The sequence below is a fragment of the Microbispora sp. ZYX-F-249 genome (genome assembly GCF_039649665.1).
GTDB lineage: Bacteria > Actinomycetota > Actinomycetes > Streptosporangiales > Streptosporangiaceae > Microbispora > Microbispora maris.
Window position 1 is genome coordinate 1 of record NZ_JBDJAW010000023.1, and the last position, 112,704, is coordinate 112,704.

Consider the following 112,704-nt stretch of genomic DNA (forward strand, 5'->3'; position numbering starts at 1 on the left):
CGGTTTGGCGTAGGCGTCCAGCAACGCCTGCAACCGGGCGGCGTGCTCACGCGGGAGATAGAACTCCCCTTCCAGCCCGCCGCCCTTGCCCGGGCGGACCCGGAGGAACCGCCGCGCGTAGTCGGCCCGCTCATCGCGGTCCTCACCATCGGGGTCCAGCACCGCCCGCAGATAACGACCCGCCTTGGCCACCTCCGCCGCGCCCGCCCTGGCCGCCAGCTCCACCAGGATCGGCTCGGCCAGCGCGGCCTGCTCATCCGGCAACCCGGAGATCGCCGCGCAGATGGCTTCGGCCACTCCGGCCGCCAGCTCGCCGGCGGCGAACTTCTCCCGCACCCGAGGCAGGCGGGCCAGCTCCACCGCCAACGTCAGCAGCCGGCCCGCACCGACGACGGTCATCCCGCCCGAGGTGCGCAGCCAACTGCGGGTGGAGGCATGACCGTGCCGCCTGGCCTGCCCCACCCGATGCACCCGCGCCACCCGATCCGCAAGAGCAGACGTGATCCGATCCCGGGCGAACAACAGGTCCTCGGCCTCGGCCAGGCAGATGTCCGCATCGTCGGGAACCGGCGCCGACGCCAACGCCTGCGCCGACTCCCGCACCGAGGCCACCAGCACCCACGACGACCGGCCCCGCCGATCACCCGCGCCAGCGGTGTCCGCACCGGCGGTATCCGCCCCGGCAGAGTCCGCCCCAACAGAACCCGCCCCGGCGGAGCTCCCGGCCTCCTCACCGTGGTCGGCGGGGCGGCTGTCGTTATGGCCGGAGGCTCCTCCGGTCGCGGCTCCACAGCCGCAGGTGCACGAATTTCTGGAGGCCCACAACGGTGACTCGGCAGTCAGCCGCTCCCACCAGCCGCCGTCGGGGCTGTTCGAAGGATGAGGGAAATCAGGATCGACAGCTAGCGGATCCATCGCGCCTCCCCACCAAAATCGAACTCTTGTATGAATTCTTTCACGCCGTCGCATCGCGAACACCTGTGAGCGGCGATTTGTTGGAGCGACAGGTTGGGCGGGGAGTGCCCGTCAGATCCGGCCGATGTCGGCGGGGAGATCGAGGGCGAGCACGTGGTCGAAGTGGAGGAAGGTCTCGAACTTGGAACCCGGCGCGACCGACTCGTCGGCCTCCAGGTCGCGCAACAGGCGCAGCGCCTCCGGCGTGTCGAGGTCGTCGTCCAAGGCCTGCTGGACGCGCTGGGCGTGGGCATCGTCGATCGGTCGGCTCGGCGATTCGGCCCATTCGGCGACCCGGCGCCGGAGCCGCCGCAGTTCTTCATCGGCGGTGCGGAGGGCGTCCCAGGTGAGGTCGACCGGTCGCCGGTAGTGGTGCTCGAGCAGGGCCAGCCGTACGGCGAGGGGGTCGAGGCCGGCGGCGGCGACGCCGGACAGCGAGACCACGTCGCCGGTGCCGGCGGGGCGGCCGTCGAACAGCAGGCGCCCGGAGTGCGCCCAGTGGGCGGCGGCCTCCTGACCCGTCGCGGCGTTCGACTGGGCCCGCGCCCGCTCGTGGTGGGGGAAGCACAGGTCGGCCCCGCCCACGTACAGGTCGAAGCGCGCGCCGAGGAAGCGCAGCGGCGTGGCCGAACATTCGATGTCGCGGCCGGGGAGACCGCGTCCCCAGGGGGCGTTCCAGGCCGACCCGGCGCCGCCGTCCGTCGAATCCCCCAGGGGCTCCCACAGGGGCCAGTCGGAGACCGCGTCGGGCTTGCCGGAGATGTCGCCGTACGTGGGGAAGGATGCCGCGTCGAAGAACACCGCCCCCTCGGGGGTCACGTAGGCGTGGCCGCGCTCGATGAGCCGTCCGATGAGCTCGATCACCACGCCCATGGTCTCGCTGGTCCGGGGGGAGTGCTCGGGGGCGCGCATGTTGAGCGCGAGCGTGTCGGCGTCCAGTGAGGCGCCGTCTCCGCCACCGAGGTCGGAGACGTTGCGGCAGGCGAGCACCCGCAGTCCGGCGCGCTCGGCGAGGCGGCGGACCAGGTCGGCGAGCAGGGCGGGGCGTAGGTCGGCGAGACCGGCGGTCTCATGCGCGGTACAGGTGTACACCCGCAGGATTCGCGAGCCGGCCGGGGCGGCAGGCACGACCTGCCGGGTCAGGGTGTCGTGGAGCCGCAACATGGTCCGAGCCTACGTGCTGCCCCCGACATCACTCCGCCCGGAGTCAGGCGAGGAAGGTCAGGATGTCGCGGTCGCCGCGCTCGCGCAGGCGATCGAGGACCTCCTCGCGGGCGATCCCCTCGGGCAGGCCGATGCGCGCGCCGATGAGCCGCAGGCCCTCGGCCTCCGACGCCACCGGAGCGGTGTACCCGATCAGGTGCAGCGCCTGGTTGATCGCGGGCAGCCCGGCCGCCGCGGCGGGCAGGAAACGGGTCAGCAGCTCGCCGCCGTCGGAGACCGTGAGGAAGACGTGGTCGCCCTCGGACGCGTTGTACTCGGCCAGCACGTTCCTGATCGAGCCGATCGTCGGCTGGTTGTGCCAGCTGATCACCACCTCACCCGACGCGGTGGAGGCGGTGAGCTGGCCGCCGGGCGCCATGCCGAGGTGCGCGGCGAAACCGGTCGGCAGCGGGGAGCCCGAGCCCCGCAGGTGCTCGGCGTTCACGTCCACCCGGTGCCACCAGCGGCCGTCCCTGCTGCGGAAGCAGCGGCGGGTCATCGACACGTCGCGGCGCGGCTGGTACGGCTCGGCCTGGTCCTGCCCGGCCACCCTGATGTAGCCGCGCTGGGTCCGCTCGAACCCCGGCCCTCCGGCGTACGCCCTGATGGAGCTCTCGCTCACGTCGTAGCGGGAGGTCAGGTTGTCCACCACCGTGCTCACGGACGCCTCGCCGCCCGCGCGCTCGATCTCCCGAATGATCATCTCCCGGATGCCGAGGTACTCGTCGCCGCCCCAGCGGCGCAGGCCGTACTTGCTGCGGTCGAGCCGGATGAACCGCTCGTCGGAGGCGAGCTGGTTGCGGATGCCGACGAGGCTGTAGTCCTCGCCGATGCGCGTCTGGATCTCCTCGGGGGTGAGCGGCGCGTGGGTCACCGCCAGCACGGCCTCCGCCTTGTCGCCCATGCTGCGCGGCCAGGGGACGACGTGGCCGTCCAGCACGCGTAGGTGCGGCACCGACGCGAGCCAGCGCTCGGCGATGTCCTCCCGGATGCCGAGCTGGGAGACGAGGGAGACCGCCTCGTCGAGTGGCCGGGGGCCGTCGGCGAACAGCTGCCGCGTCTTCTCCCTGAGCTCGTCCGCGCCGCCCGCGACCAGCCAGCCGTCCACCTGCTCGTACCCCGTGAGCAGCGTGCGGACGAACCGCCAGGCGGGGATCGCGAGCGTGATCAGCTCGGTACGGTGCCACGGCACGGCCGCCGCGAGGTCGTCGGCGGGCACGGCCGAGCCCAGCCGGGTGCGCAGCCAGGACAGGTGGGCGTTCAGCGGCGCGGCGGCCGGTCCGTTCAGCCAGTCCATCACGTGGTCGCGCAGGTCGCGCTCGATCTGCCGTATGCGCTCGCGGGTGACCGAGAAACGCTGGGCCAGCTCGTCCAGTGTGGCCCGCTGGGCCTGGCCCGGCTGCTGGGAGGCGTCGAAGTAGAGCCGGTCCCGCGCGATGGCCCGCTGACGGTCGTCCAGCCGCGCGAAGATCTCGTCGATGATCTCGGGCATCGGCCGCTCGGGGAGAGCGGGCGGGACCGCGGCTCCGGCCGGCTCCCGCGCCGGCTCGGTGGCCAGCAGCTTGTCGATCACGTCGACGTACAGCTCGTGGACGCTCTCCCGGGGGCCGGGCGTCTGCAGGCTCTCCTCGGGGTGGGTGAACCTCAGCAGCGGCAGGATGTCGCCGAGGACCAGGTGCGCCCAGCAGGCGATCGTGAGATCGGCGAGCCGGGAGGCGACCTGGCCGGTCCCCACCGCCGCACAGGCCCGGTCGAGGGGGAGCGCCTGCCACCACGCGTCGGGAAGACCGGGGTCGCTCGCGATCGGCTCTACCTGGCTGGGCGCGGTCCAGCGCAGCGGAGGCACGATGTCGCTAAGGCTGAGGTTCATGCAGGTCCAACCGGCAAGGGGAATATATCCGCAGTTCAGACTAGGGGATCCGACGTCAGGCCGGGATGAAGGGACTGGCTCGGCCGGAATAGGACACGTAGAGCAACTCCCCTGCCCGCGTACATGCCACGTAGAGCAGCCCCCGTTCGCGTTGCAGATCGTGCGCCCGGGCCGTCGGGTCCTCGTCGGCCGGGGTCAGCGCGTCCGGCGCCGGCACGATTCCGTCAGCCACGCCTATCACGGCCACCCGACGGAATTCCAGCCCTTTCATGCCATGAAGGGACGTGACTTTGACCGTGATGCCCGCTTCGCGTAGTGCGGTGCGTGCGTTGCGCACGAGGTCGGGGGTGCGGGCGGCGACCGCGATCTGCGCGGTCGGCACGCCCTCCTCCAGCCACTCGGCCACGGTGGAGACGAGCCCGGTGATCTCCGCCTCCGCGCTCACGTACTCACGCACCACGGGACGCCGGCCGTGGTCCAGCGCGCGGTAGCCGTACATCGCGGCGTTGCCCGCGACCAGACCGTCCGCGGGGCCGCCGCCCCGCAGTCGCACCCCCCACGAGAGGATCTCGGCGGGCAGCCGGTGGGAGATCCTCAGGCGGAACCCGCGGGCGGGGATGCCGACGTCCGCGAGCGCCACCCGCGTGTCGAACATCCGCTGGTGCGGGTCCCCCAGGATGAACAGGTCGTTCGGGGCGGCGGGGACCGCCGCGCGCAGCAGCCGCCACTGCGCCGGGTGCAGGTCCTGCGCCTCGTCCACGACGATGTGCCGGTACGGCTCCCGCCCCGGCGCCTCGTCGCCCAGCAGATCGCCGACGGCCCGTCCGAGCAGGCCCGCCGCCTCGGAGGCGAGCTGGAGCAGGGTGCGCCGGCCGGACTCGCGCAGCCGTCGTACGACGTGCTGGACGGCCTCCCACACCATCGTCCTCGCCTCGGCGTCCAGGCGGACGCCGCGGCCGGGCCGGGCCGCGGCCTGGTACTCCTCCAGCGTGCGAAGGTCCTGCGCGAGGATCACCTGCTCCCATTCGCGCAGCAGGAAGGCGCTGCCGAAGCGCCCGACGGCCGCCTCCTGCCACAGGTCGGCCAGGTCGTCGGAGGAGACGAGCGCCGGGGCGCGGCCCTCCGCCGCGGCGACGATGCGGTGGGCGATCCGGTCCACGTTGCCCACCTCGACGCGCTTGCGGACCAGCTCGTCATCGATGATCATGTCGAGCCGCGCGGACAGCTCGGTCGCGAGGCCCTGTGAGAACGTGACGAGCAGCACCGGGCCGGTGGCCGCGCGGGCCAGCAGGGCGGCCCGGTGCAGCGCGATCACCGTCTTGCCGGTGCCCGCGCCCCCGGTGATCAGCACCGGCTGCTCGTACGCCGGCCAGTTGGCGTACGTGTGCTGCGGCGGGTACAGGAACGTGCACCAGGCGGGCAGCGTGAGGATGCGCTCGAGCTCGGCGGCGTCGGCGGCGAACGCGGCCCGGTCGGGGCTGCGCCGCAGCGCCGCGAGCAGGTCCTCGGGGTCGACGTCGTCGGCGACGCGCGAGCGGCAGGCGTCCAGCTCGCGCCAGGCCGCGGCGAGCGAGCCGCCGCGGGCGAGCGCCGCGAGCGGCGCGTACTGGCTCTGCGGGAGCATGGGCTCCACGGCCGTGAGATGCGACTCCGACGTCATCAGCCGCAGCAGCGGCAGCAGGCGGGCGTCGACGCCGATGTTCAGCAGGTCGGTGTCGCACCAGTTCTCGAAGATCGGCCGCCCGCCGGACTCCGCCGCGCGGCGCAGGGCGGGCTCGATCCGTTCGAGGGCCTCGGCGTCCCAGGTCTCGACGATCCCGATCGCCGTGTTGACGCCGACCCTGTGCCGCTGGGCGTACGACCACGCCTCGGCGTCCGGGAGCACGGTGAGCAGCCAGTAGACGTCCTCCTGCCGCACCACCACCCCCCGGTGACGGTCGGCCAGCCGGAGCGTGGCGACGCGGGGATCGCGGCTGTTGCGCACCCTCTCGGGGTGCGGCGCGGCGGACGCGTTCAGCAGGAACCGGCGTACCGCGACGGCGACGTCCCGGCGGACGGGCCGGGTGAGCGCGCCGAGCCCGCGCAGGAACTCCGGGGAGATCGCGAGCCGGGGCATGGGCTATCCCAGCAGGGTCAGAAGGTCGCGGTCCCCGCGTTCACGCAGCCGCGCGAGGAGTTCCGGCCGCTCGACGTCTCCGGCGAGGCCGACGCGCGTCGCGATCACCTGCTCCGCCTGCTCGGGCGTGCCGCTCGGCGTGGTGTAGCCCACCAGGCGCAGGGCCCGGCTCGTCTGGTCGCCGCCGTCGGCGGCGGGCAGGTGCCGTACGCGCAGCATGCCCTCCTCGGACAGGGTCAGGAAGATGTGGCTGCCCTCCTCCGCGGAGATCTCGCTGAGAATCCCCCGGAGGGAGTCCAGGGCCGGCCGCGCGCGCCAGGAGAGCGCGACCTCGCCGGCCGCGCTGTGCACCGTGCGGTCCTCGCCCGGCACGAGGCCGATGTAGGCGGCGAACCCGCTCGGCAGCGGCACCTCGACACCGTCGAGGTGTTCGCCGGACACGTCCACCCTGAGCCACCACCTGCCGTCCGGCTGCCGGAAACACCGCCGGGTCAGCGCCACGTCCTTGAGCCCGCTCTGCCGGCGGTCCGCCTTCTGGGCGCGCAGTTGCGGCACGCTCTCCAGCCACTGCCGCGCCACGTCGGGACGTATGCCGAGAGAGGAGATCATCTCCAGCGCCTGGGAGACGGTCGGCGGGCGCTCGGCCGAGGCGATCAGGTTCCGCGTCTTCTCCCGCAGTTCCTCGATGTCGCCGGCCACGAGCCAGTCGCCGGACAGGCGGTGGCCGGGGAGCGTGGCGAGCACGAACCGCCAGGCGGGCACCTCCAGCGAGCGCAGTTCGCGCTCGTGCCACTCGGCGGCCGCGACGAACCGCGACTTCGGGACCGCGGCTCCGAGCTCGTCGGTGAGACGGGCCAGGTGCTGGTTGTACGGCGCCGCCACGGGCAGCGCGAGCCAGCGCGACAGCCGGTCGCGCAGGGCCGCTTCCGACTCGTGGATGACGGCGGGAGGGACGGCCAGCAGTTTGGCCAGTTGCTCGGGCGCGGACGGCTCGCCGGTGAAGACCCGGTTCTGCGCCACCATCCAGGTCTGGTCGTCCAGGTCGCCGAACGCCGCGTCGATCAGCGCGGGCAGGTCCTGGTCCAGAACCGGCTCCTCCGCCGGCTCGGCGTGCTCCGGCTCCTCCGCCGGCGCTGCGTGCTCCGGCTCGGCCTGCTCCGGCTCGGCAGCCTCCTCCCGAGGGGGGATCTCCTCCGGAGGCACCTCTTCGGGGGCCATCTGCGAGAACACGGCGGTGAAGAGGGCCGTCAGCACGGGCCGGGCCTTGACGAACGGCTGGTCGGCCAGTTCCCGGCCGGACAGCGCGAGAAGGCCGTGCCACGACCCCGCCCGGTCGAGCGCGATCGCGACCTGGGGGTCGTCGGCCTCGTCGGGATCCATCACGTACAACGCGGGCAGCACGTCGCCGACGGCCGCCGCCGGCCAGTGGTCGAGCGCGAGCCCGGTGAGCAGGTCGCCGAGCGCCTCGGCGTCCAGGACGGCGAGCACGCGGTGCAGGGGCAGCGTCCGCCACCAGGCGTCCGGCAGGCCGGGCCGGTCGGTCAGCGCGGTGATACGGGCAGCGTCACTCCAGCGCAGTGGTGGCACGAGGTCACTCAGGCAGAAGTTCATGCTTTCCCCATCACTCACAGAGACCAGTCCATAGTCTGGCAAATCGCCCCCGCTGTGGTGGAGGTTCGGGGTTCACGCGACTCGCGGCTCAGCGGCGTTCGGCTGCGAAGCGGAGGCGGACGTAGTCGGCCATCCAGCCGGTCTCCCGGCGCAGGGCGGGGGCGGCCAGTTCGTTGACCCGGCGCAGCAGCGGCTCCACGGCCGCCGGGGGGACCCGGTCGAGCAGTGAGCCGGCGAACATCCGGACCCAGTCGGCCGCGCCGTTCGGGCACTCGTCGAGGGGGGTGGGACGGTCGAAATACTCCAGCAGCCGGACCGTGAAGCCGCCCTTCTCCAGGCGGAGGGCGTACTCGGCCGGGCTGGGGAAGTACCACGGCAGCTCGGGCTCGCGCAGGCCGTACTCGCGCCAGGCGGTGAACACGGCGGCGGTCAGGGCCGCGCAGTTGCCCGCGCCGCCCATCTCGGCGACGAACCGGCCGCCCGGCCGCAGCGCCTCCCGCACGCAGCCGATCACCGCGTCGGGGTCGCGGCTCATCCAGTGCAGCGCCGCGTTCGAGAAGACCGCGTCGTACGGCTGGGCGACGGTGAAGTCGTAACCGTCGCCCACGGTGAAGTCGAGTCCGGGATGGTGCGCGATGGCCTGCTCGATCATGGAGTGGGAGCCGTCGATGCCCAGCACGTGAGCGCCGCGCCTGGCGATGTCGGCGGTCAGCACGCCGGTGCCGCACCCGAGGTCGAGCACGCGCTCACCGGGACGAGGGTCGAGCAGTTCCACCAGCGGAGCACCGTGGGCGGAGACGTAGCCGAAGGAGCTGTCGTAGGCGCGAGCGTTCCATCGGGTGAGACTGGGAGTTTCGTACCTCAAGATCGGCTCGCATTCTGACACGTGGTGCCCTGTGTCGGGATTGCCGCAGTCTCATGCCGACTTGTGAGACTGCTGGGCTGACGACACACTTTACGGCTTCCGCCGCCCCCGCGAGATCAGGTGGCTCAGCCGACCATCCGGGCCCAGTTCGCGGCCACGTACGCCTTGGCCCGATCCTGCTCGGGGACGCTCAGGATGACCGGGTCGCCCGACACCCCGGGCAGCCTGGCGGCGGCGTCCCCGTCGAGCGCGTCGCGCATCTCCATCGCCTCGATGCGGGCGGGGCGGGCGAAGGCCTTGAGAAAGAGGTTCTGGCCCTCGTCGGACAGCAGGAACTCCTCCCAGAGCCGGGCGGCGGCGGGGTGCGGCGCGTCGGCGCTGACCGCCTGCATGTAGTAGGAGGCGAGCACCTCGTTCTTGGGGATCGTCACCCGCCAGGCCGCCGCGCCGCGCCCGGAGGCGGCACGCGCCGCGTTCATGAAGTCCCAGTCCACCACGGCGGTCGCCTGGTCGGGCCGGCCGAGCATGCCGCCCTTCTTCAGCCGCGCGAACAGGTTCACGCCCCGCGCGGCGTCCGGCAGACCCTTGCCCAGCGAGGCGGCCATCACGGCGTCGAACGCCGACGCCACCCGGCGCGGGTCGCCCGGCAGCGCCACCACGGTCCCGGGCCTGACCAGCGCGCCGTACGACGCGGGAGCGGGCACCTTCCGGGGGTCGTAGCCGATCGACATGTAGCCGCCGTAGGCGGCGAACCAGCGTCCCCTCTGCTCCTTGACGTCGTCGGGGATGTCCGCCCAGCCGGTCACCCGGTAGGGCGCGAAGAGCTTGGCGTTGGCGACCGCGACCTCCAGGGTGAGGTCGAAGACGTCCGGCGCCTGCTTGGTCCCCTTCAGCCGGGCCGCGGTGTCGATCTCCTGCTTGCTGCTCGCCTCCGGCGCGATCGAGGTCACCTTGATGCCGTACTTGTCGGAGAACCTCGCGATGATCTCCTTGTAACCCACCCAGCCGCCCGGCAGGCCCACGACGGTGAGCGCACCCTCCTTCTTGGCCGCCTCGACGAGCCTGTCCATGGTCCCGAACCCGGACTCCAGGCTGTCGGCGCGGGGGTTCAGGGGAGGCAGCGGCTTGTCCGACGAGGACGGCGACGACGGCTTCGAGCAGGCGGAGGCCGCGGACAGGAGGATCGCCGCCGAGGAGATCGTCACGACGCAGGCACGTATGGTCACGCCGCGTATGCTCCCCGCGTCGCGGCGGCCGTTCGCGTCGGCGCGCTGGGGGATTACCGAGTCGGCGTCCGCTGCAGGCGCGGGGATTACCGGGCGGGCGGCGCCGGCGGCACGACCTTGGCGGCGGCCAGGGTGTCCTCGGCGATCTCGACGAGGCTTCCGTCCCGTTTCCGCACGATGAGCACGCCGTCGTGCCAGGACTCCAACACGCCGACCGCGTCCCGGTACCCACCGGGCACCGTGCGTCGCGTCGTCACCCGTTTGCCCACGTCGGCGGGGGTGACGGCGATCACGAAACGGGCTCCGAGCCGAGGGGCCACCACGATTGCCCCCCTCCTGTTCCGGCTAGTCGGCAGGCACCGCAATACTAGGGCTAGCAACCCGCGGTCGAGCCGTGCAACCCAGAAGGAGCCCGAGGTGACGTACGTCATCGCGCAGCCTTGCGTGGACGTCCTGGACAAGGCGTGCATCGAGGAATGCCCCGTCGATTGCATCTACGAGGGCGAACGCATGCTCTACATCCACCCCGACGAGTGCGTGGACTGCGGTGCGTGCGAGCCGGTGTGCCCCGTAGAGGCGATTTTCTACGAAGACGACCTTCCCGAGCAGTGGAAGGACTTCTACAAGGCCAACGTCGACTTCTTCGAGGAGCTGGGCTCGCCCGGCGGCGCCTCGAAGGTCGGCAAGATCAACAAGGATCACCCGGTGGTCGCGGCGCTCCCGCCGCAGGGTGAGGACCACTGACCTACGCCTGACCGGCGTGGTCCGTGACGACTGGGGGATTTTCTTTGCTTGCGTTGCCGGACTTCCCATGGGATCGGCTCGTGCCCTATCAGGACCTGGCACGGGCGCATCCCGGCGGGATCGTCGACCTGTCGGTCGGCACACCGGTAGACCCGGTGCCCCCGGTCGCCCGCGAGGCGCTCGCCGCCGCCGCCGACAGCCCCGGCTATCCCCTGACGTACGGCACGCCGCGGCTGCGTGAGGCGGCCGCGGGCTGGCTGCGGCGGCGGCACGGCGTCACGGTCGACCCCGCCGACGTGTTGCCGACCATCGGCTCCAAGGAACTGGTGGCCTGGCTGCCGACGCTGCTCGGCGTGCGGCCCGGCGATCGCGTGGTCTTCCCCGAACTCGCCTATCCCACCTACGACGTGGGCGCGAGGCTGGCCGGGGCCGAGCCCTACGCGTCCGACGGGCTCCTCGCGCTGGGCCCGGAGCGGGTCCCGCTCGTCTGGGTGAACTCGCCGTCCAACCCCACCGGGCGCGTCCTGCCCGCCGAGCACCTGCGCAAGGTCGTCGCGTGGGCGCGCGAGCGCGGCGCGGTCGTCGCGTCCGACGAGTGCTACATCGAGCTGGGCTGGGAGGAGCACCCGGTCTCCGTCCTCCATCCGGACGTGTGCGAGGGCTCCCACGAGAACCTGCTCGCGGTCCACTCGCTGTCGAAACGGTCGAACTTCGCCGGATACCGCGCGGGCTTCGTCACCGGCGACCCCCGGCTCGTACGGCGGCTGCTGGAGGTGCGCAAGCACGCCGGCATGATGATGCCCGCCCCGGTCCAGGCCGCGACGGCGGCCGTGCTGGACGACGACGCGCACGCCGACGAGCAGCGCGAGCGGTACGCCCGGCGACGGGCGGCGCTGCGGCCCGCGCTGGAGCGGGCCGGCTGGCGGGTCGAGCACTCGGCCGCCGGGCTCTACCTGTGGGCCACGAACGGCTCCGGCTGCTGGGACCAGGTGCGCGCCCTGGCCGAGCGGGGCATCCTCGTCGCGCCGGGCGAGTTCTACGGTGACGCCGGGCGTGCCCACGTCCGCATCGCCGTCACCGCCACGGACGAGCGCGTCGATGCGGCGGTCAGCCGCCTCCAGTAGGATCGCGCGCCATGACGACAGCGATCGTGATCGTGCTGAGCCTCGCCACGGTCGTCGTGCTGGGCGTCTTCGCCGCGGCCCGGCGCACCCGGGCGCGGCGGCCGGTCCGCACCCCGCCCGCCCCCGCGGGAGGGTCCTCGCCGTCCGACCCCTCGGCGGACCCGGACTTCTTCGACCCCCGCACGATCCGGGTGGGGGACACCGTCTACGTGGAGGCCGCACGTTACCGGGCCGCCGGCGCCCTGCACTGCACCATGCAGGGCGAGAAGTGGACGGAGTACCTCCTGGACGAGGGCGCCCGGCGGTACAACTGGCTGTCGGTCGAGGAGCGGCCGGGCCGGGAGGGCGAGCCCCTCCACCTGGAGGTCCTGCTGTGGACCGACGTGCCGACCCAGGGCATGGTGCCGGCCAAGCACATGCTGATCGTGGACGGCGTCGAGTTCTCCCCGATCGAGCGCGGCACGGCCGCCTTCCGCTCCGAGGGGACGACCGGGCTGCCCGAGCGCGGCCTGCTCGACTTCGCCGACTACCGGGCGGCCGACGGCCGCCTGCTGTCGTTCCAGCGTGTCCAGGGTGGTCAGTGGGAGGCGTCCTACGCCCGCCCGCTCACCCCCGGTTCGGTCCGGGTGGATCGGCTGCCCTGATCACCGGGGTAGGTTCTGCTTCGTGGAACGGCGCCTTACCAAACCTGTCGTGACCGTCATGGTCATCGTCGCCCTGCTGGCCGCGGCCATCTTCTACGGCGCCTACCACTTGCTGAAGCGGACCGAGCCGTTCGCTCTGGGCGAACACTGCATCGTCAAGACCACCGACGGCACGCTCGACATCGACATCGAGCAGGCCCAGGTCGCCGCCACCATCGCGGCCGTCGCCGTGCGGCGCAAGCTGCCCGAGCGCGCCCTCCAGATCGCCTACGTCACCGCGATCCAGGAGTCCAAGCTGGCCAACCTGCCGTACGGCGACCGCGACTCGGTGGGCGTCTTCCAGCAGCGGCCCTCGCAGGGCTGGGGGACGGCCGAGCAGTTGCAGGACCCCGTCTACGCGACGCGGAAGTTCTTCGCCGCCCTGGAGAAGGTGAAGAACTACCGGACCCTGCCGCTGCACGAGGCGGCCCAGGCCGTGCAGCGCTCCGCCGACGGCTCGGCCTACGCCGAGCACGAGTACGACGCCAAGATCCTCTCGGCGGCGTTCATCGGGCGCGTCCCCCAGGCGGTGCACTGCTGGTATCCGCCCTCGGACAAGCCGGCCTCGGCGCAGCCGGAGGCCGCGCGCAAGCAGCTCGTCCGCGCGCTCGGGACGGACTCCGCGCCCAAGCGCGGCTGGCTGGTGGCCGCCTGGTACGTCGCCCACGCACAGAGGTACCACCTGCGCCAGGTGCGTTTCGAGGGCGTCACCTGGACGGCCGCCAGCGGGCACGACGGCTGGCGCAAGGACGCCAAGCCCGTCGCCACCGTGCAGATCGCGTGACCCGGTCGATTAAGGTCGGGTGACATGCGGCTTGACCTTGCCCAGGACGTGGGCGCGCTGACGGCGCGACTGGTGGACATCGAATCGGTGAGCGGCGCGGAGAAGGCGCTGGCCGACGCCATCGAGGAGGCACTCGTTCCGCTCCCGCACCTGACGGTGCTGCGGGACGGAGACGCCGTGGTGGCGCGCACCGATCTCGGCCGGGCCGAGCGCGTGGTGATCGCCGGGCACATCGACACGGTCCCGGTGGCGGGCAACCTGCCCAGCAGGGTCGAGGACGGCGTGCTGCACGGGTGCGGCACCTCCGACATGAAGAGCGGCGTTGCCGTCCAGCTCAAGCTCTGCCTGCTGGCCGAGCCGAACCGCGACCTCACCTTCGTCTTCTACGACTGCGAGGAGGTCGAGGCCGAGCGGAGCGGCCTGCTGCGGCTCACCCGCACCCATCCCGAGTGGATCACGGGTGATTTCGCGGTCGTGATGGAGCCGACCGACGGGCTCATCGAGGGCGGCTGCCAGGGCACGCTGCGGGCCGACATCACGGTCAAGGGCGTGCGGGCGCACAGCGCCAGGTCGTGGGAGGGCGTCAACGCCATCCACGGCATCGCGCCGGTCCTGGAGATCCTTTCCGGTTACGAGGCGCGGCGCCCGGTGGTGGACGGCCTCCAGTTCCGCGAGGGGCTCAACGCGGTGGGCGTACGCGGCGGGGTGGCCGGGAACGTGATCCCGGACGAGTGCGCGGTGACCGTGAACTACCGCTTCGCCCCCGACCGCACGCTGGAGGAGGCGTTCGCCCACGTCCAGGAGGTCTTCGACGGCTTCGACGTGCGCCTCACCGACGGCGCGCCGGGCGCGCGTCCCGGGCTGACCCACCCGGTCGCCGCGGCGTTCGCGGACGCGATCGGCGGCACGCCCCGGGCCAAGCTCGGCTGGACCGACGTCGCGCGGTTCTCGGCCCTCGGCATGCCCGCCGTCAACTGCGGCCCGGGCAACCCCGACATCGCGCACACGGCCGGGGAGAACGTGAGCCTGGCGAAGATCGCCGAGAGCGAGCGCCGCATGACCGCCTGGCTGACCGCATAGCCCGTAGATAGAAGAAAGTGGCTCTCCTCGCCGGCCATTTGGCGGGGAAAGCCACTTTCGTCCCGAGCAGCACCCTCATTCCTTAGACGGAGCCTCGGCGAAGACCGGTTCCACGCTCCCGGGAATGTTTTCAAAATTCTTCAGGGTGTTGAAGGTGCCCTCCCGCCGCACGGTGTGCCACCGCAAGCGCACCCCGAGAACGGCCGTGGCGACGGACTGGATGACCACCAGATACATCAGCTGCCGGTAGACGAACTGCTGCAGCGGGAGCACCCACAGCGCCGACGCCCGTTCGCCGTCCAAGCGCAGCGCGTACCACCCGCTGAGTGCCTGGGCGGTGACGAATCCGGCCCAGACCGCGACGACGGGCAGCGGATCGGCCACCGCCACGCTGTAGACCGCCATGATGTCGACCACCGGGGCCAGCAACGGCAGGACCACCTGGAAGAGCGTGAGATACCCGAGGCACCGGCGGCCGAAGGGTCCTCGCTCCAGCACCGCCCCGCGGTGCTTCCACATCGCCTGCAGAGTGCCGTAGCACCAGCGGTAGCGCTGGCGCCACAGCTGCCGCAGCGAGGTGGGCGCCTCGGTCCAGGCCCGGGCCCGTTCCTCGTAGACGACCCGCCAGCCCGCCCGGCAGATCGCCATCGTGAGGTCGGTGTCCTCGGCGAGGGTGTCGAGGCTGACGCCGCCGACCGACAGCAGCGCCTGCCGGCGGAAGGCGCCGATCGCGCCGGGCACCGTCGCCATGCAGCCGAGCAGGTCGAAGGCGCGCCGGTCGAGGTTGAACCCGATGACGTACTCGATGTGCTGCCATCGGCCGATCATGCCGCGGCGGTTGCCGACCTTCGTGTTGCCGCTGACCGCGCCCACCGAAGGGTCGGCGAGCGGCTGGACGAGGTTGCCGATGGTCGACGGCTCGAAGACGGTGTCGCCGTCCACCATGATCAGGATGTCGTGTGAGGCGTGGGCGATGCCGGTGTTGAGCGCGGCGGGCTTGCCGCCGTTGGGCTGACGTATGACGCGTACGCCGGGCAGATTCAGCGAGGCGGCGATCTCCGCCGTGCGATCGCTGGAACCGTCGTCCACGACCAGCACCTCGACCCGTCCCGAGTAGTCCGTCGTCACCAGCGAGCGGACCGTCGCCTCGATCCCCGCCTCCTCGTTGTACGCGGGGACGATCACCGACACGGCCGGAGGGGCCGGCCACACGGGCACGCGGTCACGCCTGCGTCTGGGGGCGTTCTCCGGGCGCCTGCGGCGGGTCCTGCGGGCATGGACCCAGGCCAGCGAGACGAAGAAGGCCAGGCGGGCGAGGGTGAGCATCCCGGCGACGGCGAGGACCCAGCCCAGTGAACCGGTGAAGGCGGCCGAGACCCGCTGAGCGACGGCGAGAACGCTCCCGAGGAAGCGCTCGACGGTCCCGGTGGGCGTGTGGGCCGAGGGCAGCCCGGCGGCCTTCGTGAGCGTGGTGGCCGAGTAGCCCTTCTTCGTCAGTGCGTTCAGCAAGGCGTCGACGGCGGCCACAGTCCCGCTCCGGTCGCCTCCGGCGTCGTGGAACATGACCACCGCGCCCCGGCCCCGGCGCGGGAGCGTGTCCCTCACCATCCGGTCGACCGCGGGACGGCTCCAGTCCCGCGAGTCGAGGTCGGTGAGGGCCACCAGGTATCCCTCGTCCCCGAGTACGTGCATGGCCGCGAGCTGGGCGCCGCCGACCGCCGACGGCGAGGAGGAGTACGGCAGGCGCGCCAGGCGCGTGTGCACCCCCGTCGTGCCCGCGAGGACCTTCTGCGTGAGGGACATCTCCAGCCGGGTGCGCCAGAGCGGGGTGGTCGTCAGGTCGGCGTGGGTGTAGGTGTGGTTGCCGAGCTCGTGCCCCTCCGCGAGGATCCTGCGGACCAGCTCGGGGTGCTCGGCCACGTGGGCGCCCACCACGAAGAAGGTCGCCTTGGCGCCGTGCCTGCGCAGCACGTCGAGGATCCGGGGGGTCCACTTCGGGTCGGGGCCGTCGTCGAAGGTCAGCGCGACCGTCCGGGCGGCCGTACGCACGGTGCGAGGGCGCGGGCCCGAGGCGTTCACGACCGGCCCGCCCGAGCGGACCCGGTCGAGCTCGGGGGAGTGCTCCTCGCCCGCGGCAGGGGGCGCGTGGGTCTCGCCGACGACGTTGTGCGCGAAGCCGTCGAGCAGCAGCGCGCCGGCCGTCAGCAGGGCCGCGATCGCCACGAGGAACCAGTGGCCGCGGGGGTCGGTCCGCTTGCCGCGCCGTCCTGCCGTCATCGCGTGCTCACCCTCTTCACTTGGGTCCGCGCGTCCGGCCGACCTGACCCGGCGGTGTGCCGCCGTGGCCGGGGTTCGCCGTCGGCGCCTCCGTGACCTCGGGCGACGGTTCCGCAGGTGGTCCCGCCGTCTCGGACGGCGAGGGCCGCCGGGCCGGCGCCGAGGAGGGGACGCGGGACGGGACGGAGGACGGGACGGAGGACGGGGAGGCGGACGGCCGGGGTGGCCGGGAGGCGGACGGCCGAGCGGCGGGCGAGGTGGTCGTCCGCGTGGGACGGGCGGCGGGCGTCGGCGCCGGAGGCCGGGCGGAGGTGCTCGTCCTTTGCGAGGGGGAGGGGCTGGGCGAGCGTGACTGCGGATGCGCCGCGTCCGTCCGGCCACTCTGCCCCGGCCAGTTCAGCGCGGGGAGACCGGAGCCGCCGACCATGCCGCCGAGCACGCCGACCAGCAGAGTCACCGTGAGAGCCGTGACCAGCACTCCGGTGACGATCGCGGTGACGGTCAGCACCTTGCTTCTGCGACCGGTGTGGTCGACGAAGACGGCTGTGCTCGTGGGGTGTGGCTCTCTCACGGGTTTTGATGCTATTGAGGCTGGGCTGATGTTTGGGACCCCGTATGACGTTTGGGGCATAACTAATCGGGTACTTCGCGCGTCTTGCACCGTTACCGATTCCGACCGTTAGCGTGACCGTCATGAACCACACCCGACCCGAACGCCGGCAGGGTCCGTCCCTGGTCCGCGGCGGCCTCGTCCCCGAATCCACCCACGACCAGCGCCTGCTCGACCGCCGTGGTCCCACCGGCTGGCTGCACGAGGATCCCTGGCGGGTCCTGCGCATCCAGTCCGAGTTCGTCGAGGGTTTCGGCGCCCTCGCGGACCTTCCCCCCGCCGTGACCGTCTTCGGCTCGGCCCGCACCGGTCCCGACAGCCCGGAGTACGAACTCGGGGTGAAGGTCGGCTCGGCGCTCGCCAAGGCGGGCTACGCGGTGATCACCGGCGGCGGCCCCGGCGTGATGGAGGCGGCCAACAAGGGCGCGCTCGAAGCCGGCGGCGTCTCGGTCGGCCTCGGCATCGAGCTGCCGCACGAGCAGCGCCTCAACGACTACGTGGACCTCGGCATCGAGTTCCGCTACTTCTTCGTGCGCAAGACGATGTTCGTCAAGTACGCCAGCGGGTTCGTGGCCCTGCCCGGCGGTTTCGGGACGCTCGACGAGCTGTTCGAGGCGCTGACCCTGGTCCAGACCCGGAAGGTCACCTCGTTCCCGGTGATCATGATGGGCGCCGCGTTCTGGGCGCCGCTCGTCGACTGGGTCCGCGACACGCTGCTGACCACCGGCAAGATCTCGAAGCAGGACGTCGACCTGATCTCGGTCACCGACGACCCCGACGAGGCCGTGCGGATCATCGTGGAGGCCGACCGGCGCGCCGCCACTCAGTAGGGTTGCCCTGTGTTCGTCTGCGTGTACTGCTCGTCCAGCCAGAAGATCGACCGCAAGTACCTCGACCTCGCCCGTGAGGTGGGGACGGAACTGGCCCACCGCGGCCACGGCCTCGTCAGCGGAGGCGCGATCGTCTCCTGCATGGGCGAGGTCGCCCGGGCGGTCCGGGCCGGCGGCGGCCACACCATCGGGGTGATCCCCCAGGCCCTGGTCGACGTCGAGATCGCCGACACCGACTCCGACGAGCTGATCGTCACGGCCGGCATGCGCGAGCGCAAGGGGATCATGGACGCCAGGTCCGACGCGTTCCTCGTGCTCCCGGGCGGCATCGGCACCCTGGAGGAGCTGTTCGAGATCTGGACCTCCCGGGTGCTCGGCCTGCACGAGCGGCCGCTGGTCGTCCTCGACCCCTGGGGCCTGTACGCGCCGCTGCGCGATCTGGTCGACGGCATGTACGAGCAGGGCTTCACCCGGCCGAACGTGTTCGACGCGATCTCGTGGGCGACCACGGTGGAGGAGGCGCTCGACATGCTCGAGCTGTCCACCGTCCGCCTCAGCCCCACGGGCGAGGAGCTCGGCGAGAGCTAAGCCAGGCCGCGGCGGGTCAGGGCGGGGGGCCTGCGGCCCAGCAGGGCCTCGGTCATGTCGAGGGCCTGCCGTACGTCGTGGGACGTGCGGAAGACGCTCGCGCCCGCCCAGGCGAACGCGGCGGCGGCCGCGAGGGCCTCGGTCTCGTCGCCGGGGAGCGTCACGACGACGGTGTGTCCCGCCCGGGCCAGCGCGGACACCTCCGGCAGCGAGGCGGCCTCGACCCAGCCGGGCTCGGTCTCGTCGTCGGGCCCGATCACGCGCGTCATGCTTCCATGCTCGCACGCCGGTGAGTTGTGGCACGATTCGTATGTGCTGGTCGTACTCGTCATCGCCGGGCTCGCCGTGATCGTCTGCGTGGTCATGGTCTCGTTGGGACGCGGCGGGGAGATGGCGGAGTTCCCTCCTGACGCGCCGCCGCTCGATCTGCCCGCGGCCGGCCAGGTGACCCCCGCCGACCTGATCGCGCTTCAGCTCCCCATCGGCCTCGTGGGCTACAGCACCCAGGCGGTCGACGAGACCCTGCACCGCGTCTCGGTCGCGCTGGGGGAGCGCGACACCCGCATCGCCGTGCTGGAGCAGCGCGTGGCCGAGTTATCGTACGCCCGGCCGCAGGTGCGTCAGGAGACGCCGCAGGCCGAGGCGGAGCGGACCGACGCCGCCGACGAGAGCCTGGCCGAGCGTGATCGCGCCGAGGCGGAGGAGGCGTGGTGACGGCGCACGACGGGCTCGTCCGCTGCGGGTGGGCGGGCACGACGCCCGACTACGTCGCCTACCACGACGAGGAGTGGGGCCGTCCGGTCCGCGGGGACGACCTCGTCTTCGAACGGATCACCCTTGAGGCGTTCCAGTCCGGCCTGTCGTGGCTGACGATCCTGCGCAAGCGGGACAACTTCCGCAAGGCGTTCGCCGGGTTCTCCATCCCGGCGGTGGCGGCCTTCGGCGAGAGCGACGTGGAGCGCCTCCTCGCCGACACGGGCATCGTGCGCAACCGCGCCAAGATCGAGGCGGCCGTCGCCAACGCCCGCGCCGCCGCGGAGCTGCCGGGCGGGCTGTCGGCGCTGGTGTGGCGGTACGCCGAGGAGCCCGGGCGGGTGCCCGCCACCCTCGCCGACGTCCCGGCCAGCACCGCCGGCTCCACGGCGCTGGCCAAGGAGCTCAAGAAGAACGGCTTCCGCTTCGTCGGGCCCACCACGGCCTACGCCCTGATGCAGGCCATCGGGCTGGTGAACGACCACGTGGCCGACTGCCACGTCCGAGAGGCCGTCAGCGCCCTCCGCCGTGTCTGATTGCTTCTAAGCGCCTATCGGCCTTCGCTGTGTTGTCTGCTTCGAAGCGCCTACCGGCCTTCGCTGTGTTGTCTGCTTGAAAGCGCCTACCGGCCTTCGCTGTGTTGTCTGCTTGAAAGCGCCTATCGGCCTTCGCTGTGTTGTCTGCTTCGAAGCGCCTATCGGCCTTCGAAGGTCGGCCTCTCCTTGTTGAGGAACGCCTTGGTCGCCGCCGCGTGGTCGGCGGTGGCCGCACACTCGTCCTGAAGCTCCGCCTCCCGCTCCAGCGCGTCGGCGAGGGAGCAGGACGCCGCGTGGTCCAGCGCCGCCTTCGTGGCGGCGTACGCCCGGGTGGGCCCCTGCGCGAGCCGTACGGCGAGGCCGCGGGCGGCGGACGCCAGCCGGTCGGCCGGGACCACCTCGGCGACCAGGCCGAGCTCCAGGGCCCTGGCGGCGTCCACGACCTCGCCGAGCAGCAGCATCTGGCGGGCGCGCGCGGGACCGACGAGCCGCTGCAGGGTCCACGACGCGCCGGAGTCGGGCGCGAGCCCGATCCCGGTGAACGCCATCGAGAATCTGGCGCCCTCCGCCACCACCCGGAAGTCGCACGCGAACGCCAGCGAGGCGCCCGCCCCCGCGGCGACCCCGTTGACGGCGGCCACGACGGGCTTGCCCATCGTGGCGACGGCCAGCACGATCGGGTTGTAGTGCTCGCGCACGGTGTTGGCCAGCCCGAGACCCCGGTCGAGGTTGCCGGCGTGCTCGCGCAGGTCCTGCCCCGCGCAGAAGGCCCGGCCCGCGCCGGTGAGGAGCACGGCCCGCACCGACGCGTCGTCCGCGGCGCGCCGCACGGCCGCGAGCAGTTCGGTATTCATCGCGACGGTCAGCGAGTTCATCGCGTCGGGGCGGTTCAGTGTGATCGTGGCGACGGCTTCGTCGACGTCGTAGGTCACGGTCATCTCAGGCGGCTCCATTCAGTGTGCGGTCCACGAACGCGGCGGCGGCGGGCAACAGCCGCGCGGCCTCCTGGTCGAAGAAGGCGCGGGCCTTCTCGCCCGGCCAGCCCGGCGGCAGCAGATCGGCGGGGAGCCCGGGGTCGCGGAACAGGAAGTTGCGCCAGCCGTGCACCAGCCTGCTGCGGACGGCGAAGACCCGGTCGTCCGGCGCGTCGTCGGGCAGCGAGCCGACCAGGTCCGCGGCGCTGGCCAGCCAATCCTCGTACGCGTCGCCGATGGCGTCCAGGTCCCACGCGCGGGCGAGCAGGTCACGCGGGTCGCCCTCGTACGCGGCGTCGAACCGATGGCCGGGCACCCGCAGCGCGTCGAGCTCCGGCGACGGCCGGGGGCCGATCCAGGTCGTCTCCGACAGCGGGGCGTATCCGAGGAAGGCGAGGTCGGCACGGAGCCGCTCGCGCCGGGCCCGGTCCCTGACCGGTTCGAGCACCAGGACGTGCCAGCGCCCGGCCCACGGCGCGTCGCCCCCGCGGTAGACGCGGGCCGCCGTCTCGTCGAGCCTGCGTTCGCACTTCGGGGTGACCGCGTACCCCGGTCCCTGCGGCAGCCGTACGGGGTCGAGCCAGCCCTGCCTGACCATGCGGGATATGGCGGTCCTCACGGCGGGCGCCGCGATGTCGAGCGGCGCGAGCAGCCTCACGAGCGCGGCCACTGAGGCACGGCCACCACGGGTGCGAAGGTGGTCCCCATAAAGATCGAAAAGCGCGGCTCGGGCGTTCACCCCACCCAGTGTGGGGTCACGTCCGGTCCGTCCACAACGCGTGCCGCGCCGCATTGATCCACTGACCGGAGCCGGGCCGTTACCTTTTTGAGCTCGGAGGCGGGATAATAGAACATCACAGAAACGTGAATACGCCGGTTACCCTCCGGGGCGGCCGACAACGCGGGAAGGGATACACGCATGGCGGCGATGAAGCCGCGGACCGGTGACGGTCCGCTGGAGGTCACCAAGGAAGGACGGGGCATCGTCATGCGGGTCCCTCTCGAAGGTGGCGGCCGACTCGTCGTGGAGCTGTCCGCGGACGAGGCCAGTGCCCTCGGCGACGCGCTGAAGAAGGTGGTCGGCTGATCTGATCAGCCGACCTGTTCGATTCACGGCCCTGGCGGCGGGTGATCCCGCCCCGGGGCCGCCCTGTTGGAGGTGGACGTGCCCATCGAGACCACGCCGGTCTTCGCCGGTCCTCACGGTGACGACAGTCGCGGCGCCGGGGTCGCGCCGGACGCCGACCTGGTGGCCGTGCCCTTCGGCCCGGATCTGACCCCCGCCGCGGCGTCCTGGCTCGAGTCGCCCGTGCCGGTGGACGCGCTGCTCGCGCATTACGAGGCCAAGGGGGAGCCCGGCGAGGTCGTGGAGGTGCCGGTGGCGCGGGACGGCGGCGTCCGCCGCGTCCTGCTGTACGGCACCGGCGACGGCTCGGCCGCCGCGCTGCGCAAGGCCGGGGCGGCCGTCGCGAGGCGGGCGAAGGGCCGCGCCTCGCTGTCGGTCGTCGTCCCGTCCGAGGGGGAGTCCGCCGCCCTGGTCGAGGGGGCGCTGCTCGCGGCGTACACGTTCACCATCGGCAACGGCCGCACCAAGCCGGTAGGGGAGATCGTCTTCGTCGGCGGGGACGAGCGGGAGCTGAAGCGCGGCGAGGCCGTCGCGCGGGCCACCGCCCTCGCCCGCGACCTCGTCAACACCCCGTCCTCGGTGAAGACGCCCGCGTGGCTCGCCGACCAGGCGAAGGCGGTCGCGGCCGAGTCCGGGCTCGACGTGCGGGTGTGGGAGGAGCCCGAGCTCGGTGAGTTCGGCGGCATCAGGGCGGTCGGGCAGGGGTCGGTCAGCCCGCCGCGCCTGGTCCAGCTCTCCTACACCCCGGAGAACCCGCGCGCCCACGTGGTGCTCGCCGGCAAGGGCATCACGTTCGACACCGGCGGCCTGTCCCTGAAGCCCACCGAGGGCATGAAGGCGATGAAGACGGACATGGCGGGCGGCGCCGCCGTCATCGCCGCGATGAGCGCGCTGGCGGCCTTCGAGGCGCCGGTGCGGGTCACCGGCCTCGTGGCGTGCGCGGAGAACTCCATCTCGGGATCGGCGCAGCGGCCCGGGGACGTCATCACCCAGTACGGCGGGCGCACGGTCGAGGTGCTGAACACCGACGCCGAGGGCCGTCTGGTGCTGGCCGACGCGCTGGCGTACGCGCACGCCGAGCTGGACCCCGACGTCGTCGTCGACATCGCGACGCTGACCGGGGCGGCCAAGGTCGCGCTCGGCCAGTCGCTCGCGGCCGTCTACTCGACCGACGACTCGCTGGCCGCCGCGCTGGTAGACGCCGGCGAGGCCAGCGGGGAGCGGCTGTGGCGGATGCCGCTCGTCGAGGACTACCGCGCGATGCTCGATTCTGACGTGGCCGACCTGGCCAACATCGACACGATGAAGTCGGGCGCGGCGGGGTCGATCACCGCGGCGCTGTTCCTGCGCGAGTTCACCGGCGGCCGGCCCTGGGCGCACCTGGACATCGCGGGGCCCGCGCGGGCCGGCTCGGACGAGGGGGAGATCACCAAGGGCGGCACCGGCTTCGGCGTCCGCCTGCTCCTGCGTTACCTGACCGCCTGACGCCCCTCAGGTCAGCTTCACGGCGGCCAGGAGGCCGGAACCGAGCGGCAGCATCAGCGGACGCAGCCGCTCGTCGTTCCTGACGAGCTTGCCCAGCTCCCGGATCGCGACGGTGTCCGGGTCGCGCTGGGTCGGGTCGGCCACCTGGTCGCCGCAGAAGGCGTCGCAGAAGACCACGACCCCGCCCCGGCGCAGGAGCCGTACCGACTCGGTGAGGTAGTCGATGTACTCCTGCTTGGCCGCGTCGCAGAAGACCATGTCGTAGCCGCCGTCGGCGAGGCGGGGGAGCACGTCGAGCGCGCGGCCGCCGATCAGGCGGATGCGGCTGCCGGAGAACCCGGCCTCCGCGAACGTCTGGCGCGCCATGCGCTGGTGCTCCGGCTCCACGTCGACGCTGGTGAGCGTGCCGTCCGGGCGCATGCCGCGCAGCAGCCACAGGCCGGAGACCCCGCACCCGGTGCCGACCTCCACCACCGAGCGCGCGTTGGCCACGGTGGCGAGGAAGCAGAGCGCCGCTCCGCACCCGGGCAGGATCGGGTGCGCCCCGACCTCGATGCCCCGCCGGCGCGCGGTCCGCAGGATGTCGTCCTCCGGGACGAACTCCTCCGCGTACTCCAGGCTGGCCGGTGTCGCCATCGGCCTCTCCCTCCCCTGCTTCATGTTGGTCGCAGCCTAGGGGAGTCGGACCGGAACGGGAACTCACGCCACAACGGGGACGTTGCACGCTTTGAACGGTCTTTGTTCGAGACCGCTCGGCCCGCGGTGCGCAGGAAGGGGCGAAACCAGGCACTATGGCTGTAGCGACGATCCTGCAGAGAGGAATGCCGGTGGACGAGCACGACCACCAGGCGGAGACTTCGGTGTCCGACTGGACGCCTCCCACATGGGAGGAGGTCGTCCGCACTCATTCCGCCCGGGTCTACCGGCTGGCCTATCGGCTGACGGGCAACGTCCACGACGCCGAGGACCTCACTCAGGAGGTCTTCGTCCGGGTATTCCGGTCCCTGTCGAGCTACACCCCGGGCACGTTCGAGGGGTGGCTGCACCGGATCACGACGAACCTCTTCCTCGACATGGCGCGGCGCAAGCAGCGCATCCGCTTCGAGGGGCTGGCGGACGACGCGGCCGAACGGCTGCACGGACGTGAACCGTCCCCGGCGCAGGCGTACGACGACGCGCACCTGGAGCCCGACATCCAGGCCGCGCTCGACGCCCTGGCGCCGGAGTTCCGGGCCGCCGTGGTGCTGTGCGACATCGAGGGACTGTCCTACGAGGAGATCGCCGCGACGCTCGGCGTGAAACTCGGCACGGTGCGCAGCCGCATCCATCGCGGCCGCGCCCAACTGCGGGAGGCGCTCGACCACCGGGCGCCCTCGGCGAACCGGAACGGCGACCAAACCCCCCCTTCATTCAGCAGGGAGGGACTGTGAGTCATCTTGGCGAGCGCGTCTCCGCGCTCATCGACGGCGAACTCAGTCACAACGAGCGAGAACGCGCGCTGGCGCACCTGACGTTCTGCGCGGACTGCCGCGCGGAGGTCGAGGCGATGCGGGCGCTGAAGACCCGTCTGCGGTCCATGGACCCGCCCGCGATGCCGGCGGACCTCACCATGTCGCTGCTGCGGATGGCGGAGCCGGGAGGGCCGTTGCCGCCGCGGATGCGGCCCTTTCCCGACCACCCGGCCTTCGGCGCCGGGCGGCTTCCCGGCATGCACGCCGCCGGGCCGATGGACAACCGGCCCCGGGGCAGGGACGGCGGACGATCGGGTCCGGGGCGGCCCGGCAGGATCAGACGCGCCGGATACGTCGCCGTGGGAATGGCCGGCGCCGCCGTCGCCCTCGGCACCATGCTCATGGCCGGCGGATCCACCGCCACCCCGAACCCGACGCCCGGGCAGATGTTCGTACAGCATCCCGCCCAGAACAGGGCGCCCGTGGTGAGCACGTCGCCCAGCCCGTCACCGAGCGTCACCAGGGGGCTTTCGCGCTGAGCCGAGGAGACGGCATACGATCGGACACCGCAGCCGTCGTGTGCCGCTGTCCTCAGGGTTTCCGGCATGGTGCCGGTACCGCGTGGCTGCCAGCGGATGACCCCGTGCGCGAGGAGTGAGTGCCGCGATGACCGACAACACGCGTTCCTTCGGCGCGTCGGACCGGCCCGAGTTCCTTCCCGCGGGCGAGGAGCCCCCTCAGGAGCCCTCCCAGGAGCCGTCTGCGGGGTCGTGGGGCACCTCCGGGCAGGAGACCTCTCCGGGCGGCCCTCCGCCGCCCACCGGCGCGTACGGCATGGGTCCCGGCTGGGCGCCGCCGCCGCTGTATCCCGCCGCCCCGCAGCGGGAGCCGCGGGGCCCCAACATCGCGTTGTACGCCGCCCTGGCCGTGGTCGTGGCGCTCGTCGCGGGCGGGGTGGCGAGCTGGGGGACGTTCCTGCTGACGCGCCCGTCCTCCGGCATCGACCCCGGATACTCGCTCAGCGCGCCGTCGAAGCAGCCCACGGCACGGCCGCCGGGGTCGGTGGCGGGGGTGGCCGCCAAGGTCCTGCCCAGCGTGGTCTCGCTGGAGGTCAAGGGCAACAGCGAGGCCGGCACCGGCTCGGGCTTCGTCATCAAGGGCGGCTACATCGTCACCAACAACCATGTCGTGGCCGTCGCGGGACAGGTGGGCGAGATCCGCGTCCGCTACAACGACCGCACCTCCTCGGGCGCGCGCGTGGTCGGCCGCGACCCGAACTCCGACATCGCGGTGGTGAAGCCCGACGCGCCGGTCAAGGCGCCGGAGCTCCCTCTCGGCAACTCCGACGGCGCGGTCGTCGGGGATCCGGTCATCGCGGTCGGCTCGCCCCTGGGCCTGACCGGCACGGTCACCACCGGCATCATCAGCTCGCTCAACCGCCCCGTCGAGGCGGGCGGCAGCACCGGGTCGGACTACGCGCTCATCAACGCGATCCAGACGGACGCCGCCATCAACCCCGGCAACTCGGGCGGCCCCCTGGTCAACGCCTCGGGCGAGGTGATCGGGGTGAACTCGGCGATCGCCACGGTCGGCGGCTCCCTGCTCGGCCAGCAGTCCGGCAGCATCGGCCTCGGCTTCGCGATCCCCGTGAACCAGGTGCGCCGCATCGCCCAGGAGCTCATCACCACGGGGGCGGCCCGCACCTCCAGGATCGGCATCACGATCGACCAGAGCTACCAGGGCCAGGGGGTGCGGATCGCCACCCAGACGGCCGGGGGCGCGCTGCCGGTCACCCCCGGCGGACCGGCCGCGAAGGCGGGGCTGCGCCCGGGGGACGTCATCCTCGAGGTCGACGGCCAGCCGGTGGGCGACAGCCGGGAGCTGATCGTGACCATCCGCAGCAAGGCCCCCGGCGACCAGGTGCGGATCAAGTTCCGGCACGACGGGGAGGTCCGTACGGCGACGGTCACGGTCGGCGCGGCACCGGTCCCCAGCGCGCGTCCTTCGTGAACCGGCCATCACCTGTCCACAGCTCAGGGCGCGGGCATTAGTCTGATTTCAGTCGTACGCGCAGGAGGAGATCACCATGTTCGGACTCGGCTGGGCAGAGGCCCTGGCATTGGTGGTGATCGCCCTGCTCGTGTTCGGGCCGGAGAAGCTGCCCCAGGCCGCCTCGCAGGCGGGCCGTACGCTCCGGCAGCTCCGGCAGATGGCCAACAGCGCGAAAGAGGACCTGCAGGCCAACATGGGGCCGGAGTTCGCCAACTTCGACCCGGCCGACCTGAACCCCAAGAACTTCGTGCGCAAGCACCTTCTCGACGACATCGAGAAGGACTGGAACGCCACCCCGGGAGTGGAGCCGGAGCCGGCGACCTCCCCCACGCAGGAGCTGGGCGTGGGAGAGATCCCGCCGTACGACAACGAGGCGACCTGACGCGGTCAGTGCTTGACCGGTGAGATGTCGAGCTTCAGGCCCTTGAGGCTGGTCGGCTTCTTACCGAGACCGGACGCGATCCGGCGCAGTTCCGCCGCCGCGGGGGCGTCGGGGTCGGTCAGCACGAGCGGCTTGCCCTCGTCGCCGCCCTCACGCAGCCGCATGTCGATCGGCACCTGACCGAGCAGCGGCACCCGCGCGCCCAGCGTGCGGGTCAGCGCGTCGGCCACACTCTGGCCGCCGCCCTCGCCGAACACCGAGATGCGCTCGTCGCAGTGCGGGCAGGGCAGCCACGCCATGTTCTCGATGACGCCGGCGATCTGCTGGTGGGTCTGGGCGGCGATGGACCCGGCACGCTCGGCCACCTCGGCGGCGGCCTGCTGCGGGGTCGTCACGACCAGGATCTCGGCCGTGGGCAGGCGCTGGGCGACCGAGATGGCGATGTCGCCGGTGCCCGGGGGCAGGTCCATCAGCAGGACGTCGAGGTCGCCCCAGTAGACGTCGGTGAGGAACTGGTACAGCGCGCGGTCCAGCATCGGGCCGCGCCACACCACCGGCGTGTTGCCCTCGGGCTTGAACATGCCGACGGAGATGACCTTGATGTCATGCGCCACCGGCGGCATGATCATGTCCTCGACCTTGGTGGGACGCTCGCTCACGCCGAGCATGCGCGGCACCGAGTGGCCGTAGATGTCGGCGTCCACGACGCCGACCTTCAGGCCCTGGGCGGCCATCGCGGCGGCGAGGTTCACGGTGACCGACGACTTGCCGACGCCGCCCTTGCCGCTCGCGACCGCGAACACGCGGGTCAGCGAGCCGGGCTTGGCGAAGGGGATCTCCTTCTCCGGCCCGCGGTCGCCGCGCAGTTTCGTCTGCAGCCCCTTGCGCTGCTCCTCGCTCATGACGTCCAGGTCCACCCGAACGCCGGTGACACCGTCGACCTTGGAGACCGCCTCGGTGACGTCGCGGGTGATCCTGTCCTTGAGCGGACAGCCGGCGACGGTCAGCAGCACGCGGACGCGCACCACCCCGTCGGCGGAGACGTCCACGTTGTCGACCATGCCGAGGTCGGTGATCGGCCGGCGAATCTCGGGGTCGTTGACCGTCGCCAGCGCGGCCATGACCAGTTCAGGGGATGGTGCCATGAATCCATGCTATGGACTCAGCGGGTGTCCTCCGAACCCGCCCCGGACGATCTCACCCCGGCGGCGCTCAGCTCCTCCTGCAGACGCTGGAGCTCCGAGCGGATGTAGTCGCGCGTGGCCACCTCGCCGAGCGCCATCCGCAGGCCGGCGATCTCCCGGGTGAGGTACTCGATTTCGGCCTGGTTGCGCTCGGCCGTCATCCTGTCCTGCTCGTACTGGACGCGGTCGCGGTCGGCCTGGCGGTTCTGCGCGAGCAGGATCAGCGGCGCGGCGTAGGACGCCTGGAGCGAGAGCATCAGGGTCAGGAAGATGAAGGGGTACGGATCGAACTTGAACGGCGCGAACACGTTCCACAGCAGCCAGAACCCGACGAACACCGTCATGTAGACGATGAACCGCGCGGTCCCGAGGAACCGCGCGATCCGTTCGGAGAGCTGGCCGAACGCCTCGGGGTCGTAGTAGAGCCGCAGGCGCGGGGTCAGCTCACGCGGCTGGTCGAGGCGTTCAGTCATGTCGTTCTCGCCAGTCCTCCGGCAGCATGTGGTCCAGCACGTCGTCGACGGTCACCGCGCCCAGCAGACGGCACAGCTCGTCCACGACGGGGATCGCGACCAGGTTGTACGTCGCGAGGTACGACGCCACCTCGTGCACCGTGAGCTCGGGCCTGATCGGATCCACGGTGTTGTCTATCACGCTGCCGAGCAGTGTCGACGGCGGCTCCCTGAGCAGCCGCTGGAAGTGCGCCACCCCCAGGAAGCGCCCGGTCGGGGTCTCGGTCGGCGGGCGGGTGACGTACACCTGGGCGGCGATGGCGGGGGTCTGCTCCTGCTGGCGGATGTGCGCGAGGGCCTCGGCCACGGTCGAGGTCGGCGGGAGGATGACCGGCTCGGTCGTCATCATGCCGCCGGCGGTGTACTCCCCGTAGGTCAGCAGTCGCCGGACCGGCGCGGCCTCCTCCGGCACCATGAGCCGCAGCAGTCCCTCGGCCTGCTCCACGGGCAGTTCCTGCAGCAGGTCGGCGGCGTCGTCCGGGCTCATCTCCTCCAGCACGTCGGCGGCGCGCTCCCGGTGCAGCCGGCTCAGCACGAGCACCTGGTCGCGCTCGGGAAGTTCCTCCAGGACGTCGGCGAGCCGGTCGTCGTCCAGTGCCGCGGCGACCTCGGCCATCCGCTTGGTGGGCAGCTCGTGCAGCATGTTCGCCAGGTCCGCCGGGCGCAGCGCCTCGAAGACGGCGAGCAGATTGGCCGCGCCCTGGTCCTTCTGGATCCCCGCGAAGCCGCTGACCTCGTCCCAGTCCACGATCAGGGTCTCGCCCCTGCGCCGCTTCCCGCGGCGTACCGCGACCTTGGTGATGAGCCAGTCGGACGGCCGCGGCTGCTCCATGGCCAGGTCCTGGACGGTCACCCGCTCGCCCTTGTAGTCGACCGTGCGGTCGAGCATCTCCCCGATGGCGAGCGTCTCGGCGTCCCGGCACTCGAACCTGCGCATGTTGAGCTTGCCGGTGAAGATGAGGGCGCGGGCCTCGATGCTGGTGATCCTGGTGATCGGCAGGAAGACCCGGCGCCGTGGCTGGACCTCGACGACGAAGCCGTGGACCCGGGGGAGCAGCGGCCCCCGCAGCGAGACGACGACGTCCCGGATGCGGCCGATCTGGTCGCCGGCCGGGTCGAAGACCGCCAGCCCCGCCAGGCGGGCCACGAAGATCCGATCCACTCTGTCAGGTTACGCAAGGATGCGCACCGCTCGGCGTTATGACAGGATCCAAGCCGTTTATTGGTCATTACATGGGCAGGTGACGATGAGGGCTGTCAGCCTGGCGATCGCGGGCGTCTCGGCCTTCTGTTTCGGGTTCTCGGGACCGATGGCGAAGATCCTCGGCATGGCGGGACTCACACCGCTGGAGGCCGTGTGGATCCGCATGGCGGGGGCCGGCGTGCTCCTGCTGGCGGTCCTGGCCGTCTTCAGGCCGCGCGCGCTGCGCATCCCCCGCGACCGCCTGCTGTTCTTCGCCGCGTACGCCGTGATCGCGGTGGCGGCCGTGCAGGCCCTGTTCTTCGTGGCCATCACCAGGCTGCCGGTCGGTGTGGCGCTGCTGATCGAGTACACCTCTCCGGTGATGGTGGTCCTGTGGGTGCGGTTCGTCCGGCGGCTGCGGCTGCCGCGCTCGGCCTATCTGGGGGCGCTGATCGCGGTCGTCGGGCTGGCGATCGTCGTGCAGGTCTGGGAGGGACTGCGCCTGGACGCGCTCGGGCTGCTCCTCGCCCTGGTGGCCGCCGCCTGCTGCGCCGGATATTTCCTGATGAGCGACTCGTTCGGCGACGACGTGGACACGCTCGGCCTGATCGGCTGGGGCATGCTCGGCTCGGCGGTGGTCCTGCTGCCCGTCTCCCGGCCCTGGAACATCGAGTGGGCGGCGCTCACCGGCGCCGTCGAGGTCGCCGGGCGCACGGTCCCGGTCGCCGCGGCCGCGGTGGTGCTGGTCGTGGTCGCCACGGTCGTCGCGTACGCGACGGGGGTCACCGCCGTGCGGCGGCTGTCGGCCGCGGTCGGCGCGACGGTCGCGTCGGTGGAGGTCATCGCGGGGGCGGTGATCGCCTGGGTGCTGCTCGGCGAGCGCTTGGAGACCGCCCAGATCACCGGAGGCCTGATCGTGCTCGCCGGGGCCCTGCTGGCCCAGACGGCGACCGAGCGGATCGGGCCGGACCGCCACGCCGCCGAGGTGACGGAGACCGTGCGCGTCTGACGCTGTCACGTCCGGGGCGCGAGCCGTACGACCGTGGACCGCTCGGCCCAGCGGGCGGTCAGGCCGGCGGCGTCGCGGGCGTTGAGACGCTCCTTGGCCAGCGCGGCCACGGCCTCGGGCGCGGCCGCCTGGTCCACCACCTCGGCGACGGCCGGGAAGCGGACGAGCTCGGCGCCGTTGTCCTTGCTGCGCAGCACGACCTCGACCTCGCCGCGCTCCGCCGCGATCTCGGTCAGGCCGGGCAGGGCACGCTCCTCGCCGCCGGTCACCACGTAGAGCGCCCCGTCGTGCCACACGTGCCAGGCCAGCCGCGGTCCGGACGGCAGGCCGAGCCACAGCACACCGGACTTCTTCGCGCCCTCTTCGATCACCGACAGGGTCATGGGGCACAGCCTATTCACCGCGCTACCGTTGGCCCATGCGCGCTCGACGTTCGTGCCTGGCGGTGCCCGGCAGCAACCCGCGATTCCTGGAGAAGGCCCAGGGCCTCGCCGCGGACGAGATCTTCCTCGATCTGGAGGACTCCGTCGCGCCCGGCGCCAAGGACGAGGCCCGCCGCAACGTCGTCGCCGCGCTCAGGGAGGGCGACTGGACCGGGAAGACGGTCGTCGTCCGGGTCAACGACCTCACCACGCGCTGGACCTACCGGGACGTCATCGAGGTCGTCGAAGGCGCCGGCGACCGGCTCGACTGCCTCATGCTGCCGAAGGTCTCCGACGCCTCCCACGTGGTCTGGCTCGACACCCTCCTCGGCCAGATCGAGCGGGCCACCGGCCTGCCCGAGGGCGGCATCGGGGTCGAGGCGCAGATCGAGGACGCCCGCGGGCTCGTCAACGCCGACGACATCGCCGCGTCCTCGCCCCGGCTGGAGACGCTGGTCTTCGGCCCGGCCGACTTCATGGCCTCGATCGGCATGCGCACGCTGGTCGTGGGCGAGCAGCCACCCGGGTACGGCGAGGGGGACGCCTACCACTACATCCTCATGCGCATCCTGATGGCCGCACGCGCGCACGGCCTCCAGGCGATCGACGGGCCGTACCTGCAGATTCGCGACCTGGACGGCTTCCGCCGGGTGGCCATGCGGTCGGCCGCCCTGGGGTTCGACGGCAAGTGGGTGCTCCATCCGTCGCAGGTGGAGGCGGCCAACGAGGTGTTCTCGCCGTCCCAGGAGGACTACGACCACGCCGAACTCATCCTCGACGCGTACGAGTACTACACGACGGTCGAGAAGCGGGGCGCCGTCATGCTGGGGGACGAGATGATCGACGAGGCCTCGCGGAAGATGGCCCTGGTGGCGGCGGCAAAGGGCCGCGCCGCCGGACTCACCCGCTCCAGCTCCTTCACCCCGCCCGGGTGATCGGCCGCCGTACGCGAAGAATGGACATATGAACGAACCACAGCCGGGCCCGGATCCGGCCGCCGGGCCGCCCCAGCTGCCCGGTCCCTATCTGGCGCCGGGACCGTACGCCGGCGGGACGGCCTGGCCGGCCGGTCCGCCGCAGCCGCTGCCGAACCCACCGCCGAACCCGCCGCAGTGGGCCCATCCGGCGCCGTATTCGGGGCCGTATCCCGGCCCTTATCCCGGTCCCCATCCGTGGGGGCCACCGCCGCCGCGTGCCCGCTGGGACGTCCCGCCCCCGCCCGGCACCCGGTACGACCGCCTGGCGCGTACGGCGTCGCACCGCTGGTGGCGGCCGATCGCCGGCACGCTCGCGATCATCGTGGCCTTCCTGGCGCTCTCGATCGCCCTCGGCCTGGTGGCCTTCATCGTGTCGCTGGTCACCGGGGTGCCCATGGTGCGCTCGGGAACCCGGCTGTTCGCCGATCCCGTCGTCGACCTCGGGTTCCAGCTGGGGGTCATCGCGCTGCTGCTGCCGCTGGTGCTCGGCGCGGCGTGGCTGTTCCAGCGCCGACCGCCGGGGTCGCTGTCGTCGGTGGCCCTGCGGCTGCGGTGGCGGTGGCTGGGGGTGTGCCTGCTGGTCGCGCTGGTGGCGGTCGTGCTCGGGCAGGCCGTCGAGGCCGTGACGCTGATGTCCGCGGGGGTGGATCCCGGATTCCGCTGGGCGGGCTGGGAGGAGTTCCTCCCGGCCATCGTCGTGATCCTGCTGCTGGTGCCGTTCCAGTCGGCGGCCGAGGAGTACGCCTACCGCGGCTGGATCATCCAGGGGTTCGGGGCGTACCTGCGCACTCCGTGGCCGGCGATCCTGGTGGGCGCGGCGGCCTTCGCCGCCTCACACGGTTACACGGGCTGGGGGATCGTCTACGTCTTCGCGTTCGGCATGCTCATGGGCTGGCTGGCGGTCCGCACGGGCGGGCTGGAGGCGCCGATCGCCCTGCACGCGACCAACAACGTCGTGGCGTTCGGAGTCGTCGCGGCCTCCGGGGACATGGGCAGCGCGATGGAACAGGGCGAGGTGCCCTGGGAGGCGCTGATCGGATCGGCCGTGCAGTTCGCGGTTTTCGGCATTGGCGTGCTGATAATCGCCCGAAAGTGGGCAATCCAGACCCTCTCCCGATAAATCTCACTAGAGAGGTATGGCCCCGGGGCTCTTCCCGTGTTGCTCTGGATCCGTGATGGGGTATCACTGTGATCGCTTTGCCGTACCACAGGTGGAACGGTCCGGATCGACCTCTCCGGGGAGGAGGTACTGAGCGTGGCCTCGGGCCCCCACGAGCGCGACCGCCGGCACGCCGCAGACGAGCAGGCGACCCCTCCCACGCCCCCGCCGGAGTTACACCACCGGCCGCCCGGTCCGTCCCCCTGGGCGCTGCCTCCGTTCGCCGCCCCCGTGCCGGAGGACGCGTCCGATGAGGCGGGCGATCCGGAGCCGGGCGACCCGGACTTACGCGGCGGCGGTCCGGACCCGGCGCCGCAGACCTGGGCGCCGCGCCCCGATCAGGACGCGCCGCGCGACCGCGGTCCCCGGACCGGCCGCAGGCCGTACGCCGCGCCGTACGGGGGCGGGGAACCGCGCCACAGCCGCTCCGAGGACCGCGGCGAGCACGGCGACGCGGGCGCGACCGGTCCGCCCGGTCCCGCGGGTTCCCCCGCGCCCCGGCACGGCGAGGGTGCCGGGTCGGCGGGGGAGGCGGCGTCCTCCGGGCAGGAGGCCCGGGGACGCCGCATCGTGAACCGGCCGGACAAGCTGGTCGCCTCGGGGCCGCCACGGCGGCGGCGTGCCCAGATCCCGCGCGAGAACCCCGACGGGCCGGACGCCCCCGAGATCGACACCCCGCCGTCGGGGCCGCTGCGCGAAGAGGACCCCACTGGTCAGGGGGAGCACGGTGGTCAGGGGGACCACGGTGGTCAGGGGGAGCACGGTGGTCAGGGGGAGCACGGTGGTCCGGGGGAGCACGTGTGGACGCACACGCCGCCCGAGCCGGTCGAGCGCATCGGGCGTCCGCCGGGGGGCCGTCCGGCGCGTCCCGACACGCTCGTGGCCGTCGGCCCGCCCCGGGCGGGCGGCGGACGCCGTCACAGACGGGTGCTGCCGGTCCGGCGGTTCCCGCCGCGCCTGCCCCGGCTGGTCGCTCCCGCGGTGATCGCCGTGGTCCTCGTCGCCGCCGCCGTGCTGGGCGTGGCGGTCGTCAGGTGGGCCGGCGGCCCGTCCACGACGGGACTGCGCCTCGCTGCGGGCGACGGCCAGTCGGGCGACGCGGCGTTCTCGGCGCCCGGTCTGCCGGGCAACGGCTCCAGCCAGGTGCTCAACGCGTTCGCCGCGGCGGGCGCGACGGTGGTGGCGGCGGGCAGCGACACGACGAGCCCGCTCACCCGGCCGCTGTTCCTCGTGTCCCCCGACGGCGGCGCGCACTGGCAGACGGGCCGGGTCGCCGACGCCCCGGGGTACGAGTCCGCGCCGGGGGCGGTCGGCAGGGTCGCGGGCGGCGACGGCCGCTGGCTCGCGGTCGGAACCGACGCGCCCGGCTCGGCCGGCCCGGCCGCGCGCGGCATGTGGGTCTCCTCCGACGGCAGGTCGTGGACGGCGGTGGACCCCGCGCGGCTGACCGCGTTCTGGAGCCAGGACAGGATCACCGACGTGGCGCGGACCGCGGCCGGCTTCCTGGCCGTGGGCGCCACGACCCTGCGGGACGGCACGGCGGGCCCGGTCGCCTGGGTGTCGCCCGACGGCGTCGGCTGGACGAGGGTGGACACCGACCAGATCGGCACCCCCGACAAGGTCCGCGCGATGCGGGCGGTGGCCGCGCGGGGCGACCGGGTGGTGGCCCTCGCCGATCCCAGCTCCGGCAATCAGGGGTCGGGCGACACGGTCTCGGTCGTCCTGCGCTCCGACGACGGCGGGCGCACCTGGCTGCGTACGGCCGCGGCGCTGGCGGACGTACGGCCCGAGCCCGGCGCGCTTGCCGTCACCGCGAAGGGCTTCGTGCTCGTGCCCACCCGGCAGAAGTCCGACGGCGGCGAGGTGCGGGTCTACTGCTCGCCCGAGGGCGCCGACTGGACCCAGTGCGGCACGATAGGGCCGCTCGGCGCGGAGGGGACCGGCGTGCGGGGCCTGGCCGCGTCGGCGGCGGGGATCGCGGCGGTCGCCGAGTCGGCCTGGGAACGCTACGCCGTCTACACCAGCCGCGACGGCCGCGAGTGGACCAGGAGCGCCGACCTCGGCGCCATCCCGGGCACCCTGCGCGGGCTGGCCGTCACCGACGCGGGGGTGCTCGTGGCGGGCGGCGACAAGCGCGGGCCCGGCGACGTGGAGAACCTTCCCGTGCTGATCACCGCGGGGAAGGGCGAGGCGGCGCGTGGCGTGCCGCTCAAGGAGATCGCCGGGCTCAACCGGCTCGCCAGGAACACCGCGGACCTCGCCGCCGCCGGCGGCACGTTCGTCGCCGTGGGCTCGGCCAACGGCGACGCCGCGATCTGGACGAGCGGCAACAACGGCGCCAACTGGAAGGACGAGGCGTTCCCCGACCTGCTGGGCGGACCGGGCCGCCAGACCCTCAGCGGCGTCGCGCACGGCCCCAGGGGATGGCTCGCCGTCGGCAGCACGACGACCGACCCGGCGGTGACCCGCCCGCTGGTCGTCACCTCGGCGGACGGGAAGAGCTGGCGGCCCGGTCCGGCGATCCAGGTGCCCGCGGGCCACTTCCTGCTCGCGCCGAGTGTGGCGGCCGCCGGGCCGAAGGGCTACGTCCTCGCGGGGGAGGACCGCTCCGCCACGGGAACGCTGCCCGCCCTGTGGTTCAGCCCCGACCTCAAGCGCTTCACCCGTTCCGCGCCGGGCAGCATGCCGGCCGGCGGGGCGGGCGTGCGCCTGTACGACGTCACGGCGACCCCCCACGGATTCATGGCCGTCGGCGGGTCGGGCACCGCCGACCGGGAGACGGGAGTGGTCTGGGTCTCCTCCGACGGCCTCAACTGGAACGCCCGGGGCCGGGTGCTGCCGCCGGACGCCACCTCGGCCGGGCTGCGCCACGTGGTGGCGACCGGGGCGGGCGTGGTGGTCGTGGGCACCGCGATGACCGAGGACGGCCCCCGCCCGTTCTCCGCGCTGTCCACGGACGACGGCGCCGAATGGGAGTACGGCACGCTGCCCGCCGACGCCGCCGCCTCGGTCCTCGATGTGACCGCGACCGGGCGGGGACTCGTCGCCGTCGGGTCGCACCGGTCGTCCGCGGAGGGCGGCGAGGGCGACAGCGCGGCGTGGGTCTCCGCGGACGGGGTGGACTGGTCGCGCCAGGCGCTCACCCAGGACGGCCTCGGCGGCCAGGGGTCGCAGTGGCTCGGGGCGGTGGCGGTCTCCGGCAACCGGGTGGTGGCCGTCGGAAGGTCGGCCGGCCACGCCGACGACCATCTGACGATCTGGCGCAGCACGGTCACGGAGCGCTGATCCCGGAGACGACCCCCCATTCCGCGAGGGCGTCGGCGAGGCCGTCGGTCAGCGGGAGCCGTGCCAGGTCGGACGGCGCGCACCAGCGGGCGTCGGCGGCGTCGTCCCCGGCCACCGGCACGCCCGAGGCCGTCGCCACGTAGTCGTGGATCTCGTAGGTCGCGCCGCCGGGGGCGGGCCGCAGCACGGTGCCGGCGAGCCGTACCACGGTGACGTCGAGGCCGGTCTCCTCGCGCAGCTCACGGCGCAGAGCCTGCTCGTCGGTCTCGCCGGGCTCGACCCTGCCGCCGGGCAGGGACCACAGACCCTCGCCGGGAGGTCGGCCCCGCCGCACGAGCAGGAGACGTCCCTCGGCGTCGGCGACGATCGCGCCCACACATCTGATACACCGCACATCACCAAGATTACGACTAGATAACGGGCAGACTCTTGACGTACGGACATCACGGACGCACCGTGAATATTTGTGAGAACCGCGCCAACTTGTCCGCGGTGCTTCGGGCCGCTGCACGAACCGAATGTCTGGTCGAGTTCCTGGCGTTGCGACGCCCATGGGGACGTCCTGCCCTTCCAGCCGCCCCGGCGGCCGTCACAGGCCGCGCTGGAGGCCCTCTGCGAGACGGCCAGGGTGCCCGTCTGGCTCCCGTGGCCGCTCCCGTCCGGATGGCTGGTGACGGGCTTCGCCGAGGTGGGTGACGAGCGCACCGGTGTCAGGGCCAGCGTCGTCGCCCTCGCCGGCCCGTCGCTCACGCACGGCCCCGCCGACATGCTGCTCATCGCCGAGGAGCCGGGCATCGGTCTCGGCGCCGCGTACGCCGGGCTGCCCGGCCCGGACCCGGGAGCGGGGTTCGACGCCGGGCCGCCGCACGCCAAGATCGACGCGCGTGGGCACCCCACGGCGCTGTGGTGCGCGGGACGGGCGGTGCCGGGGGACCGGGCCGTCTACGTGGGCGAAGCCCTCGGCAACTGGCTGTGGACGGTCGCCTGGCCCGTCGAGGCGGGGTGCTTCATCGCGCTGGCCAACCTGTCGCTGCGCGATCTGCGGGACCAGGACCAGGCCCTCGACCTGCCCTTCGGCGCCTTCTCGCCGCGTCTGGACGGAGAGGGATAGTAAGGTTCTGAGCCGTGACAGCGCGCATCGAACGAGTGGTGACCTCGGGCCTGGTGGACTACGAGGGCGACGAGCACAAGGTCGAGAACAACACCTGGATCGTGGGTGACGACGACGAGGTGATCGTGATCGACCCGGCGCGGGACGCCGACAAGATCCTGGGGCAGGTCGGCGAGCGCGAGGTCCTCGCCGTCATCTGCACGCACGGACTGCCCGACCACGTGGGCGCCGCGATCGAGGTCGCGGCCAGGGACGAGGCCGTGATCGCCGTGCACCCCAAGGACAAGCGCCTGTGGCGGCAGACCTGGGAGGAGACCTGGCCCGACATCGACATGGAGGACGAGGGGCTGTTCTCCGTGGCCGACGTCGAGCTGGAAGTGCTCTCCACGCCGGGGGTCACGCCGGGCGGCGTCTCGCTCTACTGCGAGGGCCTGGGCGTGGTCTTCAGCGGCAAGACCCTGCTCATGGACGGTCCCGGCAAGCTCGGCGGGGAGTACCCCGCGCTCGCCGACCAGCTCACCTCGATCGGCGAGCGGCTGTTCACGCTGCCGCACGAGACGAGGGTGCTGCCCGCGCACGGCGAGGAGGGCAGGATCGGCGACCTGGAGCCCGAGTTCGACCGCTGGCTGTCGGGGTCGCTGACCGGCGCCCAGGAGGCCGAGCCGGAGCCGCCGCTCGTGGACGGCACCCGCGCGTCCGGCATCACGCTGAACCTCGACGAGTAGGGCCGTGGAGCAGCTCGGCCTCGACGGCATGCCGAGGCGGCTCTACACCTGCACCCCGTCGCGCCTGAACACCTGGCTCGACTGCCGGCGGCGCTACCGCTTCACCTATCTCGACCGGCCCGCTCCGCAGAAGGGGCCCCCATGGGCGCACAACAGCGTGGGGGCCTCCGTCCACAACGCGCTGGCCGCGTGGTGGCGGGAGCCGTACGACCGGCGTACGCCGGTCATGGCGGCCGTGCTGCTCACCAACGGCTGGATCCGCGAGGGGTTCAGAGACGAGGAGCAGTCGGCCACGTGGCGTGACCGCGCCCGCGCGATGGTCTCCTCCTACACGGCCACGCTCGACCCCGGCGACGAGCCGGTGGGCGTCGAGCGCACCGTCGCCACGCGCACGTCGGTCATCGCCGTCTCGGGCCGGGTGGACCGGCTCGACCGGCGCGGGGACGAACTGGTCGTGGTCGACTACAAGACCGGCCGCCGCCCGCCGACCTCCGACGACGCCCGTTCCTCGATCGCGCTGGCCGTCTACGCGATCGCCTCGTCCCGTATGATGCGCCGGGCCTGCCGCCGGGTGGAGTTACACCACCTGCCGACCGGGACGGTCGCGGAGTGGGAGCACACCGAGGAGTCGCTCGCCCGCCACCTGCGCAGGGCCGAGGACATCGCGACGGAGGCGGCCGACGCCGACGACGCCTACCGCGCGGCGGTCCCGAGGCGGGAGGACCGATCCGGGGCGGTCGAGGTGCCGCCCGAGATCGACCGGCTGTTCCCGCCCGAGCCGGGCCCCATCTGCTCCTGGTGCGACTTCCGCCGCCACTGCCCCGAGGGGCGGGCCGCGTCCCCCGACAAGCTTCCCTGGGACGGCCTGCCCGAGACCTCTTCCGGCCTCAGCCCGTCGTACGGCGGGGACGGCGGCGAGGGTCGACCAGCGCTCTGAGGCCCTTGCCGACGTCGTATCCGGCGGCGCCCAGGCGCTCGCGCGAGGCCCGCAGCATGGCCCTGGTGCGCTCGTCCAGCACCTGCTGGTGGACGAAGTCGGGGATCGTGTTCATGGTCAGCCGGAAGGCCCGCAGCGCCGCCGTGACCGTGATCTGCGGCACCTCGGGCAGCACGCCGTACATCCTGCGGGCCCAGTCGGGCAGCGTGTAGTAGCACAGCGCCCCGAACGGGAAGTAGACCGGCTTGGCCGGGGACAGGAAGCGCATGTCGTCCGGCAGCCGCGGCCAGAGCAGGAACCGCACGGCGGCGGCCGACTCGGGGATGACCCGCAGGACCGGCCGCATCCGCGCGAAATACTCGTCCATCTCACTGACCGAGCCGGGCACGTCGTCGGCGTGGAGTCCGACGTAGGTGGCGCTGTTGCGCTGCTCGGCCAGGTACTGGTCGGCCTGCCGGTCGGTGATCCGGGCGCCCGCGCGGCGGACGACCTCCAGGTAGGACATGACCTCGGCGCAGTGGACCCACAGCAGCAGCTCGGGATCGTCCACGCGGTGGGTCCGGCCGGTGTCGGGATCGCGGATGCGCAACGCCCGGTGGATCGCGCGCACCCGCCTGCCGATCTCCTCGGCCTCCTCGGGGCTGCCGTACGTCACCCGGCCCACGAAGTCCGCCGTACGGCGCAGCCGGCCGAAGGGGTCCTCCCGGAAGTTGGAGTTCTGCCACACGCCCCGCATCGCCAGCGGATGCAGGGCCTGCAGCATCAGGCCGCGCACGCCGCCCACCCACATGCTCCGGTCGACGTGGACCAGCCACGTCGCGGACTCCGGAGGCTGGGCGGTCAGGCCGCTGGCGCCGGGCATGACGACCGGCTCATCCGTGCTGGTGCTGGAGCAAGCGGCTCTCCGCGGCGTTCCAGAAGCGGGTCAGGGCCGCCGCGGTGGTCTCGGGGGCCTCGACGGCCGGCGAGTGGAGCGCACCCGGCACCACGACGCACTCCGCGTCGAGCCTGCGGGCCATCTCGGCCTGCAGCAGCGGCGGCCAGCCGTCGTCGTGCTCGCCGTACAGGACCAGGAGGTCGAGCCCGCACCCGGCGAGCTCCTCGCAGCGGTCCGGGGCGCCCAGGACCTCCTTCGCCATCGCCACGAGGCCGGTGGGGTGGTTGCTGAGCAGTCGCTTGCGCAGGAACGCGACGATGTCGTCGGGGACGCCTGCCGCCAGCGCCTCGGGCTCCAGCCTGTTCGACCACATGTAGTCCAGGCCGTACTCCGGGAGCTCGGCCAGCAGGACCCGGCCCATCCGCTCCCGGGGCCCGACGATGCCTCCCGGCCCCGAGCTCATGAGCGTGAGCGAGGCGAGCCTGGCGCCGCCGTTGAGCGCCGCCTCGCGGGCGACGAGCCCGCCGAAGGAGTGTCCCAGCAGGTGGACGGGCTCACCCTGGCCGACGGCCGCGGCGATCGCGTCGATGTCGGCGCCGAGAGCCGCGCACGTGTAGGCCGCGGGGTCGTCCGGGCCCGGCGTCTCGTACTGCCCGCGCATGTCGACCGCGATCACCCGGCGGCCGGCCTGCGCGAGCGTCTGCAGGACGGCGATGAAGTCCTCCTTCGACCCCGTGAAACCGGGGACGAGAAGGGCGGGCCAGCGCTCGGGGACACCGCTGGACGGAAGCGCTTCGAGGGCCGCGAACGAGCCCAGCGGCGTCTCGATCTGCTCACTGCTGACACCCGGCGGAAGGGTCAGGAACCGTGGCGTGCTCACGAGGCCTCCTCCACCTCACCCCGGATCCCGGGAACCGATGGGCCGGACCGGCCCCACGTCCTGGACCGTCTGCTGAAGGCTCGCTCACTCACGTGGCATCACGATACCCAGGAAAGATCCTGACGACACTGCCGAAGCGACTACGCGGGTTTCGGATGGTCATTGCGCATGCCTCCTGTCCAGGTCATACCCACTGCGGGCGAACCGGCCCCCGACGCGACGAGGGCAGGGCGAGCGCCGGCCGTCCGGCGCCCTCCCTGCCCCTGCTGTCGTGCTCATGGACGAGCGGGCCTGTGCCGGCCCCTCACCCCGTACGGCGGGGCCGCGGCCGGGGCGGGCGACGCCGCTGCTGGGCGCGCTCGCTCGCGGCGGACGGCGCGATGTCGTCGTCGTCGGTCGCCAGGTCGGGGGACTTGAACACGATCGCGAACGGGCTGGCCGGGATGATCCGGTCAGGCTCCGGCCGCTGCTCCGGCCGCTCGGCGGGCTCCCCGTCGGCGATCCCGCGCACGGGCGCCTCCCCGGCCGGCTCCTCGACCGGGAGTGCCTGCTGGGCGGCGTCGGCGGCGCGGGTCCTGCGGCGGCGCGCCGGGCGCTCCTCCACCGGCTCCTCGGCCACGGGCACCCGGTCGCCGGCGTCGGCGGCGATGTCGGTGCCGGTGGTGGTGCCGGTGGTGGTGCCGGTGGTGGTGCCGGTGTCGGCGCCGGTGGTGGTCTCGGCGGCGCGGGTCCTGCGGCGGGTGGTCCTGCGCGTGGCCGCCGCCTTCGGCTCGTGCCCGTCGCCGGCGGGCGCGGCCTCCCCGTTCGCCGGGGCCTCGGCCTGCTCCTCGGGGCCGTCCTCGCGGAACCCCACGGCCGTGACGTCGGCCAGCGCGCCGGTCAGGGCCGCGGCGTTCGCGCCCCTTCGCCCGCGGCGCCCCGGCGCGGCCTCCGAGATGGTCTCCAGAGGCTCCACGGGAGCCTCCACCGGAGCCGGAGCCTCGGTCTCCGCCGAGAAGGACGGGTCGGCGTCCTGGGCGCGGCCACCGCGGGTGCGCCGCCGCTCGCGGGTGCGGGCGGGGCGCTCACGACGCTCTTCCCTGTCACCACGACCGGAGTCACCACGACCGGAGTCACCACGACCGGACTTGCCCCGGGACCGGGTGCGGCCCGTCTCGCCGAGGTCCTCGATCTCCTCGGCCTCCAGGCCCGCCCGGGACCGCTGGGCGCGCGGCAGCACGCCCTTGGTCCCCTCGGGGATGTCGAGGTCGGTGTACAGGTGCGGGGAGCTCGAATAGGTCTCGACGGGCTCGGCGAAGTCCAGCGAGAGGGCGTTGTTGATGACCTTCCAGCGGGTCAGCTCGGTCCACTCGACGAAGGTCACCGCGACGCCGGTGCGGCCCGCCCGGCCCGTACGGCCGATCCGGTGGACGTAGGTCTTCTCGTCCTGCGGGCAGTCGTAGTTGACGACGTGGGTGACGTCGTCGATGTCGATGCCGCGCGCCGCGACGTCGGTCGCCACCAGCACGTTGATCTTGCCGTTGCGGAAGGCCCGCAGCGCCTGCTCGCGCTGGCCCTGACCGAGGTCGCCGTGGACGGCCGCCACCGCGAACCCCTTGTCCTTGAGCTGCTCGGCGACCATGTCGCAGGCCCGCTTGGTCTCGCAGAACACCATCGTGAGCCCGGCGCCCCTGCTCTGCAGCAGGCGGGCCACAATCTCGATCTTGTCCATGCGGTGCGTGCGGTACACGTGCTGCGTGGTCAGCGTGGTCGTCTCGGCCTCGGCCGTGCCGCTCTCCGCCCGGACCCGGGTCGGCCGGGTGAGGTAGCGGCGGGAGAGGTTGACGATCTCGCCGGGCATGGTCGCGGAGAACAGCATGGTCTGCCGCTGCTCCGGCACCAGCTTGATGATCCGCTCGATGTCCGGCAGGAAGCCGAGGTCGAGCATGCGGTCGGCCTCGTCCAGCACCAGCATGGTGATCTGGCCGAGGTCGAGGTGCTTCTGCTTGACCAGGTCGAGCAGCCGTCCCGGCGTGCCGACGATCACGTCGACGCCGTTCTTGAGCGCCTCGATCTGCGGCTCGTACGCGCGCCCGCCGTACACGGTGAGGATGCGCGACCCCAGCTTGCCGGCGGCGAGGACCAGGTCCTCGGTCACCTGGAGGGCCAGCTCGCGGGTCGGGACGAGGACCAGACCGCGTGGCTTCTTGCGGTTCTTCCTCGGCTTGCCGACGAGCTGCAGCATGGCGACGCCGAAGGCATAGGTCTTGCCCGTGCCGGTGCGCGCCTGTCCGATGACGTCCTGGCCGGCCAGCGCCAGCGGGAGCGCCATCTCCTGAATCGGGAATGGTGAAGTGATGCCCTCGGTCTCGAGCGCATCAGCGATCTCCGGGATGACTCCCAGGTCTCGGAACGTCGTTGTCAGCGTGGCCTGCCTCAATCAGTGCGAAGGGCGGCCTTCCGGGACAGCCGGCCGGCAGATCTTCCCCGGTCCGGGTCCTCGCGGACAGTCGCGCCCTCGTCGTGATCAGCGACCGCGGCATCCAGTGGTTCCTGGGGGTCCGGGGGATGGCCCCGGATCGACACAGTGAGCGGCACAGTGCGGTCGCACTTCCACGAAGCAGTCTACTCGATACCACAACACGGAACCGATTTCTGCGTCTTCTCGCTAAAAGCTCTTGCTGTGTGGCGGGTGCCGAAGGCCCGGGCGCCGCTCGGATCGAGGGGGCCGGGAGCCGTACGCTGCACCCATGAGTGATTCCTCTCCCGGGACCGTGGACCTGCTCGGTGTCCTCGCGTACGCCGAGCTCACCGCCTTCCTCCGGCTGGCCGAGGACGCCGCGCTGCTGGCTCCGACGCTGAACGACAGGGCCGCCCTCGGGGACGTGGCCGCCACCGAATACGGGCACTTCCGGGTGCTGCGTGACCGGCTGGCCTCGCTCGGCGTCGATCCGGAGGAGGCGATGGCCCCCTTCGTGGAGGCCATCGACGCCTGGCACGCCCAGACCAGGCCCAAGGACTGGCACGAGGCGCTGATCAAGGCGTACGTCGGTGTGGGGATCGCGGGGGACTTCTACCGTGAGGCGGCGCGCCACACCGCACCCTCCATCAGCGCCCTGGTGGACGAGGTGCTGACCGACGAGAGCCGTGGGGAGTTCGCGGTGGAGCGGGTGCGCGCCGCGCTGGACGCCGACCCGCGGCTGTGCGGCCGCCTGGCGCTGTGGGCGCGCCGCATGGTCGGCGAGGCGCTGAGCCAGGGGCAGCGGCTCGCCGCGGCCCGGCCGCAGCTCGCCGCCCTGCTGGTGGGCGAGAACGGTGAGGACCTGGCGGAGGTCGGACGGATGTTCGCCCGGCTGACCGAGGAGCACGGCAAGCGGATGGCGGCCCTCGGCCTCACACCGGGCCCGTAGTCTTCACGGGTTCCGCGGTTGTCGTGGGCGGCCACGCCGGGGTTGTCCAGTGCGCTGACCTGGTGAGACTCCTGGGGCGGCGAGGGCCGGGAGGTGCGGCGGGCGGTCCCGCGCGGCGGCCGGTCCGGCGTTCATGGGTCGCGCACGTGCCAAACGGATGTACGGTGCGAGCATGAGGGCCTCGCGCCGCTACGGCAGTTCCTTGACGAGATGTGGGCCGAACACCTGGACTCCGCGTGCGGTGTTGCGGAGAGGAAGCGCGGGCTGTCCGACGATCAGCGGGAGGCGGGATCCCCATCAGGCGGATCTGACCCGCCGTCCCCGCGGATGCGGTTACGGACGCACCTGAGCCCGCGGCGATCCCCGGGCGGCCGATCGACGGAGCTCGCATCGGACCTCACGGTCAGCCGCCGGGACGGCGCGCGTGGTGGGCGCGCGCCGCCGGCGGCCGGTGAGGCTCGGTGGGCTGTCCCGGTGGGGGGTTACAGAGTTCCGCCGAAGCCGACGGGGCGCGTCTCGTCCTCGCCGATCTCGACGAACCCGAGCGAGGCCACGGGGACGACCACTCGGCGGCCCTTGGTGTCGGTGAGCGTGAAGACGCCCTTCTCCGAGGCGAGCGCCTTGCGGAGCTCCTCCTCGATCTCCTCGGCCGACAGGTCGGTCTCCACGACGAGCTCACGGTGCACCGACTGCACACCGATCTTGATTTCCATCGGGCTCCCCTTTCGCGAGGGCTGGTCCCTACCCATCGTCGCCCCCTCGGGGAGCGGTGAGCCCTGTGATCGCGTGAAGCGAACAGGATTCCGGTCAGCCGGTGCGCGGGAAACCGCTGATGCCCCGCCAGGCCAGGCGCGCCATCAGCTGGGTCGCCGCCTCCTTGGGGATCGAGCCGTGGCTGCTCAGCCAGTAGCGCGCGCTCACCTCGGCCATGCCCACCAGGCCGACGCCGAGCAGGTGCGCCTCGTCGCTGGAGCAGCCGGTGTCCTCCTGGATGACCTGGCTGATCGCCTCGGCGCTCTCGTGCAGCGAACGCTCCATCCGCTGCCGTACGGGCGCGACGTTGCGCAGGTCGGATTCGAAGACGAGCCGGAACGCCTCGCCCTGGCTGGAGACGAAGTCGAAGAAGGCGCCGATCGCGGCCTGCACCCGCTGTTTGTTGTCACTGGTGGACTCGAGTGCCTGCCGGATCCGGGTCACCATGTCGTCGACATGCAGGTCCAGCAGCGCCAGATACAGCTCCAGCTTGCCCGGGAAGTGCTGGTAGAGCACCGGCTTGCTCACACCGGCCCGCTCGGCGATCTCGTCCATCGCCGCCGCGTGGTAGCCGTTCTCCACGAACACTTCCTGTGCCGCGCTCAGCAACTGGCGGCGGCGGGCCATCCGGGGTAGCCGGGTGCCCCGGGGCTTGGCGTCCGGGGTAGCGGTCACGGCAGTCTCCTTGGAAGATGCGCATCGGGGGCTCCCGCCCCGGGGCCTCATCCTACGCGTGGGTAACTCGGGTCAACGATAGTCGTCGTCGTCGAGGTCGACCGTGCGCTCCTGCTCGGCCACGTCGGCCGGGTCGGCGTCGAACGGAACGCGCTCGGGCCAGCGCCGGTCGTCGGGGACCTTGACGAGCTGGTGCTGCTCGACCGCGTCGGCCTCCGGCGCCTCGATCGAGATCTCCTCGACCGTCTCGTCGAGGGGGTCCATCTCGGGCATCTGCGTGTCCTTCCGTTCGAAGGTCGGCTGCGACAGGTCCAACACTACGGCCAGGGCGGCGGCGGAACTAAGCGGCGGGGCTAAGCGGTGAGGGGTACGAACAGGTCACCGTGTTCCGCCACCCGCTCCAGCACGTCGGCAGCGGTGAACACCAGCTGGTCCGGGCTGTCGCACGACTCGACCTCCTCCCACAGCAGGGGAGTGGACGCGGTCGGCCGCCGGGCGGCGCGCAGCGAATAGGGCGCGACGGTCGTCTTGGCCGGGTTGTTCTGGCTCCAGTCGATGAAGACCTTGCCCGGCCGCTCCTTCTTCGCCATCACGCTGGTCACGAACGGATGCTCCGCCTGCATCCGCCGGGCGAGCGTCTTGGCGTACTCGGACGTGCCCGGTCCCCGGTCCCAGGGGACGTAGAGCTGCATGCCCTTCTGCCCGCTGGTCTTGGGAAAGCCGTGCAGGCCGTCGTCCGCCAGGGCCTGCCGCAGCAGGACGGCGACGCGGCAGCAGTCGACGATCGTGGCCGGGGCGCCCGGGTCCAGGTCGAAGACGAGGGTGTCGGGCGGCTGCGGCTCGCCGTCCTTGGCCACCCGCCACATCGGCACGTGGATCTCCAGGGCTGCCAGGTTGGCGTAGTAGACCAGGGTCGGCAGGTCGTCCACGACCGCGAAGTCGATCTCTTCGCGGTTCTTGGTGCTGCCCGGCGCGGGCAGGGTCACCGTACGGACCCAGTCGGGCGTGTGCTCCGGGGTGTTCTTCTCGAAGAAGAACTGGCCTTCGACGCCGTTCGGGTAACGCTTGACCGTGAGCGGGCGCCCCTTCAGGTGCGGCAGCAGGACCGGTGCGATCCGGGTGTAGTAGTCGATCACCTCGGCCTTGGTGAACGCGGTGTCGGGATAGAGGACCTTGTCCAGATTGGTCAGGGCCAGCAGGCGGCCCTCGACCTTCACCCGCACCTTCTCGCTCATTCCTGCTCCTCCCGCCGCACGTCCGCGGGGACCTTGTCGGCACGCACGCCCCGCCACACGGGGTTGCGCAGCCGCCCGTCGCGCGTCCACATCGTGAACGCCACCTCGCCGACCACTTCGGGCCGGACCCATCGGGCGTTCCTGGAGATCTCCCTCGGCAGCCCGTCCGAGAAGGGGCTCTGCCCGATCTCGAGCGGCTCAATCAACCGGAGCAGGTCGCCGAGCGTGGCGTCGGTGAACCCGGTGCCCACGTGGCCGGCGAAGCGGAACTCGGCCGGGGAGGTCCCGGCGTACACGCCGAGCAGGAGCGAACCGACGCCGCCCGCGCGGCGGCCCTTGCCGGGCCGCCAGCCGCCGACGACCACCTCGGCGGTGCGCAGGTTCTTGATTTTGATCCACCAGTCCGCCCTGCGCCCCGGCCGGTACGGCGAGTCGAGGCGCTTGGCGACCACGCCCTCCAGTCCCTGCCGCCTGGTGGCCTCCAGCACGGCCGGTTCACAGGGGAAGCACGGCGGCGCGTCCAGGCCGAGCGAGTCGAGCAGCGCCCGGCGGTCCCGGTACGGCAGGTCGAGCAGCGTGTGCCCGTCGAGATGGAGCAGGTCGAAGGGCAGGTAGGAGACCGGCAGCCGGCCGAGCAGGTGGGCCCCGGCGGGATCGGTGATGTGCATGCGCCTCTGCAGCCGGGCGAAGCTGGGCCGGCCCTCGGGGTCGAAGGCCACCACCTCGCCGTCGACGACCGCCCTGCGGCCGGCGAGCGGCGCCATGGCGGCCGGGATCTCGGGATACCGCGAGGTGAAGTCGGCGCCGTGCCGCCCGGTCACCCGCACGCCGCCGTCGACGTACGCGAGCGCGCGGATGCCGTCCCACTTCACCTCCAGCGCGTACGCCTCGGGGTCGAGGGGGATTTCTCCTGGGATGGCAAGCATCGGCTCGATCGGATACGGCACCGCCATAGTGGGTACCTGCCCATCAGGTAACTCCCTTGAATCCCACCATGGCGTTGTTCGAACACAGAGACGAGAATGTGGCTATGCGCAGCATCTGGAAAGGCGCGATCTCGTTCGGTCTGGTCACCATCCCGGTGAAGCTGTACTCGGCCACCGAACAGAAGGACGTGGCGTTCCACCAGGTGCACCGGGAGGACGGCGGGCGGATCAAGTACAAGCGGGTCTGCTCGGTCGACGGGGAAGAGGTGCCGTACTCCGACATCGCCAAGGGATACGAGCTGGCGACCGGCGAGATGGTCGTGCTGACCGACGAGGACTTCGCCGACCTGCCGCTGACCACCTCCCGCAGGATCGACGTGCTGCAGTTCACCCCCGCGGAGCAGATCGACCCCATCTACTTCGCGAAGTCCTATTACCTGGAGCCGGACGGGCAGGGCGCCAAGCCGTACGTGCTGCTGCGGGACGCGCTGGAGCGGTCCGGACAGGTGGCGGTCGTCAAGGTCGCCCTGCGGCAGCGGGAGTCGCTGGCCGCCCTCCGCGTGCGTGACGGCGTCTTCGTGCTGGAGACCATGCTCTGGCCCGACGAGATCCGCGAGGCCGACTTCGGGTTCCTGGAGGAGGACGTCGACGTACGTCCCCAGGAGCTGAAGATGGCCGAGTCCCTGATCGAGACCATGGTCGCGGACTTCGACCCCACCGAGTACAAGGACGCCTACCGGGAGGCGCTGCAGGAGGTCATCGAGGCCAAGGTGGCCGGCAAGGAGCTCGTCGCCCCCGAGGCCCCCGCGGAGGCCGGCCCCGCCGTCGACCTCATGGCCGCGCTGCGGGCCAGTGTCGAGGCGGCGAAACGGGAGCGTCAGGGCGTCACGGAGACCAAGGCGCCAGGCAGGGCCGCCAAGGCCAAGGCCGCGGCCTCCTCCGGGACCGCCGCCAGGAAGGCCGCGTCGGACGGCGCGGACGAGGAGGAGAAGGCGCCCAAGAAGCGGAAGACCCGCCGGTCCGCGTGAGCCCGCACCTGCTCACAGCTGTTCTGAGGAGCCCCGGCGGATCGATCCGCCGGGGCTTTCTTCACGGTACGGAAGTGGGCGATCCGTACAGGGCCGCGAGCTCTCGGCCGCCCGTTCACCGCCGCCCGATCGCCACGGAGGTGGCGGAGGCGTGATCAGGGCGGGCCCGGACACCGCGGCTTCGCGCTGACGGCCCTGTACGCGTGGGTGTCACCCGTCAGTGTCAGTCGTCGTCGTCGCCGTCGATCTCGATGACGGCGTCACCGGATGCGAAGGCCACGTTCTTCCGGTTGACCTTCTTCTCCTTCTCGTACTTGAGCTTGAAGACGCGGAAGTCGTTGCGGTTGACGGCCGCGTTGCGGCAGCCGCGACCGCGACGTCCGTAGTGGTCACCGTGGCCCCAGTTGCTGGTCATGGTCGGGGTGCCAGGGGCGGCTGCCTGAGCGGCGGTGGCGCTCAGGGCGAGCGCGCCGCCGGCCATTACCGTACTGACCGCCAGACCGGTGATGACGTTCCGGAATTTGGGCATTGAGGTCCTCCTCGAAGGATGGAGTGCCCGAGTACGACATTTCCAGGGTCTGTCGGAAATGTCCGAGCGATGTCCTGTATGTCCGACTATCGCCCGTGGCGTCTTAATTGCCGATGTGGCCTGCCGGCAAACTCGGCCGGAGGGGATTTGGGGCGGGGTTGTGCTGCGATGTGTGGCGTTGAGTGATCGCTGACCTGATCGACGTTCATGTCTGACGTGTCCCGGCGGGACGCGGGGTAGGGGGGCTTCCCGGTCGGCGGCGCGGTGTTCTCAATCCCCGGTTCTCGTGTGCTTCGTCCCTGTCGCGCCGCTGTCCGGGGAGGGCGGCGGCGGGTGTGGGGCGGGCCGGTTCACCCGATGGGAGAGGGGGTGGCGGGGTGGGGACCGGGCGCGCAAAGGTCAGGGCTCCGGCGAGGATCTCGCCGGAGCCCTTATCTCATGCCATCCCGTGGAGGGCGTTTTCAGGCTTCCGCTCGCTCGGCGCGCGGGTGCGCTGAGAACGCCTGGCTGCACTCACCGGCGCCGTCGTTCCCGGCTGGTGGCGGGGAGGGACGCGCGGGCGGCTTGCCCGCTCCTCCCGTCACCCGGCCGGACGGCGCGGTGTCGCGCGAGGTGTCAGTCCTCGCGGATCAGACGTCGTGGTTGGCGTTCTTGTTGTTGTTGTTGAAGCGCTCGCGGTCGTTGCGGTTCCACCAGTCGTTGTTGTTGTGGTCCCACCAGTTCTGGTCGGCCCACCAGTTGTTGTTGAGCCAGTTGAAGTCCTTGTCGTCCTTCTCCTGGAAACCGAAGGCGACATCCTTGGCGACGAGGCCGAAGGCGTCGTGCTGAGACTTGCCGTCCTTGTACAGGTTCTGGCCCCACCAGTTGTTGGTGTCCCACCAGTTGTTCTGGTTGCGGTCGTTGAGGTTGTGGTTCTGGTCGTTGCGCTGCGGGTTGTTGTTGTTGTTCGGGAAGAATGCGTTCGGGAAGTCGTTCCCCTTCTTGTTGTCCTGGGCGATGCCGCCCGTGCTGTCGTCGACGCCGTTGGCCGCGCCGTCCTTGACGATGGGGCTGTCGTTCTTCTTGAAGAAGAAGGGGTTGTCGTCGGCGCTGGCGGCCGTGGCACCCATGGCGACGGCCCCGCCGACGACGGCGGTGCTGAGCGCGAGCCCTGCGAAAATCTTCTTGAGGTTGGGCATTATGGTTCCTCCCTGACAGGATTCGATTTCGAATTGCCCTGCGTCTGTCGGCATTTCCCGTCCGTCTACTGTGGACAGGAATTCCTTCGTGGCTCTTATTGAGCCCTGCTTCCGACGCTAGTGGTGATTTCCTGCCGGACGGCCCGACAAACTGATGCCTGCTGCTTTTAGTTAATGATTAGCTGCGTATAGGCTTGATTCGATGGATAATGCGCCTTATGTAGGGATAGGTACGATTTGCCCCTCTGCTCTGGCCGGGTTCTGACGGTGCGGTGAGCGGAGGCGCCGGCTCACCCGCGCGACGGAGGGACCAGTCCGAGGGAGCGCCGGCCGCCCGTAGGCACTCCCGGGGCGCGCCGGAGAAGGAATGGGCGCGACTGCGGGGCGGAAGTGGGCGGGCGGCGAAGGCCCGGAGGCACGTGGGCGGCCGTGACGACCGTGTGACGGCCGTGACGGCCGTGTGACGGCCGTGGCCGGGAAAAGAGCAGGGCTCCGGCGGAACCTTCCCGCCGGAGCCCTTGGTTGTCACTGTAGGAGGATTGACGGCCGTTCCCGTTCAGGCCGCCGTCGCTCGATGAGCGAGCGGCGGGCCGGTCGAGGAACGTGTCTCCGCATTCAACGGCGCCAGTCCGTGTGCCGGGGTCGGAGACCTCGTGGGAGGTTCTCCGGATCCGTCACCTTCCCGGAGCGGCGCGATCGTCTCGCAGGAGCCGCTGGACCTGCCTTCTCAGTTCACGTGCTCGTTGTTGTTGTTGTTCCACCAGTTGTTGTCGTTGTTGTTCCACCAGTTGTTGTTCTGCCACCAGCCGTTGTTGAACCAGGTGTTGTCCTTGTTCGTCTTGTCCTGGAAGCCGATCGCGACGTCCTTGGCGACGAGCCCGAAGCCGGAGAAGTCGTCGCGCCGGTCGGCGAAGGCGCCCTGGTTCCAGAAGCTCTGGTTGTTCCACCAGTTGTTGTTGTTGTTCTGGTTGAAGTCCTGGTTCTGGTTGTTGCGGTTGAAGTTGTTGTCGTTGTTCGGGCTGAAGAAGACAGGGAAGACGTTCTCCCGATCACCGCGGTCGCCGAAACCCCGGTTGCCCTGAGCGATGCCGCCAGTGCTGTCGTCGACACCGTTGGCCAGGCCGTCCCGGACGATCGGACGGTCGACGTCGCCGGTCCCGGTCGCGGCGCCGGCGGCACCGGCGCCCAGGGCGAGCACGCCGCCGACGGCGGCGGTGCTCAGCGCGAGACCGGCGATGATCTTGTGGAGCTTGGACATGCGTGTCCCCCTTGACAGGATTCAGTATCCCTGAATTTGTTTAGGGCATTTCTTCGAAATGTCCTTCGGGCTCTTGATTGAGCCCTAACTTCCTGTGCTGTCATGATTTCCAGCGAGCTGGCCCGACAAACGGCACTCTAAGCCTTTTGATCACTAGTTAGACTCTTATGAGCTGACTTAGAGGAATTAGAAGAGAAATGTCTCAATTGACCGATTTACGGCGTTGCGTCTCGCGGCTCTGGACGGACACGAAGGCGGCGCCCTGATAGGTGGGGTGTCGTCGGCAGGCACCGTTGCCGTCCGACTCCGGCCGATCCGGAGTCCGGGAGGGGCGGTCCGGCGGGGCCTGTGGTGCCGGCACCCGCGCTCGAGGCCGTCGCCTCGGGCTCCGTGCCGGACGGCGGAACCCGAAGGGTCTTGGGGAGAGGCTCGCGTCCGTATGCGTGGGGTCCGCCGTACCGGGGGAAAAGTCAGGGCTCCGGCGAGAGTCTCGCCGGAGCCCTTGTCTGCTGGATAGAACGGCCGTTCCCGGAGCGTGGAGTGCTCACGGAGCTTGCGACGCCGCGGGAACGTGACTGCGCCTCAGGGCGCCGTTCTCCTGTCGAGGCGGTGGAGTACGGTGTGGCCGGCCGTTTCCGTCATCCTTCACCTCCCAGGATTCCGAGCGGCGCGGTCGTCTTGTGGACCGTTGCCGGCCCCGCCTTTCTCAGTTGCAGAAGTTGTTGTTGCCGTTGTTCCAGTTGTTGCAGTTGTTGTTGTTCCACCAGTTGTTGTTCTGGAACCAGCCGTTGTTGAACCAGTTGCTCTCGCGGTTGGTCTTGTCGCTGAACGCGATCGTGGCGCAGGGGCCGACGATGGCGAAGTTGGAGTCGCTGTCGAGGTTGTCGCAGAACGCGCTCTGGTTCCAGAAGCTCTGGTTGTTCCAGAAGTTGTTGTTCTGGTTGTTGTTGCACCAGTTGTTGTTGTCGCAGTTGTTGTTGAAGCCGTTGCCACAGTTGTTGTTGTTGTTGCCCAGTCCGATGGGAACGAAGTTGTTCTGGGGCGGCATGCCGCCGAGACCGAAGAAGCCGTCTCCGCAGCCGGCGCTCGCGGCCGTGGCGCTCATGGCGATCGCGCCCCCCGCGATCGCGGTGCCGAGTGCGAGGCCGGCGAGAACGTTCTTGAACTTAGGCATTGCTGTCCCCCTTGAAAAGGATTGGAATTCCCCGCATCCTCCGATATTTCTCACTGGAGATTCGAGAGAAATATCTCTATGGCCCCCGTGGGCCGGGTTCCTGCGATACGTTGATGTCCGACGTGCGAGCCCGACAAACGCGCCTCTGTAGCCTTTGATCTGCTATTAGAGCTTTATGGCGGGACTTAGAGTAATAAAGGGCGACTTGTCCAGGAATGTCCGATTTGTTGAGTCGGACGTCCGGCGGTCACGTGGAATGGCCAGGGGCGTCCGGGCGGACATGCCCGGCAGGCGTCACGGGCGGGGCGCCGGGAGGATGGGGAGCCGGCCTGGTGTGCCTCGTGAGGAGTGCCGTCGCGCGAGCTTCTGCGAAGCCCTGTCGAGGGCACGTGGAGGGCCGCGGAGGGCCGTGCAGGGCACGAGAAGGCCTGACGGCACGGCCGACGCGTGCCGACCGCGTCGTCCGGCGGGAGCGGGCCGCTTGAGGCGGCCGTACGCGATTCGGAGGGAGTCGCGACATGGCCGTGCGGGGCCGGCGGAAGCGTGCCGCACGTCCGCGTGCGGCGTCACACGGACGCCGGGGCGGCGGAGGCGGCGAATCTCTGCGCAACGAGAAGCGCCCGTGCTCGCGGGAGCCGCGGAGACGGTCCACGGTCGGCGAGCACGGGCGCCCTTCAGTCGACCCCCGGGCCTGTCACCGGGTGTCAGCGCAGCCGGTCACCCGGCAACGTTCACGGGATGCCCGCGATCAGGGCACGTAGAAGCCGGAGGCGTCGGAGCCGGAACCGTAGCCGTCCCGGTCGTACATCCCGTGGTGCTTCTTCTTGTCCTTGTCCTTGATGTCGGCGTCGACGTCGATGTCGACATCCTTGGTCTTGGCCTGCGGGTTGATCTCGGTGGCCGTGTTCGTGCGCGGGTCGGCCTGCGAGGCCTGGTCCTGCCAGGGCCGGTTGTGCAGCTGGTTGTAGTCGCTGGTGTTGGTGTACGGAATCGTGGAGTTCTGCGACCACTGGGAGTTCCACGGAACCGCGGCGGAGCCGTTCGACGACTTCTGGAACGGCGTGAGCACGAGCGTGAAGTCACGCAGCAGGAACTGGCTCTGGTTCTCCGACTGACGAGCGTGCTGCCACTCGTGGTTCTTGTTCTTGTTCTTGTTCTTGTTCTTGTTACGGCCCTTCTGCCCCTGGGCCTGCCGGTTGGTGTTGTAGTTGCGGTTGTAGGTCGGCCGGACGTAGCGGACGCCGCCGGACGGAGCGGGAACGTACCCGCCCATGACGGTCGCTGCGCTGGCCGTGCCGGCGGTGGCGCCGCCGAGCGCGATGGCCGCGCCGCTCAGCGCGGTGCCGAGGGCGAGAAGCCCGGCGATGTTCTTCAACGCGGACATTTGGGTGTTTCTCCTCTGAATATCGCGACCCCGGCCCGGTCCCGTTGGGGGACCGGAGCGGGTGGTAGTGGTTCGGCGCCGTCGTGTGTGACGCGGCGCGATGCGTTCGCTCGCACCGGCGGTCCTCTCCTCGAACACGCCACCGGTGCTCTGCTTCCTCAACTGCTCGTTCGACCGCGGGACGGAGCGGCGGAAGGGTGGCGCCGGCGCCGTGTCTCACGGTCGTCCGGTCGCCGCCCGTCCCGCAGGGCGGTGTCCGCCGCTCCGGTCTCGCGTGTTTCTTCCGTCGCTCGCGCACTCCGGCTCAGGCGAGGCCGCCGGTCACGAGTACGGGTGGCCGCGGGTTGCCGCGTCACCCGCCGTGGCCGGGACGTTCATGAGGCCGTTTGTGCGGATCCGATCACTCCGCGATAACCTGCGGGCGGTCGTAGCCGCGGTCGTAGCCGCCGTCGTAGCCCTTCTTCTTCTCCTTCTCCACGTCGACGTCGATGTCCGCGTCGATGTCCTTCTTCTTGATGCGCGGGTTGACCTCGGTGGCCGTGTTCGTCTTCGGCTGGGCCAGGGACTCCTGGTCCTGACGCGGGTTGTTGAACTGGTCGCTGTAGCTGTTCGTACGCGTGTACGGGTACGACTGCGTGTTGCCGTACTGCCAGTTGTACGGAAGCGCCCGCGCGTCGGTGTCCGTCTTCTGGAACGGCGTGAGGACGAGCGTGAAGTCACGCAGCAGGAACTGGTTCTGGGCCTGGTTCTGCCGCTCGTGCTGCCACTGCTTGGTCTTGTTCTTGTTCTTGTTCTTGTTGCCGTTCAGGGCCTTGTTCTTCTGCCGCTGCCCATTCCGGTTGCGGTTGTAGTTCACGTAGGGGTAGTAGCCACCGCCGCCGCCCACGTAGCCACCCATCACGGTGGCCGCGTTCGCGCTGCCGGCGGCGACAGCGGTGCCCACGGTGACGGCACCGCCGGTGAGCGCGGCGCTGATCGCGAGGATCCCGACCAGGTTGTTGAACTTGGGCATTTCATGTCCTCCTTGAAGGATTGTTGCCCCGACACTCCGGCGTTTTCCAAGTCGTTCGGAAAATGCCCTTACTGATGACCCTTGGTGGATCATCCCTGCATTGTCTTGTTTTCCTCACCGTCCGAGTGACAAACGGCGATCAGCGGCTTTTGCCATTCACTTATCGCTTTATTGGCATCGTTGACACCGGTAGCATCGCATTGGTCCGAATTGTGATTCCTATCCGCATTTCGAAATGTCCGAATAGGGGTGATATTGGCCCTATGTCGCTCTCGCCGATCGGGGCGAACCCGGATGATCGATCTCGTGCCCCCGGGGTAGCGGGAGTGCCCGCCGAGGTGACGTACGGGCGGGGTTATGGTCGAGAAACGCGAGGCGAACAGGGGAGGACGCGTGGGTGTCGAGCCGATTCCACCGTGGCCCGGCAGGCTCATCGAGCTGGGGGACGCGCGCATCCATGTGCGGACGACCCCGGAGGGGCCGCCGGAGACCGCCGTATACGTGCACGGACTGGCGGGCTCGGCGACCAACTGGACCGACCTCATGGGCGCGCTCGCCGACGATGTGCGGGGCGTCGCCGTCGACCTGCCCGGGGCGGGGCACTCCCCGGAGCCGGCGGACGGCGACTATTCGGTCCCCGCCCATGCCGGAGCGGTGGTCCGTCTGGTGGAGGCCCTGGGGGAGGGGCCCGTCCACCTTCTCGGCAATTCCATGGGCGGCGCGGTCTCGGTCAGGGTCGCGGCCACACGGCCCGACCTCGTCAGGTCGCTGACGCTGGTCTCGCCGGCGCTGCCCGACCTGCTGCCGAGATACGGCCCGGCCAGGATCGCGATGTCGGCCGCCCCGCGGCTGGGCGAGCTGGCCGCCCGCTGGCTCAGCGCGCTGCCGCCGGAGCGGCGCATCCAGGCGACGCTCAGCATGTGCTACGCCGACGTCGGGCGGGTCCACCCGGAGCGGCTGCGCGAGGCGGTCGAGGAACTGCGCCGCCGCGACAGGCTGCCGCACGCGGGGGCGGCCATGGTGGGCTGTGCCCGCGCGATCGTGCGGGAGTACTTCCGCCTGGGCCCGGACAACCTCTGGCGGCAGGCCGAGCGGGTCTCCGCGCCCACCCTCGTCGTGTACGGCCTGCGCGACCGGCTGGTCCACGCCCGCATGGCGCACCGGGCCGGACGGGTCTTCCGTGACGTGCGCCTGGTCACACTTCCGCACGCCGGTCACGTGGCGCAGATGGAGTATCCCGAGCTCGTGGCCCGGGAGGCGCGACGCCTGCTGGCCTACACCAGGGAATCTCTGCGCCGAACAGCCTGATTGGGGAATGCGGGGCCACCCCGGTTAAGTTGTGAGAAGAGCTTGTGATGGGCCCATGGAGCCGAGCGCGACATTGGCACGAAAACGGGAGTGGAACTGTGTCGTTGCCACCGCTGGTAGAGCCGGCAGCAGAGCTGACGGTTGACGAGGTGCGCCGCTACTCGCGCCACCTGATCATCCCCGACGTCGGCATGGCGGGTCAGAAGCGCCTGAAGAACGCCAAGGTGCTGTGTGTGGGCGCGGGCGGCCTGGGCTCTCCCGCGCTGCTGTACCTGGCCGCGGCCGGGGTCGGGACGCTCGGCATCGTCGACTTCGACGTCGTGGACGAGTCGAACCTGCAGCGCCAGGTGATCCACGGACAGTCGGACGTGGGCCGCCTGAAGGCCGAGTCCGCCGCCGCGAGCGTGCGCGAGATCAACCCGCTGGTCAACGTCATCATTCACAACGTCGCTCTCACGACCGACAACGTGATGGACATCTTCTCCGGCTACGACCTCATCGTGGACGGCACGGACAACTTCGCCACCCGCTACATGGTCAACGACGCGGCGGTGCTGCTGGGCAAGCCGTACGTGTGGGGGTCCATCTACCGGTTCGACGGGCAGGCCAGCGTCTTCTGGGCCGAGCACGGTCCCTGCTACCGCTGCCTCTACCCCGAGCCCCCGCCGCCCGGCATGGTCCCGAGCTGCGCCGAGGGCGGCGTCCTCGGCGTGCTGTGCGCGTCGATCGGCTCCATCCAGGTGAACGAGGCCATCAAGGTCATCACCGGCGTCGGCGAGCCGCTCGTCGGCCGCCTGATGATCTACGACGCCCTCGAGATGAAGTACCGGGACGTCAAGGTCCGCAAGGACCCCGAGTGCCCGCTGTGCGGCAAGAACCCGTCGATCACCGAGCTGATCGACTACGAGGCGTTCTGCGGCACGCTCTCGGACGAGGCGCAGCAGGCCGCCGCGGGCAGCACGATCACCGCGGGCGAGCTCGAGGCGATGCGCGAGCGGGGTGAGGAGATCATGCTCATCGACGTCCGCGAGCCGAACGAGTACAAGATCGTCAACATCCCCGGCGCCGTGCTGATCCCCAAGGGCGAGTTCCTCAACGGCTCGGCCCTGGAGCGGCTGCCGCAGGACAAGAAGATCGTGCTGCACTGCAAGTCGGGCGCCCGCTCGGCCGAGGTCCTCGCGGTCCTCAAGAACGCCTGCTTCTCCGACGCCGTCCACGTGGGCGGCGGCGTGCTGAGCTGGATCAAGACGGTCGACCCCAGCCTGCCGACCTACTGACGCGGAACCGACGACGGCCGCCGCCTCCTGCCGGGGCGGCGGCCGTCGTCGTGGCGCCCTATCCGTGTCCGCCCTACTCGTGTCCGCCCTACTCGTGTCCGCCCGGCACGACCGTGAGGCCGCTGGGCGCGACGATGCGCTGCAGGTTCTCGACGTACGCGGTGAACGCCGCTCGCCCCTCGTCCGTGAGCTTGAACCACGTCTTGGGCCGCTTGCCCACGTAGCCCTTGCGTACGGTGACGTACCCGGCGGCCTCGAGCGCGCTGCCGTGCTTGGACAGGACGGAGTCGCTGACGCCGACGGTGTCGCGGACGAACGCGAACTCCGCCTCCTCGGCCGCCGCGAGCAGCGAGACGATCTGCAGCCGGGTCGGCGCGTGGATGACCGGATCGAGATCCATCAGCGGTTCTCGATCCCGCGGGCGAGCAGCGCGGAGACCCAGCGCCCGACGAAGGGCCCGGTGACGAGCTGGAACGCCGTCATGGCGAGGCCGCCATAGGTGCGGGCGTAGGCCACCTCGGCCGCGCCCAGGCCGAAGGCGACGGCCAGGCAGATCCCGATGCTCAGGAGAAGCCAGACGGCGAAGACCCCGAGGGCGTCCGCGCGCATCAGGCTGCGGTGGGCCGTCATCGTGCGAGTCCGGATGAAGACGGCGATCAGCGCCCCCATGCCGGCGCACAGCAGGACACTCGTGATCACCGTCACCGGAACGGGCGTGCCCGGCTCGGTGACGAACTGCACACCGGTCACGAACAGCCCGACCCCGACGCCGTACCAGGCCGGGAACCAGGGCTGGGACCTGACGGCCTTCGCCTGGGTCTGCCGGATCGTCGCCAGGCTACGCGCCGCTTCCTCGGGGTTCATGGGGGCTCCTCTCGCCGCTCTTTCCATTATGGAAAGTACTTTCCTCTTTCCGTAGCGTCAAGTACTTTCCGTGCGATTTGGGGGGATGCCGGTCGGTAGGTCGCGTTAAGGTCACTGAAGGAGGGAGGCCACGACGGGAACGGAGGCGAAGTGGGCGAGACGCGGACCTGGCCTGCCGTGGCCGTGGCCTCCGCGATCACCCTCGTCCTGGCGATCGTCGGCGGGATCGCGGCCAGCGCCGCCGTCGCCGAGCTGACCAGAGGCCCGAGCGCCGCCGAGCTGCGCGAGGCACAGGCGGCCGAGACGGCGTTGCGGTGGGAGCGCTGGCCGGCCGGCCGGATCTTCCCCGCCACGCTGGTCTACACGAGCGAGCAGGGCGGGCGTGAGCTGGCGCGGCGGGTGGGCATCTCCTCGCGCACCGACTGCCGCGGCGCCGTCGACAGGGCCATCGCCGACCAGATGAAAGCGGCCGGCTGCCGGGCGATCCTGCGGGCCACCTACCTCGACGCCCTGCAGGGCATCGTGGTGACGATCGGCGTGGCGGCCTTCCCCGACGCGCTCGGGGCGCGCTCGGCCATCCCCGTCTTCCCGAGCGACGGGTCGGCCGCCCCCGGGCTGCGCGCCCTCGCGTTCCCCGGCACGGTGACCGACCGCTTCACGGCGAGCGGACGCCAGGCGCTGACCCTGCGGACGGCCGGGCCGTACCTCGTGATGGCGACGGCGGGGCAGGTCGACGGGCGTCCGGCCCGTGCGCTCGGAGAGCAACGGGACACGATGTTCTCGTTCACCGAGGACCTGGCCGAGGAGGTCGGCGACATCCTCACCGCCCCCGCCTCCCCGGACTGCACCGCCAAGGAGTGGCGGTGCTGACCGCGCTGCGGCGGAAGGTCCTCGCCGCGTCGGCCGCGGCGCTGCTCGCCGGCGCGTTCCTGCCCACCGGCCCGGCCGAGGCCGACGACGTACGGCTCAGTCAGCAGGACGTGCTGCGCACCCTGGACGTCGACGACGCCTGGCGGCTGACCAAGGGCAGGGGCGTCACCGTCGCGGTCCTGGACTCCGGCGTCGATCCCGATCACCGCGACCTCGCCGGGTCGGTCGTCACCGGGAGGGACTTCACCGTCGGGGCGAACCCGCGCGGGGTGCAGCCGGTGCGCCTGCACGGCACGTACATGGCCTCGCTCATCGCCGGGCACGGGCACGGCCCGGGCGGCGCCGACGGCATCATCGGCATCGCGCCGGAGGCCAAGGTGCTGTCCGTGCGGGTGATCCTGGAGGACGAGGAGCCCGGGTTCCGCACGTTCAACTCGGACACGCGGTACGAGGCCGTGGTCGCCAAGGGCATCCGGTACGCCGTGGACCACGGCGCGAAGGTCATCAACCTGTCGCTGTCGAAGGACATGCCGACGAAGGACGAGCGCACGGCGATCCGCTACGCGATCTCCAAGGGCGTCGTCCTCGTCGCGGCGGCGGGCAACGACGGGGCGGGCAAGCGGACCGCGCCGTACTCCTACCCCGCCTCGATCCCCGGCGTGATCTCGGTGGCCGCCGTGACGTCCACGCTGCGGCGCGCCTCGTTCTCCAACCGCAACTCCTCGGTCATGGTGGCCGCCCCGGGCGTCGACGTCCTCGGGGCCGGGCCGGGCGACGAGTACTGGGTCGGCCGGGGGACCTCCCAGGCGACCGCGCTCGTCTCCGGCGTCGCCGCGCTGATCAAGTCGCGCTACCCCCGCATGTCGCCCGCCCTCGTCGCGCAGGCGCTCACGTCGTCGCCGGCCCGCCGGGGTCCCTACAACACCGGCACCGGTTTCGGAGTGGTCAACGCGCACCGGGCGCTGAGCGTCGCGGCCACCCTCGCCCGCCACAGCGCGACGGCGTCGGGGGCCGGCGTGCAGAGCCCCTCGCGTCCCGTCCGCTCGGCCGCCGACGGCCACGACCCGATCATGGTCGTCCAGCGCGACACCGGGACGATCCTCCTCTACGGCGGCATCGCGCTCGGCGCCTTCGCCGGCTCCGGCGCGGGTCTGGCCGTCCTGCTCGTGCTCACGCGGCGGGCGCGCAGACGGCAGCGGGAGGAGGACGACGCGCTGCCGCCGGCTCCTTGGCCGACGGGCCTGCCGACGTAGCATCGAGGTATGCCGCCCGAGCAGTCCCGCACCCCGAAGACGGCACGGACGCCGTCCGGCCTCCGGCGGGCGGGCCCGCGGGCACTGCCGCTCGGCGCGTCCGCCCGGCGCCCGCGCGCGCGGCCCTGGAGGGCGTCCAGAGGGCGCGCCGCCGCCGCGCAGGCGGCCAGGGAGCGGGCCGAACTCGAGCGGGGCGTCCGGTTCCGCTCGCTCTACCTCACGATCATGGGTGTCGTCCTCGCCGTCGCGGCGGTGAACGTGCTGCTGGGATCGGTCGGGCTGATCCAGGAGAACAGGTCCCGGCCGCTCACCGACGCCGAGCGCGCCCGCTACGTGGCCGAGGACGTGGCCAGGCGATGGCGCGCGTGGCCGGCCGGGATGGTCTTCCCCGAGGAGTTGCCCTACACGGCGCTCGGCCGTGCGCAGCAGTACGCGCATCGGGTCGGCATCGCCCCCGAGGCGGACTGCGCGGCCGCGGCCGACTCGCCGGTGGCGTCGGTGCTGCGCAAGTACGGCTGCCAGGCCATGCTGCGCGCCACCTACGTCGACCAGACCTCGACGTTCGCCGTCACCGTGGGCGTCGCCGTGCTGCCGAGCGAGCAGGCCCGCACCGACGCGGCCGGCGAACTGCCCGTGGACGACCGGGTGGGCGTACGGCCGGTGGCCTTCTCCGGCACGGTCACCGACACCTTCGGCGCGGCCCAGCGCCAGCGCACCGGATGGGTGGGCGCGGGGCCGTACATCGTCTTCTCCACAGCGGGGTACACCGACGGCAGGACTCGTGCCTCCGTCCCCTTGGAGGAACAGGTGAACAGCGAGATGTGGCCCGTGGCCGAGACCGTGGCCGGGCGCATCGCGCGCGCCCTCGGAGAGCCCCCGGACGTCCCCCGTTGCACGCAGGGGAACGTGTGCTGAGGCCGGCCTCCGTCTGCGCGGCGCTGACCGCCGTCCTGCTGGGGGCCGGGCCGGCGGCCTGGGCGGCGCCGGGCGGCGAGGACGCGACGTGGGCGCTCGACGCCGTCGGCGCCGCCGCCGCGTGGAAGGTCAGCAAGGGCGCGGGCGTGACCGTCGCCCTGCTCGGCGCCGGGCAGCCGGACACCGGCCTGCCCGAGCTCGGCGACCGGGTCGAGCGCGGGCCGGACATGACGGGCACGGCGTTCGGCGACGAGACGGCGAAGTCGGGCGACGACGCGACCGCGATGGCCTCCGTGATCGCCGGGAGCGGGCGCGGCGGTGGAATCTCCGGGGTCGCGCCGGAGGCGCGCGTGCTGTCCCTGCCCGTGGTGGCCCCGCGGCCGCAGGGCGGCTCCGTCGATCCCGAAGGCGCGGCGGGGGAGTCGCAGGACAGCCCGATCGCGCGCGGCATCCGCTACGCGATCGGCCGGGGAGCCAAGGTCATCTGCCTGCCCGTCCCCGTGTACGCCGTGGACCGCGCGGAGCGGGACGCCGTCTCCTTCGCGCTGGCCAGGGGCGTCGTTCTCGTGGCGGCCGCGGGGGACGCGGGCCGGTCGCCCTACGCCCGGCAGAACGGCACCTCCTACTGGGCCTTTCCCGCGGGCTACCCCGGGGTGGTCGGCGTCGCCGCCGCCGACCGCCGGGGCGCCAAGACCGCGGGCAGCAGCGACAACCTCTCCGTCCTGGTCGCCGCGCCGGGGGACCGGGTGCCCGCCGCTCTCGCCGGCGGCCGCCACGGGACCGTGTCGGGGACCGGAGTGGCCAGCGCGATCGTCGCGGGGACTATTGCACTGATAAAGGCCAAATATCCGGATTTGTCGCCGGAATTGGTGTCGCGCGCGCTGACCTCGACCTCGCGGCCCCACCCCGCCGCGGGTTATGACGACAAAGTCGGATTCGGAGTAGTGGACGCGGCGGCGGCCCTGCGGAAGGCCGGGGAACTCACCGGGTATGGCCGCGCCTCGGCGGTTCAGGACGACGCGCACTTCGGCAAGGGCCCGGTCTCGCGGGGACCCGCGCGCCCGGGGCCGGATCCGGTTAGGCTCTGGATCTACGGCATCGCCGTTCTGCTGGGAATAGGCGGTTTCTGCGTCGGTGCCGTCGCGCTGCTCCGCCGATAACCGATGCCGGTGATCACATGTTGGCAGCCGTTTCGCAGCATTTCGGACGCGGTACTCCCGATGTTCGTGTTTCCGGTGACACGGCCGGGTCAAGTTTCGCTAAGGTCGCGGCTCATGGGGTACGAGCTGCGCGTAGAGCGTGATGCACCGCTCGCCTACGCCGAACTCGCGAGCGTCTCGGCGCAGGCCGGATTCGAGCTGCGCGGGTCGCACGAGGCGGGCGAGGTCGTCGCGCGCCACGGCGACTCCGTGCACCCGGTCGCGACCTGGTCGGGCCGGCTCTTCGGCCAGCCGGGATCGGACTGGCAGGTCGCCCAGCTGGCCCGTCTCACCGACCTCATGGGCGCCCGGCTCCTGGGCGAGGACGGCGAGGCGTACGGCATCAGGAACGGCGTCGTCGAGCAGATCAACGGATCGTCGACGTACGAGTTCGGCAAGCTCGAAGAGATCATCGCGGCCGGGCCCACCGAGTGGAGCGCTTGACAGACGGCCGCGGCCAGCCGCCGCCGTACGCGGAGCGGGTGCTCGACCTGGTCGAGCGGATCCCGCGCGGCAAGGTGATGTCGTACGGGGACGTCGCCGAGTATCTCGGTGAGGGCGGCCCCCGGCAGGTCGGCCGTGTCATGTCACTGTGGGGCGGAGCCGTGCCGTGGTGGCGGGTGATCCACGCCGACGGCACCCCCGCCTCCGGTCTGGAGGCCGAGTGCCTGGCCCGCTGGCGTGACGAGGGCACCCCGGTCCGCGGTGCCAGGGCCGACATGCGCGCGGCGCGCTGGGACGGCCGCGACCGACCGTCGTGGTCATCACCGTAGCCGTCTCCGGGGCCTGACCGGAGAGCTGACAAGCCGCACCGTGATCGGTCGGACGAGCATCTCCGTCCCCGCGTAGTGCCGCTCGTCACCCCGTGCCACAGGGGTGTCACCCGGTGATTCACAGGAAATCCACAGGCTTGCGCGAGTCAGGTCCGGCAGTGTTCCGAGGGCATTACCATTTTCTGAACACAGGTCTGGCGAAGGGCGGTGCCTCCCGTATGACACCCGCACCCACGAGCGATGCCGTCGCCGAGCGACTGCGGGCTGTCCAGGAGCTTTACGACCGGGGCGAGCCGATAGACGCGCTGGTCGCGCTCGTACGCGCGGAGGGGCTCAGCCCCGCGCAGCGACGGGAGGTCGACCGTGAGGCGATCGCCGGTCCCCTCGGTCTGCGCCTCGACGCCGCAGCCAAGCGCGGGCCCGCCCGCCGCCGCCAGGCCATCGACGTGCTCCGGCCGTATCTCGCGGAGGTCGACCCGAAGGTCAAGCGGGAGCTTCCGGTCGGGCGCCGGGTGGCCTGCCACCTGATCGAGACCCAGGACCCGGGCGAGCTCGCAGAGAGCGACGCGCTGAGCAAGCTCGCCGCCGCGGCGGCCGAGCCCTCCCGCCGGGTCCGGCGGGGCCTGCGGTGGTACGCCGACCTGCCGGTCGAGGTCGCCGACCCCTCGCTGCTGCGCCTGCGGGCCGCCGACCTCGTGCCGGTCACGCAGATCGACGACATCACCTGGGTGGGCAACCGCCTGCGGGTGACCGGACATGCCTACATCGCGGGCCTGTCGGTCCGCAGCGGCCGCTTCAACCGCGCCACGGTCGTGCTGCACGGCCCCCGGTGGCTGCCCCGGGTCAGGATGAGGACCCGCAGGACCTACCGCCCGGAGGCCACTCACGCGGCCCGTGAGCCCGGATGCAACTACGACTGGGCGGGCTTCACGGCCGAAGTGCACCCCTTCGCCCTGCGCTGGCGTGCCGGCGTGCGGGCCCTGGTGCGCGGCACGAAGCGGGTGCTGCGCCGCCGTCACATCGTCCAGGACACCACCACCTGGCGGGCCGAGATCGTGATCTGGAGCCGCGCCGCCCGGGCCAAGGGCGTGCTGCGCGGTCCCGTGATCGGCCGCACCGAGCGCCCCGCCGGGCTGCAGGTGCGCCCGCGCTGGTGGGTGCGGCCCGTGTGGACCTCCGACAAGGCGCTGCAGGTGGTCTACCAGCCGACCCGCGCCCAGCTGACCGGCGTGCGGCTCGACGGCGACAGCGTCGAGCTCACCGGCTTCCTGCCGGGCCGGCCCATCACCAAGGGCAAGGCCCGCGTCGGCGGGCACCGCATGTCGGCCGACTTCACCCCGGTCGAGGGCGGCAGCCGCTTCTCGCTGTCGCTCGCGGTCGGCACCCTGCTCAACGCGGAGTCCCGGCGGCTGTGGGTCGAACCCAAGGGCGACCCGGCCGCGGCCGTGATGCTGGAGGGCGCGGAGGAGACCCGTCTCCTCGTCGGCGAGCGCGAGGTCACGGTGCAGGGCGACCGGCGCGACCGGGTCGTCATCTCCGGCCACAAGATCCTGCCCGTCGTCACCTCGGCCGAGTGGCACGACGAGTCGATCGCGCTCACCGGCCGCTACCCCGACCCCGACCAGGGCCCGCGCGAGCTCGTGCTGCGGCACCGGGGCGGGCTCACGATCCGCGTGCCGGTAGAGCGCGACGGCGAGCGGTTCACCGTGCGGCTGTCGCCCGGCGCGATGCCCCGCTTCGGGTCGGCCGTGCCGCTGGCCGAGGGCAGCTGGAACATCTCCCTGGCCCCGCCCGGCAGGTACGGCCCCGCCATGGTGCCCGCCCGGTTCGACCACGCCGGCCTCGACGCCCTGGACGAGAGCCCGCGGACCATCGGCGGCCGGGTCTACCGGTTCGTCGCCACCCGTTACGACGTGCCGGTGCTGCTGGCGGCCGAGGACCGGCCGGGTGACGAGCGGAGCGCGGCGGGGGTGTGGGCGCTCAGCCGCACCTTCTACCCCGCCGAGCGGGCCCGGCCCCTGCGGGAGGCCACCGTCTACGTCTCCTTCGACGGCCGCGCGTACTCGGACAACCCGCGCGCCATCTACGAGGAGCGGCTGCGGCGCGGCGACGAGAGCGAGCACATCTGGGTCGTCAGGGACGGCGCGTTCGTGCCGCCGGGCTCGCGCGAGCTCGGCCTCGGCGACGGCGTGACGCCCACGGTCGTCCGCGAGGGCAGCCGGGAGCACTACGAGGCGCTGGCCCGCGCCCGCTACGTCGTCTCCAACGGCTTCCTGCCGCAGTGGTTCCGCACCCGCGAGGACCAGGTGTGCCTGCAGACCTGGCACGGCACGCCGGTCAAGCACATCGGCCGCGACCAGGCCCACATGAAGCGTGAGCCCCGGCCCCCGGTGTGGCACCGCCAGGCCGTGGAGGTGCGCGGCTGGGACGTGCTGCTGTCGCAGAGCCCGTGGGCGTCGGGTGTGCTGCGCAAGGCCTTCGGCTACGAGGGCGAGATCCTGGAGTCGGGCTACCCGCGTAACGACCTGCTCGTCTGCGGTGACCGTGACGCGCTGGCCGCGGAGATCAGGCGCCGGATCGGCATCCCCGAGGGCAAGCGGGTCGTCCTGTACGCGCCGACCTACCGCGACTACGACCGCAGGAACGCCGTGGTCAAGCTCGACCTGACCGACGCGAAGCGGGCGCTCGGCGCCGACCACGTCGTGCTGGTGCGCGGCCACATGATGCAGGCCTTCCCGCACGTGAACGCGCACGACGGGTTCGCGATCGACGTGACGACCTACCCCGACACCGCCGACCTGCTGCTGATCGCCGACGTGCTCGTCACCGACTACTCGTCGGTGATGTTCGACTTCGTGGCGACCGGGCGGCCGGTCGTGCTGTTCACGCCGGACCTGGGCAAGTACCGCTCGTCCCGCGGGCTGTACCTCGACCTGGAGTCCCAGCGCCCGGGGCCGCGCCTGGAGACCTCGCCCGAGGTCGTCGAGGTCCTGCGGAACATCGACGCCGTGACCGCCAAGCTGGCCGATCGCTACTCGGCCTTCGTACGGACCTACGCGCCGCACGACAACGGCAAGGCCACCGCCCGCGTCATCGACCACGTCTTCACGTCTTGAGCGAGGCCGAGAACGTCGCGGATTGCGAGGCAGGGGTGCCGGACGGACGAGGTCCGCGGGAGATGAGGCCGGGCATGCGACCGTATGGGCGGATGCTCGTGCTGGCCGCGGTGGTTCTTCTCGTGGACCAGGTCTCCAAGTTCTGGGCGATCTCCGCGCTCTCGGGCGGTGAGAGCATCACGGTGATCCCGCGGCTGATCCGGTTGCGGTTGTTGCTGAACCCCGGCGCCGCCTTCTCGATCGGCGAGGGTGCGACGTGGGTGTTCACCCTGACGGCGGCCGTCGCGGTCGCCGGCATCCTCCACGTCGGGCGGCGGCTGCGGTCGCCGGCCTGGACCCTGGTGCTGGGTGCGTTGCTCGGGGGCGCCACATCCCATCTGCTCGACCGCCTCTTCCGCCCGCCCGCCTTCGCCCGGGGCCATGTCGTGGACTTCATCGACTACGGCGGCCTGTTCGTCGGCAACGTCGCCGACATCGCGCTCGTGGGCGGCTGCGCCTTCCTCCTGGTGCTGAGCCTGCGCGACGTCCCCCTCGGAGGCGTACCCGACAAGGCGCGCCCCTCCGCATAGGCGGACCGCTCCGGCGGCGCCCCGCGCCTGGCGATATCCCGTCGGCATCTGTCGCCAATCCCTCTGGGAAGACGTGCCGGGTGACTGGTTGGCTTCCTGACGCGGGTTCGCCGGCACCGTCCCGGTGCCGGCCGTCCGCCCGCGCCGGACAGCCAGCCATCCGAAAGAGCCCCACGATCATGAGTGTCGTCACGCCGATCCTGATCGGCCTCGCCTACGCCGTGCTGATGTCGTTGATCCCCGAACCGCACCGCCGTCGCTTCAACGCCATCATGGTGGCCGGAGCGGGGGCCGCCTACCTCAGCGGCGGGGGCCTCGGCGGCTGGGAGTTCCCCTTCACCGCCCTCGTCGCGTACTGCGCCTACCGCGGTCTGGAGTCGTGGACGTTCATCGGGATCGCCTGGCTGCTGCACACCGGATGGGACATCCTGCACCACCTCAAGGGCAGCCCGATCATCCCCTTCGCCCATGACTCGTCCTTCGGCTGCGCCATCTGCGATCCCGTCATCGCCCTGTGGTGCTTGCGGGGCGGCCCCTCGCTCATCGGCCTCGTCCGGACCCGAGTCACCCGGCCGCGCACACCGTGACCGGCCGGCGTCGTCAGGCCTGGTTCGTCGGCAGCACGACGACCTGACGGAGGTTGACGTGCCTGGCCCGGCTGACCGCGTACCCGATGAGGTCGGCGATCTCCTCGGCGGTCAGGGGCGTGATGACCTGGAACATCCCGGCCAGTTGCGCCCCGAGCTCCGCACTGTCGACGTGGTCGCCCAGTTCCGTCGCCGTCAGGCCCGGCTCGATGTTGGTCACCCGTACACCCCTCGGGCCGAACTCCGCGCGCAGGTTCGCGGACAGGTGGCTGAGGGCGGCCTTGGTCGCCCCGTAGACGGCGTAGCCGGGGAAGACGAGGTGGGCGCCGATCGACGAAATGGTGACGAGGTCGGCCGTCCGGCCGTCGGCCGCCGCCGTGAGCAGGTCGGCGGTGAAGGCCCTGATGATCCGCAGGGCCCCGGCGAGATTCGTGTCGAGCATCCGCGTCCACTCGTCGGCGCGGCCGTCGTCGATCGAGTTGGGCAGCATCACGCCCGCGGCGTTGACCACCAGGTCCACGGGCCCGAACTCGGCGTGGATCCGGTCCACGGCGGCGGACACGCTGTCGTCCCGGGTGACGTCCGCGGTCACGGCCAGCGCGGTGCCGCCGTCCGCGGCGATCTTGCGGGCCAGGTCCTCCAGCCGGTCGGCGCGGCGGGCGAGCAGCGCGACCTTCGCGCCGGAGGCGGCCAGCAGCCGGGCCGTCGCCTCTCCCATGCCGCTGGCGGCCCCGGTGACCACGGCGACGCGTCCGGCCAGGTTCTCGTAGCTCATCGTGACTCCTTCGAGTTCGCGGTTCGACGAGAGCCACTCTGCCGGGGCGGGCCGGGCCCACCCAGCGCACGCCTTTTACTGGTAACGGCGGTACTAGGCTTGTGTGTCATGCATGGTGAGCTGGGACGGTTTCTGCGCTCCCGCCGGGCCCGGATCCGGCCCGAGGACGCCGGCCTCCCGGCACACGGGCGCCGGCGTGTCAGCGGGCTGCGGCGCGAGGAGGTCGCACTGCTCGCGGGCATGAGCGTGGAGTACTACATCCGCCTGGAGCAGGAGCGCGTCCGCAACGTCTCCGACGAGGTGCTCGACGCGGTCGCCCGGGTGCTGCGCCTGGACGGCACCGAGCGGGCGCACCTGCGCCGCCTCCTCCGGCCGCCGGACGACCGGCGGGCTCCCCTCGCCCATGTCCGGCCCGGGGTGCGGATGCTCCTGGACGCGGCCGACTCCGTGCCGGCGTTCGTCCTCGGGCCCCGGATGGACGTGCTCGCCTGGAACGCCCTCGCCGACGCGGTCACCGGTTTTTCGGACATGCCCGCAGGCGAGCGCAACATGGCCCGCCAGACGTTCCTTACGCCGCGGGCGCGCTCGCTCTACCGCGACTGGGCGGCCGTGGCCGCCGAGATCATCTCCTATCTGCGCCTGTACGCCGGGAGGCACCCGGACGACCCGTTGCTGGGCCCGCTCGTCGCCGACCTGTCCGCCGATCCCGATTTCGCCCGGCTGTGGGAGGAGCACCCGGTGGCCGAGAAGACCTTCGGCGTCAAGCTGCTGCGCCACCCGGAGCTCGGTGATCTGGACTTCGCGTACGAGACGCTGGCCCTGCCCGGGGACCCCGACCTGCTGGTCGTCATGTACACCGCCGATCCGGTCTCCCCGACCGGCCGTGTTCTGAACCGGCTCCGCGAGGCCCGCGAACCGGGCGTACGGGAGGCGGCGGCCGCGGGCTGATCCGCCCGAGCAGGACGCGGAGTGGGCATTCGGGCACGATCTGCCCCAGTGATCTGGTGGAATGCTGTGTTGTGAGTGGTCAGAACTACCGTCTGGTACGGCGTGGCGGGGTGGGGCGGCGTTCGGCTCCCGTGCTGGACGAACATCAGCGGGCCGTCGTCGGGCACGAGAGCGGGCCCCTGCTCGTGCTCGCCGGGCCGGGAACCGGCAAGACCACCACGATCGTGGAGACCGTCGTCGACCGGGTCGAGCGCCGGGGCGTGGACCCCGAGCGCGTGCTCGTCCTCACGTTCAGCCGCAAGGCGGCCGGCGAGCTGCGGGAGCGGATCACCGCCCGGATGCGCAGGACCACCAGGACCCCGCTGGCCCTCACGTTCCACAGCTACGCGTACGCGCTGCTGCGCCGGGAGGCGGTGCTGGCCAATGAGCCGCCGCCGCGCCTGCTCACCGGTCCCGAGCAGCTGCTGGAGATCCGGCGGCTGCTGCACGGCGAGCTGGAGGACGGCGCACGGCACTGGCCGCCGGACATGCGGGAGCTGCTCAAGACCCGCGGGTTCGCCGAGGAGCTGCGCGACTTCCTGTCGCGGGCGGCCGAGCGCGGTCTGTACGGCGACGCGCTGGTGCGGCTGGGCCGCGAGCACGGCAGGCCCGACTGGGAGGCCGCGGGGCTGTTCTCCTTCCGCTACCAGGACCGGTTCGACCTCGATCCGGTGCCCGCTCTGGACTACTCGGAGCTGATCCGCGAAGCGGCCGGCCTGCTGACCGACGGCGAGGTGCGGCGGCGCGAGCGGGACGCCTACGACCTGGTGCTGGTCGACGAATACCAGGACACCGACCCGGCGCAGGAGTTCCTGCTCGGGCAGCTCGCGGGGGACGGCCGCGACCTGATCGCCGTGGGCGACCCCGACCAGTCCATCTACGGATTCCGCGGCGCCGACGTGCAGGGCATCCTGCGGTTCCCCGACCGGTTCAGGACGCCGCACGGCGATCCGGCCCCGGTGGTCGCGCTGCGCGTGTGCCGCCGCAGCGGCCCGGCCCTGCTGGAGGCCTCCCGCCGCGTCGCCCAGCGCCTCCCGGCCGTACCGGGCCACGAGAACAGGGCCGGCGGCCACCGCGACCTGATTCCGGTCGAGGACGCGGATCCGGGCGAGGTGAAGGTCCTGCTGGCCGACAGCGCCACCCAGGAGGCCGCGGTGGTGGCCGACACGCTGCGCCGGGCGCACCTGCTCGACGGGGTGCCGTGGTCGCGGATGGCGGTGCTGGTGCGCAGCGCGGTCCGGCAGGTGCCACTGCTGCGGCGGGCGCTGGTCTCCGCCGGGGTGCCCGTGGTGGTCGCGGGCGACGAGCTCCCGCTGGTGCAGGAGCCCGGCGTCCGTCCACTGATCACGCTGCTGCGGGTGGCCGCGTCGCTCGAGGCCCGCGACACCACGCCCGCCGCGCCCGCCGCGCCGGCCGCGCTCGACGTCGCGACCGCCGAGGAACTGCTGACCGGCCCTCTCGGCGGGACCGACATGATCGGCGTACGCCGGCTGCGCCGCGCCCTGCGGATCGCCGAGCACGAGGCGGTCGCCGCGGAGGCCGCGAGTCAGGAGGAGGGCCGGCCGGCGCTGCCGTTCACCCCGCGCTCGTCGGACGAGCTGCTGGTCGCGGCGCTGTGCGACGCCCGGGAGCTGAACGGCGTCGAGCCGCACGTGGCGGCGCCGGCCGAACGCCTCGCGCGGCTCGTCGCCACCGCCCGCGGAGCCGTACGGCACGGCCGGGGCGCCGAGGAGACGCTGTGGGAGATCTGGCAGGCCAGCGGGCTCGCGGAGCGCTGGACGGAGGCCAGCCTCGCGGGCGGGGCGCGAGGAGCGCAGGCCGACCGCGACCTCGACGCCGTCGTCGCGCTGTTCGACCACGTGGCCCGCTTCGCCGACCGGCTGCCCAAGGCCGGGGTCGAGGTGTTCCTCGACGACCTGACCTCCCAGGAGATCGCCGGTGACACGCTGGCCGAGTCGGCCCCCGAGGGCGACGCCGTACGGATCCTGACCGCGCACCGGTCCAAGGGCCTGGAGTGGGACGTGGTGGTGGTCGCGGGCGTGCAGGAGGGCCTGTGGCCCGACCTGCGCCTGCGCGGCTCGCTCCTCGGCACCGAGGCGCTGGTGGAGTTCGCGGGCGGCTCGGCGCTGGACACCACCCAGGCCGCGACGGCCGCGCTCGCGTCGAAGCTGCTCGCCGAGGAGCGGCGGCTGTTCTACGTCGCGGCCACCCGCGCCCGCAGCAGGCTCGTCGTCACCGCCGTCGGCGGTGAGGACACCGACGAACGGCCCTCCCGGTTCCTCACCGAGCTGCTGCCCGGCGGCGTGGAGGCGGCGACCGTGGACGACCGGGCCCGGTGGCTCAGCATGTCCGCGCTGGTCGCGGACCTGCGCGCGGCCGTGTGCGACACGAGCAGGCCCGAGGCGCTGCGCCGCGAGGCCGCCGCGCACCTCGCCAGGCTCGCCCGGGCCGGGGTGCCGGGCGCCAACCCCGGCGAGTGGTACGCGCTGACCCCGATCTCCGACGACCGGCCGCTCGGCTGGCCCGACGACGTCGTCCAGATCTCGCCGTCGTCGGTGGAGAGCTTCACCAAGTGCGGGCTGCGCTGGATGCTGGAGACAGCGGTCGGGGCCGGGTCCTCGAACGTCACCCAGAGCCTCGGCACGGTCGTCCACGCGATCGCCGCGATGGCCACCGAGGACGGCACCGACTACGTCAAGCGGCTCGACGACATCTGGGACCAGTTCGACTTCGGCGGGCTGTGGTTCAACCGCAAGCAGCGCCGCGTGGCCGAGCAGATGGTCGACAGGTTCGTCCGCTGGCAGAAGGACAAACCCCGCGACCTGGTCGCCGTGGAGGAGGCGTTCACCGTACGGGTGCCGGGCCACGACATCCAGATCACCGGCCGGGTGGACCGGGTCGAACGGGACGAGGCCGGCCGGGCCGTGATCATCGACATCAAGACCGGCAGCGGCAGGCCCAAGGACACCGAGATCGACCGGCATCCGCAGCTCGGGGTCTACCAGCTCGCGACGACGCTCGGCGCGTTCGAGCGGCACGGCCTCGTCCAGCCGGGCGGGGCGTCCCTGCTGCACCTGGGCAAGGCCGCGGGCCAGGGGGCCGACGCCAGGGAACAGGCGCAGCGGGCGCTCGCCGACGACCCCGAGCCCGACTGGGCGGAGGACCTGGTCAAGACGGTGGCGACCGGCATGTCCGCCAACGTTTTCGTCGCCACGGTCAACGACGGCTGCCGCACCTGTGCCGCTAAAATCGCCTGCCCTGTGAACGACAACGGAGGACAGGTGTGCTGACGCCGGGTGAGCTGGCCGGCCGGCTCGGGATCCTCCCGCCGACCCCCGAGCAGGCGGCCGTCATCGAGGCGCCGCTGGAGCCGATGGTGGTCGTGGCGGGGGCGGGGTCCGGCAAGAGCGAGACCATGGCCGGGCGGGTGGTCTGGCTGGTCGCCAACGGCCTGGCCAGGCCCGAGCAGATCCTGGGCCTCACCTTCACCCGCAAGGCCGCCGCCGAGCTGGCCGAGCGGGTGCGCAAGCGGCTGGACGGGCTCGCGGCGGCCGGCTTGGTCGAGCCCGAGCTGCTCGACTCCGAGCCGACGGTCTCCACCTACCACGCGTACGCCGCCCGGCTGGTGACCGACCACGCGCTGCGGGAGGGGCTCGAGCCCACGATGCGGCTGGTCAGCCCCGCCGTCGCCTGGCAGATGGCGGCCCGGGTGGTCGGCCAGTACGACGGGCCGATGGACCGCGTGGACCTGTCCCCGCCCAGCGTCACCGCCGCCGTGCTGGACCTGGCCGGGGAGCTGGCCGAGCACCTGCGCGACCCGGCGGACGTACGCGAGATCGGCGACTGGCTGCGTGAGCGCCTGGCCTCCCTCACCGGACGGATCGTGAAGGACCAGCGCAAGCCGGTGGAGACCCAGGCCATTCGCGAGCAGCTGCTGCCGATGGTCGAGGCGTACGAACGGCTCAAGCGCGGCCGGGAGGTCATCGACTACGGCGACCAGATGGCGCTGGCCGCGCGGATCGCCTCCCGGCATCCGGAGGTCGGCGCGTCCGAGCGGTCCCGGTTCTCGGTCGTGCTGCTGGACGAGTATCAGGACACCAGCCACGCCCAGCTCGTGCTGCTGCGTTCGCTGTACGGCGGCGGCCACCCGGTCACGGCGGTCGGCGACCCCTGCCAGTCGATCTACGGCTGGCGCGGCGCGAGTGCGGGCAACCTGTCCCGGTTCCCCGGGGACTTCCCGGCGGCGTCCGGAGACCCGGCGCAGGTGCGGCGGCTGTCGGTCAGCTTCCGCAACGGCGAGCACGTGCTCGGCGTCGCCGCCCGCATCCAGGCGCCCCTGTGGCATGAGGCCCGCGAGGTGCCGGTGCTGGTGCCGGGGGGCAACCGGGTGGGCCGGGGGCGGGTGCTGTGCGCCTTCCACGAGACGGCCGAGGACGAGGCCGAGTGGATCGCCGAGGGGCTGGCGGGCATGCTCCACGGCGAGGGCGCCCCGGACGGCCTGCCCTGGGGTGAGGGCGAGCGCACCAAGCGCGGCCCCGCCCTGCAGCCGCAGGACGTCGCGATCCTCGCCCGCAAGCGGTCGCAGTTCCCGGCGCTGCGGCGTGCGCTGGAGGCCCGGGGTGTCCCGGTGGAGGTCGTGGGGCTCGGCGGGCTGCTCACCGTGCCCGAGGTGGCCGACATCGTGGCGACTCTGCGCGCGTTGTACGACCCGACCGCCGGGGACGCGCTGGTCCGGCTGCTCGCCGGGCCACGCTGGCGGATCGGCCCGGCCGACCTCAAGGTGCTCGGCGACCTGGCCCGTGAGCTCAACAAGGAGATCAGGGCGGCCAGGGGCGGGCCGCGCCCGGAGGACCCGCTCGACCAGGTGGTCACCGACCTCGCAGAGGAGCGCGGCAGCCTGATCGACGCGCTCGACGAGCTGCCCGACCGTCCCGACTGGCTGGAGCGGTTCTCTCCGCTCGCGCGGATGCGGCTGCCCGCCGTCGCCCGGGAGCTGCGCCAGATGCGCGCGCACGCGGGGCAGCCGCTGCCGGATCTGATCAGCGAGATCGAACGCCGGCTCGGCCTCGACGTGGAGGTCGCCGCCAGGGGAGGCAGCCCGCTGGCCGCCCGGGCCGACCTCGACGCCTTCCTCGACGCCGCATCCCGGTTCGCCGGCGACTCGGAGGATCCGACGCTCGGCGCGTTCCTGGCGTACCTCAAGGCGGCCGAGAGCGAGGAGTTCGGGCTGGAGGCCGGGCGGGTCGGCGACAGCAACACCGTGAAGCTGATGACCGTGCATGCCTCCAAGGGGCTGGAGTGGCCGGTCGTGGTGGTCCCGGGCCTGTCGCAGCTCACCTCGCAGAAGGGCGGGCTGATCAAGGGCAGCATGTTCCCCGCGACCCCCGTCACCAACTCCCGGTGGACGGAGAACCCGCGCAAGCTCCCGTACCCGCTGCGGGGGGACAGCGCGGACCTGCCCGAGCTGGCCGGGCTGGACCGGGAGGCGCTGGGCGCGTTCGAGGAGCGCTGCCGCGACCGCGACCTGATGGAGGAGCGGCGGCTGGCGTACGTCGCGGTCACGCGGGCGCACTACCTGCTGATCGCCTCCGGATACCGCTGGGGCACCTCGTCCCGCCCGCTGGAGCCGTCGGACTTCCTCCGGGAGATCCGCGAGGCGGGCGCCCGTGTCGTCCGCTGGGCCGAGGACGCGGAGAGCCCGGACAACCCGCTGCTCGCCGAGCCGCCCGTGGCCGAGTGGCCGTCGGTCACCGTACGCGACGCGATCCTGGACGGCGCCCGCCTCGTGGAGGAGGCGATGATGAGCGACGCCCCGCCCCCTGCGGCCGACGACCACGCGCTTGTCCGGGACTGGGAGCGGGAGCGGATGCGGGCCTGGGCGCGCGACACCGACCTGCTGCTGCGCGAGCGGGAGACGAACCGCCGGCGGGCCGGGGCGGTCGTGGAGCTGCCGTCCCGGCTGTCGGTGTCGTCGCTGGTCACGCTGGCGCAGGACCCGGCGGCGTTCGCGCGGCAGGTGCGGCGGCCGGTGCCGCGCAAGCCCGCGCCGCTGGCCCGCAGGGGCACCACCTTCCACCGCTGGCTGGAGTCGCGCTGGGGCCAGCAGCGCCTGATCGACGACCTGGAGCTGCCCGGCGCCGCCGACGAACTGTCGGAGACCGAGGTCCAGCTCGCCGAGCTGCAGGAGCGGTTCGAGGGGAGCGAGTGGGCCGCGCGTGAGCCGGTCGACCTGGAGATCCCGTTCGAGACCATGATCGGTGACCGCCTGGTGCGCGGCCGGATGGACGCGGTCTTCCGCGAGGGCGACGGCTACGTGGTGATCGACTGGAAGACCGGGGAACGGCCGCAGGGCAGGGCCGCCGAGACCGCGTCGGTGCAGCTCGCGGCCTACCGGGTGGCCTGGGCCTCACTGGCCGGGGTGCCGCTGGAGAAGGTCGGGGCGGCCTTCCACTACGTCCGCTCGAACGAGACCGTCCGCCCCGTGGACCTCCTCGACGCGGACGGCCTCACCACGCTCATCCAGCGGGTTCCCGAGGATTGACGTGCTCCTCGGCATGAAGCAGGCTTCCCTCGTCCCGTGTGACAATCGAGGTTCTGTTCCTGTCGGTCGCGGCTGGCAGCATGACGACATGATCATGCAGATGGACCGGCATGCCGGCGGGCAGGCCGTCGGCGGTGGAGGCGGGACGCTGAAGGAGCCGGAAAGCGAGGAGCCGGAGCGTGCTCCGGCCCATCGCCTCTTTCACCCACAAGACCACTGAGCGCTTGAGGACATCACGCTCGTATTCCGGCTCGGGGCGGTCCTTCTCCCACGCGGCCTTTGGCGTCTCATGAGTCGTGAAAAGTGCCGGTGTGTGTCACGCCGTGCGTCCCGTCGCCGGCGATGGAGTAATCGGTGGACCCTGGCCGTTGGGCCACGTGACGCGGCTTGTTCGTTGCGTCCGCCGTCGGCCGTTTGCATTTGTTCGTCAGCCGCCTGAGGGGCGCGAATCCCGCTCTGTCAGTTCGACCTGATCTTGGTGCTGAACCAACCCGATTCACGGATCCCGCCGCGCCATGTTGAGGCGTTCGTAACCGTGTTGCGCGTGATCGCCAGTTCACTGTGAGTTAACTGCGCCGAGCCGCGCGTGAAACATCATCACGCTCGTATTCCGGCTCGGGGCGGTCCTTCTCCCACGCGGCCTTCGGCGTCTCATGAGTCGTGAAGGGTGCCGGTGTGTGTCACGCCGTGCGTCCCGTCGCCGGCGATGGAGTAATCGGTGGACCCTGGCCGTTGGGCCACGTGACGCGGCTTGTCTCGGGGTCGTTTCGTCCGCCGTCGGCCGTTTGTATTTGTCCATCAGCCGCCTGAGGGGCGCAAATCCCGCTCTGTCAGTTCGATTTGATTTCGCTACTGAACCAACCCGATTCACGGATCCCGCCGCGCCACGTTGAGGCGTTCGTAACCGTGTTGCGCGTGAGCGCCGGTTCACTGCGAGTTAACTGCGCCTAGCCGCGCGTGAAACATCCGGCTGGCGTCATCGATCTCACCCCACCTCAGGAGGAGTGCATGCATTCTCCCCCACGCGGCATTCTCGCCGCCCGACGCCGGGCCAGTCGACGACGACTGGCTTGGCTGCTGACCCCCATCCTGGTATTGGTAACAATTGGGGTCAGTCCTTCCGCATCCCAGGCGCTTCCGATCGGTGTAGGAACGCCGGTGCAATTCACGCTCACCGACAACCAGGGTGCGTGGTTCGACACCGGTGCGACGCTGTTCGGCACGCGGTCGCTCGGCGTCGCCGTGACGCCGCGGACCAAGCTCGCGTCGCTGCCGTTGAACACCGACACGCTGCTCAACGGCGATCTCGGCGGCGGCCTGCTCAACCTGCCGCTGCTCGACGGCAACGCGCCGCTGATCGGCAGCCTCGGTGTGAACGTCAACAGCCTGCTCAACCTCGACCAGCTCAACTCGGCGGTCGACGCGGCGGGCGGCTTGCTCGGATTCCTGAACCCAACGATCCAGCGTGCCAAGACGCAGATCAACCAGCTCAGCCAGCAGTTGTCGACGGTGCCGGACAGCAGCGCCGTCCCGCTCGGCAACCTGCCCGTGGGGCTCGACCTGATGCGCACGCTCAACGAGGTCGCCGCGCTGGCGCCCGCGGACCTGAGCCTCGCGCCGAAGGCGAAGTTCACGGTGGCGGCGCCGGCGGCCGCCTCGGCCCACTCGGTGACCAGCCTGATCTGGCCGGTCGGCGCGCAGCCGCTCGACCAGAACAGTGCGTTCATCGGCAACGCCGAGGCCAACCTGACCGAACCGGGCCTGTACGCGTGGGTCTGCAAGATCCACCCGTACATGCTCGGCGCTGTGGTCGTGGACGACCCGCTCACGCCCGGCCTGGACTTCGGCAAGAAGCTCAACGTCAACGTCAAGGGCGGAATCGTCGTGCCCAGCTCGGCCGACGTGGTGCAGGAGCTCGTGCAGAAGTTCTTCCGGATCACCACGCCCGACAACTGGCAGGTCTTCAGCAACACGCAGACCAAGAACTGGAACCCCTACTACCCGCCCGCGCCGATCCTGCAGTATGACGCGAACGAGCAGCCGGTGATCATCCCGAGCCTCGACGCGTACTACAACAGCAAGTTCAACGAGGGCGTCACGCTGCCCGCGCTGACCCAGCGGCCGAGCGTGCCCGGCGTCGGTGAGCTCTGGGTCGACACCCAGATGGAGCAGTACGCCGGCAAGGTCAAGTCCGGCGCGGCGACCAAGGTCGACGTGCAGAACTGGACCGTAGCCCGGAAGGTGGCGCTACCACAGATCAACCTCAACAATCCGCACAATATGTGGTCGGACCGCGATGGAAAGTACATCTATCAGACGGAATGGTTCTCCGACCGCCTGACCGTGTTCGACCGGACCACGGGTAAGCTCGTGCGAACTATCCAGGTCGGCCCGGACCCATCCCATGTGATGACCCGGACCGACACCGACCAGATCCACGTCGCCATCAACGCCGGCAACGCGGTGGTCGAACTGAGTCCGGGTGCCACGCAGATCGACAGACGCATCCTGGTGCAGGGTCCCGGCAAGACACCGGCCCACCCGCACGCGCACTGGATGAGCGCCGACGGGCACACCATGGTCACGCCGAACGTCAACCACAACGACTCGACGATCGTCGACGTGCCGTCGGGCTCGATCCAGGAGGTGCAGACCGAGCAGCTGCCCATCGCGACCGGCATGATGCCGGACTCCTCGAAGTACTACGTGGCCAACTTCCTCGGCCAGAGCGTCTCCTGCATCTCGCTGGACGGGCCGGCGTGCCGCAGCGACAGCGGCACGAACGTCGGCTACAAGGCCATCAACCTGTGGGCGAACTACGACATGGTGACCGGGGCGACCACCGGGAGCTTCGGCGGCCTGCCGATCCAGATCCCGGTCAGCCCTGACGGCAACGTGGCGTTCGTGGCGAACACGCTCACGAGCAACATCGCCGTCATCGACACCAAGACCGACAAGGTCATCAAGTACCTGCCGTGCGACTCCGGCTGTCACGGCATCAACTTCGGTGCCAAGCGCGGCGGCGGCTACTACGCCTACGTGTCGAGCAAGTTCGCCAACACCCTCGCCGTTATCGACCCCGACCCCAACGGCGACGGCAGCCCCGCCGACTCCACGATCGTCGGCAAGATGGTTCTCGACTCGGCCGCGGGCACCGCCGTGGATGACGTCGTGACCGGCTACAACGGCATGGGCGGGCAGGGCGTCTTGCCCTACCCGATCGTCTACAACGGCTGGGTGCAGAACGCCACGCCGGAGATGGCGAACCAGCTCACGTGTGCCCAGCTCAACCCCATCAACCCGGGGGTCTGCGAGTAACTGCGGGCCCGCACTGCGGGGGAGGGACCGTAAAGCGGACGGTCCCTCCCCCTGACCAGGGCCCCCGATCGCGCACCACCCACGCCGGTCCATTCGGCCGCCGACACGTGGGCGCGTGCATTCCACAGTAGACGAGGAAGTACACCCATGTCTGATACGACCGCGCCGGAGCCCTTCGCGGCCCTCCGGCGTGCCCTCTCCAACGCCTCGCCACCGGTACGGCGGCTGATGCTGATCGGCGTGATCGCGCTCTCGATGCTGGTCTCCGGCGTGGCACTGTTCGCGCCGAAGGCCGCGAACAGTGCCACGAACCACACGATCGCGATCAAGAACTTCGCGTTCACACCGGACGTGCTCACGCTGGCGCCCGGCGACACGGTCACGTTCGTCAACCAGGAGACGGACGGTACCGTCCACGCCATCCGCGGCGACTTCACGTCCCCGGACCTGCCGCCCGGGGCGAGCTTCATGGTCACCGTCAGCGCCGCCGGCTCGTACAACTACTACTGCAGTTTCCACCCGTACATGACCGGCATCATCAACGCCGGAACGGCACCGCCGTCGCCGTCGCCGTCCCGGTCACCGAGCGCGAGCCCGTCGCCGTCCCGCTCACCGAGCGCGAACCCGTCGCCGAGTGGCAGCCCGGGCGCGAGCCCGAGCCCGAGCGTCACCCCGACGCCGCCGCCCGGCACCGCGCCCTGCGACAAGCCGGTCCTCGGCGCCGACCAGGGCGATGGCACCCGGCTGGCCGCCTACGAGCTGGTCGGCACCGTCAAGGTGTTCAAGCTGTGCATGTCGCAGACCGACTGGGAGGTCTCGCCCGGGGTGGTGAAGCCGGCGTACACGTTCAACGGCATAGTGCCCGGCCCCACCATCAAGGTCAACGAGGGCGACAAGGTGCGGGTCATCGTGCAGAACGACCTGCCGGAGCACACGGCGGTGCACTGGCACGGCATGCAACTGCCGAACGCGCAGGACGGCGTGCCGGACATCACCCAGCCGCACATCATGCCCGGCGAGACCTACACCTACGAGTGGACCGCCAAGTCGACCGGAACGCACTGGTACCACTCGCACATGGGCGGCGGCCAGGTCGGCCGGGGCCTCTACGGTGCGCTCCTGGTGACCCCGACGCTGGGCGACATCGCCGCCGACAAGCACTACACCATCGAGATCGGCGACGGTTCCAACGGGTTCACCTTCAACGGCAAGTCGTACCCGGCGACCGTGCCGCTGACGGCGGCGGTCAACCAGAAGGTCCACGTCCGGCTGATCGGCACGGGCCCCGAGATGATCCACCCGATGCACCTGCACGGGGTGCCGTTCCAGGTCGTGGCCCAAGACGGCAACAAGCTCGCCTCACCGTACACCGTGGACACGCTCAACGTCGGCGTCGGACAGACGTACGACATCGTGTTCCAGCCCAAAGAGCCCGGGAAGTGGTTGCTGCACTGCCACATCTTCTCCCACTCCGAGGGACCCAACGGCATGATCGGCCTCGTGACGGTCGTCAATGTAACGGCCTGATCGCCGGCTGAACCCGCCTCCGAACCCGTGCCGGTCAGCCGTGAGCGCACCTGGCCGGCACGGGCTTCACATACCGATACGCGCAAGGAGTCCGTGCATGAAGCCCATCCGTGCCGTCGCCGCGACGCTCGTCGCCGGCGTCGCCGTCCTGCTCGCCCCCACCTCGCCGGCGTGGGCTCACGTCACCGTTTCCCCCTCGGTCGCCACCACCGGCGGCCACGGCACGTTCGCGTTCAAGGTGCCCGACGAGCGCGCGGACGCGAACACGACCCGCGTCGAGGTCGTCTTCCCGGAGAACGCCCAGCTCACCAGCGTCTCCCTGCGCCCCGTCCCGGGCTGGAAGGCCACTGTCACCACCCGGCAGCTGCCGAACGCCGCGTCCGCCGGGCCCGACGACGAGGCCGCCAACAAGGCCGTCACGGGCATCGTGTGGGAGGGCGGCGCCATCAAGCCCGGCGAGTTCCAGGTCTTCGAGGTGTCCCTCGGCCCGCTGCCCACCACGCCCGGCCAACTCGTGTTCAAGGCGCTGCAGACCTACAGCAACGGTGAGGTCGTCCGCTGGATCGACATCCCGGAGGCCGGCGCGCCACGGCCCGAACACCCGGCGCCGGTGATCGACGTCAAGCCGGCGGACGCGCAGGCCAACGCGCCCGCCGCGGCCACCCCCATCCCCACCCCCACCCCCACCGGCGACAGCGTCGCTCGCCTGCTCGGCTGGGCCGGCCTCGCGCTCGGCGCCCTCGCGCTGCTGACGGCGGCCGCGACCGGGCTGCGCCGGCGCACCCCGGCGCCGGCCTCCGCGCCGCTCGCGGAGGCGGAGACCGCCGCGCGGCTCTCGCCGTGACCCGCACCAGGACGCGCGGCGCGGGGCTCGCCGTCCTCCTCGCAGGGTTCGCCACCGCCGTGTCCCTCGTGGTGGCGAGCCCTGCCTGGGCGCACGCGGAACTGGCCGACGCCGCGCCGGCCAACGGCCAGATCTACCAGGACTCCCCTCGGACGCTGCTGCTGCAGTTCACCGACCCGGTGACCGTGCCGCCGGACGGCGTGCGGCTGTTCGGCCCAGACGGCGCCCGCATCGGCATCGGCGCACCGGTCCACCGCGTGGGCGACGACACGTCGGTGGAGGCCCCGCTGAACGGGAAACTCGCCGACGGCGTCTACACCGTCTCATGGCGGGTGGTGTCCTCCGACAGCCACCCGGTGCAGGGCGCCTACACCTTCACCGTCGGTACACCGGGCAGCCGCCCGGCCGGCGTCACACCCCCGGGCGATCGTTCCGGCGATGCCGCGACGGCGTACGGCGCCGCCCGGTGGGCCGCGTTCGCAGGGTTCGCCGTGCTGGTCGGCACCGCGTTCTACCTGGCGTGGTGCTGGCCGGCCGGTGCGCGGCGACGGCCGGCCCGGCGGGCGTTGTGGGCCGGCTGGGGCGCCAGCCTCGCCGCCGCGATCGCCTCCGGCCTGTTGTACGGGCCGTACGTGGCCGACGGCGATCTGGCGGGCGCCTTCGACCCGCGGCTGCTGTCCACGACGTGGGCCACCGGCCTGGGCCGTGCCCTCGGGATTCGCGTCGGTCTGCTGCTCGCCGCGGCGCCCGCGCTCGTCTGGCTGCTGAACCGCTACCCGGACGCGCCGGACCGCCGCACGCGGTGGACGGCCGCGGCGGCGGTGCTCGCGGCCGCCGCGGCGCTCGCCGCGACCTGGAGCATCGCGAACCACAGCGTGACGGGCCAGGCCGGCGGGTTCGCCGTGCCGGTCGACGTCGTGCACCTCGTCGCCGGCTCGGTCTGGCTCGGGGGTCTCGTCGCGCTCGCCATGACGCACGTGCCGGCCCGCGACGCCGTGACCCTGCGTGTGGCGGTGCCCCGGTTCTCGCACACGGCGCTGGTGTGCGTGACGCTCATGGTCGCCACCGGCCTGTTCCAGGCATGGCGGCAGGTCGGGTCGCTGCCGACGCTGTTCGCCACCGCGTACGGCCGGGTTCTGCTGGCGAAGGTCGCCCTCGTGGTCGTGCTGGTCGCGTTCGGCGCCGCCGCCCGCGGATGGGTCGCCCGCCATTACGGCGCGGGCGGCAACCGGCGCCGCGGCGGCCCTGACCCGCACCAGCTCTACGCGTTCTACCGGCGGCTGCTGGCCGAGACGGCGGTGGGCGCCGTCGTGCTCGGCCTGTCCGCCGCGTTGGTCGCCATGGAGCCGGCCCGCTCGGCGTACGCCGGGCGCCGCTCGACGGCGGCGCCCGCGAACACGGCGGCGCCGGTGCCGGCCGTGCCCACACCCGTGCCGTTCTCGGCCGGCTCCGGCCCCGCCGCGCGCGGTGCGGTGCTGCTCGCGGTGTTTCCGCCCAAGGTGGGGCCGGCGCAGCTGCACCTGTCGGTGCTCGACCCGAACGGCGCGCCGCTCAACGTGCCGGAGGTGCACGCCGCCATGACCCTCACAGACCGGGACCTCGGGCCGATCCCGGTGGAGCTCCAGGGCGCCGGCGGGCACTACATCGGCCAGCTGAACCTGCCGTTCCCGGGTCGCTGGCAGGCCGTTCTCACGGTCCGCACCACGGAGACGGACGAGGCCACGGTTCGCGTCGTGGTCGACGTGAGCGCATGAAGGGCGGATTCGGACACGCCACGCGGCACGCGGGCCGAGATCCACACGGCGTCAAGGTTCTCGGCCCTCAGCTCAAATGATGGAACTCGGGCTTCGGGTGCATGAGGAAGTCGTGGTGCGAGATGTTCCACGCGTACGCCCCGGCCATGGCGAAGGCGACGACGTCGCCGACGGCGAGTGAGGCGGTGACGCGGCGGGCGAAGACGTCCTTGGGGGTGCACAGCTGCCCCACGAGGGTCACCGGCCCGTCCGCGCCGTCCCCACCCCTCGGGAGCACGGCGAACGGCTGGTCGTGTCCCTTCGTCACCGGGGTCCGCAGGTGGTGCGTGCCGCCGGACAGGACGGCGAAGCGCTCCCCGTGGACGCGTTTCACGTCGAGCACGGTGGTGAGGTACCACCCGCAGTAGGCCGTCAGGGCGCGTCCCGGCTCCACGCGCAGGGTCTCGCCCGGCAGCGCCAGCCTCCGCAGGCCCGCGCCGTACGCCGCCCAGTCGAACCGCTCGTGCGGGCGGGTGTAGGAGACGGCCATGCCGCCGCCCAGGTTGAACTCGCGCAGGCCGAGGCTCCTGCCGTATTTGAGGACGGCCTCGCCGAGCGCGAGCAGGTCAGGGGCGGCCAGGCCGCTCGCGAGGTGGGCGTGGAGGCCGCGCAGCCGCACCGGCGAGGAGCCGAGCAGGGCCAGGCACTCGGCGATCCCGCCGGGGTCCATGCCGAACGGTGTGGCCCCGCCGCCCATGGTGAGGGCCGCGCCGGTGACCTCGACGTCGAGGTTGACCCGCAGCAGCACGTCCGCCGGTTCCCGCATCCGCCGCAGCTCGGCCGGGCTCTCGACGTGCCAGCGGTACGCCGAGGGGGCGAGGGCCAGCTCCGCGCCGGTCTTCCCCGGCCCGCCGAAGCTCACCGGGATCTCCGGCAGCACCGCCCTGACGTGGGCGAACTCGCCGCCCGAGGAGACCTCGAAGCCGTCCACGTGCGGTGCCAGCGCACGCAGCACCTCCGGGTCGGGATTGGCCTTGACGGCGTAGCAGATCTCCGTCCCCGCCAGGGCGGCCCGTACGCCGGCGGCGTGGCGGGCGAGCCCGGCCAGGTCGTAGACGTAGGCGGGGACGTCGTCCAGCGACTCGGCGACCTTCCGCACGCCCGCCGGGACCTCGATGCTCATCGGCGCTCTCCTTCCGCCACGCACTCCACGCCGAGCGGGTTCGGGACGGGCACGTATCCGGCGGCCCGGTCGGCCGCCCTCGCCCAGCGCACGCCCAGGTTGGCCTTGGCCGGCAGCGGCGCCCCGGCCAGCAGCCGCGTCAGCGGTCCGGCCGGGCCGGGAGCGTGGTCCTCCACATAGCGGCGCAAAGTCGCACGGGCGGCCGCCCACAACGCGCGCAGAACGCCGTCGGCCGTGTCAGCCACTGTGTCTGCCGCCGTGCCGCCGACCGTGTCAGCCACCGTGTCAGCCGCCGTGGCGGCGACCTCCGCCAGGTGGTTGACGAACAGGCAGTAGGCGACCCGGTCCCAGCCGCGCGCGGCGTCGTACGACAGGGGGCCCGCCACCGCGCCCGGCAGGCCGGTCAGGTCGTGCCGGCCGGCGACGAGCTTGGTGCCCTCCAGGTCGCGGAAGACCGCCTCGACGGGCCATCCGCCGGAGTCGAAGCCCACCAGCACGTTCTGCACGTGCGCTTCGAGCGCGACGCCGTGGCGGAAGAAGGCGTCGAGCACGGGATACGCCACGCGCTCGACGTAGGCCTCCCACCACGCGACCGGGTCGGCCGCCCGGCGGGCCAGGACGGCCTCGGGGACGCCGTCCGCGCCGGCGGCCAGGGCGCCGGCGAGGACCGGCGTGGTCCCCGGCCCGCACACCGCCCACGGACCGGTACGGACGATCACCCCGAGCCCTTCGAGCAGCCGGGTGCCGAGGGCGGCCGATCGGTAGCCGGGCTCCGGCAGCCACCGCGTGCCGGGGAAGCGGCGGGCCAGCCCGTCGAAGACGGGCCCGAGCCGCCGGGTCAGCTCGACCGCGCCGGACAGCTCGTACCACGCGTTCTTCCGCACGCAGTTGGTGATCCGCACGTCCAGGCTGAACTTCAGGCACATGCCGGTGCCCGGGTCGTAGACCGTCCTGACCGACGACGTGGGCACGACCGCGCGGGGGCCGGGCCCGAGGTCGGCGAGCCGCCCGTCCGCGAGCGGCCCGCGCAGGTCGGCGGCGAGCAGATCGAGCTGCCAAGGGTGGGCGGGCAGCACGACGTACCCCTCCGGCGCGCCGCCGAACGCGTCGAGCGCCGTCGTGTCGCCCTCCTGGGCCACCAGGTCGGCGCGTACGCCGAGCAGCCGCGGGGCGAACCGCGCGTGCGTCTCCGGCGCGTAGTCCAGCCAGCCGTCGCCCTCGCGGGCCTTCGGCGCCGGGTGGAACGGGTGCCCGGCCACCAGCGCCTGCTCGGAGGCGAGCCATGGATCGGCGGGCGGGACGGCCCGCGCGCGGGCGGCGAGGATCGCCGCGACCGCCTCGCGCCCCGCGCGGACCTGGGCGGCGAACTCCTCGTTGCCGCCGTCCAGCTCCCGTTCCACCAGCGCGACGAGCGAGGGCAGGTCCAGGGGCCGCCACCGCCCCTCCGCCAGCTGCTCGGGCGGGCCGTCGAAGCGCAGCGCGATGCCGCCGCGGACGCGTACGCGCACGGGCGTGCCCGCCACGCGCAGCGTCAGGTGGGGCCCGGCCGCGCGCACGTCGCCGCGCGGGCCGCCGACCTCGCGCAGCCAGCAGCGCAGCAGTGCCCCGAGCGCCGCCTCCTCGGCCGGGGCGGCGTGCGGGTCCAGCAGGAGGCCTTCCATGGCTCAGGCACCCCTCAGATAGTTGGGGCCGGTCGTGCCGTAGAACTTGTTCACGTCCGCGGCCCCGGTGCGGTCCTTGGCCACGAGCGTCCCCGCGACGACCATCGACTTGCCGGTGAGCCGGGCGGCGTCCAGCGTGCGGGCCCGCAGCAGCCGGGCCATCGGGTCGTCCCCGTACGGCTCGAGCGCGGCCCGCAGGGCCCGGGCGACCAGCGTGGCGCCGGAGCCGGGCAGCGCGCCGTGGGCCACGGCCATGGCGGCCAGATGCAGGGTGATCGTCACGAAGAGGTCGGCGAGCGCGTACGGGTCGTCGGTCAGCATGCGCTCGTCGCCGAAGCCGGGCGCCTCGATGCCCGCCGCGTGCAGCCGGCCCGGCGAGGCCAGCAGCCCGTCGTCGTCCTTGACCAGCAGCCGCATGGGCCCGTCCCCGAACAGCAGCGCCAGGTTCTGCTGGTGGGCCTCCAGCGCGACGCCGTACCGGACGAAGAGCGTGACGTTCCACTCCAGCAGCACCGCGAGGTAGTCGCGCAGCAACGCCTCCGCGTCGCCGCCGTGATGCCGCTCGGCCACCTCGTGCAGGACGAGCCGCCCATCCGCGTCCGGGAGCGGCGCGAGCAGGGCCGCGACCGGCACGATCTCGCCTTCGGGCAACCGGCGGACGAGCCAGCCCAGGTATTCGTGCTCCGCGTGCCCGTAGGTCTGCTCGTCGGCGAGCGCGACGCGCAGGCCGGGCTCGCGCGCCAGGATCCGGCGCAGCAGCGACTCGGCCAGGGCGCCGTCTCTCAACGTGCCCGGTCTGATCGACCGGCGGTTGCGCAGGCCCAGCGTGCTGGCCGCCAGCGGCACCTTGAGGTGGACGCGCTCGCCGACCTCGACCGTACGGGTGGACAGGGTCGGCCGCACGGCCAGGTACGGCTCCCGCCCGGGGACCAGGCCGGGCAGCCCGGCCACCAGCGGCTCCGTCAGCGGGTGGACGGGGAAGAGCACGTGCGTGCGGGCCAGATCGGACGGCAGCCCGGCGTCCCCGGGCACGGGCCACCAGCCCGGCAGGTCCGGCCGGGAGAGCGTCACCCGCTCGCGCGGCGCCGCCGTCCACCGCATGAGGAACTCGGGGGCGAACTCCGGGGCGTGCGCCGCCAGGCCGGCCGGGGAGACCCCCAGGCGGCAGCGGGCCGTCGGATAGAGCGGATGGTCCACCGCGGCGGCCAGCGACTCGTACCGGATGAGGCCGTGACGCCCGCGCAGCCGCCGGGCCACCTCGCCGCGCATGCGGTGATGGGTCTCCAGGGCCGTGAGGGCCTCGTCGCACTCCCGCTCGAAGGCGGCGACCCCGTCCGCGTCGGCGGGGTGGGCGACGGCCTCCAGCGTCTCCAGCACCTCCGCCAGGCGCAGGCGCTCGTGCGGCGCGGTCGCGAAGTCCTGGAACGGGTCGCCCGCCGCGAGGCCGACCCGCCGTCCGGATGCGAGGACGATCGCGACCCCGTCCCTGTCGTGGGTGACCCTGGCGGAGATCCCGGCGTAGTCCTCCCGCAGCAGCGCGTTCAGCACCCGCGCGGCCAGGTAGTGCTCCCGGTCCGTGACCTTGCGGTGATCGCGAGCCGCCCGGATCATGTGAGCACCCAAGGATGCTCCTTCTTGAAGGCGTCGATGGCGGCGTCGACGCTCGCGCGGTCCGGGCCGGCGGCGCGGAGCAGGCCGAGGTAGTCGCGGTTGGTCCCCGTCACCTCGACATGATCGCCGATCCCGCGCAGTGCCCGGTGCCACAGCCGCACGCCGCCGTCCGTGTGAGGCGGGCAGAGGTCCGGTGGCGCGGCGGTCACCGTGCCGGACCGCTCGGCCACGAGGCTGACCACGGACCCGTACGCGGCGCGAAGGGCGTCGAAGTCGAAGGCGGAGAGCGGTTCGCCCGCGTGGACGCGCAGGATCCACTGGTGCAGGGGCACGCCGAGGAGGTCCGCCAGCAGGAAGTCGCAGTTGTCGCCGATCAGCCGATAGTTGATCTCGATGACGCGGGGGCCGTCCCGGGTCACGGCGTACTCGGTGTGGCACATCCCGAAGCCGACCCCCGCCGCGTCGAGCGCCGCGGTCAGGTGGGGCAGGTGGTCCGCGTCCGGAGGCCGCCAGTCGAGGCGCTCCTCGACGAAGTGCGGCAGCGGGCCGAGCGTGGTGGCGAACCCGCCGACGACCCGCCGGGAGGCGCCGTCGCCCAGCGTCTCCAGCGTGCGGAGCGGCCCTGCGAGGAACTCCTCCGCGACCAGGACCTCCTCCGGGCGCCGCCGCCTGATCGCCGCGACGGCGTCGGCCAGCGCCTGCCGCCCGTCCACCAGCACGACGTCCTCGCTGGCCACGCCCAGCGCGGGCTTGACCACGACCGGGTACGGCAGGGCCTCGGGGAGGTCCGCGCCGGGAGGGATCCGTACGGTCCTGACCGGTTCGACGGCGGCGAGGGCGCGGCGGGTCAGCGCCTTGTTCTTGGCGGTGACGCAGGCCCGCCAGTCCTTGCCGGGCAGGCCGAAATACTCGGCGGCGAGCGCGGTGGCGGCCTGCAGGTGGTCGGAGTTGGAGAAGATCACATCCGGCCGGTGATGGGCGGCCACCGCGTCGATGACGGCCCGGGCGTCGCGGACGTCCGCCGCCACGACGTCGTGCCCCGGATACCGATCAGGCTGGTCGGTGAGTATCGTCACGTCCCAGCCCAGCGCGGCCGCGGCGGGAAGGAACCCGCCGGTCACCGAATCGGTCGGGTTGAGCGTGGTGAGGTACAGCCGCACCGGCCCTCCATAGGTAAGGCTAACCTAAGTGAGAGCATCCTAGTCCCGACGTCGATCATTTGACGGGCGAACGCCACGGGAGGGGAGATTGCCGGGGCGGCGCCGGTGGAAGGATGACGGCGTGGAAATCGCGGACGGACTGCTCGGCCCCCTGCTCCTGGCGAGGAGCGCCATCGACCGCTCGGCGGCCCTGCGTGGCGACGAGGAATGGCTGCGGAACGCGTGGGAGGCGGACAAGACGAGAGTCTTCCTCATCCACGACGGCCGCACGCTGGTGCGCCGCTTCAGCGACGGGGCGGCCCTGATGCTCACCTCGCCGGCCGAGGCGCCGGAGGGCACGCGTTACCTGCTGGGCGTGGACGAGGACGGCGTGGCCTACTTCGCGGTCAACGCCCCCCTACCCGAGCCCATCCAGAGCACCGGCGACGCCGCGGGCCTCAGGGAGGCCGCGGTGCTGCTCGACGACCGCGACGCGGGGCTGCTCGTCTACGCGGTGGCCCTGGAGGCGTGGCACGCGAGCCACGAGTACTGCCCGCGGTGCGGCAGCCGTACGGACGTCACCGCGTCGGGCCACATGCGGGTGTGCCCGCGGGACGGCAGTCAGCACTTCCCGCGCGTCGACCCCGCGGTGATCATGCTGGTGCACGACGACGAGGGCCGGATCCTGCTGGCGCGCGGCCCGCAATGGCCGCAAGGCCGGATGTCGGTGCTCGCCGGGTTCGTCGAGCCGGGGGAGTCGCTGGAGCACGCCGTGGTCCGCGAGGTCCTGGAGGAGGTGGGCGTCGCCGTCACCGCGCCGCGTTACCTCGGCAGCCAGCCCTGGCCGTTCCCGCGCAGCCTGATGCTGGGCTTCTTCGCCCGCGCCGTCACCACCGACCTGCGCCCCGACCGGGAGGAGATCGCCGAGGCCCGCTGGCTGTCCCGGGAGGAGCTGGAGATCCAGGTGCGCTCGGGCGAGCTGGTCCTGCCCGGCCAGGTCTCGATCGCCCGGCGGCTGATCGAGACCTGGTACGGCGCGCCGATCCCCGACACCGGCTGGTGATCCCAGCGGCGCCGGCGATCTCAGCAGGTGCCTGCGAGGTGCCGTTTCACCTCGGCGACCGAGGGGTTGGTCATGGTGTGGCAGTCCGCGACCACGGTGGGAACGACCTGGTTGCCGTTGTTCACGCTGGCGACGAACTCGGCGGCGTCGGGGTGACGCTCGATGTCGACCTCGCTGAAGGGGATGCCCTCCCGCGTGAGCTGGCCCTTGAGCCGCTTGCAGGGCCCGCACCAGCTCGTGGTGTAAACCGTCAGCGCCATCTGTCGTCCCTTCCGTACGCATCGGTGTTGCCGAGAGCAGTCATGGCAACATCGCCGGCGCGCCGGGTGTTCCCGCCTACCGCTGAGGCGGGGACACGGCGGGCGACGCGGCGGGCGACGCGGCGGGCGGCGCGACGCGCCCCAGCCTGGCGACGATCCACGCCTGGACGGTCTCGGCGACCCCCGGCTCCCGGTACAGCGGCGCGCTGTGCTGGGTGCCCGCCATCGTCTTGACGACCATCGGAACCCCGACGGTCTGCAGCGACTCCTTGAGCATCTCGCTCTGGTACGGCGGGACGAACTCCTCCGACGAGTGGATGGTGAGCATGGGCGGGTCGCCGGCCGAGGCGTGGAACGGCACCTCCATGCTCGACCAGACGCGCGGGCACTTGGCGGGCAGGCAGCCGCCGGCCAGCTTGATGGCCGCCTTGCGCAGCTTCTGCTGCTCCTTGCTGCCGAACGCGCTGCCGTCCGCGAACGCCGACAGCGGCGAGACGGGCGGGGAGATCCCGACGACCCCGCGCAGGCCCGGCCGGCCGTCGCCGTACGCGCCGACGGCGGTGGCGAGGTGGCCGCCGGCGGAGAAGCCGAGCAGCACGTAGCGGCTGGGATCGGCGTTGAACATCGCCGCGTGCCTGCGCACGGCGTTGACGGCGGACATGACGTCGGTGCGCTGGGCCGGCCAGGCCGCGTCGCCCGACAGGCGGTAGTCGAGGTTGACGACGGTGTAGCCGAGATCGGAGTAGCTGCGGGTGATCGAGGTCATGTACTTCTTGTCGCCGCCGGACCACCAGCCACCGTGGATCACGAACACGATCGGGCGCCGCGGACCGGCGGTGTGCCACCACACGTCCATGATCTGGCGCGCGTGCGAGCCGTACGCGTAGGTGCGGACCCTCGGGCCGGACGGCGAGGCCGTCGGTGTGGCCGGCGGTGTGGCCCGCGACGAGGAGGAGGCCGACGGGGACGGCGAGGGCGACGGGCTCGCGGAGGTCGTGGGGGACGGAGCGGGGGAAGCGGAGGGGCGGCGGACGGGATCGCCCGCCGAGGCCGCCCGGGCGGCGGGCGGGGTGAGCATGAGGGTGGCGAGGGCGGCGGCGCCCATGCCTAAAGCAGTTCGGACCGCGGTGGCCACGGCGTGTTCCTCCCCGATGTAGCGTCGTGCGCCGACCGGTCGCCGGGACACGCTCGGTCGGCTGCTGGAAGGATGATGCCAGTAACAACGTCCGCAACGCATGTCAGGAGCCGCTCCTTGGACGTCCTCGAGGGTCTGGATCCCGAACAGCGTGAGGTCGCCCAGGCGGTGCGCGGACCGGTGTGCGTGCTCGCCGGGGCGGGGACCGGCAAGACCCGCGCCATCACGCATCGCATCGCGTACGCCGTGCAGACCGGGGTCGTCGAGCCGCAGGGCGTGCTCGCCGTGACCTTCACCACCCGCGCGGCGGCCGAGCTGAAGCAGCGGCTGCGCGGACTCGGGGCGCCCGGCGTCCAGGCCCGCACCTTCCACGCCGCGGCCCTGCGCCAGCTCAGCTACTTCTGGCCCAGGGTGGTCGGCGGCGACCCGCCGCAGGTGGTCGAGTCGAAGCTGCCGCTGCTCGTGGAGGCGGCCCGGCGGCTGCGCAGGAACCCCGACCGCGGCGAGCTGCGCGACGTCGCGAGCGAGATCGAGTGGGCGAAGGTCACCCAGGTCGGCCCCGAGGACTACCCGGCCGCCGCCGTGAAGGCCCGTCGCACCCCGCCGATCGCGCCCGAGGAGGTGGCGCGGCTGTACGAGGGATACGAGAGCCTGCGCCGCCAGCGCAACCTCATCGACTTCGAGACGATCCTCGAGCTCACGGCGGCCGTCATGACCGAGCACCGCGAGGTCGCGGCGCAGATCCGCCAGCAGTACCGCTATTTCGTGGTCGACGAGTTCCAGGACGTCAACCCGCTGCAGAAGCTGCTGCTCGACACCTGGCTCGGCGGGCGTGACGACGTGTGCGTGGTGGGCGACCCCAACCAGACCATCTACTCGTTCACCGGCGCGACGCCCCACTATCTGACCAACTTCGCCGTCGAGCACCCGTCGGCGGCCGTGATCAGGCTGGTGCGCGACTACCGCTCGACCCCGCAGGTGGTCACGCTGGCCAACCGCGTCATGACGCGCTCGCCCCACCGGCTGGAACTGGTCGCCCAGCGGCCGGACGGACCCGAGCCGGTCTTCACCGAGTACGACGACGAGCAGGCCGAGGCGCTGGGCGTCGCGCTCACGGTCAAGAAGCTGATGGCGGACGGCGTGCCCACCCGCGAGATCGCCGTGCTGTTCCGGGTCAACGCCCAGTCCGAGGCGTACGAGCAGGCCTTCACCGACGCCGGCGTGCCGTACCTGCTGCGCGGGGCGGAGCGGTTCTTCGAGCGGCCCGAGGTGCGCCAGGCCGTGGTGCTGCTGCGCGGGGCGGCCAGGTCGGCGGGCGAGGAGCCGCTCGCGCCCGCCGTGCACGCGATCCTGTCGGGGATCGGGCTGACCGCCGAGCCGCCCGGGGGCGGCAAGGCCAGGGAGAAGTGGGAGTCGCTCAAGGCGCTCGCCGACCTGGCCGAGGACATGGCGGCCGAGGGCGCCGACCTTCCCCGCTTCGTCGGCGAGCTGGAGCGCCGGGCGATGGAGCAGCACGCGCCGCCGGTCGAGGGCGTGACGCTCGCCTCGCTGCACGCCGCCAAGGGCCTGGAGTGGGACGCCGTCTTCCTCGTCGGCCTCACCGACGGCATGGTCCCGATCGTCTACGCGGAGACGCCGGACCAGGTCGAGGAGGAGCGGCGGCTGCTGTACGTCGGGATCACCCGGGCCCGCGAGCACCTGCACCTGTCGTGGGCGCTCGCCCGCTCGCCGGGGGGCCGCCGCGCCCGCAGGCCGTCGCGCTTCCTCGACGGGCTGTCCCCCCGTACGACGGGCCCGGCCAGGGCCGAGCGGCCGGCAGGCGCGGGCGGACGGGCGAAGCGGTCGGCGGCGCCGCTGCACTGCCGGATCTGCGGCCGGACCCTCGCCGCCGCGGCCGAGCAGAAGCTGGGCCGCTGCGCGACCTGCCCGGCGGACTACGACGAGGCCCTGCTCGAACGGCTCAAGGCATGGCGCACCGCGGCGGCCAAGGAGCAGAAGGTCCCCGCGTACGTCGTCTTCACGGACGTCACCCTCCAGGCCATCGCCGAACGGGTGCCCACCTCGGAGGAGGACCTGCTCTCGATCGCCGGAATCGGACGCGTCAAACTTGAGCGGTACGGCGACGCGGTCCTCGAGCTCTGCCGCGGCGCCGACAGTGTTCCCGATAGTGTTACTGACGAGTAATATCCGCGCGTGCTGGAGGCTCCCGTGAACTCGGCCCTGAAGGAGCTGCTGGACCTGCTCGATCTCGAACAGATCGAGCTCGACATCTTCCGGGGGCGCAGCCCGGAAGAGCGCATCCAGCGGGTCTTCGGCGGCCAGGTGGCGGCGCAGGCCCTCGTGGCGGCCGGCCGTACGGTGCCGTCCGACCGGATGGTCCACTCGCTGCACGCCTACTTCATCCGGCCGGGGGACCCGGCCGTCCCGATCGTGTACAACGTGGAGCGGGTGCGCGACGGGCGGTCGTTCACCACCCGGCGCATCACGGCCATCCAGCACGGCAAGGCGATCTTCTCGATGTCCGCGTCGTTCCACATCGAGGAGCCGGGCGTGAGCCATCAGGCCGCCCGGATGCCGGAGGTGCCGGCTCCCGAGACCCTGCCGACGTTCCAGGAGCGGATGCTCGACATCGTGGGCGACGAGCCGGGCTGGCGCGAGCTGCTGGCCAGGCCGCGCCCGGTCGACGCGCGGTACGTGAACGCGCTGACGTGGGAGGCCGCCCACGACCCCGCCCTGGTCACCGCCGAGAACAACGTCTGGTTCCGGTACGACGCCGACCTGCCCGACGATCCGCTGCTGCACGTCGTGCTCGCGGCCTACGCCAGCGACTTCACGCTGGTGGACACCGTGCTGCTGGCCCACGGCCTCGCCTGGGGGTCCTCGGCGGTGTCCGGCGCGTCGCTGGACCACGCCATGTGGTTCCACCGGCCCTTCCGGGCCGACGACTGGCTGCTCTACGCCCAGGAGTCGCCCTGGTCCGGGGCGGCGCGCGGGCTCGCCCGCGGGCAGATGTTCACCGCCGCCGGAGACCTGGCCGTCTCCGTGGTTCAGGAATGCTTGGTGCGGGTGTCGCCCGCGCTCCACACCGATGTCACGAAGTCGTGAAAATCGCAGGTAGAAAATAGGTTGCCCGCCCTGCCGCGGCGGTTTAGGGTCTTGGACAAGTCAGCCGGACGCTTCGGTCCGGCGATCGCACTGAAATGGAGGTGAGTCCCGTGAGGAACATTACGACGTCCCGCACGCTGTGGCTCGCCTCCGCATGCCCGGCCGCCATTGTCATGCCGACGAAACTGCGGCGTGGCGAGGCCGCCCCTGCCCAGGCTCTGATCACCGGAGTCGCGGGCTCGGCCGCCTTCGGCGCGTTCGCCCGCCCGGCCAGCCACGGCAAGCTCGCCCACCAGCCGGTCTATGTGAACCGGCCGATGAGCGATGAGCAGATCCGCGCCGCCGCTCGCGGCGGTGCGCAGGGTCCGCACGACGCCTGGAGAGGACCAGTCATACCCTGACCGGTCTCCACCTCCGGGCCGCGGATCCGCACCAGGATCCGCGGCCTTCTTGTTTGTCGGCCACGAATCCACACCCCACAACGAGGACACCCAGACCAGAACATTCGAAGAGGTGACGCAGATGGCGGCCCCGGTCATGGACCTGATCGAAGCCGAAATCCCCTGTCGTACCGACCCCGACCTGTGGTTCGCCGAGTCCCCCGAGGACGTGGAGTTCGCCAAGGCGCTCTGCGGCGGCTGCCCGATCCAGAAGGCCTGCCTGGCCCGCGCGCTGGAGCGCGAGGAGCCGTGGGGCGTCTGGGGCGGGGAGCTCATCCTGAGGGGGGTCGTCGTACCCCGCAAGCGTCCCCGTGGACGCCCGCGCAAGTCTCCCGTCGCCGCCTGACCAGCAATTCCAGCGATTTTTCCGGAAGGAACCGATCCAGATGAGCATCTCCCCGATCACCGCCCTGTATCTGAATCAAGAACTGGCGCACGAGCGAATACGGACCCTGCACGAGGAGGCGGCGCAGGAGCGGCTGGCCGGCCGGATCAGGAGCGTGCAGAGGGCACGTCGGCAGGCCGAGCGCGCGTCCCGGCGGCTGAGCTCCGCGCTGGCGCGCATGTGACGCGATAGCGTCCACCGCACCGATTCGTCCGCAGCTCGTTGAGATGGGCGGTCCCCGACGGGACCGCCCATCGTCGTGTCGCGGGTGGCACTGCCTTCCTCCCCGTGCGGGAGTCACCGGCTTCCTCCCCGTGCGGGAGTCACCGGCGCGGCACGGACCGCCGGACGCCTGGCCGCGACCCCGAGGTAAAGAAGCGATCACCGGACGCACAGAAGATCGCCCACCGCGAGAGACCACCGCGACCGCGGGGTATGAGCCGGAGCGCCCCGGGCCGCACGGCCGTACGGGGCAGGCCGAGCGACGCGCGAGCGGTGGGTGGGACTTGGATGGGCGAGCGGACGCCTGGTGCGCTTGATCACGTGGTGGGCGCGCGACGGCCGGCCGCCACCGCGCTCGTGATCGGCTTCGTGATCGCACTGTGGGGGGCGGCCGCGCCGGGAGCGGAGGCCGCGCCAGCGCCGATGCCGGGAGCGCTCCGGGCCCGTCACACCGACGGCCACGGCGACGGCGACGGCCATGGCGGAGGAGCGACCCAGATCAGCGGCGGAACCGACACCTCGAACGCGCCCTCCATCAAGAGTCCGGTCAAGCAGATATCGACGGGCCGGCGCAACGTGAACGCGCCCGCGGCCAACAGCGCCGTCACCTTCGCCGGCGTCCAGCAGGTGTCGAGCGTCAGCGTCTTCACCAACACGCTCAACGGCAACTGCAGGAAGGGCATCAACCGCTGTGTGATCAACCAGACCCTGAAGGCGGTGGAGAGCCGGGGCGGCGCCGGCAGATGACGCTCAGGTCAGGGTGAGCGCGCTGTCCTCCGACTCGCCCGCCTCGTCGCCGAAGCCGGGCACCCAGCGCACGACCTCGTCGCGGAAGCGGGCGGTGGCGCCGAGCTGGCACAGCACGCCGACGCCCGCCGCGTGCACGCGGTGGATCAGCACGTACGACGCGGGCAGGTTGAGCTGGCGGACCACGTTGTTCGGCCGCAGGTCGGCCACGGTCGCCGCCTGCTCCCGCAGCCACTCCCTGCTAAAGGCGAACTCCTCGACCCGGGTCGGCTCGACGTACGGCGCGAGGAAGGCCCGCAGGGCGTCGGGGTCGACCTCGATGTGCGGGCGGATGAACCCCTCGTCGCGCAGCCCCCGCACGACCGTGTCCATGTCGCCCTGGTTGAAGATGCGGGTGAGCCTGCCGAACACGACGGGGTAGCCGCCCGGCATGCGGTTGACCGCGCCGAAGTCCAGCACGCCGAGCCGCCCGTCCTCCATCAGCCGGAAGTTGCCGGGGTGGGGGTCGGCGTGCAGCATTCCGACCCGGGCCGGCGAGCAGAACAGGAAGCGGACGAACAGCAGGCCCGCGTGGTTGCGCTCCTCCTGCGTGCCATCGGTGATGATCTTGGACAGCGGGGTGCCCGTCATCCACTCGGTGACCAGGACCTGCTCGTTGGCCGCGATCACGGCGGGCACGTGGAAGTCCGGGTCGTCGCGGAACTCCTCGGCGAACGCGTGCTGGGCCTCGGCCTCCTTGAGGTAGTCGAGCTCCTCGGCGACCCGCTCCTTCAGCTCGGCCAGGACCGGCTTGATGTCCAGGCCCGGCAACATGGCGCCGAAGAGCTTGCCGAGCCGCGCGAGCTGGTTGAAGTCGGAGATCAGGGCCTTGCCCGCCCCCGGATACTGGATCTTCACGGCGACCGGGCGGCCGTCGTGCCACACGGCGCGGTGCACCTGCCCGATGGACGCCGCGGCGCTCGGCCGGTCGTCGAACTCCAGGAAGTTCTCCCGCCAGTCCTCGCCCAGCTGCTCGGTCAGGACCCGGTGGACGGTGGCGGCGGGAAGCGGCGGCGCGGCGTCCTGCAGGCGCGTCAGCGTCGCCCGGTAGGGCCCGGCGATCTCGGGCGGCAGCGCGGCCTCGAAGATCGACAAGGCCTGCCCGAGCTTCATGGCCCCGCCCTTGAGCTCGCCGAGCACCTTGAAGATCTGGTCGGCCGTACGCCGCTGGATCTCCTGGGTGACGATCTCCGCGGAGGCGCCACCGAGCCGTCTGCCCAGTCCGAGCGCGGTGCGGCCGGCGAACCCGAGGGGGAGCGTGGCGAGCTTGGCCGAGCGGGTCACGGCACGGTGGGGAAGGTCACTCACTCGACCATTCTTAGCGATGGCGGGGGCTTTCGACCACAATTTACTGTTCTGATCCCCACGTGACGGGCGGCGACGTCAACGAGAGCCGGGGATTGCGTCAAGTGTGTTCTTCCTCACACAGCCGTCCGCCGTCACGCGGTGCGGCCGGACACGCCGCCGGGCAGGCAGTCGCACCGGTCGTGGGCGTCCAGGCGGCGATGCCGCCAGCGCCATCCGGGCGACACCTCCAGCAGGCCCTCGGGCACGCGTCCCTCGTCGAGATAGGCCAGGGCCTGCCCGGCCGCCTGCGCGGCCACGAGACAGGACAGCACGACGTCGCAGGCGATCTCGCCCGCCGGATACCCCCCGAGCCGGGCGCCCACGAGCGGCCAGGACGGGTCCCGGTCGCGGCGGGTCAGATCGAGGCAGCGCAGGCAGGGGGTGAGCCCGGGGACGACGAAGGGTCCCACCGAGCCGTGGCCCTCGAACGCGCAGACGAGCAGGTGCGCCACACCCTCCGTGACGATCTCGTGGACCAGGGTGGCGTCGAGCGGGGCGGCGGGCGCGAGGATCACCAGATCCGGGCGCACGCCGCCGTCGGACAGGCGGGAGGCGGCCCGGCCGGGCCAGGCGTTGACGGCGGGGGAGATCCGCCGGGCCGCGAGCACGGCGGCCTCCTCGCGGGTCATCCCCGTCTCCGCGCGGCCGATTCCGCCGGGGACCACGTCCCCCGCGGTGGCCGTGCCGGGATCGACCACGCAGATGTGACCCACCCCGGCGGCGGCGAGCAGGCTGACGACCCGGGCGCCGACCCGGCCCGCGCCGTACACGCGGACCCGCGCCGCCCGGCGTGCCGACAGGGCGCTCATGCCGCCGTCGGTGGCGGTCAGCGACAGCCTGTCCAGATCGGGACGGAGGCGGTCCCGGTCGGCCAGAGGCAGGTCCGCCAGGGGCTCCGGACGGACCGCGGCGTCCTCGATCAGGCCGTGCGCGGCGAGCCGGGCGACCACCTCCCGGGCGGCGGCCTCGTCGAGGCCGCTTCCGGCCACCGCCTGGCGGAGGGTGCGGGTGCCGTCCAGGCCGTCGATCAGGCGGCGCACGGGCGGCTCGACACCGGTCAGCACGACGGCCCGCAGCGGATGGACGCCGAACTGCAGCGTGCGGCCGTCCCGTTCGACCCGGCGCAGGACGGGCTTCAGGCGAGGTCTCATAGTCGCCAGACCATGCCATACGCCGGGCGGGCCGGGCGCCGGAACCGGTGGGGCTGTGGATAATTACCGGGGTGTTCGTGGTTGGTGAATATCCGCAACCCCGTAGTTTTCACGCCCGCAAGGTCACGTTCGCCCGATTGACCAGGGAGAACGTGTATCACCCCCTGTGGAATTCGGCGCGTGTCGGCTACCTTTCATATGTGCCCCCCGAGACAGTCGAGGTTCGTCGGAGCGCACGACGGCGGCGAACCGTTTCCGCGTACCGCGATGGAGACAAAACCATCGTGCTGCTTCCGGCCGGTCTGAGCACGACCGACGAGGAGCAATGGGTACGCCGCATGCTCGACCGCCTTGCGGCGAAGGAGCAGCGAAGACGCCCGAGCGACGACGACCTGCTCGAACGGGCGATGGAGCTCTCCGCGCGCTATCTCGACGGCAAGGCCGTGCCGGCCAGCGTGCGGTGGGTGGAGAACCAGCTCCACAGATGGGGTTCGTGCACGCCCGACCACGGCACGATCAGGCTGTCGGCCCGGCTGCGGGGCATGCCGGCCTGGGTCGTCGACTACGTCATCATCCACGAGCTCGTCCACCTGCTCGTGCCGAGCCACGGGCCGCGGTTCTGGGCCCTCGTCGAGCGCTATCCCCGCGCGGAACGCGCGAGGGGTTTCCTGGAAGGCTTCTCGATGGCGGCCAACGGCGCCCCGGAGGAGTGTTGACCCGGATCGCCGCGGTGCTCGTCACGCCGGGCATGGCGGACGCGGCTCCGCCCGGCGTCGACGCGGCCGCGTTCCTGACGGCGATCGCCGAGGACACCTACGAGATGGTCGCCGGGCTCGAACTGGTGCGGCCGGTGATCCTGTCGGCCGGAGTGCCGGGCCTCGAGGACATCGCCTGGCCGGGCACGCCCGTCCTGCCGATCGCCTCTCCCGCCGAGGCGTTCGCGGCCCTTCCACCGGGGGAGGAGGCGGTGGTCGCCAGCGCCGACGCCCCCGACATGCCGCCCCTGCTGATCGGGAAGCTCTTCCGCGAACTCGGCCGGGCGCACCTCGCGGTCTGCCCGGCGGAGGGCGGCGGCGCGGTCGCCGTGGCGGCGCGGCTGCCGGTTCCCGGCTGGGCCGCGCCGGACCTCGACGAGCCCGACGCCGTCGCGGCGATGCGCCGCCGGGCGCCCGGGCCCCGCATGGTGGCCACGGGTCCCGGCTGGCACCGGCTCAGGAAGCCGCAGGACGTGGCCCGTCTCGACCCCGGCCTCGAAGGCTGGGACAACACCCGGGCCCTGCTGAGCTGAATCACGGGCGTCCCGGCAGGCGGAGCTCGGCGAACAACGCCCGGTGGTCGCTGCCCGGGACCGGGTGGACCCCGGTCCGCACGGCCGACGCCCTCTCGTCGTACAGCACGTGGTCGATCGTGATCAACGGCGGGTGCCGCCGGTTCGCCGGCCAGGTGGCGGTCAGGCCGTCGCCGGTGGCGTCGGCCGCGTCCGCGTATCCCCGCCCGAGCACCGCGCGCAGGTCCGCATGGTCGAGGCTCGCGTTGAAGTCGCCGGCCAGGACGCGTACGACGCCGGGGGAGGCGGCCGGGAGCGCCGCCAGCTCGGCGGTCCACTGAGCGACGTCACCGTTGCTCAGCGGCGCGAGCGTGTGCACGTCGACGATCTCCACCGGCGGCCCGGACGGCAGGGCGAGCCGGGCCGCCGGCATGTTGTGACCGCCCTCGGGCGTGAAGCCGGGCGCCTCCGTCAGGGGGTGGCGCGCGTAGATCCCGCTGCCCGAGGGGCCGGGCCCGTCCTCCAGATGCCGGTACGGCAGGAGCCTCCCCAGGCCCGCCGCGTCCAGCGCCCCGACGGCCTCGGGAGTGAGTTCCTGGGTGGTGAGCACGTCCGGTCGGAGCTCGCGCACGAGGTCCACCACGGTCGCGGCGTCGCCCGCGCCGAAGAAGAGGTTGACCGTGAGGATCCGCAGCGTCGGCCCGGTGGCGGTGGGGGCCGACCCGGCCGCGCGGGGCAGGACCACGGCCGCCAGGAGGACCGACGCCGCCGCCGCCACCGCGATCACGGCCGGCCGGCGGGCGGCCAGCGCGACCAGGACCGCCACGAGCGACGCGGCCGCGACGTACGGCGTGCCCGTCATCAGCGCGACGGCGGCGCCCCCGACGCGATCGGCGCCGGTGAGCCGGGCCGCGGCCCAGACCGCGAACGGCGCCACCGCGACCCACGCCAGGCGCGGGGAGACCCGCGGCCCACGGCGCGGGGGAGAGACGATCTCGCCGCCCACGTCCAGCTTCGTCATGCGGGTGACACTAGCCACCGATTGTGCGAGGCGGTGTGAGGCGGACGTGCGCGAACCGTGCGGAAGTCAGGCGCGGCACAGGGACCGCGCGCGGCGGGCCAGGCGCCGCGTGGCCTCGTCGCTCAGCTCCGGGATCTCCTCCACCGGGAACCAGCGCAGGTCGAGGGACTCCTCGCTGATCACCGCCTCGGCCCCCGGCGGCGCGACCGCGCCGTACTCCACGTCGAGATGCCAGCTGTGCGGCGGATGGCACCAGACCTTGTGCCGGTCGAGGGCGAGCGGCCCGTCCAGCAGGACCAGTCCGGGGATGCCCGACTCCTCGGTGGCCTCGCGCAGGGCGACCTGCGCGAGCGTGGTGTCGGACCTCTCGCAGTGGCCGCCCATGGGCAGCCACATCCCGGCCTTGGGGTGCAGGGTCAGCAGCACCCGTTCGCCGTCGTGGGACAGCACGGCCGTCGTCGCCGTGAGGTGGCCGGGAGCGCACTCCCGCCACATCGCGTCGTCGTGGTCGCGCAGGTGCGTCAGGAACTCCGCGCGGAGCCGCTCCTCCTCGGGGGTGGGCGCGACCCATCCGGCCAGTACGGCATGCGCGTCACGGTGCAGGCTCACCGGCGCAGCCTACCGACAGCCGGCGGAGTCCTACTTGCCGGTCTCCTCCGGGCCCCGCTCCCCGGGCTCCCCGGGCTCGCCGGGCTCGTCCAGGGCGGACAGGTCGAACTCGGCCTCGCCCTTCACGAACGACTCGGGGTTGTCCAGGTCGTCCGCCGTCGGCATCAGGTCGGGGTGACCCCAGACGGCGTCCCGGCCCTCGATTCCGCGCTCGTCGCCCAGGGCCTTCCACAGGGCGGCCGCCTCACGCAGCCGCCTGGGGCGCAGCTCGAGGCCCACCAGCGTGGCGAAGGTCCGCTCGGCCGGGCCACCGGTGGCCCGGCGGCGCCGCAGGGTCTCCGCGAGGGCCGCGGCGGACGGGAGCTTGCCCTCGGCGGCGGTGTCGACCACCGTGGCCACCCAGCCCTCGACCAGCGCGAGCGCGGTCTCCAGGCGGGCGAGTGCGACCTTCTGCCGCTCGGTCTCCTCGGGCTTGAGCAGCTCGCCGCCGCCCAGGACCTCCTGGATCCGCTCCGGGTCGCTGAGGTCGAGCCCCTGCAGCTTGTCCTGCAGGGCGGACACGTCCACCGTGATGCCCTGGGCGTACTCCTCGACCGCGCCGAGCAGGTGCGCCCGCAGCCACGGGACGTGCTGGAAGAGCCGGTGGTGCGCCGCCTCGCGCAGCGCCAGGTAGAGCCGGATCTCGTCCGAGGGCGTCTCCAGGCCGCTGCTGAAGGCGGCGACGCCTCCGGGCAGCAGGGCGGCGGTGTCGGACAGGGGAAGGCCGATGTCGGAGGAGCCGACCACCTCGCGGGCGAGCGAGCCGAGGGCCTGGCCGATCTGCTGGCCGACCATCATGCTGCCCATCTGCCTGAGCATGCCCATGAGCGGCCCGGCCATGGCCTGCGCCTCGGGCGGCAGGCCCGCCCCGCCGAGCGTGCCGCCCATCGTCTCCACCATCTGGGCGGCGACGGGATCGCACAGCTGTTTCCAGACCGGGATCGTCTTCTCGATCCACTCCGACCGGCTCCAGGCCTGCGGGACGCTCACGCCGCTCGGCAGCGTGGTCACCTCGTTGAGCCACAGGTCGGCCAGGTTGAGGGCCTCGACGATCTGACGTCGCTCGCCCTCCATGACGCTCGGATCGCCCTCGGCGACCACGGCGTGCCGTGCGATGTTCTTCGCCATGTCCCAGTTGACGGGCCCGGCCTCCGGGGAGGCGGACAGCATGTCGGCGAACTGCCGCATGGCCGCGGCGATCTGCTCCGGGCTGCCGAACATGGCGAACGGATTGTCGTTGGGGTCGTTTTCGCGACCTGGCAGGTCAGTCACCGCGCCACCTCGTGCAGGATGGAGGAGTCCACATCCGCCACGTTATCCGCCGTGGGGCGGATCAGTGCAAAGTGAGGACCTCGTGCCTACCTCGAAACGCCTGCGTCCCCCCGTCGTCGCCGTCACCGGCGCCGCCTCCGGTCTCGGCCGGGCGTTCCTCGCGAAGGTGGCCTCGTCTGCGGAATTCCGCCGTGTGGTGGCCATCGACGAACAACGCGGCGACGTCCCGGACGTCACCTGGCGGGTCCTCGACATTCGTGATCCGCTCTTGGCGAACCGGATCTCCGATGTGGACGTCCTGGTGCATCTCGGCACTGACGAGTCGCTCGACACCGACCCCGCCGAGCGCCGCCGCTACAACCTGCGCGCCGCCCAGACCGTGCTCACGGCCTGCGCCGCGGCCCGGGTGCGGCGGGTCGTGCTGGTGACGAGCGCGATGGTTTACGGCGCCGCCGCCGACAACCCGGTGCCCCTGCCCGAGGACGCCCCGGTCGCGGCCGAGCCGGACACCGGCCTGGTGGGCGACCACCTGGAGATCGAGGCGCTGGTACGGCGGTCGCTGCGGGCGCATCCGGGCCTGGAGGTGACCGTGCTGCGGCCCGCCGCCCTGGTCGGTCCTGGCGTCGACACGGTCATCACCCGCCACTTCGAGGCGCCCCGGCTGCTGGTGGTGAAGGGCTGTCTGCCGCGCTGGCAGTTCTGCCACGTCGACGACCTGGTCTCCGCGCTGGAGGCCGCCGCCCTGGGCAGGGTCGGCGGGGTCGTGGCGGTCGGCTCGGAGGGCTGGCTGGAGATGGAGCAGGTGGAGGAGATCTCCGGCCTGAAGCGGTTCGAACTGCCGGCGGGTGTGACGTTCGGCACCGCGCAGCGGCTGCACCGGCTCGGCATCACGCCGACCGCCGCGACCGACCTGCATTACGTCGTCTACCCCTGGGTGGTCGACGGCGTGGCGCTGCGGGAGGCGGGCTGGAAGGCGGCCTGGACCAACGAGGCGGTCCTGCGCGAGCTGCTCGAATTGTCCGCGGGCAGGCACGCGGTCGTCGGCCGCCGCCTGTCGGGCAAGGAGGCCACGATCACGGCTGCGGGCGCGACCGTCGCGGTGATCGGCACGGCGGCGATCGTCCGCGCCGCCCGCCGCAAGCGCCGCACCTGACTGCGCCGCATCTGCATGCGCCGCACCTGACCGGGCTCAGGCACTAACCTCGGACCGTGGACGTCATCCGATTGCTGGGCATTCGCGACACCCCGCTGTCCGTGGACGAGGTGCTGGGCGCGGTGGAGGACCACGCCGCGGGAGGCACGGCGGTGTTCGTCGGCACGGTGCGCGAGCAGGACGGCGGCAGGCCGGTGACGCTCCTGTCGTATTCGGCGCACCCGTCCGCCGAGGAGCAGCTGCGCAGGGTCGCGGAGAAGGTGGCGGCCGACCACCGGGTGACGGCGCTGGCGGCCGTCCACCGGGTGGGCGACCTGCGGCTGGGGGAGATCGCCGTCGTCGTGGCGGCCGCCTGTCCCCATCGGGGCGAGGCCTTCGAGGCCTGCCGCAGGCTGATCGACGATCTCAAGCGCGAGGTGCCCATCTGGAAGCACCAGGTGTTCGCCGACGGGGGCGCCGAGTGGGTCGGCGCCTGCGATTAGCGCGACGCGGAACGCATAGAGTTCGTCCATGTCCCGACGCGCTCTGACCCTTCTGGTCGCGGGTTTCCTCGCGCTCGCGTTGGCCGTGATCGGCGCCATGCTCCCCGTGCCGTACGTCGTGCTGAGCCCCGGCCCCACCGAGAACACGATCGGGGACGTCAAGGGCAAACCGGTCATCACGATCTCGGGCCGCGAGACCTACCCCACGCAGGGCAGGCTGAGCCTGGTCACCGTGGCCTACCAGGGCGGGCCGGACAACCGTCTCGACCTGATCACCGCGCTGCGCGGCTGGCTCGACCCGACGATCGCCGTGGTGCCGGAGGAGACGCTGTTCCCGAAGTCGACCTCCGCGGAGCAGGTCGAGGAGCAGAACGTCCAGGAGATGACCGACTCGCAGCAGTCGGCCACCGCCGCCGCGCTGAACGCGCTCAAGATCCCCATCGAGAAGGTGGTCACGGTCGCGCAGACCGACAAGGGGACGCCGGCCGACGGGAAGCTCAAGCCCGGGGACGAGATCACGGCGGTGGACGGCTCCGGGGTCGGCGAGCTCGGGTCCGTCGCGGCGTCCGTGCAGCGCCACAAGCCGGGAGAGCCGGTGACGTTCACCGTGCGGCGCGGCGACGCCTCGACCGAGGTGCCGGTCGGCACCGTGGCGGGCAAGGACGGCAAGGCCAGGGTCGGCGTGCAGATGCGCGCGAGCTATCGGTTCCCTTTCAAGGTCGACATCAGCGTCGGCGAGGTCGGCGGACCGAGCGCCGGACTGATGTTCTCGCTGGGCATCTACGACAAGCTGACACCGGGGGCGCTCACCGGGGGAATGTCGATCGCCGGCACCGGGACGATCGACCCGGCCGGCAACGTCGGCCCGATCGGCGGGATCGAGCAGAAGATGGTGGGCGCCCGCCGGGCCGGCGCCACGGTCTTCCTCACGCCCGCGGGCAACTGCGCGGCCGCCGTCAAGGCAGCGCCCTCCGGGCTGCGCCTGGTGCGGGTCGAGACGCTGGACGGCGCGATCAAGGCGATCGACTCCCTGCGCGACCGCTCCGGCGAGGTCCCCTCCTGCCCGGCCGCCTGAGCGTACGCGGAGGGGCGCATGGCCTGTGACCTGCCGGTCTTGGCTGTGAGCGGCATCGTGATAACGATCAGATCCGTTACCACGACCACGCCCCTCGCAGTGTAGGTTTCCTAGCACGGACCGTTGCCCTCTGACAATCCTGGCCCTACACAATCCGAGACAAGGGGTTGAGCGTTGAGCTTCCGGAGCCCCGGAGCCGGACGGGCGGTGCGCTTGCCCCGACGGCCGCGCCTTCTGATACCCGTACTGATCGCCGTCGTGGCGATCGTCGTGTTACTGCTGCTTTTCTCGGGGATCTACACCGACTACCTCTGGTACGACTCGGTGAGCTTCTCCTCGGTGTTCTCCACGATGCTGCTCACCCAGGTGGTGCTGTTCGCCGTGGGCGCCGCCCTGATGATCGTCATCGTGGGCGGCAACATGGTGCTCGCGCACCGCACCCGGCCGATGTTCGGCCCGGGCATGTTCGGGGCGCCGCAGGGCGCCGACCGCTACCGGGTCGCACTCGATCCGCACCGGCGGCTGGTCTTCTGGGTCGGCATGGCCGTGCTGGCCCTGTTCACCGGGTCGTCCACGGCCGGGCAGTGGAAGACCTGGCTGCTGTTCGCGAACCGCACGCCGTTCGGGCAGAAGGACGCGCAGTTCCAGCTGGACCTGTCGTTCTTCATGTTCACCTACCCGTTCCTGCGGCTGCTGCTGAACTTCCTGTTCACGGCCGTGATCCTGTCGATCGTCGCGGCCGTGATCGTGCACTACCTGTACGGCGGCTTCCGGATCTCCTCGCCGGGCGGCGTGCACGCCACCCGGGCCGCCCGGACCCACCTGTCGGTGCTGCTGGGCGTGTTCGTGCTGCTCAAGGCCCTGGCGTACTGGCTGGACATGTACGGCCTGGTCTTCTCCGACCGGGGGAAGACGTTCGGCGCGTCGTACACCGACGTGCACGCGGTGCTCCCGGCCAAGGGGATCCTCGCGGTCATCTCCCTCATCTGCGCGCTGATCTTCTTCGCCGGCGTCATCCGCCCCGGCGGGATGTTCCCCGGCGTGGCGTTCGGACTGCTCGTGCTGTCGGCCGTCCTGATCGGCACCGTGTATCCCTCGCTGGTCGAGCAGTTCCAGGTCAAGCCGAACCAGCAGAGCAAGGAGCAGGCGTACATCCAGCGCAACATCGACGCGACTCGAAAAGCGTACGGAGTCGACACGGCGAAGGTCACGGAGTACAGCGCCAAGACCGACACCGACGCCTCCGTGCTGCAGACCGAGGCGTCGGCCATCCCCGGCATGCGCCTGCTCGACCCCAGCCTGCTGTCGCCGACGTTCCAGCAGAAGCAGCAGATCCGCGGCTACTACCAGTTCCCCGAGCAGCTCGACATCGACAGGTACCCCGTCGACGGCAAGCCGCGCGACACGGTGGTGGCGGTCCGCGAGATCGGCCGCCCGCCGGACGGGCAGCGCAACTGGATCAACGACCACCTCGTCTACACGCACGGCTTCGGCTTCGTCGCCGCGCCGGGCAACAAGGTGGACACCAGCGGCCTGCCGGAGTTCAGCGAGCGCGACATCCCGCCGGTCGGTGACCTCGGCGACTACGAGCCCCGCATCTACTTCGGTGAGAACTCGCCCGACTACTCGATCGTCGGCGGGCCCGGCTCGGCCAGGCCCATCGAGCTGGACTACCCCCAGCAGGGTCAGGCGGGCGCCGAGCAGCAGAACAACACCGGCCAGGTCAACAACACCTACGAGGGCAAGGGCGGCGTCTCCGTCGGGAACTTCTTCCGCCGGCTGCTCTACGCGGTGAAGTACGGCGAGACCAACCTGCTGCTGAACTCGAACATCAACGACGAGTCCCGCATCCTGTACAACCGTGAGCCGGTGCAGCGCATCCAGCAGGTCGCGCCGTTCCTCACGCTGGACCGCGACCCGTACCCGTCGGTGGTCGACGGGCGGATCGTGTGGATCGTGGACGCGTACACGACCTCCGACTCCTACCCCTACGCCGAGCGCAAGAGCCTGGAGTCGCTGACCACCGACGTCCAGAGCAGCAGGCTCGGCGTGCCGCAGGTGCCGAGGGACGAGGTCAACTACATCCGCAACTCGGTCAAGGCGACCGTGGACGCCTACGACGGCACGGTGACCCTTTACGCCTGGGACGAGTCCGACCCGGTGCTGAAGACCTGGCAGAAGGCCTTCGGCGGGGTCGTCAAGCCGGCCTCGCAGATCAGCGAGGGGCTGCGCGCCCACCTGCGCTACCCGGCCGACCTGTTCAAGGCGCAGCGGGAGATCCTGACCTCCTACCACGTCACCGACGCCAACGCGTTCTTCAGCGGCCAGGACTTCTGGAAGGTCCCGGAGGACCCGGCGACCGGCAAGAGCAAGCAGCCGCCGTACTACGTGACGATGAAGATGCCGGGCAGCGACACCGAGCGCTTCTCGCTCACGACCACGTTCGTGCCCAACCAGCGGCAGAACATGGCGGCGTTCATGGCGGTCGACGCGACGGCCGCCACGCCGAACCCGCCACTGGAGATACTCCAGCTGCCGAGCACGACCGCGATCCAGGGTCCGCCACAGGCGCAGAACCTGTTCGAGTCGAACACCACGGTGTCGACCGAGCTGAACCTGCTGCGCGGCGGCGGCACCGACGTGCTGTACGGCAACCTGCTCACGCTGCCGTTCGGCGGCGGTCTCCTGTACGTCGAGCCGGTCTACATCCAGCCGCGCGCGGAGACCTCGGGCAAGTACCCGACCCTGCGCCGGGTGCTCGTGCTGTACGGCGAGAAGGTCGGCTTCGGCGCAACGCTGAGCGACGCGCTGGAGCAGGTGTTCGGCGGCACCGTGGCCACGCCGCCGGAACAGAAACCCGACCAGACGGCGAACCAGCCGCCCGGCCAGGTCACGCCGCCGGACAGCGCCTCGGCGCTCACGTCGGCGCTCGACCGGGCCCAGCGGGCGTACGAGGACTCGCAGAAGGCGCTGTCGGCGAACCCGCCGGACTGGAAGGCGTACGGCGACGCGCAGACCTCGCTCAAGAAGGCGCTGGACGACCTGGCGAAGGTGAAGGGCGCGGTGCCCGCCTCGACGGCGTCTCCGGCCGCGAGCGCGAGCCCGAGCGCCGGCGCCAGTCCGGGCGGGAGTCCACCGGCGAGTGCGACTCCCAGCCCCGCACCGAGCGGCTGAGCCCTCCGGAGCCCCGCGCCACACCCGGCGCGGGGCTTCGGTTTGCCTCCCGCCCGTCGCCGGGATAGTCTCGTAGAGCCGACGCGGGGTGGAGCAGCTCGGTAGCTCGCTGGGCTCATAACCCAGAGGTCGCAGGTTCAAATCCTGTCCCCGCTACCACGAGATGTCGCAGGACATTGAAAACCCCCGGGCCCACAAGCCCGGGGGTTTTTTCATGCCCGGAGTGTGAATCGTGCAGCTCGACGTCGTGATGTGGCCGGATTCGCCGTGCCTGCGATGCGGGACGAGTGGTCGCACGCCGAGCGGCTCGGTCTCGGCCGCGGCTGGCTGTACGACCATCTGAACCTGAACGGCGACGGCCCGTGGCACGAGGCGTACACCGCGCTCGCGGCAGTCGCGGCGGCCACCTCGCGCATCGGCATAAGCGAGCTCGGCGTCACGACGCTGGCCGTCCTGTGGCCGCGCGGGGACCGGGCGGGAGCGCGGCTGGCGGTGCTGGAACAGGCGGCGGCGGCGTGCCTGCGGCGCTGACGGCCGCGTGGTCGCACGGTGCTCGCGGTCACACGGTGCTCGCGGTCACCCGGTGCCAGCGGACCTGCCGCGGAAGGTGCGCCGGTAGGCGTGGGGGGTGGTCCCCAGGCGCCGTGCGAAGTGGTGGCGCAGCGTGTCGATCGAGCCGAACCCGGCCCGCTCGGCGATGGTGGCGATCGGTTCGTCGGTGTTCTCGAGATGCCGCTGGGCCAGCAGTATGCGCTGCTCGGTGAGCCACTGGAGCGGTGTGGTGCCGATCTCCCGCTGGAAGCGGCGGGCGAAGGTCCGCGGTGACATGTGGGCCCGCCGGGCCATGCCCTCCACCGTCAGCTCCCGGTGGAGGTTGGCCTGGAGCCATACCAGCAGCGACGCCAGCGCCCCCGCGCCGCGTTCGGGCTCGGCGCGCTTGATGTACTGCGTCTGGCCCCCGTCCCGGTATGGCGGCGCCACCATGCGCCGGGCGATGTCGTTGGCGACGGCGCTGCCCTGCTCCTTGCGCACCACGTGCAGGCAGGTGTCGATCCCCGCGGCGGTGCCGGCGCCGGTGATGACCGGGTCCTCGTCGACGAACAGGACGTCCAGCTCCACTTCGGCCCGCGGGAAGCGGCGGGCGAGTTCCTCGCCGTACCGCCAGTGCGTGGTGCAGCGGCGGCCGTCCAGCAGACCGGCCTCGCCGAGCAGGAAGGCGCCGGAGCAGATGCTGAGCACGCGGGCGCCGCGCCGTACCGCGGCGCGGAGCGCGTCGAACAGCTCCTCGGGGTGCCGCGTGCGCGGGTCGTAAGCGGGGACGCCGATGAGGTCCGCCGACGCCAGCCTCTCCAGCCCGTGCGGGGTCTCGACCCGGAAGCCGTGCCTGGTCCGCACGCTCGTCCCCCCGGGGGAGACGACCGCGAAGTCGTACGCGGGCAGGCCGTCGTCGCTGCGGTCGATCCCGAAGACCTCGCAGAACACTCCCAGCTCGAAGGCGTGCCCGCCGTCCAGGGCGAGTACGGCCACATCACGAAGCATCGGGCTTCTCCTCCGGGAGGATGGCAGGAATTTCAGCCTAATGGGCATTCCTGCCTCTCTTCCGGGCCGGACCGACTTTGGCAGGGTGGTGCCATGAGGCCGGATGACCGGCCGTACGCGGAGCGGCGGGGCCGCGACCGCCCCTTTTCCTCTCCTTCGACAGACAGGCGAACCATGAGCGACATCCTCACCGTCACCGAAGAGACGTCCGCCAGGGCGGCTCAGATCCTGCGCGGGCTCGCGCTCGACGAGGACCTCAAGTGGCGGGTCCCGGAGGATCCCCTGCTCGGCCCGCTCGCCCGCAGGGCGGCCCGGCGCTTCGTGGCCGGGGAGACCCTCGATGCCGCGCTGGAGCGTGTGACGGAGATCATCGCGAGCGGGCACCGGGCGAGCGTCGAGTACATGGGCGAGAGCTGCCGCGACTCGCGGCGGGCCGTGGCCGAGACCGGCGTGTTCGTCGACGCCGCCAGGAGGCTCGCTCCGGGAGTCTCGATCTCACTGGACCTGTCGCACATCGGCCTGGCCGTCGGCGAGGATCTCGCCTTCGACAACGCCACCCGCATCGCCGAGGCCACCGCGGGCGCCGGGCGCGAGCTGATGATCTCGGCGGAGGGCTCCGAACGCACCGACGCCGTCCTGTCGGTGCACCGTCGCCTGTGTCAGCGCTTCGCCCACGTGGGGATCACGGTCCAGGCGCGGCTGCACCGGACGGAGGCGGACCTGGGGGCGCTGCTGGACCTGCCCGGCCGGATCCGCCTGGTCAAGGGCGCCTTCCTGGAGCCGGAGAGCGTGGCCTGCACGCGGGAGGATCCGGCGCTGGCCGCCGCTTACCTGCGCTACGCCGAACTGCTGGCGGACTCGGGGCGCCCGTGCTCGTTCGCCACCCACGACTGGGAGCTCATCGGCCGCATCGACCGTCATCTCGGCGGGACGGGGCACGACGGCGTGCCGTGGGAGTTCGAGACCCTGCTCGGTCTCGGACGCGACCGCCTGGACGCCATGG

The 112,704-nt window shown here is 72.0% G+C and carries 106 protein-coding genes and 1 tRNA gene (1 of these 107 only partly in view); 59 read left to right on the forward strand and 48 right to left on the reverse strand.

What is annotated here, in order from left to right; all coding sequences use genetic code 11:
• From AAH991_RS25005 to AAH991_RS25040, 8 genes are all read right to left on the reverse strand, one after another.
• Window positions 1-618, reverse strand: a 618-nt coding sequence (locus AAH991_RS25005; RefSeq protein ID WP_346228342.1) for a DUF222 domain-containing protein, incomplete at its 3' end; no start/stop codon positions are given.
• Window positions 619-1,026: 408 nt separating this feature from the next.
• The gene (locus AAH991_RS25010; protein WP_346228343.1) at window positions 1,027-2,118 is read right to left on the reverse strand and encodes a cysteine--tRNA ligase; all 1,092 of its coding nucleotides are present in this window, start codon (window positions 2,116-2,118) and stop codon (window positions 1,027-1,029) included.
• 43 nt (window positions 2,119-2,161) lie between these two features.
• Window positions 2,162-4,027, reverse strand: a complete 1,866-nt coding sequence (locus AAH991_RS25015) for a sigma factor-like helix-turn-helix DNA-binding protein (RefSeq protein ID WP_346228344.1) — start codon at window positions 4,025-4,027, stop codon at window positions 2,162-2,164.
• A gap of 55 nt (window positions 4,028-4,082) precedes the next feature.
• On the reverse strand, window positions 4,083-6,143 hold the full coding sequence (locus AAH991_RS25020; protein WP_346228345.1) for a UvrD-helicase domain-containing protein: 2,061 nt from the start codon (window positions 6,141-6,143) through the stop codon (window positions 4,083-4,085).
• Between the two features lie 3 nt (window positions 6,144-6,146).
• Complete coding sequence (locus AAH991_RS25025; RefSeq protein WP_346228346.1) at window positions 6,147-7,772, reverse strand: hypothetical protein; 1,626 nt, start codon at window positions 7,770-7,772, stop codon at window positions 6,147-6,149.
• A 70-nt stretch (window positions 7,773-7,842) separates the two neighbouring features.
• Entirely contained in the window at window positions 7,843-8,619 is a 777-nt protein-coding gene (locus tag AAH991_RS25030; RefSeq protein ID WP_346228347.1) for a class I SAM-dependent methyltransferase, read from the reverse strand.
• Between the two features lie 125 nt (window positions 8,620-8,744).
• Window positions 8,745-9,845 carry an ABC transporter substrate-binding protein gene (locus tag AAH991_RS25035; RefSeq protein ID WP_346228348.1) on the reverse strand — a complete coding sequence of 367 codons (1,101 nt, stop codon included), beginning with the start codon at window positions 9,843-9,845 and terminating at the stop codon, window positions 8,745-8,747.
• Between the two features lie 86 nt (window positions 9,846-9,931).
• Window positions 9,932-10,168 carry a putative acetyltransferase gene (locus tag AAH991_RS25040; protein ID WP_428834021.1) on the reverse strand — a complete coding sequence of 79 codons (237 nt, stop codon included), beginning with the start codon at window positions 10,166-10,168 and terminating at the stop codon, window positions 9,932-9,934.
• A gap of 94 nt (window positions 10,169-10,262) precedes the next feature.
• Here AAH991_RS25040 and fdxA point away from each other — a divergent pair, with 94 nt between their 5' ends.
• From fdxA to dapE, 5 genes are read left to right on the forward strand one after another with little or no spacing between them, the layout of a single operon-like run.
• On the forward strand, window positions 10,263-10,589 hold the full coding sequence (fdxA, locus tag AAH991_RS25045) for a ferredoxin (protein WP_346228349.1): 327 nt from the start codon (window positions 10,263-10,265) through the stop codon (window positions 10,587-10,589).
• Between the two features lie 44 nt (window positions 10,590-10,633).
• Window positions 10,634-11,713 (forward strand): succinyldiaminopimelate transaminase, encoded by a 1,080-nt coding sequence (gene dapC, locus AAH991_RS25050; RefSeq protein WP_346228350.1) that lies wholly within the window; start codon window positions 10,634-10,636, stop codon window positions 11,711-11,713.
• A gap of 11 nt (window positions 11,714-11,724) precedes the next feature.
• Window positions 11,725-12,357 (forward strand): DUF4178 domain-containing protein, encoded by a 633-nt coding sequence (locus tag AAH991_RS25055; RefSeq protein WP_346228351.1) that lies wholly within the window; start codon window positions 11,725-11,727, stop codon window positions 12,355-12,357.
• A 58-nt stretch (window positions 12,358-12,415) separates the two neighbouring features.
• Window positions 12,416-13,180 carry a hypothetical protein gene (locus tag AAH991_RS25060; RefSeq protein WP_346228455.1) on the forward strand — a complete coding sequence of 255 codons (765 nt, stop codon included), beginning with the start codon at window positions 12,416-12,418 and terminating at the stop codon, window positions 13,178-13,180.
• A 24-nt stretch (window positions 13,181-13,204) separates the two neighbouring features.
• On the forward strand, window positions 13,205-14,260 hold the full coding sequence (gene dapE, locus AAH991_RS25065; protein ID WP_346228352.1) for a succinyl-diaminopimelate desuccinylase: 1,056 nt from the start codon (window positions 13,205-13,207) through the stop codon (window positions 14,258-14,260).
• Window positions 14,261-14,335: 75 nt separating this feature from the next.
• Here dapE and AAH991_RS25070 read toward each other — a convergent pair whose 3' ends face one another.
• Together AAH991_RS25070 and AAH991_RS25075 are read right to left on the reverse strand one after the other, a co-directional pair.
• The gene (locus AAH991_RS25070; protein ID WP_346228353.1) at window positions 14,336-16,537 is read right to left on the reverse strand and encodes a bifunctional polysaccharide deacetylase/glycosyltransferase family 2 protein; all 2,202 of its coding nucleotides are present in this window, start codon (window positions 16,535-16,537) and stop codon (window positions 14,336-14,338) included.
• Between the two features lie 16 nt (window positions 16,538-16,553).
• The gene (locus AAH991_RS25075) at window positions 16,554-17,108 is read right to left on the reverse strand and encodes a hypothetical protein (RefSeq protein WP_346228354.1); all 555 of its coding nucleotides are present in this window, start codon (window positions 17,106-17,108) and stop codon (window positions 16,554-16,556) included.
• Window positions 17,109-17,230: 122 nt separating this feature from the next.
• Between AAH991_RS25075 and AAH991_RS25080 the strand changes: the two genes are divergently transcribed.
• Both AAH991_RS25080 and AAH991_RS25085 read left to right on the forward strand, forming a co-directional pair.
• On the forward strand, window positions 17,231-17,977 hold the full coding sequence (locus AAH991_RS25080) for an LOG family protein (protein WP_346228355.1): 747 nt from the start codon (window positions 17,231-17,233) through the stop codon (window positions 17,975-17,977).
• 9 nt (window positions 17,978-17,986) lie between these two features.
• Window positions 17,987-18,565: an LOG family protein gene (locus tag AAH991_RS25085; RefSeq protein WP_346228356.1), complete on the forward strand. Its 579-nt coding sequence runs from the start codon at window positions 17,987-17,989 to the stop codon at window positions 18,563-18,565.
• Here AAH991_RS25085 and AAH991_RS25090 read toward each other — a convergent pair.
• The gene (locus AAH991_RS25090; protein WP_346228357.1) at window positions 18,562-18,834 is read right to left on the reverse strand and encodes a hypothetical protein; all 273 of its coding nucleotides are present in this window, start codon (window positions 18,832-18,834) and stop codon (window positions 18,562-18,564) included. The genes AAH991_RS25085 and AAH991_RS25090 overlap by 4 nt on opposite strands.
• 43 nt (window positions 18,835-18,877) lie before the next feature.
• Between AAH991_RS25090 and AAH991_RS25095 the strand changes: the two genes are divergently transcribed.
• Complete coding sequence (locus tag AAH991_RS25095) at window positions 18,878-19,279, forward strand: hypothetical protein (RefSeq protein WP_346228358.1); 402 nt, start codon at window positions 18,878-18,880, stop codon at window positions 19,277-19,279.
• On the forward strand, window positions 19,276-19,854 hold the full coding sequence (locus AAH991_RS25100; RefSeq protein ID WP_346228359.1) for a DNA-3-methyladenine glycosylase I: 579 nt from the start codon (window positions 19,276-19,278) through the stop codon (window positions 19,852-19,854). Before AAH991_RS25095 ends, AAH991_RS25100 begins: the two co-directional genes overlap by 4 nt.
• Window positions 19,855-20,012: 158 nt before the next feature.
• Here the strand turns inward: AAH991_RS25100 and AAH991_RS25105 are convergent, their stop codons facing one another.
• The gene (locus tag AAH991_RS25105; RefSeq protein WP_428834022.1) at window positions 20,013-20,792 is read right to left on the reverse strand and encodes an enoyl-CoA hydratase-related protein; all 780 of its coding nucleotides are present in this window, start codon (window positions 20,790-20,792) and stop codon (window positions 20,013-20,015) included.
• A 1-nt stretch (window position 20,793) separates the two neighbouring features.
• Window positions 20,794-21,621: a PaaX family transcriptional regulator gene (locus AAH991_RS25110; RefSeq protein ID WP_346228361.1), complete on the reverse strand. Its 828-nt coding sequence runs from the start codon at window positions 21,619-21,621 to the stop codon at window positions 20,794-20,796.
• 126 nt (window positions 21,622-21,747) lie between these two features.
• On the opposite strand from AAH991_RS25110, the gene AAH991_RS25115 reads away from it, so the two are divergent.
• Window positions 21,748-21,915 (forward strand): DUF3117 domain-containing protein, encoded by a 168-nt coding sequence (locus AAH991_RS25115; RefSeq protein ID WP_076433904.1) that lies wholly within the window; start codon window positions 21,748-21,750, stop codon window positions 21,913-21,915.
• A 78-nt stretch (window positions 21,916-21,993) separates the two neighbouring features.
• The gene (locus tag AAH991_RS25120) at window positions 21,994-23,439 is read left to right on the forward strand and encodes a leucyl aminopeptidase (protein WP_428834023.1); all 1,446 of its coding nucleotides are present in this window, start codon (window positions 21,994-21,996) and stop codon (window positions 23,437-23,439) included.
• A 6-nt stretch (window positions 23,440-23,445) separates the two neighbouring features.
• Here the strand turns inward: AAH991_RS25120 and AAH991_RS25125 are convergent, their stop codons facing one another.
• Complete coding sequence (locus AAH991_RS25125) at window positions 23,446-24,075, reverse strand: O-methyltransferase (protein WP_346228362.1); 630 nt, start codon at window positions 24,073-24,075, stop codon at window positions 23,446-23,448.
• Window positions 24,076-24,260: 185 nt separating this feature from the next.
• Here AAH991_RS25125 and sigE point away from each other — a divergent pair, with 185 nt between their 5' ends.
• From sigE to AAH991_RS25145, 4 genes are all read left to right on the forward strand, one after another.
• The gene (gene sigE, locus AAH991_RS25130) at window positions 24,261-24,869 is read left to right on the forward strand and encodes an RNA polymerase sigma factor SigE (protein ID WP_211593026.1); all 609 of its coding nucleotides are present in this window, start codon (window positions 24,261-24,263) and stop codon (window positions 24,867-24,869) included.
• Window positions 24,866-25,429: an anti-sigma factor family protein gene (locus tag AAH991_RS25135; protein WP_346228363.1), complete on the forward strand. Its 564-nt coding sequence runs from the start codon at window positions 24,866-24,868 to the stop codon at window positions 25,427-25,429. The genes sigE and AAH991_RS25135 overlap by 4 nt, the downstream gene beginning before the upstream one ends.
• A 127-nt stretch (window positions 25,430-25,556) precedes the next feature.
• On the forward strand, window positions 25,557-26,900 hold the full coding sequence (locus AAH991_RS25140; protein ID WP_346228364.1) for a S1C family serine protease: 1,344 nt from the start codon (window positions 25,557-25,559) through the stop codon (window positions 26,898-26,900).
• 76 nt (window positions 26,901-26,976) lie between these two features.
• Entirely contained in the window at window positions 26,977-27,324 is a 348-nt protein-coding gene (locus tag AAH991_RS25145) for a sec-independent translocase (protein ID WP_346228365.1), read from the forward strand.
• Window positions 27,325-27,329: 5 nt separating this feature from the next.
• On the opposite strand, the gene AAH991_RS25150 is transcribed toward AAH991_RS25145, so the two are convergent.
• Genes AAH991_RS25150 through AAH991_RS25160 form a run of 3 tightly spaced genes read right to left on the reverse strand, consistent with a single transcriptional unit; the run spans window position 27,330 to window position 30,182 of the window.
• Window positions 27,330-28,469, reverse strand: a complete 1,140-nt coding sequence (locus AAH991_RS25150; protein ID WP_346228366.1) for an Mrp/NBP35 family ATP-binding protein — start codon at window positions 28,467-28,469, stop codon at window positions 27,330-27,332.
• Window positions 28,470-28,486: 17 nt separating this feature from the next.
• Entirely contained in the window at window positions 28,487-28,981 is a 495-nt protein-coding gene (locus tag AAH991_RS25155; protein ID WP_346228367.1) for a DUF1003 domain-containing protein, read from the reverse strand.
• Window positions 28,974-30,182, reverse strand: a complete 1,209-nt coding sequence (locus AAH991_RS25160; RefSeq protein WP_346228368.1) for a magnesium transporter MgtE N-terminal domain-containing protein — start codon at window positions 30,180-30,182, stop codon at window positions 28,974-28,976. Before AAH991_RS25160 ends, AAH991_RS25155 begins: the two co-directional genes overlap by 8 nt.
• A gap of 85 nt (window positions 30,183-30,267) precedes the next feature.
• Between AAH991_RS25160 and AAH991_RS25165 the strand changes: the two genes are divergently transcribed.
• Window positions 30,268-31,212, forward strand: coding sequence for an EamA family transporter (locus tag AAH991_RS25165; protein ID WP_346228369.1), 945 nt, complete (start codon window positions 30,268-30,270; stop codon window positions 31,210-31,212).
• A 5-nt stretch (window positions 31,213-31,217) separates the two neighbouring features.
• Here AAH991_RS25165 and AAH991_RS25170 read toward each other — a convergent pair whose 3' ends face one another.
• Window positions 31,218-31,595: a hypothetical protein gene (locus tag AAH991_RS25170; protein ID WP_346228370.1), complete on the reverse strand. Its 378-nt coding sequence runs from the start codon at window positions 31,593-31,595 to the stop codon at window positions 31,218-31,220.
• Between the two features lie 35 nt (window positions 31,596-31,630).
• Between AAH991_RS25170 and AAH991_RS25175 the strand changes: the two genes are divergently transcribed.
• The 3 genes from AAH991_RS25175 to AAH991_RS25185 all read left to right on the forward strand — a co-directional run bounded on the left by AAH991_RS25175 (window position 31,631) and on the right by AAH991_RS25185 (window position 37,055).
• Window positions 31,631-32,569: an HpcH/HpaI aldolase/citrate lyase family protein gene (locus AAH991_RS25175; RefSeq protein ID WP_346228371.1), complete on the forward strand. Its 939-nt coding sequence runs from the start codon at window positions 31,631-31,633 to the stop codon at window positions 32,567-32,569.
• A gap of 28 nt (window positions 32,570-32,597) precedes the next feature.
• Window positions 32,598-33,731 (forward strand): CPBP family intramembrane glutamic endopeptidase, encoded by a 1,134-nt coding sequence (locus AAH991_RS25180; protein ID WP_346228372.1) that lies wholly within the window; start codon window positions 32,598-32,600, stop codon window positions 33,729-33,731.
• 135 nt (window positions 33,732-33,866) lie between these two features.
• Window positions 33,867-37,055 carry a hypothetical protein gene (locus tag AAH991_RS25185; protein WP_346228373.1) on the forward strand — a complete coding sequence of 1,063 codons (3,189 nt, stop codon included), beginning with the start codon at window positions 33,867-33,869 and terminating at the stop codon, window positions 37,053-37,055.
• Here AAH991_RS25185 and AAH991_RS25190 read toward each other — a convergent pair.
• The gene (locus AAH991_RS25190; RefSeq protein WP_346228374.1) at window positions 37,042-37,449 is read right to left on the reverse strand and encodes an NUDIX hydrolase; all 408 of its coding nucleotides are present in this window, start codon (window positions 37,447-37,449) and stop codon (window positions 37,042-37,044) included. The genes AAH991_RS25185 and AAH991_RS25190 overlap by 14 nt on opposite strands.
• A 72-nt stretch (window positions 37,450-37,521) precedes the next feature.
• Here AAH991_RS25190 and AAH991_RS25195 point away from each other — a divergent pair, with 72 nt between their 5' ends.
• From AAH991_RS25195 to AAH991_RS25205, 3 genes are read left to right on the forward strand one after another with little or no spacing between them, the layout of a single operon-like run.
• Window positions 37,522-38,166 (forward strand): DUF6758 family protein, encoded by a 645-nt coding sequence (locus tag AAH991_RS25195; protein ID WP_346228375.1) that lies wholly within the window; start codon window positions 37,522-37,524, stop codon window positions 38,164-38,166.
• A gap of 14 nt (window positions 38,167-38,180) precedes the next feature.
• A complete protein-coding gene (locus AAH991_RS25200) occupies window positions 38,181-38,891 on the forward strand; it encodes an MBL fold metallo-hydrolase (RefSeq protein ID WP_346228376.1) in 711 nt (236 codons plus the stop codon).
• A gap of 4 nt (window positions 38,892-38,895) precedes the next feature.
• Window positions 38,896-39,828, forward strand: coding sequence for a RecB family exonuclease (locus tag AAH991_RS25205; protein ID WP_346228377.1), 933 nt, complete (start codon window positions 38,896-38,898; stop codon window positions 39,826-39,828).
• On the opposite strand, the gene AAH991_RS25210 is transcribed toward AAH991_RS25205, so the two are convergent.
• The 3 genes from AAH991_RS25210 to AAH991_RS25220 all read right to left on the reverse strand — a co-directional run bounded on the left by AAH991_RS25210 (window position 39,779) and on the right by AAH991_RS25220 (window position 43,896).
• Window positions 39,779-40,690 carry an oxygenase MpaB family protein gene (locus AAH991_RS25210; RefSeq protein WP_346228378.1) on the reverse strand — a complete coding sequence of 304 codons (912 nt, stop codon included), beginning with the start codon at window positions 40,688-40,690 and terminating at the stop codon, window positions 39,779-39,781. The two genes, AAH991_RS25205 and AAH991_RS25210, sit on opposite strands and share 50 nt — an antisense overlap.
• Window positions 40,691-40,700: 10 nt before the next feature.
• The gene (locus AAH991_RS25215) at window positions 40,701-41,585 is read right to left on the reverse strand and encodes an alpha/beta fold hydrolase (RefSeq protein ID WP_346228379.1); all 885 of its coding nucleotides are present in this window, start codon (window positions 41,583-41,585) and stop codon (window positions 40,701-40,703) included.
• A gap of 304 nt (window positions 41,586-41,889) precedes the next feature.
• Window positions 41,890-43,896, reverse strand: a complete 2,007-nt coding sequence (locus tag AAH991_RS25220; RefSeq protein ID WP_346228380.1) for a DEAD/DEAH box helicase — start codon at window positions 43,894-43,896, stop codon at window positions 41,890-41,892.
• Window positions 43,897-44,314: 418 nt separating this feature from the next.
• Between AAH991_RS25220 and AAH991_RS25225 the strand changes: the two genes are divergently transcribed.
• Window positions 44,315-44,974 carry a ferritin-like fold-containing protein gene (locus AAH991_RS25225; protein WP_346228381.1) on the forward strand — a complete coding sequence of 220 codons (660 nt, stop codon included), beginning with the start codon at window positions 44,315-44,317 and terminating at the stop codon, window positions 44,972-44,974.
• A 482-nt stretch (window positions 44,975-45,456) separates the two neighbouring features.
• On the opposite strand, the gene AAH991_RS25230 is transcribed toward AAH991_RS25225, so the two are convergent.
• The 5 genes from AAH991_RS25230 to ligD (AAH991_RS25250) form a co-directional block, all read right to left on the reverse strand.
• Window positions 45,457-45,687: a DUF3107 domain-containing protein gene (locus AAH991_RS25230; RefSeq protein WP_346228382.1), complete on the reverse strand. Its 231-nt coding sequence runs from the start codon at window positions 45,685-45,687 to the stop codon at window positions 45,457-45,459.
• Between the two features lie 94 nt (window positions 45,688-45,781).
• Window positions 45,782-46,402: a TetR/AcrR family transcriptional regulator gene (locus AAH991_RS25235; protein ID WP_169948767.1), complete on the reverse strand. Its 621-nt coding sequence runs from the start codon at window positions 46,400-46,402 to the stop codon at window positions 45,782-45,784.
• A gap of 72 nt (window positions 46,403-46,474) precedes the next feature.
• Window positions 46,475-46,675, reverse strand: a complete 201-nt coding sequence (locus tag AAH991_RS25240) for an Rv3202a family protein (RefSeq protein ID WP_346228383.1) — start codon at window positions 46,673-46,675, stop codon at window positions 46,475-46,477.
• Window positions 46,676-46,755: 80 nt separating this feature from the next.
• Window positions 46,756-47,637, reverse strand: coding sequence for a non-homologous end-joining DNA ligase (gene ligD / locus AAH991_RS25245; protein ID WP_346228384.1), 882 nt, complete (start codon window positions 47,635-47,637; stop codon window positions 46,756-46,758).
• Window positions 47,634-48,563: a non-homologous end-joining DNA ligase gene (gene ligD / locus AAH991_RS25250; protein ID WP_346228385.1), complete on the reverse strand. Its 930-nt coding sequence runs from the start codon at window positions 48,561-48,563 to the stop codon at window positions 47,634-47,636. Before ligD (AAH991_RS25250) ends, ligD (AAH991_RS25245) begins: the two co-directional genes overlap by 4 nt.
• 104 nt (window positions 48,564-48,667) lie before the next feature.
• Here ligD (AAH991_RS25250) and ku point away from each other — a divergent pair, with 104 nt between their 5' ends.
• Complete coding sequence (gene ku, locus AAH991_RS25255; protein WP_346228386.1) at window positions 48,668-49,591, forward strand: non-homologous end joining protein Ku; 924 nt, start codon at window positions 48,668-48,670, stop codon at window positions 49,589-49,591.
• A gap of 223 nt (window positions 49,592-49,814) precedes the next feature.
• Here ku and AAH991_RS25260 read toward each other — a convergent pair whose 3' ends face one another.
• From AAH991_RS25260 to AAH991_RS25285, 6 genes are all read right to left on the reverse strand, one after another.
• Window positions 49,815-50,120: a hypothetical protein gene (locus AAH991_RS25260; protein ID WP_346228387.1), complete on the reverse strand. Its 306-nt coding sequence runs from the start codon at window positions 50,118-50,120 to the stop codon at window positions 49,815-49,817.
• Between the two features lie 629 nt (window positions 50,121-50,749).
• On the reverse strand, window positions 50,750-51,298 hold the full coding sequence (locus tag AAH991_RS25265; RefSeq protein ID WP_346228388.1) for a hypothetical protein: 549 nt from the start codon (window positions 51,296-51,298) through the stop codon (window positions 50,750-50,752).
• 727 nt (window positions 51,299-52,025) lie between these two features.
• Window positions 52,026-52,556: a hypothetical protein gene (locus tag AAH991_RS25270; RefSeq protein WP_346228389.1), complete on the reverse strand. Its 531-nt coding sequence runs from the start codon at window positions 52,554-52,556 to the stop codon at window positions 52,026-52,028.
• 706 nt (window positions 52,557-53,262) lie between these two features.
• Window positions 53,263-53,730, reverse strand: coding sequence for a hypothetical protein (locus AAH991_RS25275; protein ID WP_346228390.1), 468 nt, complete (start codon window positions 53,728-53,730; stop codon window positions 53,263-53,265).
• 748 nt (window positions 53,731-54,478) lie between these two features.
• Window positions 54,479-55,114: a hypothetical protein gene (locus tag AAH991_RS25280; protein ID WP_346228391.1), complete on the reverse strand. Its 636-nt coding sequence runs from the start codon at window positions 55,112-55,114 to the stop codon at window positions 54,479-54,481.
• Window positions 55,115-55,514: 400 nt separating this feature from the next.
• Complete coding sequence (locus AAH991_RS25285) at window positions 55,515-56,126, reverse strand: hypothetical protein (protein ID WP_346228392.1); 612 nt, start codon at window positions 56,124-56,126, stop codon at window positions 55,515-55,517.
• Window positions 56,127-56,519: 393 nt separating this feature from the next.
• On the opposite strand from AAH991_RS25285, the gene AAH991_RS25290 reads away from it, so the two are divergent.
• Together AAH991_RS25290 and moeZ are read left to right on the forward strand one after the other, a co-directional pair.
• The gene (locus AAH991_RS25290; RefSeq protein WP_346228393.1) at window positions 56,520-57,434 is read left to right on the forward strand and encodes an alpha/beta hydrolase; all 915 of its coding nucleotides are present in this window, start codon (window positions 56,520-56,522) and stop codon (window positions 57,432-57,434) included.
• 98 nt (window positions 57,435-57,532) lie between these two features.
• Window positions 57,533-58,711, forward strand: a complete 1,179-nt coding sequence (gene moeZ, locus AAH991_RS25295; RefSeq protein WP_346228394.1) for an adenylyltransferase/sulfurtransferase MoeZ — start codon at window positions 57,533-57,535, stop codon at window positions 58,709-58,711.
• A gap of 88 nt (window positions 58,712-58,799) precedes the next feature.
• Here the strand turns inward: moeZ and AAH991_RS25300 are convergent, their stop codons facing one another.
• Together AAH991_RS25300 and AAH991_RS25305 are read right to left on the reverse strand one after the other, a co-directional pair.
• Window positions 58,800-59,111, reverse strand: coding sequence for a winged helix-turn-helix domain-containing protein (locus AAH991_RS25300; RefSeq protein ID WP_346228395.1), 312 nt, complete (start codon window positions 59,109-59,111; stop codon window positions 58,800-58,802).
• Window positions 59,111-59,575, reverse strand: coding sequence for a hypothetical protein (locus AAH991_RS25305; protein ID WP_346228396.1), 465 nt, complete (start codon window positions 59,573-59,575; stop codon window positions 59,111-59,113). The genes AAH991_RS25300 and AAH991_RS25305 overlap by 1 nt, the downstream gene beginning before the upstream one ends.
• Window positions 59,576-59,725: 150 nt before the next feature.
• Here AAH991_RS25305 and AAH991_RS25310 point away from each other — a divergent pair, with 150 nt between their 5' ends.
• The 9 genes from AAH991_RS25310 to AAH991_RS25350 all read left to right on the forward strand — a co-directional run bounded on the left by AAH991_RS25310 (window position 59,726) and on the right by AAH991_RS25350 (window position 68,857).
• Complete coding sequence (locus tag AAH991_RS25310; protein WP_346228397.1) at window positions 59,726-60,445, forward strand: hypothetical protein; 720 nt, start codon at window positions 59,726-59,728, stop codon at window positions 60,443-60,445.
• The gene (locus tag AAH991_RS25315; protein ID WP_346228398.1) at window positions 60,439-61,698 is read left to right on the forward strand and encodes a S8 family peptidase; all 1,260 of its coding nucleotides are present in this window, start codon (window positions 60,439-60,441) and stop codon (window positions 61,696-61,698) included. Before AAH991_RS25310 ends, AAH991_RS25315 begins: the two co-directional genes overlap by 7 nt.
• Window positions 61,699-61,707: 9 nt before the next feature.
• Window positions 61,708-62,613: a hypothetical protein gene (locus AAH991_RS25320; RefSeq protein WP_346228399.1), complete on the forward strand. Its 906-nt coding sequence runs from the start codon at window positions 61,708-61,710 to the stop codon at window positions 62,611-62,613.
• Entirely contained in the window at window positions 62,607-63,773 is a 1,167-nt protein-coding gene (locus AAH991_RS25325) for a S8 family serine peptidase (protein WP_346228400.1), read from the forward strand. The genes AAH991_RS25320 and AAH991_RS25325 overlap by 7 nt, the downstream gene beginning before the upstream one ends.
• A 114-nt stretch (window positions 63,774-63,887) precedes the next feature.
• A complete protein-coding gene (locus AAH991_RS25330; RefSeq protein WP_346228401.1) occupies window positions 63,888-64,256 on the forward strand; it encodes a hypothetical protein in 369 nt (122 codons plus the stop codon).
• Entirely contained in the window at window positions 64,253-64,585 is a 333-nt protein-coding gene (locus tag AAH991_RS25335) for an MGMT family protein (protein WP_428834025.1), read from the forward strand. Before AAH991_RS25330 ends, AAH991_RS25335 begins: the two co-directional genes overlap by 4 nt.
• A gap of 218 nt (window positions 64,586-64,803) precedes the next feature.
• Entirely contained in the window at window positions 64,804-67,701 is a 2,898-nt protein-coding gene (locus tag AAH991_RS25340) for a CDP-glycerol glycerophosphotransferase family protein (protein WP_346228403.1), read from the forward strand.
• 74 nt (window positions 67,702-67,775) lie between these two features.
• Window positions 67,776-68,270: a signal peptidase II gene (locus tag AAH991_RS25345; RefSeq protein WP_346228404.1), complete on the forward strand. Its 495-nt coding sequence runs from the start codon at window positions 67,776-67,778 to the stop codon at window positions 68,268-68,270.
• A gap of 179 nt (window positions 68,271-68,449) precedes the next feature.
• The gene (locus AAH991_RS25350; RefSeq protein ID WP_346228405.1) at window positions 68,450-68,857 is read left to right on the forward strand and encodes a DUF6010 family protein; all 408 of its coding nucleotides are present in this window, start codon (window positions 68,450-68,452) and stop codon (window positions 68,855-68,857) included.
• 13 nt (window positions 68,858-68,870) lie between these two features.
• Here AAH991_RS25350 and AAH991_RS25355 read toward each other — a convergent pair whose 3' ends face one another.
• Window positions 68,871-69,632 carry an SDR family oxidoreductase gene (locus AAH991_RS25355; RefSeq protein WP_346228406.1) on the reverse strand — a complete coding sequence of 254 codons (762 nt, stop codon included), beginning with the start codon at window positions 69,630-69,632 and terminating at the stop codon, window positions 68,871-68,873.
• A 108-nt stretch (window positions 69,633-69,740) separates the two neighbouring features.
• Here AAH991_RS25355 and AAH991_RS25360 point away from each other — a divergent pair, with 108 nt between their 5' ends.
• The 8 genes from AAH991_RS25360 to AAH991_RS25395 all read left to right on the forward strand — a co-directional run bounded on the left by AAH991_RS25360 (window position 69,741) and on the right by AAH991_RS25395 (window position 84,603).
• A complete protein-coding gene (locus AAH991_RS25360) occupies window positions 69,741-70,580 on the forward strand; it encodes a helix-turn-helix transcriptional regulator (RefSeq protein ID WP_346228407.1) in 840 nt (279 codons plus the stop codon).
• Window positions 70,581-70,651: 71 nt separating this feature from the next.
• Window positions 70,652-73,909 carry an ATP-dependent helicase gene (locus tag AAH991_RS25365; RefSeq protein WP_346228408.1) on the forward strand — a complete coding sequence of 1,086 codons (3,258 nt, stop codon included), beginning with the start codon at window positions 70,652-70,654 and terminating at the stop codon, window positions 73,907-73,909.
• The gene (locus tag AAH991_RS25370; RefSeq protein WP_346228409.1) at window positions 73,903-77,160 is read left to right on the forward strand and encodes an ATP-dependent helicase; all 3,258 of its coding nucleotides are present in this window, start codon (window positions 73,903-73,905) and stop codon (window positions 77,158-77,160) included. The genes AAH991_RS25365 and AAH991_RS25370 overlap by 7 nt, the downstream gene beginning before the upstream one ends.
• An 88-nt stretch (window positions 77,161-77,248) precedes the next feature.
• Complete coding sequence (locus AAH991_RS25375; RefSeq protein WP_346228410.1) at window positions 77,249-77,380, forward strand: hypothetical protein; 132 nt, start codon at window positions 77,249-77,251, stop codon at window positions 77,378-77,380.
• A 938-nt stretch (window positions 77,381-78,318) separates the two neighbouring features.
• Window positions 78,319-80,478 (forward strand): hypothetical protein, encoded by a 2,160-nt coding sequence (locus AAH991_RS25380; protein WP_346228411.1) that lies wholly within the window; start codon window positions 78,319-78,321, stop codon window positions 80,476-80,478.
• A 147-nt stretch (window positions 80,479-80,625) separates the two neighbouring features.
• Window positions 80,626-82,005, forward strand: a complete 1,380-nt coding sequence (locus AAH991_RS25385; protein ID WP_346228412.1) for a multicopper oxidase domain-containing protein — start codon at window positions 80,626-80,628, stop codon at window positions 82,003-82,005.
• A 97-nt stretch (window positions 82,006-82,102) separates the two neighbouring features.
• Window positions 82,103-82,849, forward strand: coding sequence for a YcnI family copper-binding membrane protein (locus tag AAH991_RS25390; protein ID WP_346228413.1), 747 nt, complete (start codon window positions 82,103-82,105; stop codon window positions 82,847-82,849).
• Window positions 82,846-84,603 carry a copper resistance CopC/CopD family protein gene (locus tag AAH991_RS25395; RefSeq protein WP_346228414.1) on the forward strand — a complete coding sequence of 586 codons (1,758 nt, stop codon included), beginning with the start codon at window positions 82,846-82,848 and terminating at the stop codon, window positions 84,601-84,603. The genes AAH991_RS25390 and AAH991_RS25395 overlap by 4 nt, the downstream gene beginning before the upstream one ends.
• A 67-nt stretch (window positions 84,604-84,670) precedes the next feature.
• On the opposite strand, the gene AAH991_RS25400 is transcribed toward AAH991_RS25395, so the two are convergent.
• Genes AAH991_RS25400 through AAH991_RS25415 form a run of 4 tightly spaced genes read right to left on the reverse strand, consistent with a single transcriptional unit; the run spans window position 84,671 to window position 90,197 of the window.
• Window positions 84,671-85,765 (reverse strand): type III PLP-dependent enzyme domain-containing protein, encoded by a 1,095-nt coding sequence (locus AAH991_RS25400; protein ID WP_346228415.1) that lies wholly within the window; start codon window positions 85,763-85,765, stop codon window positions 84,671-84,673.
• On the reverse strand, window positions 85,762-87,426 hold the full coding sequence (locus tag AAH991_RS25405; RefSeq protein WP_346228416.1) for an IucA/IucC family protein: 1,665 nt from the start codon (window positions 87,424-87,426) through the stop codon (window positions 85,762-85,764). Before AAH991_RS25405 ends, AAH991_RS25400 begins: the two co-directional genes overlap by 4 nt.
• Before the next feature lie 3 nt (window positions 87,427-87,429).
• Complete coding sequence (locus tag AAH991_RS25410; RefSeq protein ID WP_346228417.1) at window positions 87,430-89,049, reverse strand: IucA/IucC family protein; 1,620 nt, start codon at window positions 89,047-89,049, stop codon at window positions 87,430-87,432.
• The gene (locus AAH991_RS25415; RefSeq protein ID WP_346228418.1) at window positions 89,034-90,197 is read right to left on the reverse strand and encodes an ATP-grasp domain-containing protein; all 1,164 of its coding nucleotides are present in this window, start codon (window positions 90,195-90,197) and stop codon (window positions 89,034-89,036) included. The genes AAH991_RS25410 and AAH991_RS25415 overlap by 16 nt, the downstream gene beginning before the upstream one ends.
• 127 nt (window positions 90,198-90,324) lie before the next feature.
• On the opposite strand from AAH991_RS25415, the gene nudC reads away from it, so the two are divergent.
• A complete protein-coding gene (nudC, locus tag AAH991_RS25420) occupies window positions 90,325-91,239 on the forward strand; it encodes an NAD(+) diphosphatase (protein ID WP_428834027.1) in 915 nt (304 codons plus the stop codon).
• Window positions 91,240-91,259: 20 nt separating this feature from the next.
• Here the strand turns inward: nudC and AAH991_RS25425 are convergent, their stop codons facing one another.
• Together AAH991_RS25425 and AAH991_RS25430 are read right to left on the reverse strand one after the other, a co-directional pair.
• Window positions 91,260-91,499: a mycoredoxin gene (locus tag AAH991_RS25425; RefSeq protein WP_169948803.1), complete on the reverse strand. Its 240-nt coding sequence runs from the start codon at window positions 91,497-91,499 to the stop codon at window positions 91,260-91,262.
• 76 nt (window positions 91,500-91,575) lie between these two features.
• Window positions 91,576-92,604 carry an alpha/beta hydrolase gene (locus tag AAH991_RS25430; protein WP_346228420.1) on the reverse strand — a complete coding sequence of 343 codons (1,029 nt, stop codon included), beginning with the start codon at window positions 92,602-92,604 and terminating at the stop codon, window positions 91,576-91,578.
• Between the two features lie 147 nt (window positions 92,605-92,751).
• Here AAH991_RS25430 and AAH991_RS25435 point away from each other — a divergent pair, with 147 nt between their 5' ends.
• The 6 genes from AAH991_RS25435 (at window position 92,752) to AAH991_RS25460 (ending at window position 97,533) form a co-directional block, all read left to right on the forward strand.
• Complete coding sequence (locus AAH991_RS25435) at window positions 92,752-94,818, forward strand: ATP-dependent DNA helicase UvrD2 (protein WP_346228421.1); 2,067 nt, start codon at window positions 92,752-92,754, stop codon at window positions 94,816-94,818.
• Between the two features lie 24 nt (window positions 94,819-94,842).
• The gene (locus tag AAH991_RS25440) at window positions 94,843-95,739 is read left to right on the forward strand and encodes an acyl-CoA thioesterase (RefSeq protein WP_346228457.1); all 897 of its coding nucleotides are present in this window, start codon (window positions 94,843-94,845) and stop codon (window positions 95,737-95,739) included.
• Window positions 95,740-95,849: 110 nt separating this feature from the next.
• Entirely contained in the window at window positions 95,850-96,140 is a 291-nt protein-coding gene (locus tag AAH991_RS25445; protein ID WP_346228422.1) for a hypothetical protein, read from the forward strand.
• Window positions 96,141-96,261: 121 nt separating this feature from the next.
• Window positions 96,262-96,525: a WhiB family transcriptional regulator gene (locus AAH991_RS25450; RefSeq protein WP_079315495.1), complete on the forward strand. Its 264-nt coding sequence runs from the start codon at window positions 96,262-96,264 to the stop codon at window positions 96,523-96,525.
• A 40-nt stretch (window positions 96,526-96,565) separates the two neighbouring features.
• On the forward strand, window positions 96,566-96,748 hold the full coding sequence (locus AAH991_RS25455) for a hypothetical protein (protein ID WP_346228423.1): 183 nt from the start codon (window positions 96,566-96,568) through the stop codon (window positions 96,746-96,748).
• Window positions 96,749-97,107: 359 nt separating this feature from the next.
• Complete coding sequence (locus tag AAH991_RS25460; protein ID WP_346228424.1) at window positions 97,108-97,533, forward strand: hypothetical protein; 426 nt, start codon at window positions 97,108-97,110, stop codon at window positions 97,531-97,533.
• Between the two features lie 3 nt (window positions 97,534-97,536).
• Here AAH991_RS25460 and AAH991_RS25465 read toward each other — a convergent pair whose 3' ends face one another.
• Both AAH991_RS25465 and AAH991_RS25470 read right to left on the reverse strand, forming a co-directional pair.
• On the reverse strand, window positions 97,537-98,880 hold the full coding sequence (locus AAH991_RS25465; protein ID WP_346228425.1) for an ABC1 kinase family protein: 1,344 nt from the start codon (window positions 98,878-98,880) through the stop codon (window positions 97,537-97,539).
• A 131-nt stretch (window positions 98,881-99,011) separates the two neighbouring features.
• Window positions 99,012-100,070 (reverse strand): ThiF family adenylyltransferase, encoded by a 1,059-nt coding sequence (locus AAH991_RS25470; RefSeq protein ID WP_346228426.1) that lies wholly within the window; start codon window positions 100,068-100,070, stop codon window positions 99,012-99,014.
• A gap of 200 nt (window positions 100,071-100,270) precedes the next feature.
• Here AAH991_RS25470 and AAH991_RS25475 point away from each other — a divergent pair, with 200 nt between their 5' ends.
• Window positions 100,271-100,786, forward strand: coding sequence for a M48 metallopeptidase family protein (locus tag AAH991_RS25475; RefSeq protein WP_346228427.1), 516 nt, complete (start codon window positions 100,271-100,273; stop codon window positions 100,784-100,786).
• Complete coding sequence (locus tag AAH991_RS25480; RefSeq protein ID WP_346228428.1) at window positions 100,783-101,358, forward strand: glycosyltransferase family protein; 576 nt, start codon at window positions 100,783-100,785, stop codon at window positions 101,356-101,358. Before AAH991_RS25475 ends, AAH991_RS25480 begins: the two co-directional genes overlap by 4 nt.
• Before the next feature lies 1 nt (window position 101,359).
• Here AAH991_RS25480 and AAH991_RS25485 read toward each other — a convergent pair whose 3' ends face one another.
• The 3 genes from AAH991_RS25485 to AAH991_RS25495 all read right to left on the reverse strand — a co-directional run bounded on the left by AAH991_RS25485 (window position 101,360) and on the right by AAH991_RS25495 (window position 104,278).
• Window positions 101,360-102,358, reverse strand: a complete 999-nt coding sequence (locus AAH991_RS25485; RefSeq protein WP_346228429.1) for an endonuclease/exonuclease/phosphatase family protein — start codon at window positions 102,356-102,358, stop codon at window positions 101,360-101,362.
• Between the two features lie 66 nt (window positions 102,359-102,424).
• Entirely contained in the window at window positions 102,425-102,967 is a 543-nt protein-coding gene (locus AAH991_RS25490) for an NUDIX hydrolase (protein ID WP_346228430.1), read from the reverse strand.
• A gap of 30 nt (window positions 102,968-102,997) precedes the next feature.
• The gene (locus AAH991_RS25495; RefSeq protein ID WP_428834026.1) at window positions 102,998-104,278 is read right to left on the reverse strand and encodes a zinc-dependent metalloprotease; all 1,281 of its coding nucleotides are present in this window, start codon (window positions 104,276-104,278) and stop codon (window positions 102,998-103,000) included.
• Between the two features lie 82 nt (window positions 104,279-104,360).
• Between AAH991_RS25495 and AAH991_RS25500 the strand changes: the two genes are divergently transcribed.
• The 6 genes from AAH991_RS25500 (at window position 104,361) to AAH991_RS25525 (ending at window position 110,693) form a co-directional block, all read left to right on the forward strand.
• Window positions 104,361-105,431, forward strand: coding sequence for an NAD-dependent epimerase/dehydratase family protein (locus AAH991_RS25500; RefSeq protein ID WP_346228431.1), 1,071 nt, complete (start codon window positions 104,361-104,363; stop codon window positions 105,429-105,431).
• Window positions 105,432-105,487: 56 nt separating this feature from the next.
• On the forward strand, window positions 105,488-105,913 hold the full coding sequence (locus AAH991_RS25505) for a molybdenum cofactor biosynthesis protein MoaE (protein WP_346228432.1): 426 nt from the start codon (window positions 105,488-105,490) through the stop codon (window positions 105,911-105,913).
• 28 nt (window positions 105,914-105,941) lie between these two features.
• On the forward strand, window positions 105,942-106,988 hold the full coding sequence (locus tag AAH991_RS25510) for a YlbL family protein (protein ID WP_346228433.1): 1,047 nt from the start codon (window positions 105,942-105,944) through the stop codon (window positions 106,986-106,988).
• A 207-nt stretch (window positions 106,989-107,195) separates the two neighbouring features.
• Window positions 107,196-110,162, forward strand: coding sequence for a UPF0182 family membrane protein (locus tag AAH991_RS25515; protein WP_346228434.1), 2,967 nt, complete (start codon window positions 107,196-107,198; stop codon window positions 110,160-110,162).
• Window positions 110,163-110,244: 82 nt separating this feature from the next.
• Window positions 110,245-110,321, forward strand: a tRNA-Met gene (locus AAH991_RS25520).
• 108 nt (window positions 110,322-110,429) lie between these two features.
• Entirely contained in the window at window positions 110,430-110,693 is a 264-nt protein-coding gene (locus AAH991_RS25525) for an LLM class flavin-dependent oxidoreductase (RefSeq protein ID WP_346228435.1), read from the forward strand.
• A gap of 45 nt (window positions 110,694-110,738) precedes the next feature.
• Here AAH991_RS25525 and AAH991_RS25530 read toward each other — a convergent pair whose 3' ends face one another.
• Window positions 110,739-111,701: a GlxA family transcriptional regulator gene (locus tag AAH991_RS25530; protein WP_346228436.1), complete on the reverse strand. Its 963-nt coding sequence runs from the start codon at window positions 111,699-111,701 to the stop codon at window positions 110,739-110,741.
• A 174-nt stretch (window positions 111,702-111,875) separates the two neighbouring features.
• Between AAH991_RS25530 and AAH991_RS25535 the strand changes: the two genes are divergently transcribed.
• On the forward strand, window positions 111,876-112,704 hold the 5' portion of the coding sequence (locus AAH991_RS25535) for a proline dehydrogenase family protein (protein WP_346228437.1). Its footprint extends 134 nt past the window's final position; the window shows 829 of its 963 coding nt (coding positions 1-829); the start codon lies at window positions 111,876-111,878; its stop codon lies beyond the right edge, outside the window.

What these genes read in the sequence shown, in the direction of transcription:
- AAH991_RS25010 (WP_346228343.1), bottom strand. Translation starts at nt 2,118, where the DNA reads ATGTTGCGGCTCCACGACACCCTGACCCGGCAGGTCGTGCCTGCCGCC.
- dapE (WP_346228352.1), top strand. Translation starts at nt 13,205, where the DNA reads ATGCGGCTTGACCTTGCCCAGGACGTGGGCGCGCTGACGGCGCGACTG.
- AAH991_RS25055 (WP_346228351.1), top strand. Translation starts at nt 11,725, where the DNA reads ATGACGACAGCGATCGTGATCGTGCTGAGCCTCGCCACGGTCGTCGTG.
- AAH991_RS25300 (WP_346228395.1), bottom strand. Translation starts at nt 59,111, where the DNA reads ATGGATCTCGATCCGGTCATCCACGCGCCGACCCGGCTGCAGATCGTC.
- AAH991_RS25110 (WP_346228361.1), bottom strand. Translation starts at nt 21,621, where the DNA reads ATGCGGCGCGGCACGCGTTGTGGACGGACCGGACGTGACCCCACACTG.
- AAH991_RS25305 (WP_346228396.1), bottom strand. Translation starts at nt 59,575, where the DNA reads ATGAACCCCGAGGAAGCGGCGCGTAGCCTGGCGACGATCCGGCAGACC.
- AAH991_RS25400 (WP_346228415.1), bottom strand. Translation starts at nt 85,765, where the DNA reads ATGAGCATCGAGGTCCCGGCGGGCGTGCGGAAGGTCGCCGAGTCGCTG.
- AAH991_RS25340 (WP_346228403.1), top strand. Translation starts at nt 64,804, where the DNA reads ATGACACCCGCACCCACGAGCGATGCCGTCGCCGAGCGACTGCGGGCT.
- AAH991_RS25080 (WP_346228355.1), top strand. Translation starts at nt 17,231, where the DNA reads ATGAACCACACCCGACCCGAACGCCGGCAGGGTCCGTCCCTGGTCCGC.
- AAH991_RS25240 (WP_346228383.1), bottom strand. Translation starts at nt 46,675, where the DNA reads ATGCCCGAGATGGACCCCCTCGACGAGACGGTCGAGGAGATCTCGATC.
- sigE (WP_211593026.1), top strand. Translation starts at nt 24,261, where the DNA reads ATGCCGGTGGACGAGCACGACCACCAGGCGGAGACTTCGGTGTCCGAC.
- AAH991_RS25070 (WP_346228353.1), bottom strand. Translation starts at nt 16,537, where the DNA reads ATGACGGCAGGACGGCGCGGCAAGCGGACCGACCCCCGCGGCCACTGG.
- AAH991_RS25155 (WP_346228367.1), bottom strand. Translation starts at nt 28,981, where the DNA reads ATGACTGAACGCCTCGACCAGCCGCGTGAGCTGACCCCGCGCCTGCGG.
- AAH991_RS25150 (WP_346228366.1), bottom strand. Translation starts at nt 28,469, where the DNA reads ATGGCACCATCCCCTGAACTGGTCATGGCCGCGCTGGCGACGGTCAAC.
- AAH991_RS25390 (WP_346228413.1), top strand. Translation starts at nt 82,103, where the DNA reads ATGAAGCCCATCCGTGCCGTCGCCGCGACGCTCGTCGCCGGCGTCGCC.
- AAH991_RS25015 (WP_346228344.1), bottom strand. Translation starts at nt 4,027, where the DNA reads ATGAACCTCAGCCTTAGCGACATCGTGCCTCCGCTGCGCTGGACCGCG.
- AAH991_RS25270 (WP_346228389.1), bottom strand. Translation starts at nt 52,556, where the DNA reads ATGTCCAAGCTCCACAAGATCATCGCCGGTCTCGCGCTGAGCACCGCC.
- AAH991_RS25330 (WP_346228401.1), top strand. Translation starts at nt 63,888, where the DNA reads ATGGGGTACGAGCTGCGCGTAGAGCGTGATGCACCGCTCGCCTACGCC.
- AAH991_RS25355 (WP_346228406.1), bottom strand. Translation starts at nt 69,632, where the DNA reads ATGAGCTACGAGAACCTGGCCGGACGCGTCGCCGTGGTCACCGGGGCC.
- AAH991_RS25145 (WP_346228365.1), top strand. Translation starts at nt 26,977, where the DNA reads ATGTTCGGACTCGGCTGGGCAGAGGCCCTGGCATTGGTGGTGATCGCC.
- ku (WP_346228386.1), top strand. Translation starts at nt 48,668, where the DNA reads ATGCGCAGCATCTGGAAAGGCGCGATCTCGTTCGGTCTGGTCACCATC.
- AAH991_RS25285 (WP_346228392.1), bottom strand. Translation starts at nt 56,126, where the DNA reads ATGCCCAAGTTCAACAACCTGGTCGGGATCCTCGCGATCAGCGCCGCG.
- AAH991_RS25455 (WP_346228423.1), top strand. Translation starts at nt 96,566, where the DNA reads ATGAGCATCTCCCCGATCACCGCCCTGTATCTGAATCAAGAACTGGCG.
- AAH991_RS25105 (WP_428834022.1), bottom strand. Translation starts at nt 20,792, where the DNA reads ATGACCGTGACCTACGACGTCGACGAAGCCGTCGCCACGATCACACTG.
- AAH991_RS25225 (WP_346228381.1), top strand. Translation starts at nt 44,315, where the DNA reads ATGAGTGATTCCTCTCCCGGGACCGTGGACCTGCTCGGTGTCCTCGCG.
- AAH991_RS25260 (WP_346228387.1), bottom strand. Translation starts at nt 50,120, where the DNA reads ATGCCCAAATTCCGGAACGTCATCACCGGTCTGGCGGTCAGTACGGTA.
- AAH991_RS25430 (WP_346228420.1), bottom strand. Translation starts at nt 92,604, where the DNA reads ATGGGCGCCGCCGCCCTCGCCACCCTCATGCTCACCCCGCCCGCCGCC.
- AAH991_RS25345 (WP_346228404.1), top strand. Translation starts at nt 67,776, where the DNA reads ATGCGACCGTATGGGCGGATGCTCGTGCTGGCCGCGGTGGTTCTTCTC.
- AAH991_RS25170 (WP_346228370.1), bottom strand. Translation starts at nt 31,595, where the DNA reads ATGACCCTGTCGGTGATCGAAGAGGGCGCGAAGAAGTCCGGTGTGCTG.
- AAH991_RS25375 (WP_346228410.1), top strand. Translation starts at nt 77,249, where the DNA reads ATGATCATGCAGATGGACCGGCATGCCGGCGGGCAGGCCGTCGGCGGT.
- AAH991_RS25210 (WP_346228378.1), bottom strand. Translation starts at nt 40,690, where the DNA reads ATGCCCGGCGCCAGCGGCCTGACCGCCCAGCCTCCGGAGTCCGCGACG.
- AAH991_RS25510 (WP_346228433.1), top strand. Translation starts at nt 105,942, where the DNA reads ATGTCCCGACGCGCTCTGACCCTTCTGGTCGCGGGTTTCCTCGCGCTC.
- AAH991_RS25530 (WP_346228436.1), bottom strand. Translation starts at nt 111,701, where the DNA reads ATGCTTCGTGATGTGGCCGTACTCGCCCTGGACGGCGGGCACGCCTTC.
- AAH991_RS25175 (WP_346228371.1), top strand. Translation starts at nt 31,631, where the DNA reads ATGCGCGCTCGACGTTCGTGCCTGGCGGTGCCCGGCAGCAACCCGCGA.
- AAH991_RS25230 (WP_346228382.1), bottom strand. Translation starts at nt 45,687, where the DNA reads ATGGAAATCAAGATCGGTGTGCAGTCGGTGCACCGTGAGCTCGTCGTG.
- AAH991_RS25020 (WP_346228345.1), bottom strand. Translation starts at nt 6,143, where the DNA reads ATGCCCCGGCTCGCGATCTCCCCGGAGTTCCTGCGCGGGCTCGGCGCG.
- AAH991_RS25405 (WP_346228416.1), bottom strand. Translation starts at nt 87,426, where the DNA reads ATGGAAGGCCTCCTGCTGGACCCGCACGCCGCCCCGGCCGAGGAGGCG.
- ligD (WP_346228384.1), bottom strand. Translation starts at nt 47,637, where the DNA reads ATGAGCGAGAAGGTGCGGGTGAAGGTCGAGGGCCGCCTGCTGGCCCTG.
- AAH991_RS25125 (WP_346228362.1), bottom strand. Translation starts at nt 24,075, where the DNA reads ATGGCGACACCGGCCAGCCTGGAGTACGCGGAGGAGTTCGTCCCGGAG.
- AAH991_RS25350 (WP_346228405.1), top strand. Translation starts at nt 68,450, where the DNA reads ATGAGTGTCGTCACGCCGATCCTGATCGGCCTCGCCTACGCCGTGCTG.
- AAH991_RS25140 (WP_346228364.1), top strand. Translation starts at nt 25,557, where the DNA reads ATGACCGACAACACGCGTTCCTTCGGCGCGTCGGACCGGCCCGAGTTC.
- AAH991_RS25115 (WP_076433904.1), top strand. Translation starts at nt 21,748, where the DNA reads ATGGCGGCGATGAAGCCGCGGACCGGTGACGGTCCGCTGGAGGTCACC.
- AAH991_RS25425 (WP_169948803.1), bottom strand. Translation starts at nt 91,499, where the DNA reads ATGGCGCTGACGGTTTACACCACGAGCTGGTGCGGGCCCTGCAAGCGG.
- AAH991_RS25275 (WP_346228390.1), bottom strand. Translation starts at nt 53,730, where the DNA reads ATGCCTAAGTTCAAGAACGTTCTCGCCGGCCTCGCACTCGGCACCGCG.
- AAH991_RS25220 (WP_346228380.1), bottom strand. Translation starts at nt 43,896, where the DNA reads ATGGCGCTCCCGCTGGCGCTGGCCGGCCAGGACGTCATCGGACAGGCG.
- AAH991_RS25090 (WP_346228357.1), bottom strand. Translation starts at nt 18,834, where the DNA reads ATGACGCGCGTGATCGGGCCCGACGACGAGACCGAGCCCGGCTGGGTC.
- ligD (WP_346228385.1), bottom strand. Translation starts at nt 48,563, where the DNA reads ATGCTTGCCATCCCAGGAGAAATCCCCCTCGACCCCGAGGCGTACGCG.
- AAH991_RS25360 (WP_346228407.1), top strand. Translation starts at nt 69,741, where the DNA reads ATGCATGGTGAGCTGGGACGGTTTCTGCGCTCCCGCCGGGCCCGGATC.
- AAH991_RS25485 (WP_346228429.1), bottom strand. Translation starts at nt 102,358, where the DNA reads ATGACGAAGCTGGACGTGGGCGGCGAGATCGTCTCTCCCCCGCGCCGT.
- AAH991_RS25060 (WP_346228455.1), top strand. Translation starts at nt 12,416, where the DNA reads ATGGTCATCGTCGCCCTGCTGGCCGCGGCCATCTTCTACGGCGCCTAC.
- AAH991_RS25470 (WP_346228426.1), bottom strand. Translation starts at nt 100,070, where the DNA reads ATGAGACCTCGCCTGAAGCCCGTCCTGCGCCGGGTCGAACGGGACGGC.
- AAH991_RS25450 (WP_079315495.1), top strand. Translation starts at nt 96,262, where the DNA reads ATGGCGGCCCCGGTCATGGACCTGATCGAAGCCGAAATCCCCTGTCGT.
- AAH991_RS25385 (WP_346228412.1), top strand. Translation starts at nt 80,626, where the DNA reads ATGTCTGATACGACCGCGCCGGAGCCCTTCGCGGCCCTCCGGCGTGCC.
- AAH991_RS25280 (WP_346228391.1), bottom strand. Translation starts at nt 55,114, where the DNA reads ATGTCCGCGTTGAAGAACATCGCCGGGCTTCTCGCCCTCGGCACCGCG.
- AAH991_RS25165 (WP_346228369.1), top strand. Translation starts at nt 30,268, where the DNA reads ATGAGGGCTGTCAGCCTGGCGATCGCGGGCGTCTCGGCCTTCTGTTTC.
- AAH991_RS25265 (WP_346228388.1), bottom strand. Translation starts at nt 51,298, where the DNA reads ATGCCCAACCTCAAGAAGATTTTCGCAGGGCTCGCGCTCAGCACCGCC.
- AAH991_RS25320 (WP_346228399.1), top strand. Translation starts at nt 61,708, where the DNA reads ATGCCGCCCGAGCAGTCCCGCACCCCGAAGACGGCACGGACGCCGTCC.
- AAH991_RS25180 (WP_346228372.1), top strand. Translation starts at nt 32,598, where the DNA reads ATGAACGAACCACAGCCGGGCCCGGATCCGGCCGCCGGGCCGCCCCAG.